The sequence below is a fragment of the Marivirga sp. genome (genome assembly GCF_051117495.1).
In the GTDB taxonomy this organism is placed as follows: Bacteria; Bacteroidota; Bacteroidia; order Cytophagales; family Cyclobacteriaceae; genus Marivirga.
The window spans coordinates 1-115,343 of sequence record NZ_JBNPEF010000026.1 but is presented as its reverse complement, the minus strand read 5'-3'; the positions used below and the strand labels follow the sequence as shown (position 1 = coordinate 115,343).

General features: G+C 35.7%; 105 protein-coding genes and 1 riboswitch (1 of these 106 running past the window's edge). Of the genes, 51 read left to right on the top strand and 54 right to left on the bottom strand.

Going from position 1 to position 115,343, the window contains the following annotated elements:
* The 8 genes from ACFE0M_RS13940 to ACFE0M_RS13905 all read right to left on the bottom strand — a co-directional run.
* Positions 1–400: the 5' portion of a sulfite exporter TauE/SafE family protein gene (locus tag ACFE0M_RS13940; protein ID WP_434546390.1), read on the bottom strand. Its footprint begins 317 nt before the window's first position; the window shows 400 of its 717 coding nt (coding positions 1–400); its start codon is at positions 398–400; its stop codon lies off the left edge, out of view.
* A gap of 3 nt (positions 401–403) precedes the next feature.
* Positions 404–823, bottom strand: coding sequence for a FixH family protein (locus ACFE0M_RS13935; RefSeq protein WP_434546389.1), 420 nt, complete (start codon positions 821–823; stop codon positions 404–406).
* Positions 824–825: 2 nt separating this feature from the next.
* Positions 826–2,235, bottom strand: a complete 1,410-nt coding sequence (ccoG, locus tag ACFE0M_RS13930; RefSeq protein WP_434546388.1) for a cytochrome c oxidase accessory protein CcoG — start codon at positions 2,233–2,235, stop codon at positions 826–828.
* A gap of 226 nt (positions 2,236–2,461) precedes the next feature.
* Entirely contained in the window at positions 2,462–3,427 is a 966-nt protein-coding gene (locus ACFE0M_RS13925; RefSeq protein ID WP_434546387.1) for a c-type cytochrome, read from the bottom strand.
* The gene (locus tag ACFE0M_RS13920; protein WP_434546386.1) at positions 3,411–3,614 is read right to left on the bottom strand and encodes a cytochrome C oxidase Cbb3; all 204 of its coding nucleotides are present in this window, start codon (positions 3,612–3,614) and stop codon (positions 3,411–3,413) included. The genes ACFE0M_RS13925 and ACFE0M_RS13920 overlap by 17 nt, the downstream gene beginning before the upstream one ends.
* A gap of 11 nt (positions 3,615–3,625) precedes the next feature.
* Entirely contained in the window at positions 3,626–5,743 is a 2,118-nt protein-coding gene (gene ccoN / locus ACFE0M_RS13915; protein WP_434546385.1) for a cytochrome-c oxidase, cbb3-type subunit I, read from the bottom strand.
* Positions 5,733–5,939 carry a cbb3-type cytochrome oxidase assembly protein CcoS gene (gene ccoS, locus ACFE0M_RS13910; RefSeq protein ID WP_434546384.1) on the bottom strand — a complete coding sequence of 69 codons (207 nt, stop codon included), beginning with the start codon at positions 5,937–5,939 and terminating at the stop codon, positions 5,733–5,735. The genes ccoN and ccoS overlap by 11 nt, the downstream gene beginning before the upstream one ends.
* Entirely contained in the window at positions 5,936–8,365 is a 2,430-nt protein-coding gene (locus ACFE0M_RS13905) for a heavy metal translocating P-type ATPase (RefSeq protein WP_434546383.1), read from the bottom strand. The genes ccoS and ACFE0M_RS13905 overlap by 4 nt, the downstream gene beginning before the upstream one ends.
* A 287-nt stretch (positions 8,366–8,652) precedes the next feature.
* Between ACFE0M_RS13905 and ACFE0M_RS13900 the strand changes: the two genes are divergently transcribed.
* From ACFE0M_RS13900 to ACFE0M_RS13880, 5 genes are all read left to right on the top strand, one after another.
* The gene (locus ACFE0M_RS13900; protein WP_434546382.1) at positions 8,653–9,132 is read left to right on the top strand and encodes a Fur family transcriptional regulator; all 480 of its coding nucleotides are present in this window, start codon (positions 8,653–8,655) and stop codon (positions 9,130–9,132) included.
* 312 nt (positions 9,133–9,444) lie between these two features.
* A complete protein-coding gene (locus tag ACFE0M_RS13895; RefSeq protein WP_434546381.1) occupies positions 9,445–9,795 on the top strand; it encodes a hypothetical protein in 351 nt (116 codons plus the stop codon).
* Positions 9,795–10,118 (top strand): ribosome hibernation-promoting factor, HPF/YfiA family, encoded by a 324-nt coding sequence (gene hpf / locus ACFE0M_RS13890; RefSeq protein WP_434546380.1) that lies wholly within the window; start codon positions 9,795–9,797, stop codon positions 10,116–10,118. Before ACFE0M_RS13895 ends, hpf begins: the two co-directional genes overlap by 1 nt.
* A 101-nt stretch (positions 10,119–10,219) precedes the next feature.
* Complete coding sequence (locus ACFE0M_RS13885) at positions 10,220–10,873, top strand: peroxiredoxin family protein (protein WP_434546379.1); 654 nt, start codon at positions 10,220–10,222, stop codon at positions 10,871–10,873.
* Positions 10,870–12,315, top strand: coding sequence for a GAF domain-containing protein (locus ACFE0M_RS13880; protein WP_434546378.1), 1,446 nt, complete (start codon positions 10,870–10,872; stop codon positions 12,313–12,315). Before ACFE0M_RS13885 ends, ACFE0M_RS13880 begins: the two co-directional genes overlap by 4 nt.
* 1 nt (position 12,316) lies before the next feature.
* Here ACFE0M_RS13880 and ACFE0M_RS13875 read toward each other — a convergent pair whose 3' ends face one another.
* Together ACFE0M_RS13875 and ACFE0M_RS13870 are read right to left on the bottom strand one after the other, a co-directional pair.
* Positions 12,317–14,134 carry an ATP-binding protein gene (locus ACFE0M_RS13875; protein WP_434546377.1) on the bottom strand — a complete coding sequence of 606 codons (1,818 nt, stop codon included), beginning with the start codon at positions 14,132–14,134 and terminating at the stop codon, positions 12,317–12,319.
* A 112-nt stretch (positions 14,135–14,246) separates the two neighbouring features.
* On the bottom strand, positions 14,247–15,053 hold the full coding sequence (locus tag ACFE0M_RS13870) for a 5'-nucleotidase, lipoprotein e(P4) family (protein ID WP_434546376.1): 807 nt from the start codon (positions 15,051–15,053) through the stop codon (positions 14,247–14,249).
* 247 nt (positions 15,054–15,300) lie between these two features.
* Here ACFE0M_RS13870 and hemB point away from each other — a divergent pair, with 247 nt between their 5' ends.
* Entirely contained in the window at positions 15,301–16,275 is a 975-nt protein-coding gene (gene hemB, locus ACFE0M_RS13865) for a porphobilinogen synthase (RefSeq protein WP_434546375.1), read from the top strand.
* A 265-nt stretch (positions 16,276–16,540) separates the two neighbouring features.
* Positions 16,541–18,250, top strand: a complete 1,710-nt coding sequence (locus tag ACFE0M_RS13860) for an amidohydrolase (RefSeq protein ID WP_434546374.1) — start codon at positions 16,541–16,543, stop codon at positions 18,248–18,250.
* Positions 18,251–18,531: 281 nt separating this feature from the next.
* On the opposite strand, the gene ACFE0M_RS13855 is transcribed toward ACFE0M_RS13860, so the two are convergent.
* On the bottom strand, positions 18,532–19,002 hold the full coding sequence (locus tag ACFE0M_RS13855; protein ID WP_434546373.1) for a hypothetical protein: 471 nt from the start codon (positions 19,000–19,002) through the stop codon (positions 18,532–18,534).
* A 175-nt stretch (positions 19,003–19,177) separates the two neighbouring features.
* Here ACFE0M_RS13855 and ACFE0M_RS13850 point away from each other — a divergent pair, with 175 nt between their 5' ends.
* A complete protein-coding gene (locus ACFE0M_RS13850) occupies positions 19,178–20,284 on the top strand; it encodes a 2Fe-2S iron-sulfur cluster-binding protein (RefSeq protein ID WP_434546372.1) in 1,107 nt (368 codons plus the stop codon).
* Positions 20,285–20,588: 304 nt separating this feature from the next.
* Entirely contained in the window at positions 20,589–22,298 is a 1,710-nt protein-coding gene (locus ACFE0M_RS13845; RefSeq protein ID WP_434546371.1) for a M3 family oligoendopeptidase, read from the top strand.
* Between the two features lie 431 nt (positions 22,299–22,729).
* On the opposite strand, the gene ACFE0M_RS13840 is transcribed toward ACFE0M_RS13845, so the two are convergent.
* Positions 22,730–23,365 carry a peroxiredoxin gene (locus ACFE0M_RS13840; protein WP_434546370.1) on the bottom strand — a complete coding sequence of 212 codons (636 nt, stop codon included), beginning with the start codon at positions 23,363–23,365 and terminating at the stop codon, positions 22,730–22,732.
* Positions 23,366–23,992: 627 nt separating this feature from the next.
* Between ACFE0M_RS13840 and ACFE0M_RS13835 the strand changes: the two genes are divergently transcribed.
* From ACFE0M_RS13835 to vapC, 5 genes are all read left to right on the top strand, one after another.
* Entirely contained in the window at positions 23,993–24,973 is a 981-nt protein-coding gene (locus ACFE0M_RS13835; RefSeq protein ID WP_434546369.1) for a polyprenyl synthetase family protein, read from the top strand.
* Positions 24,973–25,590: a rhomboid family intramembrane serine protease gene (locus ACFE0M_RS13830; RefSeq protein ID WP_434546368.1), complete on the top strand. Its 618-nt coding sequence runs from the start codon at positions 24,973–24,975 to the stop codon at positions 25,588–25,590. Before ACFE0M_RS13835 ends, ACFE0M_RS13830 begins: the two co-directional genes overlap by 1 nt.
* 220 nt (positions 25,591–25,810) lie before the next feature.
* Entirely contained in the window at positions 25,811–30,112 is a 4,302-nt protein-coding gene (dnaE, locus tag ACFE0M_RS13825; protein WP_434546367.1) for a DNA polymerase III subunit alpha, read from the top strand.
* A 99-nt stretch (positions 30,113–30,211) separates the two neighbouring features.
* Complete coding sequence (locus tag ACFE0M_RS13820; RefSeq protein ID WP_434546366.1) at positions 30,212–30,403, top strand: type II toxin-antitoxin system VapB family antitoxin; 192 nt, start codon at positions 30,212–30,214, stop codon at positions 30,401–30,403.
* Position 30,404: 1 nt separating this feature from the next.
* On the top strand, positions 30,405–30,800 hold the full coding sequence (gene vapC / locus ACFE0M_RS13815; protein WP_434546365.1) for a type II toxin-antitoxin system VapC family toxin: 396 nt from the start codon (positions 30,405–30,407) through the stop codon (positions 30,798–30,800).
* Positions 30,801–30,967: 167 nt separating this feature from the next.
* Here vapC and ACFE0M_RS13810 read toward each other — a convergent pair whose 3' ends face one another.
* Complete coding sequence (locus ACFE0M_RS13810; RefSeq protein ID WP_434546364.1) at positions 30,968–31,360, bottom strand: Hsp20/alpha crystallin family protein; 393 nt, start codon at positions 31,358–31,360, stop codon at positions 30,968–30,970.
* 193 nt (positions 31,361–31,553) lie between these two features.
* On the opposite strand from ACFE0M_RS13810, the gene ACFE0M_RS13805 reads away from it, so the two are divergent.
* Genes ACFE0M_RS13805 through ACFE0M_RS13785 form a run of 5 tightly spaced genes read left to right on the top strand, consistent with a single transcriptional unit; the run spans position 31,554 to position 36,166 of the window.
* Positions 31,554–32,243: a glycosyltransferase family 2 protein gene (locus ACFE0M_RS13805; RefSeq protein WP_434546363.1), complete on the top strand. Its 690-nt coding sequence runs from the start codon at positions 31,554–31,556 to the stop codon at positions 32,241–32,243.
* A gap of 2 nt (positions 32,244–32,245) precedes the next feature.
* Positions 32,246–33,721, top strand: a complete 1,476-nt coding sequence (locus ACFE0M_RS13800) for a cellulose synthase family protein (protein ID WP_434546362.1) — start codon at positions 32,246–32,248, stop codon at positions 33,719–33,721.
* Position 33,722: 1 nt separating this feature from the next.
* Positions 33,723–35,048, top strand: a complete 1,326-nt coding sequence (locus ACFE0M_RS13795; RefSeq protein WP_434546361.1) for a hypothetical protein — start codon at positions 33,723–33,725, stop codon at positions 35,046–35,048.
* The gene (locus tag ACFE0M_RS13790) at positions 35,041–35,550 is read left to right on the top strand and encodes a rhodanese-like domain-containing protein (RefSeq protein ID WP_434546360.1); all 510 of its coding nucleotides are present in this window, start codon (positions 35,041–35,043) and stop codon (positions 35,548–35,550) included. Before ACFE0M_RS13795 ends, ACFE0M_RS13790 begins: the two co-directional genes overlap by 8 nt.
* Positions 35,543–36,166, top strand: a complete 624-nt coding sequence (locus tag ACFE0M_RS13785) for a TIGR04282 family arsenosugar biosynthesis glycosyltransferase (RefSeq protein ID WP_434546359.1) — start codon at positions 35,543–35,545, stop codon at positions 36,164–36,166. The genes ACFE0M_RS13790 and ACFE0M_RS13785 overlap by 8 nt, the downstream gene beginning before the upstream one ends.
* 225 nt (positions 36,167–36,391) lie before the next feature.
* On the opposite strand, the gene tsf is transcribed toward ACFE0M_RS13785, so the two are convergent.
* The 9 genes from tsf to ACFE0M_RS13740 all read right to left on the bottom strand — a co-directional run bounded on the left by tsf (position 36,392) and on the right by ACFE0M_RS13740 (position 44,063).
* Positions 36,392–37,222: a translation elongation factor Ts gene (gene tsf, locus ACFE0M_RS13780; protein WP_434546358.1), complete on the bottom strand. Its 831-nt coding sequence runs from the start codon at positions 37,220–37,222 to the stop codon at positions 36,392–36,394.
* Between the two features lie 117 nt (positions 37,223–37,339).
* Positions 37,340–38,149: a 30S ribosomal protein S2 gene (gene rpsB, locus ACFE0M_RS13775; RefSeq protein WP_434546357.1), complete on the bottom strand. Its 810-nt coding sequence runs from the start codon at positions 38,147–38,149 to the stop codon at positions 37,340–37,342.
* A gap of 33 nt (positions 38,150–38,182) precedes the next feature.
* Entirely contained in the window at positions 38,183–38,569 is a 387-nt protein-coding gene (rpsI, locus tag ACFE0M_RS13770) for a 30S ribosomal protein S9 (RefSeq protein WP_434546356.1), read from the bottom strand.
* A gap of 11 nt (positions 38,570–38,580) precedes the next feature.
* Positions 38,581–39,024: a 50S ribosomal protein L13 gene (rplM, locus tag ACFE0M_RS13765; protein WP_434546355.1), complete on the bottom strand. Its 444-nt coding sequence runs from the start codon at positions 39,022–39,024 to the stop codon at positions 38,581–38,583.
* Between the two features lie 203 nt (positions 39,025–39,227).
* Positions 39,228–39,941, bottom strand: a complete 714-nt coding sequence (locus tag ACFE0M_RS13760) for an RluA family pseudouridine synthase (protein WP_434546354.1) — start codon at positions 39,939–39,941, stop codon at positions 39,228–39,230.
* A 62-nt stretch (positions 39,942–40,003) separates the two neighbouring features.
* Positions 40,004–41,089, bottom strand: a complete 1,086-nt coding sequence (locus tag ACFE0M_RS13755; protein WP_434546353.1) for a sensor histidine kinase — start codon at positions 41,087–41,089, stop codon at positions 40,004–40,006.
* A 9-nt stretch (positions 41,090–41,098) separates the two neighbouring features.
* Positions 41,099–41,788: a response regulator transcription factor gene (locus ACFE0M_RS13750; protein ID WP_434546352.1), complete on the bottom strand. Its 690-nt coding sequence runs from the start codon at positions 41,786–41,788 to the stop codon at positions 41,099–41,101.
* A gap of 113 nt (positions 41,789–41,901) precedes the next feature.
* Positions 41,902–42,936 carry an aminopeptidase gene (locus tag ACFE0M_RS13745; RefSeq protein ID WP_434546351.1) on the bottom strand — a complete coding sequence of 345 codons (1,035 nt, stop codon included), beginning with the start codon at positions 42,934–42,936 and terminating at the stop codon, positions 41,902–41,904.
* Positions 42,933–44,063 carry a hypothetical protein gene (locus tag ACFE0M_RS13740; protein ID WP_434546350.1) on the bottom strand — a complete coding sequence of 377 codons (1,131 nt, stop codon included), beginning with the start codon at positions 44,061–44,063 and terminating at the stop codon, positions 42,933–42,935. Before ACFE0M_RS13740 ends, ACFE0M_RS13745 begins: the two co-directional genes overlap by 4 nt.
* Positions 44,064–44,166: 103 nt before the next feature.
* Between ACFE0M_RS13740 and recA the strand changes: the two genes are divergently transcribed.
* The 3 genes from recA to ACFE0M_RS13725 all read left to right on the top strand — a co-directional run bounded on the left by recA (position 44,167) and on the right by ACFE0M_RS13725 (position 46,555).
* Complete coding sequence (gene recA, locus ACFE0M_RS13735; RefSeq protein WP_434546349.1) at positions 44,167–45,198, top strand: recombinase RecA; 1,032 nt, start codon at positions 44,167–44,169, stop codon at positions 45,196–45,198.
* A 154-nt stretch (positions 45,199–45,352) separates the two neighbouring features.
* A complete protein-coding gene (locus ACFE0M_RS13730) occupies positions 45,353–45,967 on the top strand; it encodes a DUF3267 domain-containing protein (protein WP_434546348.1) in 615 nt (204 codons plus the stop codon).
* Positions 45,968–46,156: 189 nt separating this feature from the next.
* On the top strand, positions 46,157–46,555 hold the full coding sequence (locus ACFE0M_RS13725) for a hypothetical protein (protein ID WP_434546347.1): 399 nt from the start codon (positions 46,157–46,159) through the stop codon (positions 46,553–46,555).
* A gap of 2 nt (positions 46,556–46,557) precedes the next feature.
* Here ACFE0M_RS13725 and ACFE0M_RS13720 read toward each other — a convergent pair whose 3' ends face one another.
* From ACFE0M_RS13720 to ACFE0M_RS13710, 3 genes are read right to left on the bottom strand one after another with little or no spacing between them, the layout of a single operon-like run.
* Complete coding sequence (locus tag ACFE0M_RS13720; RefSeq protein WP_434546346.1) at positions 46,558–47,019, bottom strand: c-type cytochrome; 462 nt, start codon at positions 47,017–47,019, stop codon at positions 46,558–46,560.
* Positions 47,009–47,671: an SCO family protein gene (locus ACFE0M_RS13715; protein ID WP_434546345.1), complete on the bottom strand. Its 663-nt coding sequence runs from the start codon at positions 47,669–47,671 to the stop codon at positions 47,009–47,011. The genes ACFE0M_RS13720 and ACFE0M_RS13715 overlap by 11 nt, the downstream gene beginning before the upstream one ends.
* 26 nt (positions 47,672–47,697) lie before the next feature.
* Positions 47,698–48,234, bottom strand: a complete 537-nt coding sequence (locus ACFE0M_RS13710; RefSeq protein ID WP_434546344.1) for a CopD family protein — start codon at positions 48,232–48,234, stop codon at positions 47,698–47,700.
* Positions 48,235–48,381: 147 nt separating this feature from the next.
* On the opposite strand from ACFE0M_RS13710, the gene ACFE0M_RS13705 reads away from it, so the two are divergent.
* A complete protein-coding gene (locus ACFE0M_RS13705; RefSeq protein ID WP_434546343.1) occupies positions 48,382–49,062 on the top strand; it encodes a Crp/Fnr family transcriptional regulator in 681 nt (226 codons plus the stop codon).
* 142 nt (positions 49,063–49,204) lie between these two features.
* On the opposite strand, the gene ACFE0M_RS13700 is transcribed toward ACFE0M_RS13705, so the two are convergent.
* Entirely contained in the window at positions 49,205–50,131 is a 927-nt protein-coding gene (locus tag ACFE0M_RS13700; protein ID WP_434546342.1) for a hypothetical protein, read from the bottom strand.
* Positions 50,132–50,141: 10 nt separating this feature from the next.
* The gene (locus ACFE0M_RS13695) at positions 50,142–51,422 is read right to left on the bottom strand and encodes a CHASE2 domain-containing protein (protein ID WP_434546341.1); all 1,281 of its coding nucleotides are present in this window, start codon (positions 51,420–51,422) and stop codon (positions 50,142–50,144) included.
* A 135-nt stretch (positions 51,423–51,557) separates the two neighbouring features.
* Here ACFE0M_RS13695 and meaB point away from each other — a divergent pair, with 135 nt between their 5' ends.
* Positions 51,558–52,547: a methylmalonyl Co-A mutase-associated GTPase MeaB gene (gene meaB / locus ACFE0M_RS13690; protein WP_434546340.1), complete on the top strand. Its 990-nt coding sequence runs from the start codon at positions 51,558–51,560 to the stop codon at positions 52,545–52,547.
* 6 nt (positions 52,548–52,553) lie between these two features.
* Positions 52,554–54,755: a choice-of-anchor B family protein gene (locus ACFE0M_RS13685; protein ID WP_434546339.1), complete on the top strand. Its 2,202-nt coding sequence runs from the start codon at positions 52,554–52,556 to the stop codon at positions 54,753–54,755.
* A gap of 42 nt (positions 54,756–54,797) precedes the next feature.
* Here the strand turns inward: ACFE0M_RS13685 and ACFE0M_RS13680 are convergent, their stop codons facing one another.
* Genes ACFE0M_RS13680 through ACFE0M_RS13655 form a run of 6 tightly spaced genes read right to left on the bottom strand, consistent with a single transcriptional unit; the run spans position 54,798 to position 60,138 of the window.
* Positions 54,798–55,505: a diphthine--ammonia ligase gene (locus tag ACFE0M_RS13680; RefSeq protein WP_434546338.1), complete on the bottom strand. Its 708-nt coding sequence runs from the start codon at positions 55,503–55,505 to the stop codon at positions 54,798–54,800.
* A gap of 1 nt (position 55,506) precedes the next feature.
* Positions 55,507–56,490 carry a DUF3667 domain-containing protein gene (locus ACFE0M_RS13675; protein ID WP_434546337.1) on the bottom strand — a complete coding sequence of 328 codons (984 nt, stop codon included), beginning with the start codon at positions 56,488–56,490 and terminating at the stop codon, positions 55,507–55,509.
* Between the two features lie 53 nt (positions 56,491–56,543).
* Entirely contained in the window at positions 56,544–56,702 is a 159-nt protein-coding gene (locus ACFE0M_RS13670; RefSeq protein WP_434546336.1) for a DUF5522 domain-containing protein, read from the bottom strand.
* Positions 56,699–57,079 carry an acyl-CoA thioesterase gene (locus ACFE0M_RS13665; protein ID WP_434546335.1) on the bottom strand — a complete coding sequence of 127 codons (381 nt, stop codon included), beginning with the start codon at positions 57,077–57,079 and terminating at the stop codon, positions 56,699–56,701. Before ACFE0M_RS13665 ends, ACFE0M_RS13670 begins: the two co-directional genes overlap by 4 nt.
* Positions 57,080–57,139: 60 nt before the next feature.
* Positions 57,140–58,252, bottom strand: coding sequence for a DUF5074 domain-containing protein (locus ACFE0M_RS13660; RefSeq protein WP_434546334.1), 1,113 nt, complete (start codon positions 58,250–58,252; stop codon positions 57,140–57,142).
* The gene (locus tag ACFE0M_RS13655) at positions 58,249–60,138 is read right to left on the bottom strand and encodes a TonB-dependent receptor (RefSeq protein ID WP_434546333.1); all 1,890 of its coding nucleotides are present in this window, start codon (positions 60,136–60,138) and stop codon (positions 58,249–58,251) included. Before ACFE0M_RS13655 ends, ACFE0M_RS13660 begins: the two co-directional genes overlap by 4 nt.
* Positions 60,139–60,231: 93 nt before the next feature.
* Positions 60,232–60,462, bottom strand: a riboswitch (cobalamin riboswitch).
* 64 nt (positions 60,463–60,526) lie between these two features.
* Between ACFE0M_RS13655 and ACFE0M_RS13650 the strand changes: the two genes are divergently transcribed.
* Positions 60,527–61,177 (top strand): plasmid pRiA4b ORF-3 family protein, encoded by a 651-nt coding sequence (locus tag ACFE0M_RS13650; protein ID WP_434546332.1) that lies wholly within the window; start codon positions 60,527–60,529, stop codon positions 61,175–61,177.
* 30 nt (positions 61,178–61,207) lie between these two features.
* Positions 61,208–62,161 (top strand): alpha/beta hydrolase family esterase, encoded by a 954-nt coding sequence (locus ACFE0M_RS13645; RefSeq protein ID WP_434546331.1) that lies wholly within the window; start codon positions 61,208–61,210, stop codon positions 62,159–62,161.
* Between the two features lie 14 nt (positions 62,162–62,175).
* On the opposite strand, the gene ACFE0M_RS13640 is transcribed toward ACFE0M_RS13645, so the two are convergent.
* Positions 62,176–63,072 (bottom strand): LysR substrate-binding domain-containing protein, encoded by an 897-nt coding sequence (locus ACFE0M_RS13640; RefSeq protein WP_434546330.1) that lies wholly within the window; start codon positions 63,070–63,072, stop codon positions 62,176–62,178.
* Between the two features lie 106 nt (positions 63,073–63,178).
* On the opposite strand from ACFE0M_RS13640, the gene ACFE0M_RS13635 reads away from it, so the two are divergent.
* From ACFE0M_RS13635 to ACFE0M_RS13610, 6 genes are all read left to right on the top strand, one after another.
* Positions 63,179–63,466 (top strand): hypothetical protein, encoded by a 288-nt coding sequence (locus tag ACFE0M_RS13635; RefSeq protein ID WP_434546329.1) that lies wholly within the window; start codon positions 63,179–63,181, stop codon positions 63,464–63,466.
* Positions 63,467–63,478: 12 nt separating this feature from the next.
* Positions 63,479–65,080, top strand: coding sequence for a proton-conducting transporter transmembrane domain-containing protein (locus ACFE0M_RS13630; RefSeq protein WP_434546328.1), 1,602 nt, complete (start codon positions 63,479–63,481; stop codon positions 65,078–65,080).
* Positions 65,081–65,290: 210 nt separating this feature from the next.
* The gene (locus tag ACFE0M_RS13625) at positions 65,291–67,822 is read left to right on the top strand and encodes a YbcC family protein (RefSeq protein ID WP_434546327.1); all 2,532 of its coding nucleotides are present in this window, start codon (positions 65,291–65,293) and stop codon (positions 67,820–67,822) included.
* Between the two features lie 181 nt (positions 67,823–68,003).
* Complete coding sequence (locus tag ACFE0M_RS13620; protein WP_434546326.1) at positions 68,004–68,477, top strand: DinB family protein; 474 nt, start codon at positions 68,004–68,006, stop codon at positions 68,475–68,477.
* Between the two features lie 143 nt (positions 68,478–68,620).
* The gene (locus tag ACFE0M_RS13615; RefSeq protein WP_434546325.1) at positions 68,621–70,018 is read left to right on the top strand and encodes a methyltransferase domain-containing protein; all 1,398 of its coding nucleotides are present in this window, start codon (positions 68,621–68,623) and stop codon (positions 70,016–70,018) included.
* Positions 70,019–70,158: 140 nt separating this feature from the next.
* Positions 70,159–70,323: a GDCCVxC domain-containing (seleno)protein gene (locus ACFE0M_RS13610; RefSeq protein ID WP_434546414.1), complete on the top strand. Its 165-nt coding sequence runs from the start codon at positions 70,159–70,161 to the stop codon at positions 70,321–70,323.
* A gap of 64 nt (positions 70,324–70,387) precedes the next feature.
* On the opposite strand, the gene ACFE0M_RS13605 is transcribed toward ACFE0M_RS13610, so the two are convergent.
* The 5 genes from ACFE0M_RS13605 to ACFE0M_RS13585 all read right to left on the bottom strand — a co-directional run bounded on the left by ACFE0M_RS13605 (position 70,388) and on the right by ACFE0M_RS13585 (position 76,627).
* Positions 70,388–71,890 (bottom strand): MFS transporter, encoded by a 1,503-nt coding sequence (locus ACFE0M_RS13605; RefSeq protein WP_434546324.1) that lies wholly within the window; start codon positions 71,888–71,890, stop codon positions 70,388–70,390.
* Positions 71,891–72,013: 123 nt separating this feature from the next.
* Complete coding sequence (locus ACFE0M_RS13600; protein ID WP_434546323.1) at positions 72,014–72,706, bottom strand: DUF2490 domain-containing protein; 693 nt, start codon at positions 72,704–72,706, stop codon at positions 72,014–72,016.
* Positions 72,707–72,991: 285 nt separating this feature from the next.
* A complete protein-coding gene (locus ACFE0M_RS13595) occupies positions 72,992–73,651 on the bottom strand; it encodes a Crp/Fnr family transcriptional regulator (protein ID WP_434546322.1) in 660 nt (219 codons plus the stop codon).
* A gap of 678 nt (positions 73,652–74,329) precedes the next feature.
* Positions 74,330–75,856 carry a SulP family inorganic anion transporter gene (locus ACFE0M_RS13590; RefSeq protein WP_434546321.1) on the bottom strand — a complete coding sequence of 509 codons (1,527 nt, stop codon included), beginning with the start codon at positions 75,854–75,856 and terminating at the stop codon, positions 74,330–74,332.
* A gap of 408 nt (positions 75,857–76,264) precedes the next feature.
* Complete coding sequence (locus ACFE0M_RS13585; RefSeq protein ID WP_434546320.1) at positions 76,265–76,627, bottom strand: DoxX family protein; 363 nt, start codon at positions 76,625–76,627, stop codon at positions 76,265–76,267.
* A gap of 212 nt (positions 76,628–76,839) precedes the next feature.
* Between ACFE0M_RS13585 and ACFE0M_RS13580 the strand changes: the two genes are divergently transcribed.
* The 7 genes from ACFE0M_RS13580 to ACFE0M_RS13550 all read left to right on the top strand — a co-directional run bounded on the left by ACFE0M_RS13580 (position 76,840) and on the right by ACFE0M_RS13550 (position 86,310).
* Positions 76,840–77,241, top strand: coding sequence for a hypothetical protein (locus ACFE0M_RS13580; protein ID WP_434546319.1), 402 nt, complete (start codon positions 76,840–76,842; stop codon positions 77,239–77,241).
* A gap of 232 nt (positions 77,242–77,473) precedes the next feature.
* A complete protein-coding gene (locus tag ACFE0M_RS13575) occupies positions 77,474–80,575 on the top strand; it encodes an efflux RND transporter permease subunit (protein ID WP_434546318.1) in 3,102 nt (1,033 codons plus the stop codon).
* A complete protein-coding gene (locus tag ACFE0M_RS13570; RefSeq protein ID WP_434546317.1) occupies positions 80,575–81,711 on the top strand; it encodes an efflux RND transporter periplasmic adaptor subunit in 1,137 nt (378 codons plus the stop codon). The genes ACFE0M_RS13575 and ACFE0M_RS13570 overlap by 1 nt, the downstream gene beginning before the upstream one ends.
* 87 nt (positions 81,712–81,798) lie before the next feature.
* On the top strand, positions 81,799–82,164 hold the full coding sequence (locus ACFE0M_RS13565) for a four helix bundle protein (protein WP_434546316.1): 366 nt from the start codon (positions 81,799–81,801) through the stop codon (positions 82,162–82,164).
* 3 nt (positions 82,165–82,167) lie between these two features.
* A complete protein-coding gene (locus ACFE0M_RS13560) occupies positions 82,168–83,535 on the top strand; it encodes a TolC family protein (protein WP_434546315.1) in 1,368 nt (455 codons plus the stop codon).
* Between the two features lie 9 nt (positions 83,536–83,544).
* Positions 83,545–85,674, top strand: a complete 2,130-nt coding sequence (locus ACFE0M_RS13555) for a thioredoxin domain-containing protein (RefSeq protein WP_434546314.1) — start codon at positions 83,545–83,547, stop codon at positions 85,672–85,674.
* 114 nt (positions 85,675–85,788) lie between these two features.
* Positions 85,789–86,310 carry a DinB family protein gene (locus ACFE0M_RS13550; RefSeq protein WP_434546313.1) on the top strand — a complete coding sequence of 174 codons (522 nt, stop codon included), beginning with the start codon at positions 85,789–85,791 and terminating at the stop codon, positions 86,308–86,310.
* 230 nt (positions 86,311–86,540) lie between these two features.
* Here the strand turns inward: ACFE0M_RS13550 and ACFE0M_RS13545 are convergent, their stop codons facing one another.
* The 12 genes from ACFE0M_RS13545 to ACFE0M_RS13490 form a co-directional block, all read right to left on the bottom strand.
* Positions 86,541–87,497 (bottom strand): arsenic resistance protein, encoded by a 957-nt coding sequence (locus ACFE0M_RS13545; RefSeq protein ID WP_434546312.1) that lies wholly within the window; start codon positions 87,495–87,497, stop codon positions 86,541–86,543.
* Positions 87,498–87,518: 21 nt separating this feature from the next.
* A complete protein-coding gene (locus ACFE0M_RS13540) occupies positions 87,519–87,959 on the bottom strand; it encodes a Fur family transcriptional regulator (protein ID WP_434546311.1) in 441 nt (146 codons plus the stop codon).
* The gene (locus ACFE0M_RS13535) at positions 87,949–88,836 is read right to left on the bottom strand and encodes a cation diffusion facilitator family transporter (protein ID WP_434546310.1); all 888 of its coding nucleotides are present in this window, start codon (positions 88,834–88,836) and stop codon (positions 87,949–87,951) included. The genes ACFE0M_RS13540 and ACFE0M_RS13535 overlap by 11 nt, the downstream gene beginning before the upstream one ends.
* A gap of 4 nt (positions 88,837–88,840) precedes the next feature.
* Positions 88,841–89,470, bottom strand: a complete 630-nt coding sequence (locus ACFE0M_RS13530; RefSeq protein WP_434546309.1) for a cation transporter — start codon at positions 89,468–89,470, stop codon at positions 88,841–88,843.
* Positions 89,460–90,659, bottom strand: coding sequence for an efflux RND transporter periplasmic adaptor subunit (locus ACFE0M_RS13525; RefSeq protein WP_434546308.1), 1,200 nt, complete (start codon positions 90,657–90,659; stop codon positions 89,460–89,462). The genes ACFE0M_RS13530 and ACFE0M_RS13525 overlap by 11 nt, the downstream gene beginning before the upstream one ends.
* A gap of 27 nt (positions 90,660–90,686) precedes the next feature.
* Positions 90,687–95,093, bottom strand: a complete 4,407-nt coding sequence (locus tag ACFE0M_RS13520) for a CusA/CzcA family heavy metal efflux RND transporter (RefSeq protein ID WP_434546307.1) — start codon at positions 95,091–95,093, stop codon at positions 90,687–90,689.
* Positions 95,094–95,390: 297 nt separating this feature from the next.
* On the bottom strand, positions 95,391–95,738 hold the full coding sequence (locus tag ACFE0M_RS13515) for a DUF6660 family protein (protein WP_434546306.1): 348 nt from the start codon (positions 95,736–95,738) through the stop codon (positions 95,391–95,393).
* A gap of 414 nt (positions 95,739–96,152) precedes the next feature.
* Complete coding sequence (locus ACFE0M_RS13510; RefSeq protein ID WP_434546305.1) at positions 96,153–99,242, bottom strand: efflux RND transporter permease subunit; 3,090 nt, start codon at positions 99,240–99,242, stop codon at positions 96,153–96,155.
* A gap of 10 nt (positions 99,243–99,252) precedes the next feature.
* Positions 99,253–100,764, bottom strand: coding sequence for an efflux RND transporter periplasmic adaptor subunit (locus ACFE0M_RS13505; RefSeq protein ID WP_434546304.1), 1,512 nt, complete (start codon positions 100,762–100,764; stop codon positions 99,253–99,255).
* Between the two features lie 21 nt (positions 100,765–100,785).
* Positions 100,786–101,070 carry a hypothetical protein gene (locus ACFE0M_RS13500; RefSeq protein ID WP_434546303.1) on the bottom strand — a complete coding sequence of 95 codons (285 nt, stop codon included), beginning with the start codon at positions 101,068–101,070 and terminating at the stop codon, positions 100,786–100,788.
* Positions 101,071–101,089: 19 nt separating this feature from the next.
* Positions 101,090–102,274, bottom strand: coding sequence for a TolC family protein (locus ACFE0M_RS13495; protein WP_434546302.1), 1,185 nt, complete (start codon positions 102,272–102,274; stop codon positions 101,090–101,092).
* Between the two features lie 81 nt (positions 102,275–102,355).
* Positions 102,356–102,826 carry a hypothetical protein gene (locus ACFE0M_RS13490; protein ID WP_434546301.1) on the bottom strand — a complete coding sequence of 157 codons (471 nt, stop codon included), beginning with the start codon at positions 102,824–102,826 and terminating at the stop codon, positions 102,356–102,358.
* 228 nt (positions 102,827–103,054) lie between these two features.
* On the opposite strand from ACFE0M_RS13490, the gene ACFE0M_RS13485 reads away from it, so the two are divergent.
* From ACFE0M_RS13485 to ACFE0M_RS13475, 3 genes are read left to right on the top strand one after another with little or no spacing between them, the layout of a single operon-like run.
* A complete protein-coding gene (locus ACFE0M_RS13485; RefSeq protein WP_434546300.1) occupies positions 103,055–103,432 on the top strand; it encodes an ArsR/SmtB family transcription factor in 378 nt (125 codons plus the stop codon).
* Positions 103,429–104,061 carry a mercuric transport protein MerTP gene (gene merTP / locus ACFE0M_RS13480; RefSeq protein WP_434546299.1) on the top strand — a complete coding sequence of 211 codons (633 nt, stop codon included), beginning with the start codon at positions 103,429–103,431 and terminating at the stop codon, positions 104,059–104,061. The genes ACFE0M_RS13485 and merTP overlap by 4 nt, the downstream gene beginning before the upstream one ends.
* Before the next feature lie 49 nt (positions 104,062–104,110).
* On the top strand, positions 104,111–104,317 hold the full coding sequence (locus tag ACFE0M_RS13475) for a GDCCVxC domain-containing (seleno)protein (RefSeq protein WP_434546298.1): 207 nt from the start codon (positions 104,111–104,113) through the stop codon (positions 104,315–104,317).
* A 203-nt stretch (positions 104,318–104,520) separates the two neighbouring features.
* On the opposite strand, the gene ACFE0M_RS13470 is transcribed toward ACFE0M_RS13475, so the two are convergent.
* Positions 104,521–105,387 carry a hypothetical protein gene (locus ACFE0M_RS13470; protein WP_434546297.1) on the bottom strand — a complete coding sequence of 289 codons (867 nt, stop codon included), beginning with the start codon at positions 105,385–105,387 and terminating at the stop codon, positions 104,521–104,523.
* 60 nt (positions 105,388–105,447) lie between these two features.
* Positions 105,448–106,455, bottom strand: a complete 1,008-nt coding sequence (locus tag ACFE0M_RS13465; RefSeq protein WP_434546296.1) for an AraC family transcriptional regulator ligand-binding domain-containing protein — start codon at positions 106,453–106,455, stop codon at positions 105,448–105,450.
* An 88-nt stretch (positions 106,456–106,543) separates the two neighbouring features.
* Here ACFE0M_RS13465 and ACFE0M_RS13460 point away from each other — a divergent pair, with 88 nt between their 5' ends.
* The 4 genes from ACFE0M_RS13460 (at position 106,544) to ACFE0M_RS13445 (ending at position 109,852) form a co-directional block, all read left to right on the top strand.
* Positions 106,544–107,269, top strand: coding sequence for a DUF6090 family protein (locus ACFE0M_RS13460; RefSeq protein ID WP_434546295.1), 726 nt, complete (start codon positions 106,544–106,546; stop codon positions 107,267–107,269).
* A gap of 97 nt (positions 107,270–107,366) precedes the next feature.
* The gene (locus ACFE0M_RS13455) at positions 107,367–107,735 is read left to right on the top strand and encodes a hypothetical protein (RefSeq protein WP_434546294.1); all 369 of its coding nucleotides are present in this window, start codon (positions 107,367–107,369) and stop codon (positions 107,733–107,735) included.
* A 118-nt stretch (positions 107,736–107,853) separates the two neighbouring features.
* Positions 107,854–109,089, top strand: coding sequence for a serine hydrolase domain-containing protein (locus ACFE0M_RS13450; RefSeq protein ID WP_434546293.1), 1,236 nt, complete (start codon positions 107,854–107,856; stop codon positions 109,087–109,089).
* Between the two features lie 223 nt (positions 109,090–109,312).
* Complete coding sequence (locus tag ACFE0M_RS13445; protein ID WP_434546292.1) at positions 109,313–109,852, top strand: hypothetical protein; 540 nt, start codon at positions 109,313–109,315, stop codon at positions 109,850–109,852.
* A gap of 77 nt (positions 109,853–109,929) precedes the next feature.
* Here ACFE0M_RS13445 and ACFE0M_RS13440 read toward each other — a convergent pair whose 3' ends face one another.
* Positions 109,930–110,484: a Crp/Fnr family transcriptional regulator gene (locus tag ACFE0M_RS13440; protein WP_434546291.1), complete on the bottom strand. Its 555-nt coding sequence runs from the start codon at positions 110,482–110,484 to the stop codon at positions 109,930–109,932.
* 176 nt (positions 110,485–110,660) lie between these two features.
* Between ACFE0M_RS13440 and ACFE0M_RS13435 the strand changes: the two genes are divergently transcribed.
* The 4 genes from ACFE0M_RS13435 to ACFE0M_RS13420 all read left to right on the top strand — a co-directional run bounded on the left by ACFE0M_RS13435 (position 110,661) and on the right by ACFE0M_RS13420 (position 115,218).
* Complete coding sequence (locus ACFE0M_RS13435; protein ID WP_434546290.1) at positions 110,661–111,677, top strand: hypothetical protein; 1,017 nt, start codon at positions 110,661–110,663, stop codon at positions 111,675–111,677.
* Positions 111,674–112,747 carry a DUF3179 domain-containing protein gene (locus ACFE0M_RS13430; protein WP_434546289.1) on the top strand — a complete coding sequence of 358 codons (1,074 nt, stop codon included), beginning with the start codon at positions 111,674–111,676 and terminating at the stop codon, positions 112,745–112,747. The genes ACFE0M_RS13435 and ACFE0M_RS13430 overlap by 4 nt, the downstream gene beginning before the upstream one ends.
* A 126-nt stretch (positions 112,748–112,873) precedes the next feature.
* Positions 112,874–114,370 (top strand): sensor histidine kinase, encoded by a 1,497-nt coding sequence (locus ACFE0M_RS13425; protein WP_434546288.1) that lies wholly within the window; start codon positions 112,874–112,876, stop codon positions 114,368–114,370.
* Positions 114,371–114,417: 47 nt separating this feature from the next.
* A complete protein-coding gene (locus tag ACFE0M_RS13420; protein ID WP_434546287.1) occupies positions 114,418–115,218 on the top strand; it encodes a DUF3179 domain-containing (seleno)protein in 801 nt (266 codons plus the stop codon).
* Positions 115,219–115,343: the final 125 nt, after the last annotated feature.

The following is a 115,343-nucleotide window of genomic DNA, read 5'->3' as shown; positions in this document are numbered from 1 at the left end:
AGGGAAGAAGGCCGTTAAGCAGACCAATTGAAAATCTGGATAGTAGGTCTTGTTTTCCAATGAATCTTTTGAATCCATCTTTTACTTTTTGATAAGGGACTGATTCTATTTTATTGATGAATTTCAAAAATCGATAACGAGCAGGCAACACATAAAAATAAACTATGAAAATGGCCATAATGATGGAAAGACTATTTTGCCAACCTAAAATGGACAAACTTTCTCCAACAAATGCTAAGGCAAGCCCTAAAATGATGTAGGTAATGATTCTTCCTGTTTGGTAAGCCACAAAGCCCCAAGCCATGGATTGGTTTCGGAAAACGCCAAGCATTAATGGGGCGCACATAAATGTACAATGTATCCCGCCCAATAAACCAATGCTAAGTGCTGCCCAGATCATTTTTTAACGCTGAATAAAAATCTGCTCTTCCTTAAAATATTTTTTGCCATTGGCTTCCCAAATAAATGAGACCTTCCAATTTCCGGCTTTAAATTTTTCAATGGGGATATTTACTTCCTCACTAATGGGGACAAAAAAGTCTAAATCAGCATCTGAAGGTCTGTAAAATTGAATTTTTCCTTTTACTTTTTCAGCCTCTTCAAAAATCAATGCTAAAGTATTGTCAACTTGTTTTACAGAAACAATGCCTTCCCAATCACGTCCATTTCGGATTTCATCCATTTTGCCCTGATAAGCTATTTCTTCTTCATAATAATTTTCTTCAACCATGTGAAATTCTTGCTTCATGCTGAATATCACCATGGATACTATTAAAATCACGAAACCTATGAATACTAATGTTATTTTATTTCCCCAGTTCATAATTATTTCTTACTAAATGTGTTAGGCCCAGGAAATCTTGAATCAATGGTTTGGATTAACTCATCATCCCTATAAATTTCAACTTGAATTTTCTCGTCTATTAATGCAAACTCTCTTCTAGTCATTTCCACAAAAACATAAACTTCATCTTTTTCTTGCCCTTCCAATATTTCAATTGGCCCAGAAGGAAAAAATAAACTGGCTGATTCCGGTTTAACCTTATAAGTCAGATTCATAGGGTCAAAGGACTTATTGATCATTTCCATTTGATACATATTGCTGATAATAGAATCGTTTTTAATCTGATAAATAGAGCCTGGTGTTCTCGTCATGGTTACTTCAATTGGCGCTCTTCCAATTAATAAAAATCCCATGGCTCCAACTAATATTGCTAAGACTACAGAATATGCTATCACTCTAGGGGTGATTAATTTTTTAGTCTTTCGTTCTACTCCTTCTTCAGAATCAAATCGAATCAAGCCTTTTGGTTTATTGATTTTGGTCATTACTTCATCACAAGCATCAATGCAGGCCGTGCAATTAACACACTCCATCTGAGTACCGTTTCTGATATCAATTCCTGTTGGGCAAACTTGAACACACAAATTACAATCAATGCAATCTCCTTTGTCTGATTGAGGTTCATTCTTTTTTAATTTCCCCCTTGGTTCGCCTCTCAACCAATCATAAATCACCACTATGGATTTTTTATCAAGGAAAACACCTTGCAATCTTCCATAAGGGCAAACAACAGTACAAGCTTGTTCCCTGAAATAAGAAAAGACAAAATAGAAAATACCTGTAAATACTAATAATCCGGTAAAAGCACTCCAGTTAGCTTGTGGTCCTGCTTGAATCACCTCTGACATTTCACCTATTCCAATCAGATAAGCCATAAATGTATGGGAAACCCAAAAGGATATGAAAAGGAAAACACCTTGTTTGGTGGTTTTCTTCCAAATTTTATTCCAAGTCCAAGGAGCCTTAGCTAGTTTTCTCTGTTGGTTTGAGTCTCCTTCAATCCAGTATTCAATTTTACGGAAGACCATTTCCATAAATACGGTTTGTGGACAAGCCCAGCCACACCATACCCTTCCAAAAACTACTGTGAATAATAAAATGAATACAACAAAAATCAGTAAAAGGAAGATTAATAGGTGGGTATCCTGTGGCCAGAAAACACTTCCCAATATCACAAACTGCCGATCAAAAATATTGAATAGCAATAAAGGATGACCTCCAATTTTAATGAAAGGACCAGCAAAAAAAAGAATTAAGAGCAACCAAGCTAATACCCTTCTGTAATTATGAAAAATCCCTTTTGGTTTTTTGGGATAGATCCAATTCCTTTTCCCTTGCTCACCAACTGTGGCGAGCTGCCCTCTAAATTGTTCTTGGTCTAAATTATCCATTTTACTTGTGAAATTTAAACCTGTCAGATTTTTAATACCTGACAGGTTTTGTTTTAATATTCATTCCTGCCCAGAAAGTTTTGGTGAAAACACCAAAACGGGGGATGGTAGTTCTTGATTTTTCATTTTAATCGCTTATCGTACCCCCGCTTGCAGGTGTTTTCACCTGCAAGTTTCTGAGCGACTGCACCATGGTCGGTGGCACACCGACCATTATCAATATTTTCTATTCTTCTACTTCCTCCACCTCAGGCAATTCATCCACATTCTCTTCTATACGTTCTTCCGCTTTTCTCTGCTTTCTGATTTCTCCTTGTGGTTCTTTCGGACTAGCAGGAGTAGTACCTACTAAGCTTAATACATAATTGGATACATCCTGAATTTGCTTCGGGCTCATATTGCCCTTCCATGGAATCATCCCTTTTGCTGGAACACCTTCTGACACTGTGGTGAATACACCCTTGATATCATTTCCATGGATCCAGTAATCATCCGTTAGGTTAGGGCCTACACCTCCGCCACCATCATCAGCATGACAAACAGCACAGTTCTTTTTATATAAAACTTGGCCAGCTTTCATTACAGCCTCATCAGTTTGCAACTCGGCAGTTTCAGCTGTGATTTGTACCATTCCTGCTTTTGCACGTGCTTCAGCCCTTAGCGCTGCTTCTTCAATAGAGGCTTGATATTCCGTCTGTTGATCAGGAATAATGTCAAAAATCAAAAAAGCCGGTACATAAAATAAAGCAAAAATGAAAGTACCGATGAAGACATACTTTAACCAGGGTGGCATTCCGTAATCCATTTCTTTGATGCCATCATAGTTATGGTCTAGCATCATATCACCTTGTTTGTCAACAGGTTTAAATTTACCGGTAATCCATCTTTGCTTGAATTGCTTGAAGAAACTTAAGCGTGCTTCACCTTTTTCTTCTGCTTTTTTTGTAAGGATTAAATCTGCAGTCTTGACCATCAAAATAGCTAATATGACCATTAAGACAATCAAAATAACAAGTAAGCCACCAATCAAAAGTAAAAGACGACCTTGTTCCGTTTGCATTAGTTGCTCCCACATCGTCACTTTTTCAATTTCCAGCTCTTCCACAGCTTCTTCAACTTGTGCAAAAAGTGGGGCAGTCCCTAATCCTAAAAGGAAAAGGCAACTCCATATCATTTTAGTGATTTTTTTCATCTTGAGAATCATTTTTGTATGTAACATTATCCTCTTCCATGGGTAAGGATTTCATTTTTTTGATATAATTCTTATCTGCTCTTATCACCCACCAAATCAGACCAAGGAAAAACAAAAAGAATATACTCAGCGAAATGATGGGAAAGATTTCCACATTTTCTATAGTTTCAAAATAGTGCTTAAACATGATTTCTTATTTTAATTTTCAGCAACTTTTATATCTGTACCTAATCTTTGTAAGTAGGCAATCAAAGCCACGATCTTAGCTTCAGGAACTGTTTCAATTCCGTCAGCCTCAAGACTTTTGACAATTTTTTCAGCTTGCGCCATGGCATTTGCTTGTACCTCTTCTTCAAAGCCTTCTTCATAAGGAACTCCTAACTTTCTCATCACCGTAATTTTATCAGGAAGTCCTTCCAAATCATAAGGCTGTTCCAACAACCATGGATATGGCGGCATGGTAGAACCCGGTGACATCGACCTTGGGTCGTACATGTGGTTGAAATGCCAGGAGTCAGGATATTTTGCTCCTACTCTATGTAAGTCAGGCCCTGTCCTTTTGGATCCCCACAAGAATGGGTGATCATAGACATATTCACCTGCCTTTGAGTATTCGCCATATCGTTCCGTTTCATATCGGAATGGTCGAATCATTTGAGAGTGACAACCTACACAGCCTTCACTGATATAAATATCACGACCTTCCAATTCCAGTGGGGTATAAGGCTTCACAGCTTCAATTTTGGTAGCTTCATTATCTTTCATCATAAAAGATGGGATTAACTCAAAAATTCCACCAATTAATATAGCTACAGTAGTTAAAATGGTGAAGAAAATAGGTTTTCTTTCCCATACTCTGTGCCAGTACTCTTTTCCTTTACTTACCGCTTTTTCCAAAGCCGGTGCCTCAGCTGCTTCATTGGCTACAAAACTTCCTGCTTTAGCAGTTTTGATTAAGTTGTACACCATCACAAAAACACCAGCCAAGTATAACAAACCACCAAATGCTCTTAACATATGCATTGGGATAATTTGTAGGGTAGTGGATAAGAAGTTAGGGTATTGCAAAATTCCTTCTGGAGTAAATTCTTTCCACATCAACCATTGTGTAAATGCTGATACATACATCGGCAAGGCATAGAATATTATACCTAATGTTCCTAACCAGAAATGAGTATTTGCTAATTTTCTGGAGAATAATTTCGTTTTCCACATTTGTGGGATCATCCAGTACAACATACCGAAGGTTAAAAAGCCATTCCAACCTAAAGCACCAATATGGACGTGTGCTACAATCCAATCAGTATAGTGTGCAATAGCGTTAACACTTTTTAAGGATAGCATTGGACCTTCGAATACAGCCATACCATAAGCAGTAATGGCCACTACCATAAATTTCAAGATTGGATCTTCTTTTACTTTATCCCATGCACCTCTCAAGGTTAATAATCCATTTACCATACCACCCCAAGATGGAGCAATTAACATAATGGAGAATGCAGTACCCAATGCTTGTGCCCACTCAGGTAATGAAGTATAAAGTAAGTGGTGAGGACCTGCCCAGATATACAAGAATATTAAGGCCCAAAAGTGAACAATTGATAATTTATAGGAATAAATTGGTCGGTTAGCAGCTTTAGGCAAGAAGTAGTACATCAAACCTAAGTATGGAGTAGTTAAGAAGAATGCCACCGCATTATGACCGTACCACCATTGCACCAATGCGTCTTGAACACCAGCAAAAGCAGAATAACTTTTCATAAAGTCAACTGGGAGTGCAAATGAATTGACTATATGCAAAACTGCAACGGTAACAAAAGAAGCAATGTAGAACCAAATGGCCACATACATATGTTTTTCTCTTCTTTTAATAATGGTTCCGATCATATTGATTCCGAATACAGCCCAGATTAGGGCGATGGCTATATCTATTGGCCATTCCAATTCGGCATATTCTTTTGAAGAGGTGAAACCCATTGGTAGGGTAATAACAGCCGATAGTATGATGAGCTGCCATCCCCACATATTAATCCATGAGAGAGTATCACTGAACATTCTGGTTTTCAGCAATCTTTGCATGGAATAGTAAACACCGGCAAAGATAGCGTTACCCACAAATGCAAAAATAACGGCATTGGTGTGCAAAGGCCTAATTCTACCAAAAGTGGTATATTCCGAACCTAAATTAGCCTCCGGTGCAAATAGCTGTGTGGCGGCCAATAAGCCCACCAACATCCCGATGGCGCCCCAAACTACTGTTGCTATAGCAAAGTATTTGACGACTTTGTTGTCATAGTGAAACTTTTCAATTTCCATTTGATTCTTGTTTATGATTTGTTGATTGATTACTTGATTTATTTTCTTTTTTGGTGATGGCATCATCCCATAGCATTCTATAAGAAGGAGTGGAGGCGTCATCAAACTGACCGGATCTAACTGCCCAAATGAAGGCAATTAAGAAACCACTTGCCACTATCAAACTCACGATGATTAAAACTACCAGTATGTTCATAAATCCCTGCTTTTTTCGATTGTAGTTAGATGTTTTTCTGCTAAATATTTGGTTCCTAGGGTTGCTAAAAGAACGACTGAAAAGGAACTAATCGGCATTAAAATAGCAGCGATTACAGGTGATAAAAGTGCTTGAACTGCAAAACTTAAGCCCACCACATTATATAAAAAAGAGAGTACAAAGCCTGCAATCACTAATTTGAATGCGGCTTTTGAAAATTTCATGATGTTAGGTAATTGCTTCAAATTCTCACCTAAAAGGATACCGTCACAAGCAGGGCTGAATTGAAGGGTAGATTCAGTGATAGCCAAACCAAAATCACTTTTGCGCAAGGCAGCAGAATCATTTAAACCATCTCCAGCCATCATAACTTTTTGCTGACCATCCTGCCATTTGGTGATAAATTCTTTTTTATCGCCTGGTAATTGTTCGAAATGCATATTTTCCTCAGGCAACCATTGGCTTAAATATTCTTTTTCTGAGGGCTGGTCACCTGATAATAAATTTAATTTATAATCGGCTCTTAAGCTGTTGAAGAGATCATTTATATTTTCCCTGAAAACATGCTTTACATTGAAGCATCCGTAAGTCAATCCATCTACATTGATGAAAACTTGAGAGCTATTGGCTTTTTTATCAAAATCAGTTGCCTGGCTATCCACAAATTGCTTCTTGCCTAATTTGATAATTTGTCCATTCACTTTGGCACTAATTCCCTGACCGCTGATTTCTTTATAATCAGCAATTTCTTGAGTAGGATAAAAAGGAAGCCAATTATAAATTATCTGACTTAAAGGATGTTTAGATTGATTAAATAAAGTTTTTACAGCCGCTAAAACTTTATGTTCCGGCATATTGCCTTCAAAAACCACCTCAGCTTTATCTGAATAAGTTAGTGTGCCTGTTTTGTCGAAAACAATTGAATCAATTTTGGATAAATCTTCTACAGACTGAGTGCTTTTCACGAAAAATCCGGCTTTGCTCAACACTCTCATAGCGTAACCTAAAGTAACAGGTGTAGCAAGAGCTAAAGCACAAGGACATGCGACTATTAACACGGTGGTAAAAGCTCTAATTCCACTTTCAAAATCTCCTATATAAAGCCAGCTTCCGAATGCTATAAAAGCAATAACTAAAACCACTGCCGTGAAATATTTACTGATTTTATCTGCCGTACTTTGCACTTGTGCTTTAGCTCCTTGTTGAATGGATTCATCATCCCAAAGTTGAGCTAAGTAGCTTTGAGAAGGACTTTTCTTCACTTGTACTAAAATGGAAGCACCTTTTAATCTTCCGCCAGCGTAAATCAATTCTTCTTTTTGCTTGCTCTCAGGCAGTGATTCACCTGTCACAAAACTATAATCTATAGAAGCCTCATCCGAAATTAAAAGACTATCAGCAGGAATGATTTCTTCATTTCTGATTTTTAAAATATCGGAAGGAATAATACTATTGAGCAAAACTTGTTCTTCATGCTGACCTTTTACCTTGGTGACCGAAAGCGGAAAAAAGGATTGAATATCTCTATCAAATCTTAAGTGGTCAAATGTTTTTTGCTGATAATATTTACCTAATAGAAGGAAAAAAACCAGTCCGGATAATGAGTCCAAATAACCCAAACCAGACTGAAAAAAAATGATGTAATAACTATAAATAAAAAGTGTGATGATACCGATACTAATCGGGACATCCATATTGATTTGTCTTTGCTTGATTACGCCCCAAGCTGATTTAAAATAATCCTGTGCAGCAAATAGCAAAATAGGAATTGCCAATAATGCATTGAGGTATGGGAATATTTTTGAAATGACATCATCATCAAACAAATTGAGGCCAAAATATTCCGGTAGGCTGAAAAGCATGCTGTTTCCAAAAACAAAGCCCGCTACACCAATCTGCAACCATATTCTTCTGTAAGGAGAAGTATTGGTTTTGGATTTTTCCAATTGAATATCAGGAGTATAAGCGATGGAATCTAAAAGGTTCACCAATTCCAGTAAAGAAATCTTTTCATGCTTAAAGGAAATGATGACGGTTTTTTTATTGAAATCAACCCTGCTATTGATGATGCCTGAATGAAGTTTATAAAGTTTTTCCAATAGCCAAATACATGCACTGCAGTGTATGGCCGGAATGTAAAAACGCACTTTACTGATTTCGTCATTCTTGAAGTCTAATAAGCTATTGGCAAAATTTTCATCTTTTAAGAACTCAAAATTATTTTTGCCTTTCTTTTTAGAACTGATGCCGGGAGAATCAGCTACACAATAGAAATTATCTAAATCATTCTCAAGCAAAATCTCATAAACCAGACGACAGCCTTCGCAACAAAAAACATGACCGTGGTTTTCTACCACTTCATGGTCACACTTTTCACCACAGTGTCTGCATTTTAAGTCTTGATTTTCTGCTATTTTTGAGTTCATTTATTTTGCTTAAATAGATAATTCAAAAGTAATAGCTGTCTTGCTCCAAAAACATGACATAAGTCATGGGGCTACTTGAGTTTAATCAGTCCATCAATCTAATAAATAATTTGAACTTATGTAAATAGAACAAAAGTTAATCTTACAAAAGGCAGTGATTGCTCCTTGTTTAGAATGGCTTTAAACTTTATTAAATTTTGCTTAGGATATTTTTAACTTCAAATTCATGACTTAAATTAGACTTTATAAATAAATGAACAGATAAGATGTCGATGTCTAAACCGGTGATGAAGGAAATTTTGCAACGTGCAAAAAATATATTGGATGAATATTTGAATGATCAGCACCTCAGGAAAACAGCTGAGCGTTATTCTGTTCTGGAAGAGATTTATTATTTGCCTCAAGATGAACATATAGATGTAGAGACCCTTTTTCTGAGAATGAGAAATAAGGAATATACCATTTCCAGAGCCACGGTTTATAACTCGATTGATTTATTGGTTGAATGTGGATTAGTGGTAAAGCATAATTTTAAAGATAAAAATGCGCTTTACGAACCTGCGTTAACTTATGAGCATCATGACCACTTGGTTTGTAATGACTGTTTGAAAATCAAAGAGTTTTTAGATCCTAGCATAGAGGAAATAAAAAAGCGAGTGGGCAAATCTGTAGGTTCAGATATCAAACATCATTCTCTAGTTTTTTATGGTGATTGTACGATTGAAAATTGTGAGAATCTGCAAAGAAAGCAAGCAGTGAAGGCTTGATTTTCTTTTTTCAGCTTATAAATTCAATCAAAATGTCTATTTTCTATAATCTGTAAGGTTGTTCCTACGGAACTTGGGAACATGTATTCATTGAAGTTACCATAAGTTCGTCCCTCTGGGACTTAAATGTAATCCAATGGTTTTTTCTATTTCGGAATTATTAATATAATTCCATACTACCTATCCATTCCTAGGCCCCATCGGAGCCACCTTATGGTAACATACATGACAAAACTGCTCCCTAAGCTCCATCGGAGCGACCTTAATTTGAGAAAACCGCAACAAATCCGCCTTTTAATCGCTTAATATACCATGATGCAATTACAAGAAACAATTCAACATTTAAATAGAATAGTAGATAACATAGCTCAGGTCAACGCACAAACAGATGGTATGACCTATGAAGATTTTCGAAAGAATGAGCCGGTTAAAGAAACGGTTTATGAATATCTTCAAGAAATTGGTCAGGCTGCAAGGGAGTTATCCAATAATCAAAAACTCCCAGCTGAAATTAATTTGGAGCCTTTAGTGGCATTCCGAAATGCACGCTATAACCAAGAAGCTGAAACAGGTCATCAGCAGGTTTTTAATATGCTAGCCGACTTAAGGCCAATAGCCGAAACAATTGAAACATCAAATTTATACCAAAATAACTTATCATAATGGATATCACTTTAGAACCCGTAGATTTTAATATAAGCCAAGAATTGAATGATCACATGCGTGAAATGTTCAATAAACTTTCAAAATACAATGACCAAATAGTGGGCATTGATTTGTATTTGAAATCAAATGCTAATGATGAAGACAGAGAGAAAACTGTTGATGCAAAGGTGTTTTTACCGGGCAACGACATATATGTCTCTGGTAAAGGAGACAGTTTTGTAACAGCTGGACAAGACTGTTATGATGTGGCCAAAAGACATGTGAGAAAAGCCAAGGAAAAAGTAAAAGATAGACATCAAGGCAGACCTGATAAAGCTTAAATATATTTCAGTAGAATAAATCCAGACCCTCATTTTATTCCGTAAATTTTAAACAATAATGGAATAAAAAGATTAAATTGATTAACAATAGGAAGGGTCTAATGAGAATAATCATAGCGATTTTATTAACCCTATTCGTCCTAACGGGAATAGGGTTTATTTTTTGGGCACAAGAATGGAGATTTTCCAAACCTACCCCTGTTCCTGACCATCATTCCTCCATAATTAAGGGTGACTCTATTTCAAAAAGCCTTTTAACTTCCTTAAATATAAAATCAGACGAGCAATTATTTATCCATTTCTATAACTTTGATTGTCCATGTTCAAGGTTTAATATTAAAGAATTCCGGAATCTGGTAATTAAATATGAATCCAAGGTAAAATTCATAGCTATTCTGGAAACTATAGGAAAGGATCAAAAAGAGATCCAAAATTTTCGAGAGAAGTATGATTTAGGAATCGATATTATGCTGGATGAAGATGGAGGTATTGCTAAAGAATTAGGAGTTTACAGCACACCGCAAGCAGTTTTAATTAAAAATCAGCAGGTTTATTTTAGTGGAAATTACAATAAAGCAAGGTTTTGTACTACTCAAAACACAAAATTTGCTAGCTTAGCCCTTTCAGCTATGATAGAAGGAAAAGCGGCCCCGGTTTTTCCAGAATTAGCCACCATAGCTTATGGTTGTGAATTACCTGCCAATGGTAATACGAATACTAGAATTGATAAATTTTTTAACTTTTTGAATTTATGACAGCAATCGTGAAGGGTAAATTTAGATCCTATTTTGATGAAATATATAAAAGAGCAGATAGGGTAACAGAAATCACTATCGGGGGTTATTTTCTATTCGGTATATTTTTGGCCTTTTTTTATGATACTTGGTTGGTAGGATTAGGTGTTGGGTCATTATGCTTAATTCTTTATTTCGGCATTAAATTTCTCTTGAAGGGTACTTATGTCCATCATTATATTGGGAGTTTGGTTGTGGCTATCTTCATGGCTCAATTCATATATCAAATGCATGGTTTGTTTGAAATGCATTTTACTGCATTTGTGGCTATTATAGTATTAATGGCTTATCAGAATTATAAGGTATTTATTCCAGCAGCTCTTTTTATAGGAATTCATCATGGTGTTTTTGCCTACATTCAATATTTAGGCTTTGTCAATAATAATGAATCCTATCAATCTATATATTTTACTCAGTTAGATTATATGGATTTGCAAACATTCTTTTTTCATGCAGGATTGGTAGCGGTTGCAGTGGTGATTGCAGCTTCTTATTCTATTTATAGTCGAAATCGATCTAAATTCCTTTTTCAGAAATTGATAGAAAGTGAAGAACAAGCTGAAAATACAAAAATCAATATTCTGTTTGCTAAAGAAATAGCCAATAATAACTATGATAAAGAGTTTGATTTAAATGAAGAGGATCCTCTTAGTGGTGCTTTGATGGAAATGCGGGAAAGTTTGAAGAAAAGTTCGATTAGAGAAGAACAAGAGCGATTTACCAATAAAGGTCTTGCGGAATTATCAAATATCATTAGAGATAATGGGAATAATTTGAAAGATTTAACTTATGAAGTGATTGAGTTTCTTGTAAAATATATGAAGCTCAATCAAGGAGGTTTTTTTATTGTGAAAGAAGAAGGAGATGATGTTTTTCTTGAGCTTGAAGGCTGCTATGCTTACGACAGAAGGAAAAAACTTAATAAAAGAATTCAGCCTGGAGAAGGATTGGTAGGGCAATCTTATCAGGAAAAAGACAGTATTTATCTAACAGAAGTGCCCGAAAATTATATCAATATTAAATCTGGCTTAGGAGATGCCAACCCAAGATCTATTGTGATTACACCCGTAAAGAGAGATGAAATTATTGAAGGAATAATGGAATTGGCCAGTTTTCGGGTTTTGAAGGAATATGAAAGGGAGTTTTTGCAAAAAGCTGGTGAAAGTATAGCTGTGGCATTAAATACTGCTAAAGTTAATCAGAAAACTACTGAACTATATGAGCAGTCTCAACAACAAACTGAGGAAATGAGAGCTCAGGAAGAGGAAATGCGCCAGAATATGGAGGAGTTATCCGCCACGCAGGAGGAAATGCAAAGAACTCAAAAGGATTATGAGAATATGCTAGCTGAATGTCAAAAGGAAAATGAAGAATTAAAGAAGCAATTGGCAGATAAAGTATAATTTATTTTTTAGGAAGCGCTACAAAGAAAGTGCTTCCTTTTCCTTCTTCAGATTCAACCCAGACTTTCCCATTCAATAAGTCCACGTATTTTTTAACAATGGACAAGCCCAATCCTGTAGAATGTTCACCAGCAGTAGGTTGAGCGCTTAATTTTTGAAATTTCTTGAAAATCATGGATTTATCCTTTTCCGTTAAGCCAGGACCTTGATCTTGAACAGAAAATATAACTTGATCTTTGTTGGATTTTGCATCCACATAAATTTTTCTTCCGGGATCTGAAAATTTTATGGCATTTACTATAATGTTTTCTAAAATTTGGGTGAGAAATAGATGATCGGAGTTTAATATAATGTTTTCCTTTGCTTTATAGGTGATACTTATATTTTTCTTCTTGGCAGTAACTTCTAATTCTTTTTCTACTGAATCCAATAATTCTTTCACCTCAATTTCTTCAAATATTACTTTCATCCTATCGCCTTCAAGGGCATCGAAATCCAATATTTTAGATATCATTTGATTCAATCTTTCTGCAGAATCCTGAGTTTGGTGAATGATTTTTATATCATCTTCCTTAAAATTTCTATTGCTCAATTTTAAAATGTCAAGTAAACCTTTTATCTGATTTATGGGAGATCTTAAGTCATGTGCAAGGATTTTAACCAGATTGTTTTTCTCCTCATTTAAATTGGTCAATTGCAAATTGCGATTAGACAATTGCTCATTTTTATTTTGAATACTTTGTTGTTGTTGTTCTATTTGTTTGTTTTTGCGACTAAGTAATTTAGCAATTTTTTGTTCTCTATAAAATAACGTAATGATGATGGCCAGTAAAATAGTGGTCACAATGGCAATGATAATATAGGTGATGCGAGTGTTCTTTTCTTTTTCTATTAATAGATTGGCATTCCGCAATTGTTCTAATTGTATTTCTTTTTCTTTGGTTAAAATGGACGCCCCCAAATTATCTTGGCCATAAAGCCCATCTATAAAGTTATAAAGCTCAGGCCCCATGTATTTGGAAGTGATGTTAGCTAATTTTACACTAGTTTTCGGATCCGTAAGAAATTCATTAAAGATTTCAATCCAATCGCTATGCTGAGGTGCTATAAATCCATATCCATTTCCTTTAATTGTAAAGAAGTTTTGTCGTGTAAGTGTACCGCCTCTTTTGATCAACATCAAATAAATGGGCAGGTCAATAAAACCAAACCTATCATCTGCTTTGCTAATTTCCTCCAATATATTTTTATCCGATTCTATATATAGAATTTCAAAATCTAGGTTTAATTGCTTTTTTAAATCCAAAAGAAATTGCTCATAAGTGGTTCCTTTGATGGTGACAGCTGTCATATTTGCCATCATTTTATTGATTTCGCCCAATGTTCTTACTATGGGCGTACCTTTGCTAGAAACCAATACCGCAACATCCGATAAATAGGGCTCTGTAAAATCGACACTCTTTCTTCGCTTTTCAGTTATTGAAAATGCGGATACTCCAAGTGAATTGGGTTTTGCATTGGAGCTAATGCGGTCGATTATATTATTAAAGCTTTCGTTTTCAATCCAATTTAATTCTAGCTTAACATTGTAATTGTTTTTAACATAGCTTTGGAATGATTCTAAGATTTCCACCTCAAGTCCTTCAGGTTCTCCTTTCTGATTTTTATAAATAAATGGATTGGAAATGTACCAATGAAGATTTAAGGTTGCATTACCCTGTTTTTGAGCTTCTTGCCAACTTTCATTTTGCCCTATTAATGGACTTTGCCTAAAAATCAATAGATTGACAAATATTAAGAAAGTACTTCGAATTTTCATACTCAGACTAAAATTTAGACAAAATATGAAAATTTTATAACTATCTGAAATTTATTCTATTACAACAGAAAATTGAAGGTTCAATTAAGAATTATGATCATCTTGGGCGTTATCATCTTGACGCATCCATCATTTTTCTTCTCATTTCAATTTTCTCGTCCGCTGTCTTTGAAAAGTCATTCTCATAAATTGCAGATTCCCACTCTCCATACATCGGATTTGGAAGCATAATGAAATTATGGAGCAATTCTTTTTGATGTTTTTTAACCAAGTCCTTCCCTAATGTTGAATCTCTTTCTGCAAAAATCTGCCTGTAATCTGTTAAATTATCGCCTACATATAATAAAATTTGATGGTCTGCTTTAACCATTTCTCTTCTTTCGGTTTTATCACTTTTAGTCGTTCTCAACAAAAGATGATCCTTTTCAGCTTGAGGCAGTTTCAGTATTTGTAAATTCTTCAAAGTAGGTTCGAAAACGCCTATTTTTCTATTGGAAACATAAAATATTTTTAATCCTAAGCTATCAGCAAAATTCAAGAAATCCACAGCTCCGGGTAAAGCATCGGCTTTTGCTTCATTGCACCAGTTCTCCCAGCTTTCAGAGCTATAATTTTCACCTTTCAAAAACAATCGTGCCTCATAAGGACTATTATCCAAAACGGTTTCATCTAAATCTAAAATTACGGCAGGTTTTAATCCGGAATCTGAAAGCGTGTCCATTTTAATTTTTAATAACATTTTTCCTTTGTCATAAGCCTGTAAAAATGAAGCTTCCATTTCGGCAGATTGTTGAAACCATAATGTGGCATTGCCCAATTGCATGGATAATTTTTCTTCAGAGCCAATGGTTTTATTTTTTATAAATTCTTGGCAAGCACTTAGTACTAAAATAGAGATGATAATGATAGCTGAACGCATATTTTTAAAATTTTAAACTTATGCAAAAGTAAAAGGAAAATTCATAAGTAGGAGCAAAAAATAATTATATGGAATCTAATAATAAATTTCACAAATAGTATTATTTGATGTTGACTATCAGGTAAATACAAGTTTATCTCATGTGATTGCCTAATAGGCTACATTCAAGCTTTTATGTTTTTTTAAATCCTATCTTAAATTCCATTTCATAAAAGCTTAACTTTGAATCATTAAAAAAGCACAATTTATGTTAATACGTCCAAGAAGAAACCGTAAATCAGCAGCCATAAGAGATATGGTGGAGGAAACTACATTAACTACCAAAGATTTTATTTTCCCTTTGTTTTTATTGGAGGGAAAAAATAAGAAGGTAGAAGTGGATAGCATGCCGGGCATCTATAGGTTCACAGTTGATTTGATGCTGAAAGAGATTGAAGAATGTTTGAAATTAGGTATAAATGCTTTTGATGTTTTTCCTGTGGTAGATGAAAAACATAAGGATAAAATGGCCACTAAAAGCGCAGATGAAAATTTCTTTTATTTGAAAGCCCTAAAAGAAATTAAAAGTAAATTCCCTGAGGCCTGCATTATGACAGATGTTGCCATGGATCCTTATAGCAGTGATGGTCATGATGGAATAGTGGATGAAAAAGGTAATATCCTAAACGATGAAACTTTGGATGTCTTAGCTGATATGGCTTTGGCACAAGCTGAAACAGGTATTGATATTATTGGGCCTTCTGATATGATGGACGGACGGGTGGAATATATCCGTGATGTTTTGGATGAAAATGGCTATGAAAACACCTCTATTATGAGCTATTGTGCCAAATATGCTTCCGCTTTTTACGGCCCATTCCGTGATGCATTGGACTCAGCACCAAAATCAGGAGATAAAAAGACTTACCAAATGAATCCTGCCAATAAATATGAGGCTTTAATTGAAGCTGAGTTGGATGCCCAAGAAGGTGCAGATTTCTTAATGGTAAAACCTGCCTTAGCTTATTTGGATGTTATTCATTTGTTGAAAGAAAATAATGAATTACCCATTGCAGCATATAATGTAAGTGGTGAATATAGCTTAATAAAGGCAGCTGCTGAAAAAGGTTGGTTAGATGGTGAAGCTACCATGATGGAAAGTTTATTGAGCATCAAAAGGGCTGGAGCGGATGTGATTTTAAGTTATTTTGCTAAAGAAGCCGCTCAAGTGTTAAGGAGATGATTGTGTGTCGATGGATTGAAATCAGTTTGAATGATCAAGCTTATGGGCTGATGTCAGACAATGAAATTGTCGGACATTGAACACCTTGAAAAACTTACAATATCGGGCGTGCAAAATATTCTGCATTTTTGTGTTGTAATTTGAATGGTATAATTGCTATACCTTTTTATATAATAAATATGGCAATGGTTTCCCGCTCAAATAATCTAAATTGTTTTTCAAACTTTTTACAATTACTTTCATAAGAAATTTAAATCGAGATATAATGAAAATAAAAATTTTACTAAGCATTTTAGCAATATCAGGATTTCTGAGTTGCCAGAATCAGCAAGAATCAGCCGACCTTATTATAAAAGGAGGAACCATCTATACAGTTAATGATAATCAACCAAATGTTGAGGCTGTAGCGGTTAAAGATAATAAAATCCTTTTTGCTGGAAGTGAGGCAGAAGTGGAGAAATATTTATCAGAGAACACTAAGGAAATTGATTTAGTAGGGAAAACCATGACACCTGGTTTTATCGAAGGTCATGGTCATTTTATGGGATTGGGCTACAATGAATTGAATGTTGATTTGTTGCAGACCAAAAGCTATGATGAAGTAATTCAAAAAGTAAAAGAAGCAGTGGATGCAGCTGAGCCTGGCCAATGGATTACAGGCCGAGGATGGCACCAAAGTAAATGGAATAAAATGCCGGAAAATACCATCAATGGTTTTCCATTGCACCATGCAATAAGTGAAATTTCACCCAATAATCCGGTTTATTTAAGACATGCCAGCGGACATGCTGGTATGGCTAATGAGAAAGCGATGCAGATTGCCGGAGTCTTGCCTTTATCTAAAGAAAGTATGGCTAACCTAGATGTTGAGGGAGGAGAGATTTTTAGAGATGAAAATGGAAACCCAACAGGTGTTTTCAATGAAAGGGCCATGACTTTAATCACCCAGCATATCCCGGAAAGCACGCCCGAAAAAGACCAAAAAGCATTTGAATTAGCGGTGAAAGCTAGCCATAGAAATGGAATTACTAGTTTTCACGATGCTGGGATTGGCAGAGAAAATATTCAGCTTTATCGTGATATGAAAGCCGATGGCAAATTGGATGTGAGAATGTATGCCATGTTAACGGGCTGGGATAAAGAGCTATTGGAAGAATGGTATGGAAAAGGAATTGAAGTGGACCAAGATCACCTTTTGACTATCCGATCAATAAAATTAAACTGTGATGGAGCCTTAGGTTCAAGAGGTGCTTGGCTTTTGGAAGAATATACCGACCAACCTGGTCATTTCGGACATGAAACTTTGCCAATGAGTTTTGTTTATACTACTTCTAATAAGGCATTGAAAACGGGATTTCAAGTTTGTTCGCATGCAATAGGAGATAGAGCAAATCAAGAAATCTTGGATCGCTATGAAAAAGCCATGAAAGAAAATGCTGATCAAACTGAAAACCACAGGTTCAGAATTGAACATGCACAGCATTTACATCCAGATGATATTCCAAGATTTGCTGAACTGGGTGTGATTCCAGCTATGCAAGCTGTGCACATGTCATCCGATAGACCTTGGGCTATTGATAGATTAGGAGAGAAGAGAATTAAAGAAGGGGCTTATATGTGGCAGGCATTATTACAATCAGGTGTGCCGATTGTGAATGGAACAGACGTGCCGGTTGAACCAATTGATCCATTGGCCTCTTTTTATGCCAGCGTAAGTCGCAAAACCTTAGAAGGAACGCCTGAAGGCGGATATGAACCAGAACAAAAAATGACCCGAGAACAAGCTTTAAGGTCTTATACGCTAGATGCAGCTTATGGTGCTTTTGAGGAAGATATCAAAGGTTCTATAGAAGTGGGCAAACTAGCCGATTTCACGATTTTTGATAAGGATATTATGACTGTCCCTGAGAATGAAATTCTTAATGCTAATGTAGCAATGACTATTTTTGATGGGAAACTGGTATATGAGAAATAAGTTTTAAAGCTTTTCTTCTGTGCGTCATTCCCACGCAGGTGGGAATCTATTGATTTTAATCTCTGATTAAAATATCAATTTAGCATTATATATTGAAACAGAGTTTCAATAAGAAAAGATACCTGCCTTCGCAGGTATGACGCATAGAACAAAATGAGTAGGTAAATTAATTATTCCATACTGCTAATATTTTAAAATGAAAAAAGGTCTGATTTTCTCAAACCTTTTTTCATTATTGGTTACTACTTTTTGTCAACTGATTAAGTTGAAGACTTAATTTATCAATTGTCAACTGTGGCAAAACGCTCTATATTTTCAGGTAACTTAATATCAGCTAGCAATTTTTCCTCAAGTAAATCAGCCCAAGCTTTCATATAATCCACTACATCCTCTTTGCTGTTGTGATATAGTTTTTCACCTCTTTCACCCATAAACCTTCTCACTTCTTGGTTTTTCAATCTTTCAAGATCGATCATATCCGCTCTTTCCAAGCCTGAATCCATCATACTGGAAATGATTTCGTCCATTGGCATAGCGCTGGTGCTACAGTAATCCTCTACTTGGTCAGTCCAGTCGCCAGATTTTCTCATGGCATATTCATGAATTTCTCTTTTGCTATAAGGGGTAAGTTCTTGTGCTAAATGACCGCAGTTGCAACCGCCCATATGGCCCCATTGGTAATGAGTGCCCTCTTGAATCTTTTTAGCAGCGGTTCTAATAGCTTTTATAAGTTTTATATTGGGTCTTGCCATAATATTATTTTCATTTTTTATTAATATCGTAACTATAAGTTAAAAGGGAAAGTTTATTAAATAGTATGATTTTGCAAGCATTTTTGTAATTAATGAGCGAAAATTGTCAAAGCTTGTTAATTTTGCTTAACTATTAAGGAAATATTGAGTTATCTCAAATAAAAATTTAAAAAGCATGGCATTTAATTTTTTCAAAAAGAAAGAAAATAAAGAAGAAAAAAAATCTAACCGATATAAAGAATTAACAGTTCGACAGGTAATCAATGCAACAGCTGATGCTATTGTAATTGAATTTGAAAAGCCGGAATGGGAAATTTCCTACACTGCAGGACAATTCTTAACACTAATTACTGATATTGATGGAGAAAGTGTAAGAAGAGCTTATTCTTTATGTACTTCTCCTTTAGTGGATGAATATCCTGCCGTTACCGTCAAAAGAGTGGAGAATGGTAAAATGTCCAATCACCTCAATGATAATTTAAAGGCAGGTGACAAGCTTCAAGTTCTGGAACCAATGGGTAATTTCACTACCACGGTGGATGCCAATAAAAAGCGTCACTTAATAATGTTTGCAGGGGGTAGTGGCATCACGCCTATGATGGGGATTTCTAAATCGATTCTACATGCTGAGCCTGACAGTATCATCTCTTTGATTTATGCCAATAGAAATTTGGAGTCTGTTATCTTCAAAAAGGAATTTGATGAATTAGAAGATACTTATGAAGGTAGAATGCATGTTATTCACGTATTGGATGATGCACCCATCAACTGGCAAGGGGAATCCGGTCTTTTGAATGAAGAAATGTTGAAGAAAATATTGGACAGAATTCCTAATTGGGGAAATGATAAAACGCAATATTTAATGTGTGGTCCTGAAGGAATGATGAAGAATGTTGAGCAATATCTTGAGAACTTTGGTGTAGATAAAGCCAATGTATTTAAAGAAAGTTTCGTTCAAGGTACTATTGATAAAGCGGAAAAGAAGAGTGGGGAAGAAACCCAAGGAGATGAATACGAAGTCACTATTCTTTTTGACGGAGATGAATATAAATTTCCTGTGCCTGCTGATAAAACCATTTTGGAAACAGCCTTGGATATGGATATTGATTTACCATTCTCCTGTCAAAGTGGTTTATGCACTGCCTGCAGAGGTAAACTATTATCGGGAACTGTTCATATGGATGAAGATGAAGGTTTATCTGATGCTGAAAAAGAAGAAGGATTCGTTTTAAATTGTGTAGGCCATCCTACATCAGCTGATGTGAAAATTGAAATTGGCTAAAACTTTAAAGTTTTATTTAAGTAAAATAGGAAGAGGGCAATTTGTCCTCTTTTTTTTTAACCTTGAGGGTTTCATTTGCTTCAAAATAAGATAAATCCTAATACAGGCATTCTAATGAATTGAAAACCCCAAAGTTTTTCTGCCAGGTTTAAAAGTTTGGCGTGCCACCAACCATTATATCTACCTCGGTCGGTGGCACACCGACCGAAAGCCTTGATGAATAAGTGGAGTAAAACTGACAAAGTAGAGTTATTAAAAAAAAGATACATAAAAGTGATCTATTAAAATCATTTAAATACTAATCATGGAATTCGAGATAAAAGAAAGACAATTTTTACCCAAGGATTTTAAAGTAAAAGATTGGGAAAAATTAAAACCTTATTTTGAAAAATTATTAAATCAAGATATCAATTCTGATGAAGAATTGATCAATTGGTTTGGCAATCTAAGTGAATTGGAAGCGGTGGTTTCGGAAGATATGGCTTGGCGCTATATCAAAATGACTTGCGATACCAGTGACGAAAAATTAGCTGCTTCATTTGAAGATTTCGTTCGCAATATTCAACCTCATATTGCTCCATACAGTGATAAACTGAATAGAAAAGCTTTGGCTTCTCCATATTTATCAGCCATAAGGGAAAAAGAAGGTTATAACATTATGATCCGTGAGATGGAGAAAGATGTGAAAATATTTAGAGAGGAAAATATACCATTGGAAACGGAAATCTCCAGTCTTTCTCAAAAATATGGAGCAATTTCCGGTGCCATGGATATTGAGCATGATGGAAAGGAATTAACCTTACAGCAAGCAGCGGTAAAATTACAGTCAACAGACAGAAAACTAAGAGAGGAGATTTATCATAAAATTTCATCTAGGAGATTAGCGGATAAAGAAAAGCTGGATGATTTATTTACAGAACTCGTAAAATTAAGGACCGAAGTGGCGAAAAATGCAGGTTTTGATAATTTTAGAGATTATATGTTCGCTTCTATGGGGCGCTTTGACTATACCCCCCAAGATTGCTTCGATTTTCATGAATCAGTGAAATCCGAGGTTGTTCCTTTACTGAACGATATTGCCAAAGAGCGCAAAGAAAAATTGGAATTGGATACTTTACGTCCGTGGGATAAGGCGGTGGATATTTCCGGAAAAGAAGCTTTAAAGCCATTTAGTGGAGCGGATGATTTAACGCAGAAGACCATTCAAGTATTCAATGAATTAGATCCATTTTTAGGTGATTGCTTGACCAAAATGGTGGAAATGAAACATATGGATTTGGATTCCCGAAAGGGAAAATCACCAGGTGGTTATAATTATCCACTTTCTGAAACCGGAGTTCCTTTCATCTTTATGAATGCCACTTCCACTTTGCGTGATATGGTAACACTTTTGCATGAAGGAGGGCATGCAGTGCATTCTTTCCTTATGAACGGTTTGGAGTTGACTGATTTTAAAAACCCGCCTTCAGAAGTAGCGGAATTGGCTTCCATGAGTATGGAATTGATCACGCTAGATTATTGGGATGTGTTTTTTAATAATGAGGAGGATTTAAAAAGAGCCAAAACAGAGCATTTACAAGGCATTATTGAGACCTTGCCCTGGGTGGCTACTATCGATAAATTTCAACATTGGATATATGAAAATCCTGAACATACAGTAGAAGAAAGAACCAAAGCTTGGAATGATATTTTAGATGATTTTTCTGATTCCATAACCGATTGGTCAAGTTTGGAGAAATTCAAGGATAATTTGTGGCAGAAGCAGTTGCATTTATATGAAGTGCCATTTTATTATATAGAATATGGAATGGCGCAATTAGGTGCAGTGGCTGTTTGGAAAAACTATAAAACAAATCCAAAAAAAGGATTAGAATCCTATATGAAAGCCTTGAAAATGGGCTATACCCGTTCAATCCCTGAGGTGTATGAAGCAGCTGATATTAAATTTGATTTCAGCAAAAACAATATTAGTGAATTGATGAGTTTTGTCAAACAGGAAATGAATAAGCTCTGATCTGGATTTAGCAGGTCATTAGGTCAGCACCGAAGTCAGACCGGCCAATAAGAAAAGGAGTTTTGTTAAACATGAAATGAACAAAATCTGAGTTACAAACCCAAAATATTCAGGGCGGTTTTACGGTTCAAAACCGTCTAATAGCTCAGTTTAATTGTAATCAGAAATTGGTAGTTCAATAGGACAGCACTAAGGGTCAGACTGGTCAATAAGAAAAGGAAAGTTCGGATGAGCTTTCTTTTTTTATTGCAGATAGAATCTTGGTTGATAGATTCTGGATTTTGTGTTGCTTTAATTTTTATTCGGTCTGACTACCGTCTGATCTAAGCAGCACTTCAAGGTAAGACGGTAGTCAGACCGGTTTTCCATAAAACAAAAAAAAATCCTGCTCAGTTTCCCGAGCAGGATTTAAACTACTAAATCAATTGAAATTATTTTTTATTTTTAGCTAAGTAAGAAGAAACGCTTTCTCTTGATTCTTCCATAGCTTCTTTTCCTTCTTCCCAGTTAGCAGGGCAAACTTCACCGAATTTCTCAACATGTTGCCATGCATCAACTACTCTTAACATCTCATCGATATTTCTACCTAATGGTAAATCATTGATGGTTTCATGACGAACGATTCCTTCTTTATCGATCAAGAAAGTTCCTCTAAAAGCTACTGGAGTTCCTTCGAAGATTAATTCACCTTCTTCATTGTAATTCCAGTCACCTGCTAAAACGCCAAAGTTATTGGCAATAGTTTTAGAAGCATCTGCAACCAATGGATAAGTAACGCCTTCGATACCACCTTCTTCTTGCGGAGTTAATAACCAAGCTAAATGAGTTTCTTCAGTATCAGTTGATGCACCGATTACCGCTACACCTCTTTTTTCGAACTCAGCTAATTTTTCTTGGAAAGCCAATATCTCAGTTGGGCAAACGAAAGTGAAATCTTTTGGGTAAAAGAAGAACATCACGTCTTTCTGACCAATGTACTGCTCCAAAGAAAATTCTTCTACGATTTCTTCTCCATTAATTACTGCTCCTGACTTAAATACTGGTGCTTTTTTTCCTACTAATGACATATTCTATTATTTTAATTATGGTTTAAAAAAACTATTTATAAACTCTTTTATCTCTATTTCTGCCAACGGTAAAATACATTTGAAGTTGTTAGTACACGAATTAATTTTCTGATAATTTTACATGAACAATATTTAAAAAAAATGTATTTAAACTGATTTTAGGCAGATTTAATTCCTCATGTGGAATTGAATGACAAAGGTAAGTTTGAAAAAATTGAATCGCAACGTCACTCCTAAAAGTTTCCATTGATATTTCTAATTGAGTTATCAATATATTCTATTAATTATTTTAGTTTCCCTTTTAAGTCTTTTCTTCTTAAAGAAATCAATAGAGGAAATAAGCAAAATTTGCAGTGGTTTGATTGAAAATATGTAAGCATGGTGAAGGAAGTTAAACCTGTCAGGTTATCAATCAAGATTTAAATGGTTGGTGTGCCACAAACCATGGATTGTACTGCGAACGGTGGCACACCGACCGGAAACTAAAAGGATAATGTAAGTAAAGCTGACATGTTTAATAGAAATTGAGAATAAATAGGTTCAGTATTAATTATTTCCCACCTATAAAATTTACTTTTTATATCCCTTTTTATTCCCATATCTTTAAGCTTTTAATTTTATTGCTCAATGAATCAATCCATCAAAGAATATATAGTTTCCATTAACTCTGCTATTGAAAAAGAAAATTTTGGAGACAAGCCTCAAGAACTTTACGAGCCAATTAGATATATTATGTCACTGGGCGGAAAGAGGATGCGTCCTCTTTTAAGTCTGTTATCTTATCAATTGTATAAGGATGATCTAACGGAAGTAATACCGGCTTCATTGGCGGTTGAGATCTTTCATAATTTCACTTTAATGCATGATGATATCATGGACAATGCACCATTAAGAAGAGGAAAGCAAACGGTGCATGAAAAATGGAATAACCCTGTGGCAATTCTTTCTGGAGATGTGATGCTGGTAAAAGCCTATCAACAAATTATCCAATATGCACCTACAGCAAAATTGACTGAAATATTACAAAAATTTAACCAGTGCGCTATTGAAGTTTGCGAAGGACAGCAGATTGACATGAATTTTGAAGAACAGGAAACGGTGCATGAGGATGATTATATTGAAATGATACGATTGAAAACTGCCGTGCTTTTAGGCTTCAGTCTTGAATATGGAGGTATTCTGGCTATGGACAATGAAGCCGATCAAGCTTTGCTTTATCAAATGGGTGTCAATGCTGGAATTGGTTTTCAATTGATGGATGATTTGCTGGATGTTTATGCTGACCAAGATAAATTCGGTAAGCAAGTAGGAGGAGATATCATTGCCAATAAAAAAACTTATTTGTTAATTAAAGCCAAAGAATTGGCTACAGGTAAAAATTCCTTGGAGCTCAATCAGTGGCTTAAAGCTCAAGATTTTAATAAAGAAGAAAAAGTAACTGCAGTCAAGAGTATTTATGATCAACTTAATATTAAAAAGCTGACTGAAATTAAAATGAATGAATATTTTGAAAAAGCTTTTAAAAATTTGGAAGATATAGATGCGCCAGCTGAAAAGAAAGCCATCATTAAAGATTTTTTCAACTATCTAATCAATAGAGAACAATAATGAGTACTACCTTAATCATCATCATAGTTACCTGTATTATTAGTATTCCAGCTTTTAGTAATCCTTCTCGGATGTATGCATGGATGTTTAATCCTTATCAGGTTGTGTACAGAAAGCAATATTACAGACTAATAACCTCGGGGTTTTTGCATGCTGATTATGTGCATTTAATTTTCAATATGCTGACCTTGTATTTCTTTGGAGATGCAGTGGAGTATTATTTTAATCAACTGACCAATTATGGTACTTTGCTGTATGTTGGGCTTTATTTATCAGCCATTGTAATTTCTGATATTCCTAGCCTGATTAAACATAAGGAAAACCCGAATTATAATGCTTTGGGAGCATCGGGCGCAGTTTCGGCAGTTGTTTTCAGCAGTATTCTATTCAACCCTATGACCGATTTGTGTTTGTATGGATTATTATGCTTACCAGGCTTTATTTTTGGGGCGATTTATATTATTTATTCCTACTACCAAGGCAAAAGACAAGGTGATAATGTGAACCATGATGCTCACTTATTTGGTGCTTTGTATGGTATCATAATAACTGTAGCCATTTGGCCAGGTGTTATTATGCACTTTATTGATCAATTGAGCACTTTTAGCTTGTTTTAGATTAATGGCAAGAGCCCAGTGCATGGAATCTAAGGAAAGATAGAAAGGAATATAATATTGAAGTATAGATTCACCATTAAGCGAAGCTGGTAACCTAAAAATAACTACAAGGCTTAGTAGCTCGTAATTTCAAAATTTTTTCCATTTTTTGTCTTTCCATTCTTAGCGTCTTTCGCTAATTTCAAACTCTGAATTACACCACCTTCTCAGTAAGAATTTTATGTACTTAATATACGATACCGAAACCACTGGTTTACCTAAAAATTACAATGCTCCTTTAAGCGATGCTGATAATTGGCCACGTTGTGTGCAGATTGCATGGCAATTGCACGGAGCCAATGGGGAGCTTTTGGATGCGCAGAACCACATTATCAAGCCAGAAGGATATGATATTCCTTATAATGCGGAAAAAGTGCATGGAATTTCTACCGAAAGAGCACAAAAAGAAGGTAAGCCACTAATTGAAGTTTTGGAAGTATTCAAAACCATTTTGGAAAAAACCGATGTGGTGGTCGGTCATAATATCAGTTTTGATATTTCCATTATGGGAGCCGAAATGCTAAGAAAAGAATTGTCAGCGGAAACATTAACTGAAAAGCCTATAATCGATACCAAGGATGAAGGTACTAATTTCTGTAAAATTCCCGGTGGAAGAGGAGGACAGTACAAATGGCCTACCTTAACTGAGCTTCATAAAAAATTATTTGGTCAAGATTTTGCAGATGCCCATGATGCGGCTTATGATGTGGATGCCACTGCTAAATGTTTCTTCGGTCTGATTTCGGAAAATGTAGTGAAACCATTGGGCGAAACCCCGATTGAAGCCATCCAATACGAACCGCCTAAACTGGATGTGGCAAATTTTGCTACCAGCTCCAAGAATGAAGAAAAAGCAGCTGCTGATGCCTTAAAGCAAGCCAAGAATGCAGACATATCAGAATTATCGGATACTTCATTTATCCATTTGCATTGTCATACCCAATTTTCCATTTTGCAATCAACCACGGAAATACCTTCCATGCTTAATAAGGCGAAAGAATTGGGAATGCCGGCTATTGCTATGACTGACCACGGCAATATGATGGGGGCTTACAATTTTGTGACTGCGGCCAACAAGACAGGAGTCAAACCCATTGTAGGTTGCGAATATTTTCTTACACAGGATAGAAATAATAAAAAGAATAAGGATGACGGTTTTCAAACAGTCTTATTAGCTAAGAATAAAGCAGGTTACCATAATTTGGCAAAGCTCTCTTCTATCGCTTTTGTTGAAGGTTTTTATTATGTCCCTCGTATTGATAGGGAGGTTTTGGTTCAGTACAAAGAAAATATCATAGCGACTACCGGTGGTTTGTGGGGAGAAGTTCCCTTTTTAATTCTAAATGCTGGTGAAAGCCAAGCTGAAGAAGCATTTGTGTGGTGGAAAGAACAATTTGGGGATGATTTTTATATAGAATTAAATCAACATGGTATTCCGGAAGAGCAAAAGGTAAATGAGGTATTATTAAAATTTGCCAAAAAGTATGATGTAAAATATTTTGCCGCCAATAATACTTATTACACTAATAAAGAAGATGCCGAAGCTCAGGATATTCTACTTTGCGTAAAAGATGGAGAGACAACGGGAGAGCAAGGAAAGCCTAAAAAATATGTAGGTAAAAGAGGACGAGAATACCGTTTTGGTTTACCTAATGACGAATTCTACATCAAGACTCCGGATGAAATGAAAAAGCTTTTTGCTGATTATCCTGAAGCAATAGCTTGTACAGCAGAAATTGCAGAAAAAATTGAAGGATTTGAATTAGCTCGTGATGTTCTTTTGCCGAAATATGATATTCCGAATGAATTTATCGACCCAAAAGATGCAGAGGACGGAGGCAATAGGGGGGAAAATGCCTATTTGCGTCATATAACTTATGAAGGTGCGAAAAAACGATATCCTGAAATCACTGATGAAATCAAAGAACGATTGGATTTCGAACTAGAAACCATTGAAAGAACAGGTTATCCTGGATATTTCTTGATTGTGCAGGATTTCACCACGGCAGCAAGGGAAATGGGTGTTTCTGTTGGTCCGGGCAGGGGTTCTGCCGCAGGTTCTGCTGTAGCCTATTGCATTGGAATTACCAATATTGACCCAATTAAGTATGATTTGCTATTTGAGCGTTTCCTAAATCCAGACAGGGTATCATTGCCCGATATTGATATTGATTTTGACGATCATGGAAGACAGAAAGTAATCGATTATGTGATTGAAAAATATGGCGCAAATCAGGTAGCACAAATTACCACTTATGGTACTATGGCAGCAAAATCTGCCATTCGTGACACAGCCAGAGTAATGGAATTACCATTAATGGATGCAGATAGAATTGCTAAATTAGTCCCGGATATCAAATTAAAGGCACTTTTTGATTTAGCATCTGATAAAAAGAAACTTTCGGCTAAACTTAAAAATAACGGAGAAGCTATAGGTAAAGCCGAAGAATTATTGAATCTAGCTAAAGCTAATGATGCTTCCGCTAAAGTAATTAATCAAGCTAGGGTCTTGGAAGGTTCGGTAAGAAATACAGGCATCCATGCCTGTGGCGTTATTATCACACCTGATGATATTACCAAATTCGTTCCGGTTGCTTTGGCCAAGGATTCGGATATGTACTGCACGCAATTTGATAATGCAGTGGTGGAAAATGCCGGACTCTTAAAGATGGATTTCTTGGGTTTGAAAACCCTTACACTTATCAAAGATGCAGTTAGGATTGTGGAGGAAAGACATGGGGTGAAATTGGATCCTGATGCTTTTCCGATAGATGACCAAAAAACTTATGAACTCTTCCAAAGGGGGGAGACAGTTGGGATTTTCCAATACGAATCCCCTGGAATGCAGAAATATTTAAGGGAATTAAAACCCACTGAATTTTCAGATTTAATTGCCATGAATGCCCTTTACCGTCCAGGGCCTTTGGAGTATATTCCTAATTTCGTTAAGCGTAAAAATGGCTTGGAGGAAATCAGCTATGACCTTCCGGAAATGGAGGAATATTTGAAAGAAACCTATGGTATTACGGTTTATCAGGAGCAGGTGATGTTGCTTTCGCAGAAGTTAGCAGGATTTACCAAAGGTGAGGCAGATGTTTTACGAAAAGCAATGGGTAAGAAAATCTTTGCCTTGCTTGAAGAATTGAAGCCAAAATTTATTAATCAAGGAGCTGAAAAAGGACATTCTAAAGATGTTTTAGAGAAGATTTGGAAGGATTGGGAAGCTTTTGCCGCTTATGCATTTAATAAATCTCACTCCACTTGTTATGCTTGGGTTGCCTATCAAACTACTTATTTAAAGGCTCATTACCCTGCTGAATATATGGCTTCTGTGTTGAGCAATAATATGGGCCAAATCACGGATGTAACTTTCTTTATGGAGGAATGTAAACGTGCGGGTATAGAAGTGTTGGGGCCAGATGTGAATGAATCAAATCCAGGTTTTACAGTAAATGAAAATGGTCAAATCCGATTTGGTTTGGCCGCCATAAAAGGCGCTGGTTCGGCCGCTGTCGAAAGTATAATTGAAGAACGGAAAGCCAATGGACAGTACAAGGACATTTTTGATTTTGCTGAAAGAATCCCTTTGAAAAGCGTCAATAAAAAAACATTTGAAGCCTTAGCGATGGCAGGTGGATTTGATTGCTTTAAGGAATATCATAGAAAGCAATTTTTAACTTCTGATAATGGAGAGGGTACACTGATTGAGAAAATCATTAAGTACGCTCAAAAGTTGCAACATGAAAAGGATAGTGCGCAGACTTCTTTGTTTGGTGGTGAAGGGGGAGTGGCCATTCCACCTCCTAGGGTAGCTGAAATGGAACCTTATTCCGAATTGGAGAAGTTGAATATTGAAAAGGAGGTAGTAGGTCTTTTCATTTCAGGTCATCCTTTGGATGAATATAAATTCGAAATGGAAAGCTTCTGTAATACGCAAGTTTCTGAGCTGAATGATCTGGAAAGTTTGGCTTCCAAAAATGAAGTGAAGGTAGGAGGGATTGTTACTTCAGTAGCCCACAGGCAAACCAAAACAGGTAAACCTTTTGGTACTTTAACCTTGGAAGATTATGGTGGTTCTTTCACTTTCTTTATGTTTGGAGATGATTATTTAGCTAATAAGCAATTTTATGAAAACGGCTGGTTTATTTTTGTTTCTGGGAGAGTGGGCAAAAAACCATGGGGAGACCAAGCGCTTGAGTTTAAAATAAGCAAAGTAGAGCTTTTATCAGAATTAAGAGATAAACGCACTAAGAGTTTAGCCATCAGTATAGATTTGAATGCCATTACCGAAGATTTAATTGTAGAATTGGATAATCTGTGTCAGACTTTTAAAGGAGAATGTGAAGTGATGCTTGAATTACAAGACAAAGTTAATGGCTATAAAGTAGAGACTAAAAGCAGAAAATATAAAGTAAATCCGAGCAATGAATTGATTGAAGGGCTCAATAGAATCCCTGATTTGAATTATCGGATTTTGACTTGATGGATTTTCCAACTCAACTTTCCTAAAGTTTAAAATTTTGGTGAAGTTTGAATTTTTTGTGTATATAATTCGTTATTTTGGTGTAAAAAATGCAATAAAATGAGAACTAATATTGAAATTGAGGCTACTTTGATTGATGAGATTATGCAAAGGGGAAAAATCAGGACTAAAAAAGCTGCAGTTCAAAAGGCATTAGAAAATTACTTAAAAAAGATCAAGAGAGATGAATTAGCTGCTTTGGCTGGTAAAGTAACTTGGGAGGGCGATTTGGATGAAATGAGAGCGGACTGAAATGGTGCTAATTGACACAAGCATTTGGATTATTTTTCTTAATGGTGCTGATTTGAAAATCAAAAGCAAAGTACTTGAGTTGCTCAAAGAAGATAAAGTTTGTATTTGCCCTCCAATATATCAAGAAATTCTACAAGCTGTAAAACACAAAAAAGATTTTAATAAATTAAGAGATTTATTGTATGGATTGGTGAAACTAAGAATTGACCCTTTTCTAATTTCACAAGAAGCAGCTGAAATATATTTTAATTTAAGAAAAGCAGGAATAACGGTCAGAAAAAGTTATGATTGTTTGATTACTGCCTATGCTATAAATTCTGGTGTTTATCTTTATCATCATGATAAAGATTTTAAAGCTATTGCTATGGGAACCAATTTAAAGCAATACATGCAATAGAAAATATAAAGTTAATCCAAGCAATGAGTTGATAGAAGGACTGAATAGAATCCCCGATTTGAATTATCGGATTTAGACATTGTAAGTAAAAAATCCTCTTCGGATTCAAGAAGAGGATTTCGATTTTTCAAGTAATTCAATGCAGATAAGTTTATCTACACGCAGGTTTATATTTGTTTGATATTTATTTCCTTTTTGCTGCTTGCGCTATTTTTTCCTATAGGTACAAATATTTCCAATCTATTATCATGGTGAACGGCATCTACTTCATCTGTATTGGCAAAAGCTGGCAATTGCACTTTTCTATAAAAAAGCGGAATCATCACACCATGATTTTCAGCAGGGTGGTTCAAAGTAGCAAATACTTGAAGTGAACTTTGATCTGATATTACCTTAAGTTGTTCAGCCTCAATACCAGGAGCATTCACTACTATCAAAAACCCATCAGGTTGATTTTCAATATTGAAATCGATTTTTGCTACACCTCCAGCCAATGTATTCAATTGGTCACCTTGAAATAATAAGCTTCTTAATACGTCTTTATTTTTAAGTAAATTCATGGTTGTTCTGAATTTTAATAATCGATGTATCAACATCAAAACCTGTTCCAATCAAAAATGTTTAAATGGCTGAGCCATATTGGCAAGATTCAAATTTATAGACTGACATTTTTTCCACTTTATTATAGAATTTTGTCTATCCTGAGACATATTAACAGTAGCGAATTCGTACTTTTGCAGTCTAATTAAACAGATGGATTCAAAAATAGTAGTAATTATTCCGGCCTTTAATGAAGAAAATGCTGTTGGGAAGGTGATAAATGCCATTCCAAAGGATTGGGTGGAGGAAATTGTGGTAGTAAACAATGCTTCAACAGATGACACCCGAATAGCTGCTGAAAGGGAAGGGGCTACTGTTTTGGATCAACCTCAAAAGGGGTACGGCAATGCATGTTTAAAAGGGATTGAATATGTAAATGAAAAAAATACAAAGCCTAATATCATTGTTTTTTTGGATGCTGATTATTCCGATTATCCTGAGCAATTACCTGAGTTGGTAAAACCTATTTTAGAAGATCAAATGGATATGGTAATTGGCTCACGAGCTTTAGGAGAAAGAGAAGGAGGTAGCATGACTTTTCCTCAAGTTTTTGGCAATTGGTTGGCTACTAGGTTGATCAGGCTATTTTACGGCTATAAATTCACTGATTTAGGCCCATTCAGAGCTATTCGTTGGGATAGTTTGATGCAGATTGAGATGCTGGACAAAACTTTTGGTTGGACGGTAGAAATGCAGGTGAAAGCGGCTAAATTAAAATTAAAATGCACTGAAGTGCCCATGGCTTATAGGAACCGAATAGGAAAATCTAAGGTTTCAGGCACAGTTTACGGAACTGTAATGGCAGGATATAAAATATTATATACGATTTTTAAATATTTATGAGCATGACTTGGGAGTGGATTATTATCGTACTTTATGGGCTTAGCTTATTGTTTATTTTCTTTTTTAGCTTAGGACAATTACACTTGACCTATCACTATTTAAAAGCTAAAAAGAAACTGAAGGGTCAGGTCGTAAAAACACCTCCAATGGATGGGGCATACCCTAAAGTTTGTGTTCAGTTGCCTATTTTTAATGAAAAATATGTAGTAAATAGATTGGTGGATGCTGTTTGCAATTTAGATTACCCCAATGATAAATTGGAAATTCAGTTATTGGACGATTCCACAGATGAGACTACTGCAATGTTACAAGACAAGGTAGATCAATGGAAGGGATTAGGAAAGAATATTGAATTGATCAGAAGGCCTGAAAGAGTCGATTTTAAAGCTGGTGCCTTAAAATATGGTATGGAAATAACAGATGCCGAATTCATTGCCATTTTTGATGCTGATTTTCTTCCCCAAGCTCACTTCTTGAAAGCTACTATTCCTCATTTCCAGAATGAAAAAGTAGGAGTAGTGCAAACCAGATGGGGACATGTCAATAAGGATTACTCGCTCTTGACTCGTTTACAGGCTTTTGGCTTGGATGCGCATTTCACAGTAGAACAAGTCGGTCGAAATACTGCAGGCTCTTTTATTAATTTTAATGGAACGGGTGGAGTTTGGCGTAAAAAGACAATAGAAGATGCAGGCGGTTGGTCGGCAGATACTTTGACAGAGGATTTGGATCTAAGCTATCGTTCGCAATTGAAAGGTTGGGAATTCTTATACAGAGAAGATGTAGAATCTCCTGCAGAATTACCCATCATCATGCCCGCTATTAAATCTCAGCAGTTCAGATGGAATAAAGGAGGTGCAGAAACAGCAAGGAAGAACTTCTTTAAAGTGTTGAGCGCGCCTATTGGCTTTTCCAATAAACTGCATGCCTTTTTTCATCTATTCAATAGCTCCATTTTTATTGCCATTTTAATAACTGCTTTGCTTAGCGTTCCTATGCTTTGGATAAAGAGTATTCATCCTGAATTGGCACTATTATTTCAAATTGGAAGTGTATTTTTATTAGGCTTTTTCTCGATCGCCATTTTCTATTGGGTAGCTAATAAACACTTAATGAAAGGAAAAAAGTACGGTAAATATTTCTTTAAAACTTTTCCGCTTTTTATTACCGTTTCAATGGGTTTATCATTGCATAATGCCCTAGCAGTGGCAGAAGGTTTACTGGGATTTAAATCTGCTTTTATACGTACTCCGAAATTTAATATTTCAGACAAAAATAAAAGCTGGAAAGATAACCAATACATCAAATTGCAATTTAGCTGGCTGAGCATATTAGAAATACTATTGGCCGTATATTTTGCTTTTGCTATATTTTTGGGTATTCAATTGGGTGATTATGGCTTAATTATTTTCCATCTGATGTTGATGCTGGGATTTTTAATGGTATTTTACCATTCGGTGAAACCACAAATCAAATAAGTTGAAATTTTTAGGTAAGTATATTGGATTACTGTTAATGGGTGTATTGCTCATTAATATCAGTTATTTTACTTTCCGATACGAAAGCTTTCATTTGATTGTACAATATATAGTGCTTTTCGTACTTTATCTGTTTTTAGCTAATCAAAAAAAGCATTTCTCAATAAAAGAACTTATTGCCTTAGGAATTCTTTTTAGGCTACTTTTGCTGCTATTAACTCCTAATTTATCAGAGGATGTATATCGTTTTCTTTGGGATGGTAAATTATGGTGGGAAGGAATTGATGCTTATGCTTTTTTACCTTCTGAATTAGCAAGGCAGAATATTTTAAGCGCTGAATTATATGCTCAACTTAACTCTCCCAATTATTATAGTATTTACCCGCCACTTAATCAACTGATTTTTGCGGTTGGGGCAGTTTTTGAAAATACCACTTTGGGCATTATTACCATTCGATTATTTATCATTTTGGCTGAAATAGGTTCATTAATTTTATTGACCAAAGTTTTAAAACAATATAGGAAAGATCCAAAACTTTTGATTCTTTATGCATTCAATCCTTTAGTGATTTTAGAATTAAGTGGAAATCTGCATTTTGAAGCCTTTGTGATTCTCTTTCTACTATGGGCAATTTATGAATTTGAAAAAAACCGATCCAGTAAAAGTGCATTGGCATTAGGCTTGGCTATTAGCTTCAAGCTCCTACCACTCTTATTGCTTGCAAGCTTTTTTAGAAAGCTGAATTTAAAGCAATACATCAAGTTTATTCTATTAGCATGTTTAGTGGCAGCTATCACTTTTTTACCATTTTTATTTTCAGATGCACTGAAAGGAATATCTACCAGTACTTCTCTCTATTTTCAGAATTTCGAATTTAATGCAAGCTTGTATTATTTAGTTCGAGAAATTGGTTTTACAGTTAAGGGCTATAATATTATTGGAACAGCTGGTCCCCTAATGGGAATTATTGCATTTTCTGGAATGGTAATATTCAATATTTTGGCATCTTCAAAGATGAAACTACCTGAAAGAATGTTATGGACTTATATGATATATTTTCTTTTTGCTACTACGGTTCATCCTTGGTATGTTTTGCCAATATTGGTCTTGGGAATATTAAGTCATTATAAATTTCCTGTTTTATGGAGTTTCTTGGTATTCTTTACTTATTGGGGTTATAATCAATTCTTTACTTATTGGGGTTATAATCAATTAGGATTCCAAGAACATTTAGGGATAGTGGTAGTGGAATACATCTCTTTGATGATTTTTATCGTATTTGAACTTATCAACAAAATTAAAACTAACAGACAACTTTATGCTTAAAATATGGCTCAATATCATGTTATTATCATTTCTACAATCCTTAGTGGCTTGTGGTCAGCAGACTTATGACCAAAAGCTTCAATCACTTTATAAAAATACAGTTCCACTTGTTCAACCTCAAGAAGTGAAAAAAAAGCTTAATGAAGAGGATGTAGTGATTTTGGATACACGGTCCGCAAAAGAATACAGCGTAAGCCATCTACCAAATGCCCAATTTATTGATTATGACCGATTTAACATTGCTCAAGTTAATAACATACCCAAGGACAAGGAAATAATCGTTTACTGTTCAGTAGGATACAGAAGCGAGAAAATAGGGGAGGAGTTAAAGGAAGCCGGTTTTAAAAATGTAAGTAATATGTATGGCGGTATCTTCCAATGGAAAAATGAAGACATGGATGTGGTAAATCAGAATGGAGAGATCACTGATAGCGTACATACCTACAATAAGCGATGGGGCAAATGGTTAGAGACAGGAAAAGGAATAAAAATTTATGATTAACAATAATTTACTGATCATTTTTGTTAAAAATCCCGAATTAGGCAAATGCAAAACCAGGTTAGCAGCCACTATTGGAGATGAAAAAGCATTGAGATTTTATAAAAATATGTTGGTGCGAACAAAAGAAGTCACCGAGCAAATAAATGTAGATAAAGCCATTTATTATTCTTCTTTCATAGATCAAAATGATATATGGTCAATTCATCCGCCTTTTTATAAGTTTCTTCAGAATCCTTCCCCTGATTTGGGAATTAAAATGAAATCTGCTTTTGAAGATGCTTTTGAGAGCGGGTACGAATCAGTTTGTATTATTGGTAGTGATTGCTACGCTTTAGATGCAGAAATTATAGAGCAAGCCTTTGAAAGCCTGAAAACTCAAGATGCAGTATTAGGGCCAAGTAATGACGGAGGGTATTATCTACTGGGCATGAACCGGTTGATCCCTGAGCTTTTTGCTGGTAAAAAATGGAGTACTGAAAGCGTTGCTACCGATACAATTCAAGATTTCAATAAACTGAATTTGCAATATTCTTTATTGGAGGAATTAACTGATATCGATACTGAGGAGGATTTGAGGTCTATTCCAGCAGACACGGTAGAAAAGCTTCTGAAATAAGTGAAGAAATCCCTTCGATTTGGGTGTTTTTGCGCAAACTTTTGCTAGAAAGCTCCTGATGTCTCACTTAAATTTGAAGGTGAAAAAATCTTCAAAAGGGAGTAGTTGATAAGGCCTATAATTACAGTATTTTCAGAATTCATCTTTAAAAAAAAGCCTTTGAATATATCATCCAAAGGCTTTATCTATTGTCTTGAATCTTAAATCTAGATTCTAAAATCTATTTTATCCAATCGCTACTCTTTTGAATTCAGTAACGGTCATTCCTTTGTTAACTGAATCTAAGTATTGAGCAATAGAAGTTTTGTTGTCCTTAACAAATGCTTGGCTCAACAAAGTATGTTCTTTGAAGAATTTGTTCAATTTACCAGTAGCAATTTTCTCCAACATTTCTTCCGGCTTACCTTCCTGGCGAGCGGTTTCCTTTCCTATTTCGATTTCTTTTTCGATTGTGGTAGCGTCAACTCCATCTTTATCAACGGCAACAGGGTTCATCGCAGCAATTTGCATTGCTACATCTCTACCAGCATCCGTAACATCAACACCACCTGTATTTTTCAATGCAACCAAAACACCTAGTTTAGCACCAGCGTGTACATAAGACACAACTTTTTCACCTGTTAAAGTCTCATAGTGGCTGATTTCGATTTTTTCACCGATTTTACCTACCATTTCAATAACTTTTTCACCTATGGTGATATCTTCATAAGGCAAAGATTTCAAAGCTTCTAGGTCAGCTGGTTTTTCAGCCGCTACTTTCTCTATGATTTCTTGACCAAATTTCTGGAAGTCTTCATTTTTAGAAACGAAGTCAGTTTCACAGGTTAAAGAAATCAAGAATGCCTGAGTTTGATCATCATTGGTTTTGATGAATACATTACCTTCTGTAGTTTCTCTATCCGCTCTTTTTTCAGATAATTTCTGACCTTTTTTTCTTAAAAACTCAATGGCTTTGTCAAAATCACCATCAGCTTCAGTCAATGCCTTTTTGCAATCCATCATGCCGGCACCTGTTATTTCTCTAAGCTTTTTTACTTCTTGTGCTGTAATAGCCATGCTTATTTGATTTTAGTTTTAATAGTATATGTTAGAATGGGTTAGAATAAAAAATTGAACACCAAAACGAGTTCGATGTTCAATTGCATATTTATTCAATATTGTTCATTTGAAAATTTATTCAGCAGATTTATCAGAAGTCTCTTCTTTTTTAGATTCCTCCTTTTTCGATTCCTCTTTGGCATCTACTGCTTTTTTCTCTTCCTCAGCTTGTTTCATTTTAGCATCGTCTTTCTCTTGTTTTCTTTCCATTAAGCCTTCTTCTATTGCTTTACCGAAAGATTTTAAGATTAAGCTGATTGATTTCCATGCGTCATCATTGGCAGGAATTGGATAATCAACTTGAGTTGGGTCAGAATTAGTATCCACCATAGCAAAGACAGGGATATTTAATTTCTGAGCTTCTTTGATTGCGATGTGCTCTCTTTTGATATCAATTACAAAAAGTGCAGAAGGAATTCTGTTTAAGTCAGCAATACCGCCTAAAACTCTTTCCATCTTTTCTTTCTCACGCTGAATCATCAACCTTTCTCTTTTTGCAAGATTAAGATATGATTCTTCTTTTTGCATCTTATCAATGTTAGCCAATTTTTTCAATGACTTTCTGATAGTAGCGAAGTTGGTCATCATACCACCTTGCCATCTATCTACCACATAAGGCATATTTAATCTTTTAGCCTCTTCCATTACGATGTCCTGTGCTTGTTTTTTTGTAGCTACAAAAAGAACTTTTTTGCCAGAACGAACATGATTTTTGATTGCATGACATGCTTCGTCTAAAGCAGCCAATGTTTTGTTCAAGTCAATGATATGGATGCCATTACGCTCCATAAAAATGTAAGGAGCCATTTTTGGATCCCACTTTCTTGTTAAGTGTCCGAAATGGACACCAGCTTCAAGTAAGTCGTTGTACTCAAGCTTAGCCATAAGTTTTTAAATTTATTTGTTATTAAGTAAAAATTAACGTTTAGAGAACTGAAATGCTCTTCTTGCTTTTCTTCGTCCGTATTTCTTACGTTCAACCATTCTTGGGTCTCTGGTAAGAAATCCTTCTGCTTTCAATGCAGGTCTGTGCTCAGGGTCAAGTTCACAAAGTGCACGAGAGATAGCCAAACGAACAGCTTCAGCTTGTCCTGCAACTCCACCACCATCAACATTTACTTTTAGGTCGAATGAACCTTCAGTTTTTGTTGTAGCAAATGGTTGATTAACGATAGCTTGAAGAATTTCAGTTGGGAAATAATCCTTAACGTCTTTTGAATTAACGGTAATAGCACCTTTGCCCGACTGCATGTACAATCTAGCAACAGATGTTTTTCTTCTACCAATGGTGTTTATAATTTCCATCTATTGATTTTTTAGATTTCTTTAACTTTAGGTTTTTGTGCTTCATGACCATGCTCAGCTCCTTCATATACGTAAAGGTTTCTGAACAAGTCTCTGCCCAATCTATTTTTCGGCAACATGCCTCTAACAGCTCTTTCTACTAGTAAAGTAGAAGATTTTGCTTTTAACTGACGAGGAGTAGTTTCACGCTGACCACCAGGATATCCTGTGTAGTGCTGGTAAACTCTATCATCCCACTTCTTTCCAGTCATTATGATTTTATCTGCATTGATAACAATTACGTTATCACCACAATCAACATTGGGCGTATAATTTGGTTTGTTTTTACCGCGAAGAATTTTGGCTACATCGCTGGCAAATCTACCTAATACTTTTCCTGCAGCATCAACTACAACCCAGTTCTTTTCAACTGTTGCTTTGTTTGCCGAGATGGTTTTGTAACTAAGCGTATCCACTATTTTTTCTTTTTGTTAGTTCTTAACTCCTTATTAATTAGCTTTTTACAGATAGTAAACGTTTATGATCGGGCGAACTATCCGCTAAAAGGGACACAAAGATAGATGCTTATTAATTGAAAAACAACATCCTACGAAAAAAATCACAATGAATTAGTCATTGTTGATTTATATATTTGTTATTTTACCGTATTGATAGACAATTACTTTGTTTTCTCTAATTGTTTCAAGGCCACTTCTATATCTTTTGGATATGGGGCTTCAGCTGAAATGAACTTTCCTTTTATATCCGTTAAGCTTAAAATTTGGGCATGTAGCGCAAATCTTTTGATTATGGGTTGTTCTTCTTCGTCTTTCCCTTTATTGAATTTCTTTTTGACGGAGGAAAGAAATAGTGGTTGACCTCCATAGGTTTCATCTCCCGTAATAGATGCGTTTAAAGAAGCTAAATGTACCCTTATTTGATGCATTCTACCTGTTTCTGGCTTACAGGATACCAATGAATGTTTTTTAAAAGTTTTTATTGTATTAAAAATCGTTTTAGCATTCTTGCCCTGTCTGTGTGAAATTTTTACATACCCTGAGGCCGTAGTATGTAAAGGTAGATTCACTGTCTCTTCCTGAAATTGATGTAAACCGTCCACAATAGCAACATAAGTTTTGTCAACTTGCCGATGTTCAAATTGGATAGAGGCGTTTCTATAGGCTTCAGCATTTTTAGCTACCAATAAAACCCCTGATGTTTCTTTGTCCAGTCGATGACAGATTTGGTAATCTTCATTATATTTTTTTACTAATGATAATATAGTCACTGTATCGTTTCTGTCTGCCAAAGTAGAAACAAATGGTGGTTTATTGATAAAAATATAATCCTCTGACTCTTTTATAATCAAAGGTTTTAATGATTTATAATACATTTTAATTTTAATAATGCCTCATCGATATTTATATGAGAATGATTTAAATTTACCCGGTTGTTTTACTCTGCCTCCGAGTCATCTTCCATTATAGACACTAAAGGTTCAGGTGCCTTTTTAACCGGAAGTTTAAAGCTGAATAACGACCCCTTGCCTACTGTGCTTGTAACTGAGACGGATGATCCATGAGCCTCAATAATATGTTTCACAATAGCCAAGCCTAAGCCAGTGCCGCCTCTTTCTTTTGATCTACTTTTATCAATCCGGTAAAATCTTTCGAATATCCTTTTAATATGTTCAGGAGAAATTCCGGCACCATGATCTTGTATGGCGATGGTCACGTCTTTTTCCGTTATTTCAAAGCCGACCACAATTTCGGTATTTTCATCGGAATATTTGATGGCATTTGATATCAAATTCACAATTACTTGATAAATGCGTTGGTAATCAGCAATTACCTTGATGGGAGGCTCGTAGGTTTTATCAAATTGCAGGTCAATATTTTTCTTGTCAACTTTACCTTCAAATTGGTCAAATACATCTTCTACTAAGGCCAATAAATCTATTTCTTCAAAATGCATCTTGATTTCCCCGGCTTCTATATGCGAAAGTGTGAGCAGATCATTTACTAACATCTCCAATCCGTCTAAGCTTTTGGCAGCTTTTTTCAGGAATTTACCCCTAACTTTCTTGTCTTTCACAGCACCATCCAGTAAAGTGTAAACAAATCCTTGCGCGGCAAAAATGGGGGTTTTTAATTCATGGGAAACATCGGCCAGAAATTCGCGCCTATAAGTAGCCATTCTTTTCAACTCATCAATTTCCTGTTGTTTATTGGCGGCATAGCTGAATATTTCCTGATTGATTTTTCTTAGGGGGTTGAATGATTTTTGGGTCTCCATATCATTTACAAAGGAGTAATCTTTTTCCCCTAGCTTGTTGAATACCTCGTATAGTTTATTGATTTCCTTAAAAAAGAGAAATTCCAACACAATGCTGATTAATAAGTAGGAGGAAGACGAGGCTAAAATAAAGGTCAATATGAGTGCTGTGTTACTTATTCCTTCAAGTAAACTAAGGAAGGCAGTCGTAACTATGCCAATTGACAGTGCCAATAAAATGGAAACCCCTCTGGAATTAAAAAGCATAAAGCAAATTTATTCCATATCAAACTTATAACCAACACCTTTTACGGTAGAAATATAACCATCTCCTACTTTCTCTCGGACTTTTCGTACGTGAACATCCACAGTCCTAGCTAAAACATATACGTCCGAACCCCAGATATTTTGCAACAAATCATCTCTATTAAAGACTTTGTTGGGGTTTTGAGCCAAAAAATATAATAGTTCAAATTCTTTTTTGGGTAAGGATACTTGTTTGCCGTCCACAGTTACTGTATAGCTGGTTCTGTCTATCATTAATTTACCAATGGTAATTTTATTACTGTCTTTCTGCTTTTTGACATCACGCCTGAAATATGCATTGATACGGCTCATCAAGGCGCGAGGCTTTATGGGCTTGGTAATATAATCATCGGCACCATTTTCAAATGCTGCGACTTCTGAATATTCTTCAGACCGTGCCGTCAGGAAAATTATAAATGCGTTGGCAGCTTCTGGTGTTTCTCTTAACTGGCGACAAGTTTCCACTCCATCCTGGTTGGGCATCATAATATCCAAAAGAATGAGATGTGGCTGGAATTTTTGAGCTTTTTCAACTGCCGTTTTTCCATCCTGAGCTGTTTTTACCTCATAGCCTTCTTTAGTGAGGTTGTACTCCAATAGCTCAAGAATGTCTGATTCATCATCAACGACAAGCACTTTATGGCTTTGCTTGTTTCCCATGGTTAATTGTATTTTTTATTTTAGGCTAAATTCGATAAAAATATTTATAAATTAAGCGATTAAAATGGTAATAACAATTTCTTAATATCCAATTAAACTTAAGGATACATGCATTACAAAGAATTGAAGTTTTTTTGGTAGAAATCCAACATTTTTAAAATGTCCCTTTCAAATTGGGTTTCCAATTCTTGTTCTAATAATTGCTGATGACCAGAATAACGTTTGTATGAAAGTAGAAAAGCATTATTGACTTCAACTTCACTATTCAAAAACTCTGTATATTTTGAGTTTTTAAAGTTTATTTGTCTTAATTTTCTTTTAAACATTTCCATAAAATAATATTTCCTATTTTCTTTTTCAGTGGTACTTAGTCCTTCAATTCTTTTATATAAACTATCGAACTTTGGTAAATAATCTCTTATAAATTGGTTTAACTGATGCCGATCCTCCAATTGGTTTAAATAGGATTCATATTCAGTTTCAAATTTCCCATTTTGTTTTTCGAAAAACATTTTTGTGAATTCTTGCCCAAAAAAAGAAGCTAGATTCTCGTTGAAATCCACGCTGTCTTTTATGAAGATTTCATCATGAGTTAATTCATGGAAAATCAATTCAGCTAATCTTCCGCTACTATAGTTTAGTACATTACTTAGCAAAGGGTCGTTTAACCAACCCAAGGTTGACCAAGCGCTTGCAGTTCGTAATCTTACATCAAAGCCTTTGGTTTTCAATTCTTGCTCTAACTTTAAGGCTTCTTTCTTTACGAAAAATCCTTTATACGCCACTTTACCTAATATTGGAAACTTCCATTCATAACTTTCCAATTGATAAGGATAGGCAGCTGTTACTACCCACATCAATTCTTTGCCATGCTGGTCAAACATTTTTTTATACTGATCTTCTGAGTCAAAGCCTAACTCGCTTTGCGCAAACTTTTTGACTTCCTTGACCAGCGTAATTCTTTGTTTTAATGAATCTGGAAAAGAGGGGCTTTCTAAATAATAATCCAATGGTTCAGCATGAAACATAATGGAAAATTGTCCTTTCGCCTGTTGCCAACCATATTGGATTAAATCCCACTTTATCACCACAAAAATCATGATAATTGTAATAATGAGTAATAATATTTTCCTGAATATGGATTTCACTTTTTGTTTTTGATTGGAATAGTCTTGAAGATATTAAAATAAATGGCGTGAGAAAATTCAAATAATTGGTTGTTGAAGTCCCAATAAGGCTCAAACCTTAATAAAAGGGTAGAGGATTCCCCAATATGAAATTCATTCATTACCCTAAGGATTAATAATTTTCTTTCGTCTTCAAAAAACCTAGAGTTAGGATCTGTGGTGTAGGATTGGTATAACCTACCCCCTTTGTAGGAATAAAAATGATCACCTTGCCAATAGCTCAGCATGAAATCCCCTATTTTAGTTTCCAGCGTGCCATTAAGGTAATAAGCGTAGCCTTCTGTATAAGGTAATCTGAACTGCCGACTATCATCAATAAAATGTAGAAAATAGCCTTCTAATTTTTGACCTGTAATAAAACCAGTTTTAAAATTTTTATGATAAGAAGCACCGATTGCATTGTTAAACCGTGTAACCAGAGGTTGTCCTCTCAGCGCATCAATTTGACCGGCACGATGATAGCCCTTAAATTGGTAGTGCAGAGTGGCGGTATTTCCATTCTTTCGAAGAAGATCGTATTGACTTACTATTCCACCTGAAACTTCTTCCTTAAAAGGGGAATTCTGATAAATCATTTTTTCCCAGTTGATCCAAGCATCAAAAAACACCCGTTTTGTATTGTACAGATATTGTAAACCATTTTCAGGCGCATCAACTAATAATCTTTCGAAATCTTCCAAGGGTTCCAGCATTCTATGATGGATGGAGCCGTTATAATTCCCAAAAATTAACTGGCTGTTATTCCAATCATATAAAATACTAAAATAAGGGATGGAATAGGTCAGATTGTTATTCCCGAAATCTTTTTGCAGAAATACACCGGCCTGAATATTTACCTGATCACTAAGTTGGTAACCTATACTTGGAATAAACCGAGTACCGAACAATGTATATCCTTTGACAATTCTATTAAAGTATTCATTATTTTTATTAAAAGACAATACTCTTAAAGAAAAGCTGAAAGGATCCTCAATGGTACTGTCTTTTTCGATTTTTTGTTCGAATCCAGAATTATCTAATTGAGCCATCAAGGGTGTAACAAAAAATGTTAAAATTATGATGAAAACAGCAATAAATTTATTTCGCATAAAATTTAGTTGTAAAGCAAGGCTAAAGCATTTGGCAATTGATTCTTTTCCTGCTAAATTCGATGCAGCAATTTACAAATAAGCCCTATACAAAAAATTAAAGATGAGCGAAAAAAGTGAAAAATTAAAAGCATTACAACTAACAATTGATAAATTGGATAAAACTTACGGGAAAGGTTCCGTAATGAAGTTAAGTGATGAAAAGGTGGTGGATGTTCCTTCCATTCATACCGGATCTTTAGGTTTAGATATTGCATTGGGTATTGGCGGTATTCCTAGAGGAAGAGTGATTGAAGTATATGGCCCAGAATCTTCAGGTAAAACTACTTTGGCCATGCACTGTATTGCCGAAGCCCAAAAGGCTGGTGGAATGGCCGCCATTATTGATGCCGAGCATGCTTTTGATAAGACTTATGCAGAAAAACTAGGGATAGATACTGAAAACTTATTGATTTCTCAGCCTGATAGTGGTGAACAGGCACTGGAGATTGCAGAGCATTTAATTCGTTCAGGTGCCCTAGATATAGTAGTGATTGATTCCGTTGCCGCTTTAGTCCCTAAAGGAGAATTAGAAGGGGAAATGGGAGACAGCAAAATGGGACTTCAAGCTCGCTTAATGTCTCAGGCTCTAAGAAAATTAACGGGAGCCATTAGTAAAACCGGTTGTTCTTGTATTTTTATTAACCAATTAAGGGAAAAAATAGGGGTTATGTTCGGTAACCCTGAGACCACAACCGGTGGTAATGCACTAAAATTCTACGCATCTGTTCGATTGGATATTAGGAGAATTGGGAGTATTAAAGAAGGACCAGACAATATTACGGGTAACCGCGTGAAAGTGAAAGTGGTAAAAAATAAAGTAGCTCCTCCATTTAAAGTAGTTGAATTTGATATTATGTATGGAGAAGGAATTTCCAAAGTAGGGGAGATCATTGATTTAGGGGTAGAGTTAGACGTAATTAAGAAAGCAGGTTCTTGGTTCTCTTATATGGATAACAAATTGGGACAAGGAAGAGATTCCGTGAAATCTTTAATTTTAGATAACCCTGAATTGATGGAAGAATTGGAAACCAAAATCAGGGCAAAAATCAACGGGGAGGATTTAGAAGAGAAGCCTGTAAAAGAAAAGAAATAAACATGATTTTTTGATTTTAATGAAGTCAAAAAGTGAGAAAAAACAGCTGTATATCAATAGCTGTTTTTTTTGTATGCAATTACATATAAAATTCATTAAAGCTTAACACACTCCTTTAATCTTCGGGCAAATTTTCACGTACATTTATGTGTAAATGAGTCCAGAATTATTAAAAAACAAGAGCCAGTATAAGAACGTGTTATCCATTATGGACAGCTCCGAATGGCTATTGTTTATCACCACTTTTATTCGAAGGAAGAACCGCATTACCAGGTTATATTGGTCTTATCTGTTTTTAGGCTTTTTGCTAGCCATTTACATTTTCTTAAGTAACGGGTTGCTAAGCGTTGATCATAGAATTTGGATAGTAGGATTAACTGGAGGACTTTTGGTTTCACTTTTGATTAGTCCTGTTTTACATGAGCTCTTGCATGCTGTATCCTTTAAATTCTATGGGGCCAAGGCAATTAAAATTAGATGGAATTGGAATCTTTTTCGTTTCAATATCCAAGCTAATGATTTCGTTTTAAGTAAAAAGAAATATTATTTGATATGTGGTTTCACATTTTTTGTTTTCTCACTACTTCCATTAGTTATTGCTTTTTTCACAAGCGGAGTTTGGCTTTTTGCACTACTTTCCCTTTCATTTTTTCATGCTCTTTACGCTATGAAGGATTTAGCAGTTTGTAGTTATTTGTATAAATTTCCCAATTGCTACATTTACAGCTCGGAGGAAAATAAAACTATTTTTTATAAAACCCTGCCTTAATTCTACTTTTTCATATTCCTCAATTATTGCCAAGAGATGTGTCTTCACAGCTCTAAATGGCTACAAGTTCGATTTGTGAAGACACAAATCGGTAGCATCAGTGCCAACTTGACAAACTAGGGTTAATTTAAATTCTCAGAACTTCCTTTATTACTTTTCGTTTTTTGAGTTAAATCATTTAACACCAACATGAAAATTTTATCGAAAGTAAGTTTAATATTATTTGCTGTAATCGCTTTAAGTTGCGAATCAAAGGAGAAAGAAGTTGAGAAATTGAAAACCGAAACCATTGCCATTCATGATGAAGTCATGCCTAAAATGGATGATATCATGAAATTGAAAAAATCGCTTAAAATTAAGCAGGATTCGGCCAATGAAAATGAGCAAGGAAACATTCAGAATTTGATAATTGCGTTGGAAGAATCGGATAAAGCCATGATGAATTGGATGCGGAATTATGACCCAAGGATGGAAGGCATGTCAGATGCAGAAAAAATTGAATATCTCAAAAATCAAAAGTCTTCCATTTCAGAAGTAAGCGATAAAATGAAGCAAAGTATTGCTGAGGCGGAAGAATATTTGAAATAATTTTATGGACAGTTGGAGAGTGATTCTTCAACTGTTTCCAACTCAATCATCCCTGTCTCATTTCCCCAGCTATTGTAGATGTAGGTTGAAATTTCAGCTATTTCTAAATTCGTTAATCGGTCTAATGCAGGCATTGCCTGATTGTAAGTTTTACCATTAACTTTAATTTCTCCTTTTAGTCCATTTTTTATAGCACATATAGTCCGTGGGATATCTTCCAGCATATAATCGGATTTAGCCAAAGGAGGAAATAGTTTGCCTAACCCATCTCCCTTCTCTTGATGACAATTACTACAGTGGGTCGTGTAAAGTTGTTTGCCTTGTATCATATACTTGGCATACTTCTGTAATTTCTCGTTGGAATAGTTTTCGGTTGCGGAATTTTTAAACTCCTCGTATCGGCCACAGGAAAAAAGTACCATACTTAGAATTACCATTGAAAAGAATGTTGATTTACTCTTCATAAGTAGCCAGTAATAATTCAATATCTGTGATTAATTTATCAACTTCTTCAGAGCGTGTCCCATCATATACCCCTCTGATTTTTCTTTCTTTATCAACCAAAACAAAAGCACCGCTATGAAGATAACCACCCGCTTCATTTTCATCCTCCATAGCTGTTACCATATAGCCTTTTTGACCGAGTTCGTAAATATCCTCTTTTTCACCGGTAACAAAATGCCATTTTGGGGCTTGTACATCCAGCTTTTCGGCAAAATCTTTCAATAAAGCCACGGTATCATATTCAGGATCGATGGTATGGGAAATAATACCCACTTCATCATTATCTTTATAGGCTTCATATACCCGTAGCATTTCCTTTTTCATGGTCGGGCAAATGGTTGGGCATGAAGTAAAAAAGAAATCAGCTACATAAACTTTTCCTTCAAAGGTTTCAGGAGTTACCCAATTGCTGTCCTGATTAACTAATTTATAATCTGGAATCGTATGGTCAACTGTGTCGGTTACTGTTTGGCCATCTACAACTTTTTCTACGTACTGCTTTCTTCCCAATACAGGAAATTCAGCTTTTTTATTTTTTTGGTTTTCTAATCCACAAGCTGTTAGCATTAAGCTTATTAAAGTAAAAAGAATACTTGATTTTAATATTTTCATTTTTGATAATTATAAATTATTCATTACTAATTATTTCTCTTTCTTAATGATTTATAAATTTTGATGGCAATCATTAAGACCACCCCAAAAGCTATAAAACCTATGGTGCCCCAAATCCAATTGAGTTCATTTTTGAGTACTATTAAGAATACTACGGCAACCAGAAAAAGGGTTGCTACTTCATTCCAAATTCTTAACTGAGTTGAGCTGTATTTTACAATTCCTTTTTGGAGTTTTTTATAAATATAATGACAAGAGAAATGATAAAGGTAAAGTAGGAATACAAATGCCAATTTGATATGCATGAAAGGCTGTTTTAACCAAGCAGGCTGTAATATCAATAAAGTTGTGGCTAAAATCAGCGTAATGATAGCCGAGGGCCATGTAATAACATTCCACAATAAGCGCGACATTTTGCTTAACTGGGCATGAAGTATCCCCTTTTCAGGTTCAGATTTCTGGAGTGCTTCAGTTTGATAAATAAAAAGCCTAACGATATAAAATAATCCTGCAAACCATGTGACTACAAAAATGATATGCAAAGACTTAATATATAAATACATATTTTGTTAATTAGGATTTCAATTTTTTGAAGTAGGAATATTTTATCCTGCTGCAAAAGTAATGATTATGAACTTATTTTTGTTTAGTTCCGTAAAGTATAAAATTAGATTTAGTAACAATTATTACAATTCCTAACTCCAAATAATATGGCAGATTCTACTCAACTATGGTATTTCGAAAATGTTGATTTATTCAATTTACTTTGCCCACATAAAATTGAAGGGATAGAAGACGATCATCCCATGACTAAGTTTAAGAAGGAAGAGTTTGTTTATTTCCCGGAAGATTCTTCTAATTATATTTATATGATAGCGGAGGGAAGGATAAAAATTGGCTCTTATTTGGAAGATGGAAAAGAATCAGTTAAAGCGATTTTAAGCAAAGGTGAGATTTTTGGTGAATTAGCTTTGACGGGAGAGGATAAAAGGCAGGATTTTGCTCAGGCCATGGATGCAGGAACTATTGTTTGCTCCATGACATTGGATGACATGAAAAATTTGATGGCCAACAACCAGCCTTTAAGTTTTAAAATGATGAAATTGATTGGACTGCGTTTGCGTAAAACGGAAAGGAGATTAGAGTCTTTAGTTTTTAAAGATGCTCGCACTCGTATTGTAGAGTTCCTTCGAGATGAGGCGAATGAAAAAGGAAAAAAAATCGGTTTTGAAATGATGATTCCCAGTCATTTAACCCATAAAGATATAGCCGCTTTGACGGGTACTTCTCGGCAAACTGTTACCACTATCTTAAATGAACTGAGAGAGAAAAACATCATCAACTTCGATAGAAGAAAAATCCTCATTAGAGATATGGAATTATTGGCATAAAAAAAAGGAAGCTTTTTAGGCTTCCTTTTTTAGTTTAGTTTTGGTTTTTATCTCTAATTTAATCGTGCTAATCAGTGCGATTTGGCACTGAATATCCACAATACTATAATAGTCCCTCTAATTATTACCAAATAGGCTCTATTTAGTTTGTAAATCCATTTCTGATTAAGAAGTCTTCATAAGCTTTTTCAAAAACTGGAACATTGGGTGCCATTTGGATGGCTTGTTCATAAGCTGTTAAAGCATCTAAAAGCAAATCATTATCTTCATAAAAAGCAGCCATTACTAATTTGTCCATAGCTGACTCACCTTCAATTTCGCTTTTCAATTGCTCTAATGTTTCTTTAATTTCAGCAGTTTCTTCTTCTGGCTTAATAGTGATAGCATAATCATCAGATTTTAGGTCTTCGCCTTTAACCTGTACTTTTACTTTGATGAAGTTCTGACCCGCAAATGGTTCTTTGCTTCTATCCAATAAATAGGAGGTTTTATCCACTGTTTCGGTTGCTATGGTTTCATCGAACAAGTTGCTGAAGGTCAATTCATAAGTTAAATCCTCAATTTCACCTTCTTGCTTAGGTTCGTTCCATCTTAAGATTACTTCATCATTGATGATTTCGCTTGAGCTTAAAGCCATGATTTTGATAGAAGCGCCACTAGCCAAAGCCCTATCAACTGCTCCAGTAGCACCTAGGCTTTTTCTGTAATCTCCACTGCCATCATCCTCGCTCATTTTGTTCATCACAAAATCAGCATATTTACTGGCCACACTGGTGTTTTTGCTTTTTAAGTTAGCGGCCAATCCTGATACAGTATGAGCCCCAGGGGTCTTTACTTCCAAAGTTTTACCTGAATTATGCATTAAACCTAGATATGCTTCCTCTGATAATTTCAGCTCATCACCAGAATTCAATGACTGGCCGGTTTTCAGCTTAGTCCAATCTGCTCCTTCTATCTTTACAGAATTATCGCCTTTGTTGGCCAGTACCTTAAATACATAACCCTGCGCATTGGCCGTATAATTTCCGAGCCATAACGCAACAACTAAAATTTTGATTAACGATTTCATAATAATTGATTTAATTGATTTCTACTTTGTCTTTTCTTCTTTTACTTACACTAAACAATTCTTTTCTACCTTCTTTAGTAAACATATTCTTCACTACTCCATTATATACTTCTAAGGAGTCACCGACTACTGCCACTACCCCCATTGCGAGGGTCAATTCCAAATTTACATTATACAAATGATAACTATAGATAATTGCTAATAGTATTAACAGCAATTCTATTAATTGAACTACTTTAGTGATACCATCATACCAGTTTTTAAGTGCATAATAAACCCACATAAATGCCACCACATTTAGGTAACATAACAAAACAGCTATTATTATTTGATAGTGTTCTTCAAGTTTGTAAACATAATCTTCGTCCATCACCATGGAAATGATATTGGCATGAATCACCGCTCCATACATGTCTGGCTTACCTCTACCGGCATATTTCTCATTTAAAGGAGTATAGTATTTATCTTCAATATTATAGGGGTCGCCAAAATATTCCCCCAACATGCCAAATATTACTATTTTTCCTTCTATTAACTCAGGAACGAAATTTTCATTAAAAACATCCGGTACATCCAACGCAAAAAAGGTAGGGGCAAAATTAGTATCACTACCCATTGCATTTCCTTTATAGTTAATATATTCCGTGTCATTATCTCTCTCCAAAAATCGATCCACCTTATCAGGTGCCAAATATTGTGCTAGTTTTAGGGCAAAAAACAAATGAGTGCTATCCTTATCATATAAATACTCTTTTGGAACAAATGAGCGACAAGTCTTGACGTCTTCTTGGCTAACTCCTTCTCCAGTCACTAAGTTGGCAAAGCCAAAATCCTCTGCATGAATTCTAAATTTTTCTGCAGATAATTTTAAAGAATCTACCACGTTTTCTTCATTATATTTTTCAAGCTTTGTGGCCATTACTAAATTATCAACCTCTCGTAATGCATTCACAAGTGCAGAGTCTTGAGCCTCACCTTTCGGAAAGGGAAAGAAGGTATCTAGTCCTATTACCTTGGGATTGTACTTATTAATGATCCTGATTTGCTCGGCTATCATTCTTCGTGGTAATCTGGCTATGTTGACCAACACAATATTATCATCAGCTGGGGGATCTTCCCTTAATGTTGAGTACACTATGTCATTGAATTCTACATCTTCCAAGGCTTCACCAACCGGATCGATGGCATCAAAAACATTGATTAAAGAGAATAACCCAAAGATGACAACGAAAATAAAAGCAGTTGCCAAGATTGAATCAATCCATATGTTTTTGAATATGCTTTTCTTCATCCTATATTAAAATAGTTAAATTTTTTATCTGAATAGTAAAATTATAATAATTAATTGAATTTAACAATTATATGTAAAAAAATTATATTTTAGGCAATTTGCATCTTAACTTTTGGTCTTTAAATACAATTCAGTTTGAAAAGAAGAAACAGATTATCTTTAGAAGAATATAAATCCGGTGTGCTTTCAGGAAACAGGGTAGGTTTAAGTAGGGCTATCACCTTGGTTGAAAGTACTCTAGACAGTGACAATGAGTTGGCAGCTCAATTAATAGATGAGGTTTATGAATTCACAGGTAAATCTTTCAGAATAGGAATTACAGGGGTTCCCGGTGTCGGGAAAAGTACTTTTATCGAGGCATTTGGTCAACTAATTCTTAAAAATGGAAAAAAGTTGGCGGTTTTGACCATAGATCCTTCTAGTCAAAAAACAGGAGGTAGTATTTTAGGTGATAAAACCCGCATGGAAAAACTCAGCCGATCTGTTGATGCATTTATTAGGCCTTCCCCATCTGGCGATGCTTTGGGTGGTGTAGCTCACAAAACAAGGGAAACGATGTTGCTTTGCGAAGCGGCAGGTTATGATTTTATTTTGGTTGAAACCGTTGGGGTAGGGCAATCAGAAACCTCTGTTAAAAATATGGTTGATTTCTTTTTGCTTTTAATGTTGGCAGGTGCAGGAGATGAATTACAGGGGATTAAGAAAGGGATAATGGAAATGGCCGATGCAATTGCCATTAACAAAGCAGATGGAGATAATATTGACAAAGCTAAAAAGGCAAAGAAGGAATATCAGAACGCATTACATTTATTCCCAGCAAACGAAAATGGCTGGGTACCAGAAGTTCAAACCTGTTCAGCCTTAAAAAGTGAAGGTTTAAAAGATATTTTACAGTTGTTGGAGAAATACCAATTAGAACAAAAGCAATCCGGTTTTTTTGACTTAAACCGGAAGGAACAAGCAATCCACTGGATGCATCAGACCATTCATCATTTTTTAAAACAAAACTTCTACAAAAGTCCTGAAATATTGAAAAATTTAAGCAAATTTGAAGAAGAAGTAAGAAAAGGAGACAAGCATTCTGTGCAAGCGGCCAGAACATTATTAAATCAATATTATAAATAAACTATCATGACCAAAAGAATTTCCATACTGTTTACATTAAGTCTGATTTTTAATTATTCATTTGCACAAACGCCATGCGAAAATGGTAAGTCTGCTGGATATGACTGTAACCAAATAGAATATTTGGCAAGTCTAGGCAATGGCCAGTTGTCCGGTACAAGCGGGGTTCAAGGAAACGATATATGGGGCTGGACGGATCCTTCCTCTGGAAAGGAATATGTTTTAATGGGCCAGACTAATGGGACAGTATTTGTAGATATTAGCAGTCCAACTTCTCCTAATATTATCGGAAGACTGCCTAGCCAAACCGGAAATGCTAGTTCTTGGAGGGATGTAAAAGTATATAATAATCATGCATTTATAGTGGCAGACAACAATACTGGTCACGGTATGCAGGTTTTTGATTTAACAAGACTCAGGGGCGTTAATAATCCGGATGAAATTTTCTCCGCTGATGCTGTATATAATGGGGTTTCCAGTGCCCATAACATAGTAATAAATCAAGAGACAGGATTTGCCTATATTGTAGGGGCTAGAGGTGCAAGCAATAATTGTGGTCAGGGTGGATTACATATAGTCAATATACAAGACCCTAAAAACCCGAAATATGCGGGTTGCTTTGATTCGGATGGCTACACACATGATGCACAATGTGTAATTTATAATGGCCCGGATCAGCAATACCAAGGAATGGAGATTTGTTTTAATGCAAATGAGAATACCGTGACCATTGCCAATGTGGAGGACAAGGAAGATACAAGACTGATTTCGAAAAAAGGATATTCTCAATCCGCCTATTCTCATCAAGGGTGGTTGACTGAAGATCATCAATATTTTATTTCAAATGATGAATTGGATGAGTTAAATAGTGGGCTAAATACGAGGACTTTGATTTGGGATGTTAGAAATTTAGATAATCCCATTTTACTAACTCAATATTTTTCTGAAAGAACGGCTATTGACCATAATTTATATACCAAAGGCTCCTTGATATATCAATCTAATTACACAAATGGTTTGATAGTGTTAGATGGGAAAAGAATTGCCAAGGGTGATTTGCGTGAAGTAGCTTATTTTGATACTTATACACAAGGAGATAATACTTCTTTCAGTGGTAGTTGGAGTAACTATCCATACTTCAAAAGTGGTGTTATTGCCATCAGTGATATTAATAATGGGTTATTCCTGGTAAAACCAGCAATAGAAGAAAAAATTGTTCAACAACCTGTTTTTAATGCTTGTGGAGAAGAAGCCGTGTTGACTGTAGAAGTTGATGGAGAATTTGAAGTCGGTCAATACCAATGGCAACGAATGGATGGAGATGTTCCTGAGAATTTAACAAATAATAATGATTTTTCAGGGGTAAATTCTTCTATGCTTACTATAAATCCTGAGCTTGAGGGCTTGGCCCAAATGCGTTTCAGATGCAAAATTAATTTAGTAAATGGAGAGACTTTAACTAGCTATCTTTCTAACTATTATGACGGTTTACCAAGTGCGAACCTAACGGCATCGATTAATGATTTGGAAGTGACTTTCGAAAATAGCACGCAAGGGGCTAACAGTTATGAATGGGATTTTGGTGACGGTAGCGATATTTCAACAGAAGAAAATCCGATTCATAATTATGAAAATGCGGAGAATTATCAAGTAACACTTACTGCAACAAATGATTGTGGTTCGTCTGAATTCGTTTATAATTTAAATTTAACTAAATGCTTACCTGTAGCTGATTTTACGGTTTCGGTAGATGAGGGAGAAATAACATTTATAAACTTGACCAGAAATTCCAATTTGTTTGAATGGGATTTTGGGGATGGCTCTGGAATAGTTACAGATAAAAATCCAGTTTATACTTATGATAATGAGGGGCCCTTTGAGGTAACCTTAACCGCCTATAATGATTGCGGCACTAGTACGGCAAGCATGACTATTGATGCAATGGTTTTGAACAATACAACATCCTTAAACCAACTTCTTAATATTTATCCTAATCCGGTTCAAAATAATTTATTTATTGATTTTGAATCTTCTGAAAGTATTCAGGAATTAAGCATAATATCAGCTAGTGGACGGAAATTGTATTTTAATAACTCTTTCCAAAATGGGGAGAGCATCAATATGTCAGCATGGAAATCTGGGATTTACTTTATGATTATAACTGATGCTAACGGAAAGAGAATAGTGGAAAAGATTGTTAAAAATTAATGATGATCTACTTGGTTTCACACAAGTGCAACCGGGTAGATATTATTCAATTTCTGCAAAGTAAAATTCACTTTTAATATCTTTTAATTTCCCTTCTTCTTCAATTTGATACTCATAAAAATGAGAGTGAACCCTACTCATTTTTATTTCAATCGGATTATTGAAAAGGGGTCCGTCATAAACAAAAGTGTGGAATTCTCCATTTTCACCACAAGGATCAACATCCAAAGGTAATTCCTTAAGAAGTTGATGATCCATAGATTGTCCTATCATTTCCTTTTTGAGTTTGGAGGCATCTCCTGCGCAAATTTTAGTCTGATAACCCAAATTTAAAAATTCTTCGATAACAGATGTAGTAGGTTTTTTCCATAATGGGAAAATACATTTCATGCCTGCTTCAGTCATTTTTTCTTCCCTGTATTTTCTCAAATCCTCTAAAAAAATATCACCAAAGGCAATGGTTTCTATACCTTCTGATTTGCAATAATCAGCATATTCACTCATCACCTGATCATAAGATTTATTGCTTTTGTCAGATGGTAAATAGCTGATTTTAAGCGGGATATTCAATGAGATTGCCTGTGCTTCAATCAGTTCTTTTTTGATACCGTGCATCCCAACTCTATCGGTTTCTTCTCCTATTACTGTATGTAAATGGGCTATTTCATAGGTATTCGAGTTCATTAGATAATGAAGCGCCAAACAAGCATCTTTTCCTCCGCTCCAACTTAAGGCAATTTTCTGTGGCATATCAAATAGTAATAAAGGAAATGTAAAGTTCAAAGAGGAAACCGAAAACTAAGAGGCTGAAGTAGAAGAATCCCAATATGAAAAACTTCATAATAGATTTTGCCCAACTATTCTGGTAAAGCCTTTTAATTGAAAAAAGAGTATATATACTTACCCAAATAAAACTCAAAAATATAATCCATTCTTCTGCAAGAGAAAATAAGCTCAAGAGGAGTATAGCCAAACCATATATAAAGTAGGCAAAAGCATGCAAATGCAACCCATGAATCAGATGTTCTATGTAATATCTTTTCTTCATAAATAGAAGGTAAAGTATAAAGGCAAAAATGGGGAGGAAGAAAAACATCATGATGGGAAGATTCCTAACAGCTTGAAAAGTAAACATGGAAGAATTCAATATAAACGATCTTTTATAGGCTGTAGGTATTTGTTTAATATTTCCTCCTACTTTCTGGAGGTTGGCTTCAAATTCTTCGTCACTTAATGATTCATCAGAAGCCCAATATTTTAAAGTAGCCCATCTGTTCAATGTATCTTCTTTTTCTAAGCCATCATTTTTCTTGACCTTGTTTATCAACTGTTGAACTCCTGCACTGTCCAATACATTTACATTTACGGAATCTAAAACTGGCTTTTTATTGATATATTCTTTCAATGTATTATCAATAAAATCTTTAGGCACAGTCAGGCTTATCATAAAAAAATAAAATAAGGAAAATATCAAATATAGCCTGATTGGGTTAATATATCTCCTTCTTTTACCCTCATTGAAAGCTTTAGTGAGCTTCCCAGGCCTAAATATAAAAGGATTGAGCGTTTTGAATAATATGGTATCAAAACTGAGGTAGTTTGAAAAGAAATCTTTTAAAAAAGCTCCTAGTGGCAGTTTTTTGTCTGAATTTTCTTGTCCGCAATTAGGACAGTAATTTTCATTTGAATCTAATTGCTCACCACAATTAAGGCAGTTCGTAGTCTTATTTTTCACACTTATGTTCAGTTAGCTAGCTACGAAAGTAAAAAATAAATTGAATGTTTTTGTTATTTTTTTGCCTTCACATTTTTAAAATCATAAGGACAATGTCGGCACCTGTTTCCACAGCAGTAGCCTCTTTTGAGATGATACTTTTCAGTAAAAACGAAAAATCCGTTTTCCATATAAAAGTCACCTTCCTCTATTTTGATATTTTTAGTGTTCATAAAATTGAAATAGGTTTTTTATTTTCATCTATGGCCACCATGGTAAAATTACCCGAAATGGATTTTTCTCGGTGATTGGAATACATTTCTTCGGTGAACACATCCACTCGTACTTCTAAGCTGGTATTGCCTACTTTTTCAATCTGACCAATTAATTCTACTATTGTTCCTGCAGGAATGGCTTTATTGAAATCTATTTTGTCACTGCTAACCGTTACCATTTTCTGTCTTGAATAGCGTGTGGCTGTAATAAAAGCTACCTCGTCCATCCATTGCAATGCAGTTCCTCCGAATAAGGTATCATAATGATTAGTCGTATTCGGAAAAATGGCTTTGGTTACCTTGGTGATTGCATTTTCTTTTTTGTCTGATTTCATATTTTAGGAATAATAAAAGATGGGTGGAATATATACCACACCATCTTTTTATTAATTATTTTAATCTTCTTCCTCCTCCTCAAAAACCTGAAGTTCAGTTTCAAAAACAAATTGAGTAGGTAGTATCCCTGAAACAAATTCATTGATCAATTCTCCTTCAGCTGAATATATCAATACTGTTCCGCCATCACTAAAATCAACACCATCTCCAATGTAGATATCTCCGTTCTCTGGATCTATGCCAAAAGCATAAGGGGTTTGAATTTCTTTAATTGTGGCTACAGAATTTATGGATTTGGAAGATAAATCATAAGCTTTCACTTCATTATTTTGAAGGAAATAAATGGCATTATCAAAAATATCGGCATCTCCATAAATTTCAGCGCCTAACTGCACGGTTTCTGCAATTGATGCGTTTTCAACATCGATTTTTACCAAGGCACCACTATTACAAACCACCCAAGCATTTCCTGAGGTATCCATTAAAATTTCCTCAGGGCCAGCTGGTAATTCAATGTCATTTATAATTTCATTATTATCAATATTAATGAATGTTAAATGCTGATAACTTCCAAAATAGTGCCTTGTGGCAAGTAATGTGTTGCCTACAATTTGAACATCTTCTAAACCTTCTTCTGTGTCAATTGAACCTGTTACGGAATTATCATTTAAATCAATAGTCAATATCCTACTATCTGATAATCCAAAATCGTCATTATAAGGTCCCCAGTTGCTTAAATATCCTTTGTCACCCGAAATGGCAATAGCTCTAGGTTTATCTATTGTTTCACCTTCAATAGTAGTGGAAAGGGAAAGCGTAGCTGAATCCAAAACTTTCACTGAATTGCTCCCATTCAATACACTATAGTAAAAACCACTGTTTGAAAGGACACTTTGTTGTACATCACCAATGAAATTACCATTTTCATTTCTGTAAACAGTAGGATCATATTCTTGGTTTTCAGGATTATAAGAACCTATGGTGGCGTTGTTTGCCTGAAATCCACCTTCATGAAAAATTAATACGTTTACTGTTTTTGAAACTAAACTATCTGAATCCTCATTATCCTGTTCATCTTCAGGAATTACTTCATCCTCTTTACATGCAGTAAAAGCCAATAACAGGGCTAATAGTAAATAAATCGATTTTTTGAAAAAATTAATCTTGATCATTTTTTAATGTTTATTTTATATTGAATTGTTAATTGATAATTTCTACCAGGCATTGCATAACCAGAATACAATTGATAAGATTTATTGAATAAATTTTTCACTTGAGCTGAGGTTGTCCAAGTTTTATGGTTCCATTTAAATCCTAAATCATTTAGTAAAAAGGCATCCAATGCATATACATCTGAATTGCTGTTGGTAGTAAAAACCTTTCCAGTCCATTGTTGGAATATATCCATTGAAAACTCCCTCCAAATAATGGATGCAGATGCATTTGCTTTATGCAGAGGTGTATAAATCAATTGCTTGCCAATTTCATTTTGATTTCCCTCACTTTCGATTACTGTTGATTTTGTAAAGCTATATTGTCCATCAACCTCAAATTTCAAATCTGAAACTATAGGAAACACTATAGAGGCACTTGTTTCAATCCCTCTTGCCAAAACCTCTTTTATGTTTCTGGGTCTCCATTGATTATTGGCATCCGGAATCCATTGGATCCAGTTATCTACTTGATTATGATAAGCCGTAATCGAGAAATTCGATTTGAGTTCATTCCATCCATATTGAGAAGTTAGGGTAACTTCTTTGTTCCAAGAAGTTTCAGAATTTAGGTCAGGTTTTCCTGCCTCGTTCCAATATCTATCATTTAGGGTAGGTAATCTGTAATTATATGAGCTGTTTAATTTAAGATCTAGTCGATGGTTTTCTGACTTCAATATTTGAGTAGAGATACCTGCATAAGGTGAAATTGGAATATTCACACCTGGGACAACTTGCTGTCTTAAATGAAAAGCATAATCTAAATTCTTCAAGACTTGCCCTTTAAACAATGCACCAAAACTATAGCGTTCTTCTGTAGCCCCACCAGCTTCATAACTTTGATTTTGAGCGTCTATATGATTATGTCGAGCCGATAATTTTACTTGGTGTTGGTTTGAAAAGTGATATTTAAAATCAGCAAAGCTTTCCAAACGGTTCACTTTATAATATGAAATGGCTTGCCCCAATCTGTAGTCCATTTCGTCCATAAAAAAACCCGTTCCAATATTGAGTTTACTTTTCTCACCATTTCTCTCATAATTTAGATGAGTTCTTAAATTATGATCTGTTTGTTCATTTATATCCCGGTGCGAACCAATTGGGGGTTGTATTTCCCTGAAATTATCATGGTACCAAATGGCTAATTTCAATTGGTCTTGACTACTGATTTTATAGCCTATGTTTTGATTGATCCCCCATCTTTCAAAGCGGGCATTATCTTGTTTTTCTCCTGTTTGTAAAATTTCAAAATCATTTTCGGCTTTGCCCCAATATAATTTCGTGCTGTAAGCCCATTGATCATTGCTTCCTTTGGCTGAAAGATTACTGTTAAATTGGCCGTAGCTTCCAATTTGTTGCCCTAAGGATAATTGATGACCGGATGTGAATTGCAATGGGTTTTCTAATAAAACTGCCCCTCCAAAAGCGCCATTTCCGCCCATACTGCTTCCGCTTCCCGGAATAATGGAAATTTCTGAAATTGCATGAACTGGAATTAAGGAAAAATCATTTTGACCTAAAGTGAAGCTGTTGATATTGAAATTATTCCATAACACGGATGTTTGACTCGCACTGGTGCCACGAAAGGCAATGGTAGTGAGCATACCATTTCCGTATTCTTTGAAATATATACTGCTATTTTGCTTTAAAACTTCGTTGATATTATTGCCTCCGTAGAAATCAATGGTTTTGGCTTTGGGAAATATAATATTATTCCCCGGCAGAAATTGTTTTTCAAAATTTCCTTGCACAGAGATTTCATGCAATACAGGAATACTGTCTTGTTGTTTTTGCGACCATAGTTCATTGGAGAACCAGAGCAATAAAAATAAAATACCTAATCGCATAAATTATAGTTTAATGCGACCACGGTCAAAATCAGATGTAAAAAAGTTAGCTTATAGCTTTCGTACATTCCTGACCTTTCACCCGAAAGTCGAAAATATTAATGAGCCATGGCAGGTCTCCTGACTTGTCCTTTGAAGATGCGGCCTTCCCAACCGCTAGCTAGCGATCAGTGGCAAGGGTATTGCATTTCCATTAAAAATTGGACTTACAGTTGCGGGGACAGTTTCGGAATTTTAGTTTTAAAAAATTAAAACCAAGCACCGAATTCCCTTTTAATTCTGAAGGATTGTTTTCCAACAGAAACCATAATTCTTTTGCAAATGTAGGCGAATCAAAGATGAATTCAAATAGATATTCTTTAACTTTATTAAATAAAATGTTTGCGCAATGAAAATAGTCCCCATGTATCCTGATCCATATAAGCTCAAAATCCATTTGGAGCACACGGATATTTATAGAATAGTTTTAGTGCCGTCAGACATTAATATGCTTCAGCTACATTTGGTTTGTCAGCAGGCGATGGGCTGGATGATGGCGCACTTGTTTCAATTTTCAGATAAGAAAATGAATGAGTCCATTCGAGCTGGACTACCAATGCCTGAGGATGATTTTGGTTTTAATAGTGTAAAGGAAGAAAAAGCAGATAGGGTGAGGTTAACGGATTTTCGAAATATTACTAATGGTAAAGCTTTCTGGTATTGGTATGATTTCGGAGATGATTGGTGGCATAAAATAAGCTTTCAAAAGCCAACTAAAAAAGACTTAGAATTATTCATTGGCGAACCGATTTGCGTGAAAGGGGAAAAGGCTTGTCCTCCTGAGGATATTGGGGGAGTGGGAGGTTATTTTCATTTTTTGGAAATTATGGAGGATAAAAACCATCCTGAGAGGGATGATTTTATGGAGTGGTTCGGAATTGAGGAAGGGGATGAATTTGACGAAGATTTTATTAATTTGGATGAAACCAATGAATTTCTTTCGGATATTTATCAATCTGAATTCTGGAATCAGACTGCAGATGAGTTTATGGGGGAATAACTAAATAACATTTTTAATGCTCTTATAAAGATGAAAAATAGCCTTTTGATTTATCTAGTTTCTATCCTAATCCTTTTTTCATGTCAGTTAAATCAAGAATCAGAAACGACTAAATGGGGGTCAGGTACTTACCGTTTATCTTTATCCCATGATGGATTGGATAGAGAATATATACTTTATATTCCCCAAAATTTTGATGAAGAAAAAAACTATTCGCTCCTTACAATATTTCACGGTGGAGGGGGACAAGCAGAAGAAGTAGTAGAAAGCAATAATTGGTTGTTATTTGCAGATGAAAAGAATTTTATAGCTGTTTTTCCTGATGGTAGCAGAGCAGATATGGAAAGTCCGGCTAGTTTTGCCAATAATCCACAAACTTGGAATGATGGTTCTGAAAGAAGCAATATAGGAGCCGTAGAAAGAAATGTGGATGATGTTGGTTTTATCAATAAAATGATCGCCAAATTAGAGGATACCATCCCAAATTTATCTGAGGATATTTTTGCAATCGGTTTTTCAAATGGTGCCAGTATGACTTTCCGAATGGCTAGGGAAAATCCTGAACTGTTTGAGGCAGTTGCTCCTGTAGCAGGTACTGATTGGATGCCGGATTTTGTTCCAGTCTCAACTCCGCCCAGATTACTCTATATCACAGGTACAGAAGATCCACTCAATCCTTTTGAAGGAGGAGATATATTTTTAGGCAACTCTTACGCTGGCACTAAGCCGGATGTAGAGGAGATGATGTTAAACTGGACTGATTTATTCAATTGCGAAGATCAATTTACAACAGAAACTGAAGATGATATAAGGACTTATCAATTTGATTGTTTCACCAATAATCAATTACGAATGTTGGCTTTGATTGAGCATGGACATCATTGGCCCGGTGCAGGATCCACTTTGCCTGCATTTTTGGTAGGGGAAAACACCACATCCCTGAATGCCAATGAAGTGATTTGGGAGTTTTTTGATATTCGTTAACCTAATTGATTTCATTATTTATATTCCTGATACCATTGAAATTTCTCCTCTAGAATCTCTTGTTTCTTAAGTCTGATAAAGTCTAGATAGGCTTTAGCTACAGGAGACATTCTTTTTCCTTTTAGCCATATTAATCTCCATTTAGTGGTTACAGGTAAATCCTCAGCAGGTAAAATATATAATTGCTTTTCCAATAATTCGTTTTTGATTCCAATTAGTGGCATAATAGAATTTCCTAATCCCGCAATCACAGCTTGTTTCACAGCCTCATTGGAAGTGAGCTCTAGTCTTTTTCTTACCTTAGAATTATGAGTACCATAATAATGCTCCATGGCACTTCTTGTGGCAGAGCCTTCTTCTCTATAGATTAATGGCATATTTTCATCTGGCTGTGGTTCACTGCTGATTAAGTATAATTTATTGTCAATGAGAAGTTCTTCTTCAACATCTAATAAATCAGGAACTACGCTTACAAGGGCAAAATCTATTTCATTGTTTTTTAAGCTTTGGACTACCTTAGTTTTATTGGTTACATCCAAAACCAAGTCAATACCAGCGTTATTCGATAAAAATTCTTCAAGAAAAAATGGTATTACATATTTGCCGGTTGATGCAGAGGAGATTTTCAGTTTTCCTGTTAGCATACCCCTATAGGCTTCGGTTTTGTAGTTGATATTATTCAATTCTTCAATAACCCTTTCCGCTATAATGGCAATTTCTTTTCCGAAATCTGTGATATGCAACTTCTTGCCAATAATCTCATAGAGAGATATATCAAACTGATCTTGAAAGTTTTTTAGCTGGATAGAAACAGCAGGTTGAGTCATAAAAAGTTCCTCTGATGCTTTGGTGATACTTTCCTTCTGGACCACTTTGAGAAATATCTGCAATTGGTGTATAGTATAGTTCATAATAATTTTTTATGATTGATATAAAACATATAAATAAAAATATATGAATAATGTTTGCCAAATTTGTATAAATAATTTCAAAAATCATTAAACAATTTTAAAAATTATGGAAAAAGTATTAGTGAACAAGCAAACAGAAGACTTAGTGAGAGGGGAATACTCTGCAGTGGAAGCAAAAGAAATTGTTTCAAATTTAATTAGCCAAAAAATCAACTTTCATAATTTAAGGGATTTCAGTTCTCTCGAAAGATATGGAAAGCGTGATGAAAACTCATTGAAACGAATAGAGGAGTTAAAAGAAAGCAGGAAATCAATGCTCGAAATTATTGATATGGCCAAAGAGGAGGGCAAAACAGTGAAAATCAATTCAAATATTACGATTGAATTAATCTAAAAACTGTCTAAAATGAATTTAGAATTTATTATCAACTCAGTTTTAATATCGCCACTGTTATTTATATTAATAGCCATTTTATCATGGTTTATACCTGGGTTAAGGCCTAAGAAATTGATATTAATCAGCAAAATTAGCATCTATCTAAGCATGTTGATTGCGCTTTTTTCTTGTGTGATTGTATATCAGTTCGGTATTTGGGAAAGTAAAAGTATAGCCTATAATGGCTTAGGTTTATCCATCCGATTAGATGCCTTAAGCGTTCTAATTTTCACCATGATTAATCTCATCAGCTTCATAGTGATGAGATTTAGTTTTAATTATATGGATGGTGATAATAGACAAGGAGTTTTTATTGGTAGGTTGGCTGCCACTATTGCCTCTGTACAATTATTGGTGCTGGCAGGAAATTTAGGATTGATTTGGGTAGCATGGATTCTGACCAGTATATCTTTACAAAGAATGTTGGTTTTTTATTCAGAAAGGCGCAGGTCAAAATTGGCGGCACGGAAAAAATTCATCTCGGCTCGCCTTGGCGATTTATTTTTATTAGTGGCCATAACGCTTATCTACAATCATTTTGGGACTGGCAATTTGCAGGAAATAATAGTGGGTTTGAAAACGCTCTCATCAAGTTTACCATCTACGGTTGAAATAGCGATGGTCTTAATAGCTTGTGCGGCTATTTTAAAATCCGCTTTATTTCCCACTCATGCATGGTTAGTTGAAGTGATGGAAACCCCCACACCAGTTTCTGCTATGTTGCATGCAGGTTTATTAAATGCAGGGCCATTTCTGATTGCCCGAATGTCATTTTTGATGACCGAGATGACTTATGCTCCAATCGTTTTAATAATTTTTGGTGGATTCACGGCTGTCTTTGGATCTATTGCTTATATGACCCAATCTTCTGTAAAAACAGCCTTGGGTTATTCAAGTATATCGCACATGGGATTCAGTCTGTTATTATGTGGATTTGGAGTTTATGCAGCTGCCATGCTTCATCTTGTGGCGCATTCCTTCTATAAAGCCCATGCATTTCTTTCTTCCGGTAGTATGATAGATGTTAAAAAAGCTTCTAAAATCATCTTGCCAGAAAGAAAACCAAATCTATTGGTGCTTCTCGCAAGTATCATTCTAGCTTTTGTTATTTTTGGTAGCTTGGCTTTCTTATGGGGAGTTAATCCGATTGAAGAATTATCATTATTGGTCATCAGTTGTATCATTGTGATGGGACTATCGATGTTAATAGGCACCGTTTTGAGTACTCAAAACGCCAAACAGTTAATCCCAAAAGTAGTCTTGACATCCGCTTTGGTCGCTGTGGCATTTTTCAGTTTGGAAACCCTTATGGCTAGTGTTTTGAAATCACAAATTCCGGCCATTAGTCAACCTTCTACTGTTGTGACAATATTGCTCTTCTTTTGGCTGGCAATTTTTGTAGGCTTAGTGCTTATCCAAATGTTTTCACCATTCTTGAAAGGAAAAGCTTTTTGGAGAAAATGGTCTATTCATTTTAGAAATGGGCTTTATGCCAATGTAATCTATGATAGATTGGTAGGTGCGCTTTATATAAAAGATGCTCAAAATAAAGAGAAGTTAATTAATGGTTGATTTAAGTTTTTTCCTTATTGTAGAAAAGAACTCATTCAAGTTTTTAGTTAATGATTGGTGTGCCACCAACCATGGGACCAGCTTTCCGTGGTCGGTGGCACACCGACCTCAAGAAAGTTACTCCGCCTTTAAAGTTTTAAATAATAGAATAAAATAAAAGTAGTAGTCTTCCACATTTAAATAAGACTTTGTGTAATTAAAAAATATCAAATGCTAAATAATATCAAGGAATCAGATTTCAATTTAGATTACGATACAATTACAAATGCACTGGGTACTGCATCCCAAAAAATTGCTCCATTATGGCCATTGGAAAGTTTTGTAGCCGTAAATCCGTATTTAGGGTTAAGTGGTCATTCTTTCGAATCAACTGCAAGAAGTTTATCAGCTTTGGCGGGTATTCAAACTACCATGACAGCAGATTATTATTTGGATGCAATCAAGGAAAACAAATTACAGCTTGAGGATCTTAAAACAGTGCTTTATAAAAGAGGTATTCAAAAAAATGTACAATCTTTTATAAAAGAATTGAGAGATAAGGATTTTAAAAACCTTCATAATCCTAAGGTAAAAACTGTGGCTGAGGTAGCTCAAAAAGTGACTACAGCCAATTGGCCTGATTTTATGGTAGATAGTATTTCTTCTTGGGCGGCATCTTATTTTGATTCAACACAAACCCAATGGAAGGAAAGCAAAAACAAGTTAGGCTTGTTTGCTGCTTGGAAAATTGAAGCGGAAACCAATAGGTCACCTTCATTAATGGGATTGCAAAGATTTCATAAGTTAATGAAAACTTTACCGAATAATCATATTGAAGCTATTAAAATAGCTTTGGATGGATTAGGGATTCAGGAGCATGCACTCCCTGTTTATTTGCACAGCCTTTTATTAAGATTAGGCGGTTGGTCCTCTTATCTTGCCCATTTTGATTGGGATGATAAAAGATATAGCAGAGAAGGGGCAAAATTAATCGAGTTTTTGAGTGTGCTAATCTGTTGGGAATATGGAATTTATAATTCCTTGAAAAACCCAATTTTGGACAGTGAGTGGAAAAAGGCAAAAACCGAAATGAAAGAATTTGGGGATTCGCAATCCTCAAATCAAGCAATGTTAGATTTAATTATCTTGCAGGAAGCCTACGACTTAACTGCTCAAAGAAGTTTAATCCAAAAATTTAAACGTAAAACTGATGCAAATCAGGATATTAAAAGGCCAAAAGTCCAAGCAGTTTTCTGTATTGATGTGAGATCTGAAGTTTACCGCAGGAATTTGGAGTCGGTGGCTCCTGAAATTGATACCTTAGGTTTTGCAGGATTTTTCGGTTTCCCCATAAACTTCAGAAAACTAGGACATGATGAAGGCTTTGACCAATGCCCAGCATTGATTCCTTCTGGCTATACCGTGATAGAAAAAGTAGAGGATAAAAAGCAAAATGATAAAGTAGTCATCAGAAGAAAGCTTAATAGAGCATTTAAGTTTGCTTGGAAATCCTTCAAATCAAGTGCTATCAGCAGTTTTGGATTTGTGAGTCCTCTGGGACTTTCATTATTGCCAAAATTATTTACTGATTCATTTGGTTGGACCAGACCCGTTCCCCATCCGCATAAAAACGGATTGAGTAAAATGGATATTGAAAACCTTTCAGTGCATCTCGATAAGGAAGAAAGTGATGATATGAAAATAGGAATTCCTTTGGCTGATAGGGTAAATATGGCAAAAGGCGCTTTACAAGCTATGTCCTTAACGGATAATTTTGCTAGGGTTGTGATGATCGTAGGCCATGGTTCAAGTTCCGTTAATAATCCTCATGCTTCAGGATTGGATTGTGGTGCATGTGCGGGTCAGTCAGGTGAAGCCAATGCAAAAGTTGCGGCAATTATTCTAAATGATAATGAAGTTAGAAGACAGTTGGCAGAAGAAAAAATTTACATTCCTGATACCACTTATTTTCTAGCTTGCTTGCATGATACCACTTTAGATGAGGTTTCGCTTTTCAATACAAAATGGGTTCCTGATTCTCATCAACAGGATTTGGAATATATTAAGCAGAGCATTCAGGAAGCAGGGAAAGCCGCTAGAGCAGAAAGGGTGCTAAGAATGAGTATGGCGGGTGAAAATAATGTGGATGCTTTTATAAAATCAAGAAGTAATGACTGGTCACAAGTGAGGCCGGAATGGGGTTTGGCAGGATGTTCTTCCTTTGTGGTGGCACCAAGACATATCACAAGAGGATTGAACTTGGAAGGCCGTGCATTTTTACATTCCTACAATTGGAAAGATGACAAGGGATTTAATGTATTGGAAGCTATTATGACTGCACCAATGATAGTGACTAGCTGGATTAACCTCCAATATTATGCTTCCACAGTGGATAATAAGCATTTTGGATCAGGCAATAAAACACTTCATAATGTGACTTCTGGAATTGGCGTATTGGAAGGATATGCTGGAGATTTGCGTAGTGGATTACCAATGCAATCCATTCACGATGGGGTGAACTATCAACATGAACCATTAAGATTAAATGTGGTAATAAATGCACCAAAAGAAGCCGTGACCAAAATTTTGGAAAAGCATGATTCTGTTAGACAGCTTGTTGATAACCAATGGATTTTCTTGATGGCCATGAATGATTTTGGTGAAATTTCTGATATCTATGATAGCGATTTAATGTGGAGGAAATTGAATGCATCAGAGACTATTCATAAGCAAAGTAAAAATATGGTTGAAGAGTTTGTATAAAATCAATTAATATTATTTACGAATTTTTAGGTTGTAATTTAGGGCTTCATTATTGATTTAATGAGGCTCTTTTTTATACCTTCATTTTTAATTATTCTTTTAATAGCAATATTGATTTGTCATGAAATATCTAATGAAAAGAATTTGCGTCCTACTAACTCTTTCCTTTTTATTCACCCTAATGGAAGGAAAAGCACAAAATTATTTTCAAGAAGAATATCCCGATGTTTGGGAACGAACTACTGCCTATTCCCGAACTATTGCGGAATCCATGCCAGCGCAGCTGTATGATTATAAGCTCTATCCAGATGGCATGAGTTTTAAAGAGCAGCAACTACATATAGTAGGAAATATCAGTTTTCTCTGCCATCAAATTACTGGTGAGTATAAAAGTTTTTATTCAAAAGATGAGATTGAGGAGCTCAGTAAAAAACAAGTTTTACAAATTTCAGGTGCTGCATTTAGCTATATGGCAAATTTAATCAAAAACATAGCACCTTCAGAACTTTCTGAAAAAGTGATGTTTAAGGGTACGGAAATGTCTAAAAAGAATATATTATTTCTGATTCGAAGCCATGCAATTCATCATTTGGGGCAATCCGTTATTTATTTACGCATGAATGATATTGAAGTACCAGAGTATGTGGGGTGGTGAAATGGAATAAATGTTTATTCTTACTTTCTAATCCTTATTCAATAAAAGAGAGGCCATCAATCTTTTTAAACAGTTGGTTTACCCTCTTTCCAAGAAAAACGATTAATTAACTTAAGACCTATTAAAATACAATTAAGAGCAATATGACATTTGATAAAATAGCTTTAGAATATGATAAATGGTTCGATCTTCATAGTAATACTTTCCAAAGCGAACTGGTAGCATTACAAAAATTTATCACTAGAAAGGAAAAAGGTGCAGAAATTGGTGTGGGAACAGGTCGTTTTGCAGCAGCACTCGGAATTTGGGATGGAATTGAGCCTTCAGAAAATATGGCTAAGTTAGCTAAAGAAAGAGGTATTCGTGTGAAATCAGGTTCAGCTGAGGAGCTTTCTTACGACAGTGGAGAGTTTGATTTTCTTCTCATGGTTACCGTTGATTGTTTTTTAGATGATGTAGAGAAAGCATATAGGGAAGCTTTAAGGGTTCTGAAACCTGGAGGAAATTTAATAATTGGTTTGCTTGACCGAGAAGGACATATAGTCAAGAAATACCTTAGTGAAAAATCAGAAGATAGTATTTACCGACAAGCCCGATTTCACACTGTGGAGGAAACTCTGAAAATGCTCACAAAATCTGGATTCAATAATTTTGAGATTTGCCAAACGCTAATGGAGGCTGAGCCTTCAGAGGTGGAGCAGCCACAATGCGGATATGGGTCAGGAGGATTTGTGGTAATAAAGGCTCAAAAGCAGGCAGTAACCCCTTCTCTGTTCGCATCTAAAGACTATCAGGCATCATCAGTATTTAAACCAGAAAACCTTTTGCGCGAATCGAGAAGACAAAATGAAATTGCTCAATGCGATATTCCTGATATTTGTGTCCTTGATCCTGATGGTGATGTGGTTAATTATCTTTTGAAACAGGGTAGGGCAGAAGTAAGCAAATGTTGGGCTTGTTACCATTCTCAATTATATAGTTTCAATTTGAAAGGAGTAAAAGTTGGAATAATCCCTTATGTTGTGGGTGCTTCCTATGCGGTTCTAGTGAGCGAGCAACTTTTTGTATCAGGATGTAAACTCCTAATTAGCATCACCTCAGCTGGCATAATTACAGAACCTGATAGTAACTTGAGGTTTGCCTTGATTACCGAAAGTCTCCGAGATGAAGGGACAAGCTATCATTATTTGCCCAAGGAAATACCTTCTAAAATTTCTGAGGAGTTGTTGAAATCCTTAACACTGAAAAAAAATAAGTTATGGTTTAAGGCTAAAAGTTGGACAACAGATGCTCCTTATCGCGAAACAGCTGCAGCAATTACAAATGTGAAATCTCAGAAGGTGACCTGTGTTGAAATGGAAGCTTCCGCTCTTTATGCCTTTGCTGAGGCGAAGCAAAAAGATGTAATTTGCTTTGCTCATTTAACCAATACTATGGCTCAAAAAGAGGGTGATTTTGAAAAAGGAGAACACTTTGGTAGCATTGAAACCCTGGAGGTTATAGAGGAAGTGATAAAAATAAGAAGGGAAAATGGTTTATAAAAGGTGGCTTAATCCTTAATGGATTTTTGTATTCCTATGGCATTCGAAATAGCAAGTGCAGTGTCTTATTCCTTGGAATTATATTTAAGAATTTGCGTAATTAATGATTTTTTAAAATGGAAGTACTTTTATAATCAACGATAAAATTCCATTATTGTGGGTACGAAAAAGCAGGAGAAATGCCAACGAACGCTTGTCAATTCTTTTATGAGTGTGAAAATTGTAAAGCTGTTTTGAAGCCGCAAGCGGGCGATTGCTGTGTATACTGTATTTACGGAACAGTGGATTGCCCTCCAGTTAAATAAAATAAAAAATGTTGTTAATCAAAAAGTGTCTGGCGGTTAAGAATCGCCAGACACTTTTTTTATCTTAATTCAGCCACTGATTCGTGCCACCACATAACCAAATAGCACTCAAACCAGCTTCTTTTAATTTTTTAGCTCCTTCAGCTGAGCGCCCACCGCCTTTTCCGCAAACAGTTACATAATAAATGCTTTTATCCAGCGCTGATATTTTTTCACTCAGCTCATCTAAAGGGATATTGATTGCTTCAGGAATATGGACAGTTTCATATTCATCCTGATTCCTCACATCTATAATTTGAATAGCTTCTTTCTTATTTAATGCTTCTTTCAATTCTTCTGGCTCGAGACAATCTTTTGTTTGCTTGATATTAGCCGGCATACGGAATTTGATAATTAGAGAAGACATAATAGTAAGCCCTGCAATTGTTAAAATCGCATATTCAACTCCAAATAAATCAGCCGTGATCCCCGAAATGATGGCACCAAATGCATACCCTAGATCTCTCCATAGCCGGAAGGTTCCCACACTTTCAGCTCTTTGCTGCGGACTGGTTGCCTGTGCAATGGTGGATAAAAAAGTAGGGTAAACTAAGGCAGTTCCCAAACCTAAAATGGCAGATAATCCCGCTAAAACGGCAAAACTGCTGCTGTAAGGAATAAATAGTATGGCAATACCTTGCAAAAACATTCCCCAGAATAACATTCCTTTTTTGGAATAATGATCGGACATTTTACCCGTAAATAACTGGCCAATTCCCCAAACGGTAGGATAAATAGCAGTGATGATCCCAATGTTTTCATTATCATAATTTAATGAAAAAAGCACTATCGGTAAAAGCCCCCAAATCATCCCATCATTCAGGTTATTGATTAAACCTGCCTGCGTGACAGAACTTAAGGTTTTGTTTTTGAAAGTGGTCTCCCAAAAGATATTTTTCAAATGGACCGTTGTGTCAGTGCCACTTTCTTTGTTTACATGACCTCTTGTATCCTTCACCCAAAGAAAAGTCAATATGAAACCAACAATCGAAAGGAAAATTCCGATGTAAAAAGGATAGGGTGTGATACCATAACTATTGGCCACATAACCTGTGATGAAAGCCACTATACCTACAGCAAAATATCCGGCAAATTCATTTAATCCCATGGCAAAACCACGGTCTTTTTCGCCCACAAGATCAATTTTCATGACTACCGTGCTACTCCAGGTCAGTCCCTGACTGAGTCCTAATAAAATATTAGCGATTATGACGAATGTCCAACTTGGGGCATAAATCAGCATGAAAGGCACAGGTATAGCAATTAACCATCCAAAGAGGAGGAGGTTTCTTCTGCCAAATTTATTGGCTAATTTACCTGTGTAATAATTAGCTATTGCCTTACTGATTCCGAAAGCAGTAATAAAAGCTAAAATGGCGGTTTTAGAAGCTACTCCAAATTCCACTTCAGCAAATTGTGGGAATATACTTCTTTCCATCCCCACCATACCGCCAACAAAACCGTTGACGATAACCAACAAGGTAAACTGCTTCCAGTTTTCTTTAAGTCCTAATTTTATATTATCCATATTTATTTCATTTATAGAGTAACAAAGGTCGCTAGCTAATTAAAAATATCATTTAACAAATGTTAAATAATGATTCAAATTTTATTTTTTAAATGTTAATGAATGAATGACCCAAAGGGTTAATCAATGATTCATAGTGTAATTTACAGTATTACTAGGTACCAGTCGTTGATGGTACCCTGTTAGTATTGTTATCTCAGGTTTTGTATAACCCAATAAAAGGTAGGAACGAATCTGGTCTAAACCATTTGAAATGGATTTGCCAGTATTGTATAGTGTTTCATTTACAAGGTCGAGATGCCAGTAGCTGGATGCTGAGGTTTCATTTATAGTAAATCTAAAATCTTGCATTATTCTATACCTATTATTATATGTGCTTTCTCCTTTAAGCAATTCTCCTGATTCTGTAAGTGAATTTCGAAATCTGGCATCATATCTTAAGCGAATTATATAGCGTAATTTAGGATTAAATTGAAAGCTCTTTATCATTTGAGCCCAATACCTGTTCTCTTTTCGTTTTAATTGATTTGTAAGTGGTGTGCTGGCAGAAACAAAAGCATAACCTGCTGTAAACTTTGTGCCTTTTGCGGTTTGATAGGTTATACCTGGACGGACAATTGAAAAACCATGATACACATAATGATAATCATTCCATATCTTCCAATTTTCATTAATCGAAATACTATTTATATAAGCCAGCCAGAATTCCCCACTGTGATTCTGAGCCTTTGAATTTTTAGAGAGAAAATTTAAGCTCAAAATGAATAAAATTAGATAGATTTTATAATACTTATTTTGTTTTATGTTAATTTCCATGATTAGATCTTTTACTTATGCAAAAGACGTAATTTTGCACTTGCAATCAATTAACAAATGTTAAATAGTGAATTCATTATAATCACCTGCTTTTTTTAACATCATAGTATCATTAGTAAACAAATTTTTTTTCAGCCTTAGCTGTATTATTATGCTCGATTTTTAATAGTATTACTATTATTCACTACAATACTTTTAAAGATTATATTAAATCCAGTATGGACGTCCATAAGGTAACTGTTGTTTAAAAGCAGAAATCCCAGCCCCTTAGGGGTGGTCTTATTTTTAAATAGTTGCCCTAATTCTACTTAAACTCACCTGAGTAATACCTAAATAAAAAGCTAAATATTTAAGTGGGATTTTTTGCACAAAATCAGTTTTATCTAACAATTCGGAATAGCGCTCAGTAGCATTTTTGAATTGCAGACTTTCCAATCTTTTAATAGTATTGACGTACTCCTTTTCAAAAATCAAACGAAATAGCCTTTCCAAATCGTGATGTTGGTCATAGAGTGAAAACAACTTTGCGGAATCAATGGCTATAATTTCTGTGGCCTCTAAAGCTTCAATACTTTTTTGGGTTGGCTTGCCTGTAAATAGACTTTCTGCCCTTACGATCACATCACTAGGAAAAGCAAAATGCTCTGTAATATCATTCCCGTCTTTATAATAAAATATGCGAGTAATGCCTTCTTTCACAAAATAAATGGTCTTACAGCTATTACCAGCTTGCTGGATGATCTCATTCTTTTTATAGCTCACTTCTTTTGTTATGTCTTTAAGCGCCAACTTAGCTTTTTCACTTAAGGGGTTTATCTGATCAAAATATTGAAGAATGTCCATTTTCTCAGTTAAGTTAAAATTACTAGTACGATAGATGTCTGTGTAAGGATAATTTGTAAATCCTTCTGTAGTGAAATTATGAAAAAATATATAAATAGGCACCGAAGGCAGTTTTAGGCTTATCTCAATGTTTGCATTAGGGATTCTAGAACTGATAATATACTTCCTTACCTATAGTTATTTCAGTAGATTAGAGCTTTTCAAAAAAAAGTTACTTTATCCAAATTAAGGGCTATAGGCTGTACTTCGGCAATAGAAATAGATGGAGGTGCACATAATACTATTATCAAAAATAGCCGTAAAAGAAGTAGGAATTTAATTAGCACAGCCAGCTTCATTTTCGAACAACAATATGCAGACAAATCAATTGAAGACGCTCTCGTTAAAATAGACAAAATTGAAGAACGCTCAGGCTTAGATTTCTTTTGGCTATTCGAGGAGGGCAAGGAAGAAGTAATTGAATCTATATTCAATCGAGAATGGGCACTTGCCAAATTTCAATAATTATTTTCTCTTCCTAATCAGATAAAAAAAATATTTTTCAGAATCAACACCCCATAAATCAAAAGAAAAGTAAATAAAAAAGGAAGCTTTAAAAGCTTCCTTTCCCTTAAACCAATAATCTAAATAGATTACATCTAACTGCACATTACAAAAACTAAAACACTAATCTGAATTTACAATCACAAACAAATAACTATTCCAATAAATCAATTTTCAAGAGCTTTAGTTAAGCTAAAAGTGATATAATTACTCAGAAGATCAAAAACCTTTGCTTTTTTACTGATCCACCACAACTTTATAAGTGGGATCTTCCAAAACATTAACATCAATAATTTTATCTGCATCAGCCAATAGCCTTCTGCAGTCAGGACTCAAATGTTTAAGATGAACCTTTTTGCCAGCTTTTTTATAACGTTCCGTAATTTTATTCAAAGCTTCTATGGCAGACATATCCACCACCCTGCTTTCATAAAAGTCAATGATGACTTCTTCAGGATCATTTAACACATCAAATTTATCATTAAAAGCACCCACAGACCCAAAAAAGAGCGGTCCATATATTTCATAATGTTTTATACCTTCGGCATCTACTGATTTTCTAGCCCTAATTCTTTTAGCATTATCCCAGGCAAAAACTAATGCAGAAATAATAACCCCAACCAGAACAGCCAGCGCAAGATTGTGTAAAATAACCGTAACCAGTGTCACCAAAACCATCACCAATATATCCGACTTTGGCATTTTATTAATCGTTTTTACACTAGCCCACTCAAATGTTCCTACAGCTACCATAATCATTAAGCCCGTTAGTGCAGCCATCGGCACCTGTTCAATTAGGCTCGAACCAAACATGATAAAAATAAGCAAACTGACAGAGGCTACGATACCCGATAAACGAGCTCTGGCTCCCGAAGACACGTTAATCAAACTTTGCCCCAACATAGCACATCCCCCCATTCCTGAAAAGAATCCAGAAGCAATATTGGCAATCCCTTGCGCTGCAGCTTCTTTGTTACCCCTTCCTCTGGTCTCTGTAATTTCATCTACAATATTTAAAGTTAATAGACTTTCAATTAACCCAACACCTGCAACAATCGCTGAGTAGGGTAAAATCAACATAAAAGTATCCCAGGTAAAAGGAATATTAGGAATATGAAAGGGAGGAAAACCACCTTTTATAGAGGCTATATCTCCCACCGTTCTGGTATCTATATTAAAGAAATAAACAATTCCGAAAACCACTAATATAGCGGCAAGTGAAGCAGGTATAGCTTTAGTAATTTTCGGCAATCCCCAAATAATAAAAATGGTTAAAAGCACTAGTCCTAGTATGATATACAAGGGCATACCAGTCAGCCAATTACCACTAGCATCTTTAAATTGTGTTAGCTGAGAAGTGAATATAATAATAGCCAATCCATTAACGAAGCCAAATATTACAGGGTGTGGTACGAGACGCATAAGCTTACCTAATTTTAATAGCCCCGCTAAAAACTGAATGGTTCCTGCCAAGATCACAGCTGCAAATACATATTCTACCCCATGCATTTTGGCCAAAACAACAATTACAACAGCAATTGCACCAGTGGCTCCTGAAATCATACCAGGTCTGCCACCCAAAATAGAAGTGACCAAACCCATCATAAAGGCTGCATATAAGCCCGTCAAAGGAGATAAACCAGCTATTAAGGCAAAAGCCACTGCTTCCGGTACTAAAGCCAAAGCTACTGTAAGACCTGAAAGGACTTCAGTTTTGTAATTAACTTCTTGTTTGAAGTCAAATAACTTAAAATATTGTTTCATAAGAATTATTAGATATAAAAAGGATTATGACCGAAAATTTCGGTTTAATTTTATTGAATACTATGATGGAAAATAAAAGTGTTTAAAGTATATAGGAATAGCTGCTAGCTAGTCTGGATGACCAACTTATTTAAGGCGGAGTAATGCCAAATCGTAAGTAAATAAAATTTCCCATATCAATTTTTGAAGATGCAAAAGTAGAGAAGCTTTTTTGTATTCCAAATGATAAAAGTTTTTTTTGATTAACAATCCAAATATTTACAATTTGAATTCAAATTCTTAGATTACTTTAATTAGAAGAGCTGTTAAACTTAAATACTGTAAGATGAATTTTTACTAATGAAGTAATACCAGCATTTAAAAATAGGAAAAACAACCGCCCAAACTAATACTTGGGCGGTTATTAAATTATTTTTTATAAATCTTTCGGTCATAAATAAAAGAGACAGCCAATAATAACAATGCAAACAAAGGCATGAAAAATTGACCATCGCCTGCATTTAGGTGAGCTCCTGTAGCCAAAACAAAATCAATTAAAAATCCAGCATAAGCCAAATCCTTTAATATTTTTGAAGGCTTGAAAACGATAGCCAATACTCCTAATATTTTAGCAATCGCCATAGGATAAATCAAATACTCAGGAAAGCCAAGCGCATCAAAATTCTGAACCATCATATCGTAATTAACGATATAAAATACAATAGAAGTAAACAACATAAAGGCACTCAATAAGCCTGTAGCACTCCAATAAATTATTTTCTCTTTTTTCATAATATTATAAAAATATGTTTAGACATTAAATGTCATAGTATTTAATATCTTTTCAAATGTTTAGCGTTGGATATATGTTGAATTGTCTTATATCTTACATATTCAAAAAATAATCATGATTTACAAATTAGCATTTGTAGTTGAAGATTGGTTTTTAGGATTTACCATACTTAAAGTTGCTTTCGGTATTTCTACTCTTTAAGTTTGTATTAATGAAAAAGCAATCCGCCATATCATTATTGCTCATTATAGGGATTTCCTTAATTCCATGGCAATTGATGTGTACGACTCATCCTTCTGGTCACGACCATGAAAAACACGATGGACTTTCCATTTGCGAATTGCACAAAATAGTCGCTCAGCAAGATGGGGAGCATCTTTTACCTCCAATGGATTGCGAACATTTGGATGCCTCAACTGATGATTTTCAAATTTCTTCTCATGAGAAAATCACATTAGAAGTAAAGGATTTAGTTTTCCTAGCGGTTTTATTTCATTTGAATCAAAATGAAATAGAATTAAATAAAGTCTTTGATCCTCCTAATCCGGATTATATTTCCGAAACACTTATTACCGATTGTCCACTGAGGGCACCTCCCATTTTCATTTCCTAAATTTCAGAATGCCACTTTTCCTCTCAAGAGGGACGGATTTTTACTTCTGTAAAAACAGATTGAGGTTTTATGACCCAATCTGAAAGGCATTCCTGTTTTCTATTCAATAATTATTTTAAAAAGTTGATTTATTGTTGGCTCCAGAAAGCTCAAATTATGTGCATGGTCACATTTTAGAGGACATCTGGTCTCAAACATTAATTAGCTAAAACCAACAAAAACAATAAGGATAATGATCAAAATATCTTTTAAGAATCCCTATCTGGTATTCGTACTGGCCATAGTGGTGTCAGTCCTGGCTGCGGTCTTAATTCCAAGGATGCCAGTGGATATTCTTCCCCAATTTAAAAAATCTGCCATGCAGATTATAACCCTTTATCCGGGTATGCCGGCTGAAGTGGTAGAAAAGGACATCACCAGTAGAATGGAAAGATGGACCGGACAATCTCCCGGAATTGAAAAGCAATTATCGAAAAGTATAATGGGCGTGAGTGTGGTTACTAATTTTTACGGAGAAGAAATTGACCCAGCCGAGGCAATGGCCAATTCTTCTTCTTATGCAGTAAGTGACATGTATTATCAACCGCCTGGCACCTTGCCTCCTATGATTCAGCCTTTTGATCCTACTGCTTCCAAGCCACTGATGTTGCTAACGGTGAGTAGTGATACAAGAAGCGGAAAGGATTTATATGATGTAGCATACCTCAATCTCCGGCAAATGCTAAGCGGGGTGGAAGGAATTGTTGCACCGGCTGCTTATGGTGGTTCGTTGAGGAGGATTTATGTGTATGTAGAGACCGATAAACTGGAAGCTTTGGGTATTTCCCAAACTGAAGTGATGGAGGCTATTCAAAAAAACACCACCATGATTCCATCAGGGGTGGCCAATATCGGCAACATAAACTATGGAGTTGATGCAAAAGGCTTGATAGTGGATGTCGAGGATTTTGATGATATAGTAATCACTCATAAAAACGGGAATCCCATTTATATTAAAGATATAGGGAAGACTAAAGATGCAAGTGCCATTCAAACTAATATAGTTAGAGTGGATGGTAAGGAACAGGTTTACTTACCTATTTTTAAAAGACCGGGAGCTAATACAATTGCTTCGGTTGAGGCGGTGAAAGAGGCATTGCCTAGTTTGAAAGTAAGAATGCCAGATGACGTAAACCTAAATGTAATTTTTGACCAATCTTCTTATGTCAGAAATTCAATAGCAGGTCTGCAAAATGCAGGTTTAGGCGGTTTGATCTTGGTGGTAATCGTACTGATTTTATTTTTAGGTAATTTTAGATCTGCACTGATTGTCGCTATTAGTTTGCCTTTATCCGTACTTTTTGCTTTCATAATGCTCTCCCTAACTGGTCAGGCGATCAATAGTATTACTTTAGGAGGAATGGCTTTGGTGTTGGGATTATTAGTGGATAATTCCATTGTAGTGCTGGAGAATATCGACCGCCATCTTAAAATGGGGAAATCCTCTTTTCAGGCGGCTAAGGAGGCTGCATTAGAAGTAGCAAATCCTGTTTTGGCTTCCACTTTGGTGATTATTGTAGTATTTTTTCCGGTTCTGTTTTTAACGGGGATTACAAAATTTTTATTCTCTCCCCTGGCTATTACGGTAACCGCTGCTATGATTGGCTCCTACATTTTTGCCTTAACGCTTATTCCGATTATGGGAGCTTTTCTGTTCAAAAACCACCTGCCTGATTCGGATAAAAAGCCTAAGAAAAATGCTCTTGGCTTTTTCCAGCGATTCATTGATAAATTGGGTGGTAAATACCAAAATAGCCTTTCCGGTTTATTAAAAATCCGTTGGACAGTTTTAATTGGAGCCATAGTACTGCTGGTTATTTCACTTTTTCTCTTGAAAAATACCGGCTATGAACTTTTTCCTCAAGCCGATGTAGGCCAAATGGAAATTTCAGTACGCATGGAATCAGGTACTAGGCTGGAAGATGCCAATGAAACCATAGCGGAAATGGAGCAGGTTATCCGTAAAGAAACAGGAAATGACCTGGAACAGCTTATAGCAAATATTGGAGTGTTCTATGATTTACCTGCTGCTTATACGCCTAATTCCGGTACTCAGGATGCTTTTATTGGCGTACAGTTAAAGGAATCTCATGAAACCAGCACATTTGAATATGCTTCTCGCCTTAGGAGAAAACTAAAGGAGAAATTCCCCGGCATTGAACTCAGTTTTAATACAGGCGGAATGATTACTGCGGCTTTAAATGAAGGAAAACCTGCGCCTATCGATGTTCAGGTAAAGGGAAATGATTTGGAAGTCTTGCGAGAAATTTCAGAAAAAATCAGGGATACGATTGCTACAATTTCAGCTTCCCGTGATGTGAGGGTGCTTCAAAGAATTGATCAGCCTGCCAAAAACATCAATATTGATCGAGTGAAAGCAGCTGAATTAGGAGTTGAACCAGTGGAAGCCATTAAAAACATGGTTTCTGCACTGAATTCCTCGGTTACTTATGAAAAATCTTTTTGGATAGATGAAAGTAATGGGAACCACTATTTTGTAGGGGTCACTTATCCAGAAAGTGAAATTGACAGTCGCTTCGTTCTGGAAAATGTTGGGGTAAATAGTTCTACTTCCGAAAATACTGTTCCTTTCAGAAATTTCTCTAATATTTCGGATGGTTCTAACCCGGTTGAAATTAACCACCATAATTTGACCCGTGCATTTAATGTGTATGCTAATGTGGAGGGTAAGGATGTAGGACGTGTTTCAGATGAAATTCAAAGCATCATTGACGGGATGGATATTCCCGAAGGTTATGAAGTAAATTTTGAAGGAGAAGTAGCCATAATTAATGAATCTTTCGGAGGCTTAGGCCTGGGCTTAGGTTTAGCCGCAATTCTGGCCTTTCTGATTATCACTCCACTTTTTCGCTCCTTTAGAAAGCCATTTATTATCATTCTGGCCTTTCCTTTTGGTTTGATAGGAGTAGCCCTTCTGATGTGGGCAACCGGTACTTATTTAAGCATTCAATCTATCATGGGAATTATCATGATGGTAGGGATTTCAGTTTCTTATGGAAATATTTTGGTAGATAGAATTAACGCTCTTGTCCATGAGGGGAAAAGCACCAATAATGCCATCAAAGAAGGAGCAGGGGATCGATTCCGGCCTGTCTTGATGACAGCATCTACTACCATTTTGGGCTTATTGCCTACTGCTTTGGCAACGAGTTCAGGCTCGGAAGCCAATGTGCCTTTAGCAATAGCTGTAATTGGCGGGACTTTTATGGCCATGATCATCACTCTTTATATCATCCCGATTCTTTATTCACTTATCGCAAAAACAAAAAAATAATGAAAACTTTAAATAAAACTCAACAAGCAATTGGCAATAAGGAAATGTTGCTTCGCAACGCAATAGGCAAATGGGCCATTGTTTATTGCCTATTGCTAATTCTAGCAACATCTTGTAAACAGGAAGACCAAAGCACGAATGAAACCTATACTGATAACGATAAAACCCAAAGAGTTGAAGTGGTTTATCCGCAGCAGCGTTCTTTTACAGCTGAAGTTTCTATTACCGGTACGGCTCTTCCCAATCAAATCGTTACACTTTTTGCAATGGAAAGTGGAATGTTAATGCAGATGCGCAAAGACATAGGCGATAGGGTGACGGAAGGAGAAGTGATCGCTAGACTGGAGAACCCGAAATTATACCAACAAAAAGTAAAATGGGAGGCAGAAGCCAAAGCAAAAAAGGCGCAATATGAGCGTTTGAATTCCATTTACGAAAAAACCCCGGCACTGACCAATATTCAAAAGGTTGAGGATGCCGAGGCAGATTACCTTTCTGCCAAAGCAAATCTTGCAGCAGCCAATAATAGGATAGGCTTTTTAACTGTAAAAGCTCCATTTTCAGGCATTGTGACTAAACGTATGGTCGATAAAGGTGCGATGATTCAAAGTGGGTTAAAAGCCGGCAATACGCAGGCAATCGTTGAGGTTCAAGAGATTAACCCCATTCGGTTGACCATACCTGCACCGGAAACTGATGCGGTTGGCATTACAGAAGGAATGGAAGCAACAATCAGCATTCCTGAATTGTCAGGTAAAACCTTCAATGCGACAGTGAGCCGGATATCAAATGCGCTGGATCAGCAGTCCAAAACCATGCAGGTTGAAATTGACCTGGGAAATCCTGACGGGAGTATTATTTCGGGTATGTACGCCAAAGCACTCTTGGAAATTAAAAGTAGTGCGGATATTTTGTCTTTACCGCAGATAGCCAAAATCAGCCATAAAAATGAGGATTATTTTCTATTAGTAGAAGATGGGAAAGTGAAAAGATTGAAGCTTGTGAAAGGCCTATCAAATCAGGATTATTTTGAAGTGCTGAATACTGAAATCTCAGCCAAATCGCAGGTTATTGTGCGAGGAAAGAGTTTGGTGAAACCTGGGCAGAAAGTCGAAGCAGTTTTAAAGAATAGGTAAACGGAAGTTAGTAATAAGCAATAGGCAATAGGCAATAGGCAAATTGGTAACTGATTAAACTTCGACAATTACTAAATAATAAAAATTATGGCAGCTAAGAATTTTAAAGAGACGACAGTTTATAAAAAAGCTTTTTCATTGGCAATGAATATTTTTGAAATAAGTAAGGCCTTCCTAAAGGAAGAGAAATATTCACTTACCGATCAGATGCGTAGATCATCGAGAAGTGTTTGTGCCAATATGGCGGAAGCCTATAGGAAAAGACTATACCCGGCACATTTTGTATCAAAAATATCAGACTGTGATGCAGAAAATTCAGAGACAGGGGTTTGGTTGGATTTTGCACTCTCCTGTCAATATATCACCGAGGAAATTTACCAAAAGTTGAATTTAAGAAATGAAGAAATCGGAAAAATGCTACATCACATGATTAATAACCCTGAAAAATATTGAAATATGAAAAAATGTAAAACAAACAATAAGCAATTGGCAAGGGGCAAATGGCAAAAAGTAATATTTTGCCTATTGCTTATAGCCTATTGCCAATTCACAAGTGCTCAAGACACCATTCCGCTTAATTTAGAGAAAGTAATGGAACTGGCAGGGGCTAATAACTTGACCATTAAAGAATATAAGGAACGTCAGGAATTGGCGAATGCTCAAAATACTGAAGCTAATGAATGGTGGCTACCCGATATTTATGCTGGCGTACAAACGCATCAGCTGGCAGGAGCGGCAATGAATGCGGATGGCGGTTTTTTTCTGGAAGTAAACCGAAATAATTTATGGAGTGGCATTGGCTTAAATGCAAACTGGGATTTTGCTGATGGCATATTCAAGTCCAAAGCAGCTTCCCTGAAATCTGATGCTTCATCCTACAAAACGGAAGCGGAAAGAAATCAGATTATTTTGGAAGCTATCAAGGCATATTATGAGTTGCAGTCTGCTCAAGCAGAGTTAAGTGCCTATCGAAATTTGGTGGAGCAGTCTGATTCTATTTCCAGGCAAATTGCACAACAAGTGGAGTCAGGCTTGCTTTATGAATCTGAGCTTCTTTTGGCTAAAAGCAACCGTAATCATCTAAAGGTGGAAATGGCGAATGCCCATAAACGATATCTGGAAAAATCTTCCAGGCTTGTGAATATTTTAAATTTCAAAAATGGAATTCAGTTGGTCAGTGCAGATAGTATGATGACGCCCCTTCAATTTGATGAAGATTTATTAGCTGAAAGCACTGAGGAACATAAAAGGGCAGAAATAAAAGCGATAGCATTAGATATGGAAGCCATCAAAACTGAAAAGAAAACCACTACAGTTAGTCTGCTAATTCCTGAACTTGCAGTAGGGGCTTACGGCTCTTATTTTGGTAATTTATCAGGTAAGGTTCGACCGATGGAACCCAACCGTTTCCCTGAAACCAGGCAATTGTATCCAACAAGGGCGCTTAATGCCTCCTTAATGTGGAATATCCCTTTGGGAAGACTGTTTTCAGGTGGAGCACTTAAAGTTTATGATAGCCGCATTAGATTAGCAGAAATAGAATATGATAAAATGAACGCTCAAATTCGGGAGGAAATAACCAATGCTCAACAAAAAATTGATCTGGGCAAGCAGCAAGTAGAAATTGCAAAGGAATCTATAGAGCTTACGGCAGAGGCAGTCAATCAAAGCATTAAAAGGCAGGAAAACGGTACTGCCAAGCCTTTTGAGGTTTTTCAGGCACAGCAGTTTTATTTACAAGCGCAAATTGACTATTTGAAATCAGTGGGCGATTATAACGCAACGCAATATGAGTTGAAGGTGGCTAAAGGAGAAGAGTTATAAAAATTTGTTATGATAGGAATTAATAAAGCAGTGGCCATTGCAATTTTTCAGTTTGTAATTATTGCAGGATGCTCTCAAAATAATAAATCCGATAAATCAAGTTCAGATAGGGCTATTGCATCAGACACTACCCTCAATAGGTTAGCCAATGCTAAAAGCCCATACCTTCGCCAGCATGCCGATAATCCAGTTGACTGGTATGAATGGGGCGAAGAGGCACTGGATAAAGCAAAAGAAGAAAACAAGCCTCTTTTAATTAGTATAGGGTATTCGGCTTGCCACTGGTGTCATGTAATGGAACATGAATCATTTATGGATAGCAGCGTGGCTAAAATCATGAATGAAAATTTTGTTTCCATCAAGATTGATCGTGAAGAACGACCGGACATTGATCAGATTTATATGAATGCTGCACAGCTCATCAGTGGCAGAGGAGGCTGGCCGCTCAATGCCTTTGCTATGCCGGATGGTCGTCCATTTTATGCTGCGACTTATTTTCCTAAGAAAGAATGGAAAGAGATTTTGACCCAACTTTCAAATACTTATCAAAATGATTTTAAAAAAGTAGATGAGCAGGCAGAGTTATTGACTCAGGGAATTAGACAGCAGGATATGATTAAGCCAGCACTCGATAGCACTTCTGGATTTGCTGAATCAGTCTACGATAATATCTATAAGAACTGGAAAACGATCATTGATTTTAAAAAAGGAGGATTTGATAGAGCTCCTAAATTTCCATTGCCTGTGGGTTGGGATTTTTTATTGCAATATCACTACCTGACAGAAAATGAAGAAGCCCTGGAAGCAGTTATAGTCACCCTTGATGAAATGGCCAAAGGCGGCATTTACGATCAGATTGGTGGAGGCTTTGCCCGATATTCCACCGATGCGGAATGGTTTGCACCACATTTTGAAAAGATGCTGTACGACAATGGACAACTCGTGAGTTTATATGCAGATGCCTACAAAGTAACCAAGAATGAAAGCTATGCTTCTATTATTCGTGAAACCTTGACTTTCATAGAAAGAGAAATGACAAGTTCTGAAGGTGGATTTTATTCCTCTCTTAATGCAGATAGCGAAGGAGAAGAAGGGAAATTTTATGTATGGACTCAACAAGAAATTCATGATGTTTTAAATGAAGAGACGGCAAAGCTCATTTCTGATTATTATCAGGTGAAAAAATCGGGAAATTGGGAACATCGATCGAACATTCTTCACAGGAAGGAAGGTAAAAGAGCATTTTCTGAAAAGCATAATCGGAAAGTAGGTGAGTGGGACAAGATGCTTTCAAAGGCAAAAGAGAAATTAATGGATAGGCGAAGTGAACGCATCCGACCTTCAACTGATGATAAAATATTGACCAGTTGGAATGCTTTGATGTTAAGCGGCTATGTGGATGCTTATTTGGCTTTAGGCGAAAAAGAGTATTTGAAGAGCGCTTTAAAAAACGCCCAATTTCTCGAAGACAATATGCTGAGGGAGGATGGCAGATTATGGAGAAATTATAAAGATGGGGAAGCAGGGATAGAAGCATTTCTGGACGATTATGCTTTGCTGGCAGATGCTTATATCCAGCTTTACCAAGCCACTTTTGATATTCACTGGCTTAATTTGGCTAAAACTATAACAGATTATGCTATCAACAATTTCAAGGATGATAAAAGTGGCATGTTCTACTATACCTCAGATCAGTCAGAGAACCTCATTGCCCGAAAAATGGAGATCAGGGATAATGTGATACCAGGTTCAAATTCTGTTATGGCTACCGTTTTATATAAGCTGGGCGAGTATTTTTATAATCAGTTTTACATCAATATGAGCAAAACAATGTTGAACCAGGTGTCCGAGGACACCTCTGCAGGCGGGCCATATTACGCCAATTGGGCAAAATTGATGGGATTAATGGCTTATGAGCCTTATGAAATTGCGATCATAGGAAGGCAATCGGTTGAGAAAAGCTTGATAATGCAAAATGAGTTTTTACCCACCGCTTTGTTCATGGGAGGTGAGAAAGAAAACCTGCCTTTGCTAGAAAACAAGTTAAGAAAAGACAATACCATTATTTATGTGTGCAGAAATAAAACCTGTAAATTACCTGTGAAAGAGGTGGAAAAGGCTTTGGGGCAGATGCGGTAATATGTTCCTTAAAATTAAGTTATTTTATGCCTACATTTATAAAAGAGGTGTTTAGTAATAAAAACTTTCGTTTCTTATGATAGAATTAATAACTAAATGGATAACCATTGTAAGATGAAAAGAATTTGCGTCTTAATTACTTCTTCCTTTTTATTCGCCTTAATGGAAGGAAAAGCACAAGACTATTTTCAAGAGGAATATCCAAAGGTTTGGGAGCGAAGCACTGCTTATAGGCGAACAATTGCGGAAGCTATGCCAGAGCAACTCTATGATTTTAAAATTTATACCGATGGCATGACTTTTAAAGAGCAGCAACTGCACATTGTAGGAAATATCAGTTTTCTATGCCGCCATATTACCGGAGAGTATAAAAGCTTTTATTCAAGAGATGAAATAGATAAGCTCAGTAAGGAACAGGTCTTGCAGATTTCGGAGGACGCATTTAGCTATGTAGCAGATTTAATCAAAAGCACAGAACCCTCAGTGCTTTCTGAAAAAGTAATGTTTAAGGGGACTGAAATGTCTAAAAAGAATATATTTTACCTGATTAGAAGCCATACAATTCACCATTTAGGACAATCCATTATCTATTTACGCATGAATGATATTAAGGCACCTGAGTATGTGGGGTGGTAATGTAACTGATAGTTTTTATTAGGGCTTAGTAAAAAGAGATTAAAATTTAAAATAGAATTAGTGAAGGTTTAGTGTAAGGCCACCCTTCTTAAATAAAGTCTATTAGGCAATTACAAGAGAACCCCGATAGCTATCGGGGGTATTTATCAGATAATCAGTGACAAATAATAAATATTTGTGAAAAATATTATTAGATACTATATAAATAGGTGGTTTTATTCTTTTTTATCTTATTTTTTGTCTTTCGTAAGCAAAAAAGCTTGGCTCACAATAGCTAAAATGGGTAATTCAATTAAAGGGCCAATAACTAGGGCGAGCGCAATAAGTGGCTGATTGGGGAAAGCAGTGATAGCAATAGCTAATGAAATAGGTGAATTTCGAGCAAGTGTGGTCATACTTAAACTCACCCTATCTTGAAACGAAAATTTCAAGAACCTGCCTACGATTTGACTAAAGAAAAAATTGACAAAGAAAAATGCCAACACTGGAATCAACATAAGGTACAATACCGCTGGATTTTCAAGCAAATATTCACCTTGAGCGGCAAACATGGCTGCAATAGCCAAGCAAAGAAATGGTAGCTGCGCCTTAGTGAAAAATGAAGATAGTCGTTGATTTATAGATATTTTTTGGTTTTTGTTGAGCAATTTACTTTTCGTTAACTGAGCCAATAAAAACGGAATTACAAGTATGATTATAATACTTTCCCAAATTCCTGATAGATTAATATTACCTGACATATCATTAAATAAGAACAGATAAAACGGCAGAAGAATCAGTTGCAAAAGCAAATTAACAGGTAAAATAGCCGTGGAAAGTACTACATTTCCCTTTGCTATTTGGGTGAATATCAGATACCAGTCAGTACAAGGCGTAACCATCAGCATAATAAAGCCTATCCACAGGTAAGGATGCTCAGAAAGCAGAAAGTATCCTAAAATCCAGGCCAATATGGGAGTCCAAATGAAATTAATAGCAATACTACTAATTGCAAAACGTCTATTTTTGAACGCTTTTGTTAAATCCCTCATTGGTATTGAAAGAAATATTCCATAAAGCATGGCGGCCAGCGCTGGCACAATGACTTCATCAGCCTTAACTTTTATTTGTTCAAATTGCCCTAAGAGCAAACCTAAACACACGGCCAAAAGTATAATTAAAGTTTGAAATTTTTCAAGCTTACCCACTATTAACAATCCATTTACAACTCAACTAGCGCATTTCCCGCAAATACACATTACTACCAAATTCGCCTCTTCTGATATGAACTTTTGTGGTAAACTAATCTCTGGGATTTTATATTTAGGTAGGCAAATGGTCTCATTACATTCCTTGCAATGAAAATGGACATGCAAGTCTCGCTCTAATTCACATTTGCAACCATCTTCACATAATGCATATTTGGGTGCACCTGTACCGTCATCAATGCTATGGACTAACCCATTTTCCTGAAATGTTTTAAGCGTGCGAAATAAGGTCACTCTATCAGATTTTTCAACCTCCTTTTCCAAATCAGTCAAACTAATGGCAATTTTTTGATCTAGCAAGGCTTCTAATACCAACAGACGCATAGCCGTTGGTCTGATATTCTTTTCTTCTAAATTTTTTTCCAATTCCTTTATCTTCATCGCTTCATCTTTAACAATCATCTAACTCACAATTTTCATCTATGCTTTCAGTTTCAATTGTAATATGATTAACAGATTCATCCTTTAATTCATTACGAGCCTTTTTCTTTATCTCTGAAAGCTCAGATAATCTATAATCTTCTTTCATTCTTAAATGAATACTCATGATGTGATAACTTCCGTCCAATGACCAAACATGGCAATCGTGCACATCTTTAATCTCATCAATCACTTCCAATTTCTTCCGTATTTTATCAATTGATACATCAGAAGGAATTCCTTGCATTACAACGAGCAAACTCTTTTTTAGATTCTTATAGACATTGTATAGCACGAATAAGGATATTAATACAGAAAGTAATGGGTCAATAAATGGAGCATCAAAATACATCATGATAATACTACCTATAAACACGGCAACCCAGCCTAATACATCCTCCAGTAGGTGTAATGAGACTACCTTTTCATTCAGAGACTCACCCTTTCTCAGTTTAAAAACAGCTGCTCCATTCACGATAATGCCCAGTATAGAAAGGTACAGCATTCCTTCCACATTGGTTTCTTCAGGATTGAAAAGACCGGGAATTGCCTTAGTTAAGATAAATATAGAGCCTGCCACTAATACTATGGAATTTATTATAGCACCTAATAGGGAAAATCGTTTATAGCCAAACGAAAAGGTCTTTGTTCTGCCTTTTTTGGACAATTTTTGAAAATACCAAGATAGTCCTAAGCTTAAGCTGTCTCCTAAATCATGCAATGCATCAGATAATATCGCCAAACTATTGGTGTACAGTCCGCCAATAATTTCAATTATCGTAAATGCAAGGTTGAGAAAGAAGGCTACTTTTACATTGCCTTCAGAATGATCGTGTGAATGTTCGTGATTTTGCGACATAATATCAACAATTATTATTACAAATTAAAGTTCCATTTTTTGCTTTATCGAATGCCTCTTTTCCTTCTTTGAATGCAAACCATGCGATTCCCAAACTACCAAGCGCATCGATATAGGGAATGCCAAAAATTTCATATATTACACTTGAGCCTAAAAGGATGAATGATAAGTAAAAGCATGTTTTGGTGCAATTGGCATCAGAGATAATTGGTGCCGATTTAAGTTTGTGGCCTACATCCAATTTTGCTTTATAAAGGAAGTACATTGTCAGAATAGATAAAACTGATAACACAATTCCAATCACAGTGGTTTCAGGCTTTGATCCATGATATAGGCTGCTGGTCGCTCCGAAAATCAATCCTGCTGTTAAAAGGTAGAATGCAGAACCGGTTACTTTCAATGCAGTTCTTTCAAATGAATCTCTTTTGGAAACCTCATTTCTGTTCATTCTCCAGATCATGTGAGCTATCCCGATACCTGAGAGCACTTCCACAAAACTGTCGAGACCAAACCCAAAAAGTGCAAGGGTTTCATCTTGTGATCCATAAAAGGTTGCCACACCACCTTCTATCATATTGTAGAAGATGGTGATTAAGCTAAGAATATAGGCTTTCTTAAGTAGTTTAGTGTGCATGACCTGCGCTTCCTTTTTGCATCTCTGAAATCAAATAATATGCATCACTCCAAGCGACTAACGCCCCTGCTGGAAGTGACTCAAGAAGTTTTATCTCAACCCAACCATCTGCTTTAATACCAGTTCGTATTTCCACAGCTTGAAAAGCCCATTCTGTTCCACCGTCTTTTTGAAGCTCTTCTACAAGGAAAATATAGGGCTTTCCTTCTTCTTCTATAATGGCCTCCTCTGGTAATGCCATTACCTTTTCTTTACTAGTTTCAATTTTTGCATTAATATACATTCCAGGAATTAAGAAATTCTTTTTCTGCTCTATTTCTGCATGAACATGTACCGCTTTAGGATTCTGCTCAAACTTCTTACCCACAGAATATATTTTAGCCGATAAATTCGAGCCCGGCACTGTAGCCACTGAGAATTTAATTTCTTGACCGACTTCTACCTTATGAACATCTTTTTCAAACACCATTAAATCTGCATGTACATGCTCTGTATTTACAATCATGAACATTTCAGTTTGAGGTTCAACATATTGCCCTATCTGAACTTTTACTTTTTCTATGTATCCATTTATTGGACTTATAACGGGTACATATTGATAAATCTCACACTCCTTTATGCTTTCTAAATTTAAACTCAATTGATTTAATTGAGCTTCATAGCCCTTCATTTCTCCTTTCATAGCTTGATAATTTGCCAAGGTCTGCTGATAATCCTTTCCTGAGCCTACTTCTTCCTCATACAATCGCTTTTGTCTTTGCATCTCTTTTTCAAGATACTGGAATTGACTATACGCTTGGATGTAATTACTTTGAAGATTGGCAAGATTAGGGTGCGACAAGAAAGCCAATACTTCACCCTTTCTTACCTTATCTCCTTCAATTACCTTTATACTAGTCACATTGGCTCCTAAAATACCAGTAACGGTAGCTTCATGCTGTGGGGGCACTTCTAGTTGACCATTAGCCTCCACAATTCCAGATAGGCTACGACTCGGCAAGGAATCTACCTTTATGCCCAGGCTTTCAAACTTAAGATGGGAGAGGTGTAAAACTCCCATTCCTTCTTCTTTCTGCTCCGATTCTTCTTCTGTTTTTTCCGTTAGCTTATTTTCGGTTGATTTATTGTCACAACCTGAAATTATTGTTCCGAAAAAGAATACTAGAATATATATAATTTGATTTTTCATTGCTTTATGTTTTATAAATCCGATGACTTATTTTGATGTTTTTAAATAATATTCTAATTGATAGCGACTCTCCAGGTATTTACCGAAAGCATTCCATGAATCCACTTCTATACTTATCGCGTCTTTTATATTTTGTAGAAAAGAAACATAGTCAATAGCTCCCTCTCTGTAGGCTGCAATAGCACCTTTCCGCTGTTCGGTAGCAAGTGGCAAGGCCTCATCACAGTAATATTTCCAGGAATCGTACCATTTCAGATACTGCGCTCGAACACGATTGTATTCATTGTTCAATTTCAATTGAGTCTCTTTATAATTTTGCTTAGCAATATCCTTTTGAATTTTAGCAGACTGCGACCTACCTAGTTCAGGTGCAAAAAATAAAGGAATTTTAATACCTACCTGATAGGTATAAAACCCAGACTGGCCTGCAATTTCCTGTCTGCCATATTGCCCTTGCAACTTCGGCAGAAACTGTGACCGCCTCTCCCTTATGATGGCATCTGCCACTTCAACTTCTTGTGCCGAAATATCCAATAATGGATGACTTCTTAGAGAATCTGCCACAAAATTTAGCGGATCATCTAATTGTTCTGATGGAATATCTGCTACGGTGAATAAGCTATCATTAGCAAACCACAAGTTCAATCGTTGCAGTGCACTTAAGTAATCTCTGTAGGCTTGCTCTCTTTCAATATGTACTTTGTTGGCTTGATTGGCGGTTGCTAGAAATTCTAACTTAGAAGTAGCTTCTGTTTCCAATCTTATTTTAGCCGCTCTTTCTATATCCCTAAAAACAGAATCAAGTTTATCGTAAACTTCAAAGTTTTTCTTTGCAGCATAGAGATTTCCCCACGCACTACTTACTTCTCGCTCCAATTCGATTATAGATAGGTCGAGTGCTTTTTCAGCTAGCGCCACTTGTTCCTTTTGAAGCTTAAGCTTAGAAGCGATACCAAAGACATCAATATTCTGTTGTTGAAACCCTATGCTTGTGTACACTCCATTAGAACCATTGCCAGCTTCTTCTCTTCCAGTGAAAATCTGAGTATTCCCAAAATCCCAAGCTGTTTTTTTTAATACTTGCTGGCTTTCAATTTCCAGTTTTGCTGATTTGATTTTAGGATAATTTTCAATAGCCTTTTTCTTAGCTTCTGCTAAAGTAAGTTCAGGAAATGAATCTTGTTGAACCTCCTGTGCATTTACTGAATTTGACAAACCAAATAATCCGCCACAAACCAAAAAAACTAGTATCAGGTTAGCATTGCTTCCTTTTAACGCCTTTCTTCTATCACTTCTTCCTTCTACAAAAGTGTATAAAACGGGCAGCACTACCAATGTTAATAAAGTAGCTGTGAGCATACCACCGATTACCACAGTAGCCAAAGGTCGTTGCACTTCAGCTCCTGCAGACGCAGAAAATGCCATCGGTAAAAATCCAAAAATGTCGGTTGTTGCAGTAAGCATAATAGGTCTGATTCTTTCTTTGGTTCCTGTTAAAATTCGTTCTCTAATACTTGTAACACCTTCTTCTTTCAACGAATTGAACCGATTAATTAAAACCAATCCATTCAAAACGGCTACCCCAAATAACACGATAAAGCCTACACCTGCTGAAATACTGAAGGGCATATCTCGCAGCCAAAGCGCAAAAATACCTCCAATCGCAGCTAGTGGAATGGCAATATAAATCATAATGGATTGCGAGAAGGATTTTAGGGCAAAGTATAACAGAACAAATATTAAGAAAAGCGCTATTGGGACAACAATCGTCAATCGACTTTTTGCCCGCTCCAGATTTTCAAATTCCCCTCCATAGCTAATATAATAACCGGGCGGTAAGTCAAGCTCAGCATCCAGTTTAGCTTGAATGTCTTTCACTACTGATTCAACATCTCTGCCTCTTGTATTGACGCCTACATAAGTTCTCCTATAAGTGTCATCGCGAGAAATCTGCATTGGCCCCGGCACATAACTAATGTCTGCTACCTCTTTAATGGGTACTTGCGTACCGTCTGGCAAATCTATATACAAGGACTGTACATCCTCTATATTTTGCCTGTGCGCTTCATCAAATCGAATGACCAAATCAAAACGCTTTTCCCCTTCAAAAATCACCCCCGCTACTCCACCAGCAAAAGCTGAGCTTACATATTCATTCAGCTTTTGAATATCCAATCCATATTGCGCAATCTTATCTCGATTATAACGCACCGTCATTTGAGGTAGGCCTGATGTCCGCTCAGGATTAACATCTCCTGCACCTGGCACAGTTTCAATAATTTCAGCCATTTCCTGTACTTTCTTAGCAAGAATATCTAAATCTTCACCATAAAGCTTAACGGCTATATCCTCTCGTACACCTTCAAGCAACTCATTGAAGCGAAGTTCCACCGGCTGTGTGAAAACAAAATTCACACCGGTAAGATAAGTTTCAAGTTTTTCCTTGATTTGCATTATCAAATCATCTTTAGTCTCAGCTGAAACCCATTTATCCTTATCTTTTTCCAATATTAAATACATATCTGCTATGTCCATTGGCATGGGGTCTGTTGGTATATCTGCCACACCAATTCGAGCAGTAACGGTTTTAATCTCAGGGAAATTTTCGAGCAAGAGTTCCTCTATTTTAATTGAAACCTTCTTCGATTCGCTAAGCGAACTCCCGGGGCGAACTAATGCCTGCATGGCAATATCTCCTTCATCCAACTGAGGTACAAATTCGCCTCCCATTTTGGAAAATGTATAACCGGCCACCCCCAGTAAAGCAATGGCTAAGATGATAACCAGCATTTTGAAGCGTAAAGCTCCATTCAATAAAGGGAGGTAAGCATTATGAATGGCGCTTATGATTTTATCGCTCACCTTTTCTAAGCCTTGCTCAAATCTGCCAAACCAATTCTTTTTATTCTGAATGGGTTTCATTAATAATGCCGACATCATAGGCACATAAGTCAAGCATAGTAGAATAGCACCTATCATGGCAAAGCCAAAGGTATAAGCCATTGGCTGGAACATCTTACCTTCTACTCCTGTGAGAAATAAAATGGGAGCAAATACAATCAATATAATGATTTGACCAAAAAATGCTGAGCCCATCATGGTGCTACCTGCATCATAAGCCAAATCATCCATCACCCCTTGATTGAATTTTAGGTTGCCAGATCTAATCCGCTTTTGTACTTCATAAACAGTTCCTTCAATAATGATGACAGCCCCATCAATGATAATTCCAAAATCAATGGCTCCCAAACTCATAAGGTTGGCCCAAACACCAAATTGCTTCATCAGAATAAAAGCAAATAGAAGCGAAAGCGGAATAGTAGTCGCGGTGATTATTCCACCTCGTAAACTACCTAACAAGAGCACCAGTGCGAAAATAACGATTAAAGCTCCTTCTATTAAGTTTGTTTTAACCGTATCAGTGGTTCTTGAAATCAAATCACTTCTGTCAATAATCGTATTGATGGTTAAACCTTCAGGAAGCGATTTCTCTACTTCTGCCATACGGTCTTTCACATCCTGAATTACCTTATTTGGGTTAGCTCCTTTCAACATCATGATAATGCCACCAACTGCTTCTTTTCCATCCTGTGTGAAAGCACCATAGCGCACTTGGTTTCCAAAATGCACTTTTTCCGCTACATCACCAATAGTGATAGGAATACCGTTTTCCGTCTTCACCGATATCTTACGAATATCATCTAATGACCGAATTAAGCCTTCTCCTCGGATGAAATTAGCCATGTGGTTTTTCTCAATATAAGCACCTCCAGTATTGACATTGTTTCTAGCCAATGCCTCATAAACTTGAGAAATACTGACGTTCATGGAATTAAGCTTTTCAGGATTAATAGCCACTTCATATTGTTTGATATACCCACCAAAAGAGTTAATTTCTACTACTCCCTTAAGTAAGGTCAATTGTCTTTTCACTATCCAATCTTGAATACTTCGAAGCTCCATTGGGGAATATACCGAGTCATAGCCCTCCTCTGGCTGAATGGTATATTCATAAATTTGACCTAAGCCCGTTGTTATGGGGCCCATGCTTGGGCTGCCAAATTTATCAGGAATGGTTTCTTGCAAGTCGTTGAGCTTTTCCTGTACTAATTGCCTGGGCAAATAAGTACCCATATCATCCTCAAAAACGATCGTTACTACCGAGAGACCAAAACGTGATACCGACCTAATTTCATTTACACCTGGCAGATTACCCATAGCTAATTCCACAGGGTAGGTCACGAACTGTTCAATATCTTCTGTGGCTAGATTGGGCGAAACGGTCATCACTTGCACCTGATTATTCGTAATATCGGGTACAGAACCCAAATTGACCGTGTACATGGAGTATGTGCCAATTCCAATGAGTGCCAATGTCAGCAGACCCACAATAAATTTATTCTTTATAGAAAAAGAAATGATTTTATTAATCATAAGACTTTTAATTAGTTTTTTAGAAAGAAAAAATGGTCGCAATCTATTTTAAAAGGTCATCTTAGAGACCAACTCAATAGAAATCACCAATACCTGTTTAAAGCTTGACTAGGTGTTTCTTTCTGTCTATTTATTATAAATTGTTTAGATTAACCTTAGCCTGAACGGCATTAAAGAATCTTTCAGGAAATAAGGATTCTTGGAATTGCTTATTCAATCAGCATAATGGTAGTTCTTAAAGATTTCTACATGAAAAATCTTTAAAAAAAGGACATACCTATCCTGTTGAATAGCGCTTTATAGTCGTGGAGGTATCAGAAAATCGAAGATTTCAATAGTTCTGAAATCTTGGTAATAAAGAGAATATGAACCTGAAATCATATCAGGATGTGAAAATGGAATTTCATTTATGGGGAAGAAATGCAAATGGCAGCAATGACATACACAAAGTGGTGAACAATTATCCTCTTCCTGATTATGCTCATGGCTTTGATTTTCATTTGCCCAATCACCATAAGAAGCAATCTCTTGCTCATTGTTTAATGCTTTAGCATCTGAGCAGGGTATCCCGCAAAGCGCTATCATGTAAAAACTCAATATGTAACATAAAACTTTCACGAAAACAAAGGTAGAGATTAAATCCATGCAATGCTATTGCATCTATGCAATTAAGTATATTTGTAAATCAGAGATCAAATCAGTCTTTGATACCTCCCTTACCACACTAGAAATTTAACTCCATACAACCAATGGAAGATGAAGTCTTGAATGGTGGTGGAAAATGTTCGCTTGACTCCACATTTCAAAAAATAATTAAAAATGGAGAACGAACTAAAACGAGAACTAAAAACACCAGGAGCCATTTTAATGGGTTTGGGTTCAATCGTAGGGATAGGGATTTTTGTAAGTATAGCCATTGCTACTTATTCATAAAATTTGTCCTTTTTTGCTCTGATTTATCAGTAGATTGTTGCTTAACTTACTATTTTGCATGAATCACAAAAAAGCCAAACAATTTCGTTTGGCCTTTAATAGAGTTAATTCTTGCTTCTTACAATATCATGTATTTCCTTTTTTAAGCTGTACAAGTTCGTATACACAAGGAATCACTATCAAATTAAGTACGGTAGCTGAGAGTAAACCTCCTAAGATCACAACCGCCATCGGACTTTGAATTTCATTGCCTGGCTCGCCACCTTTCAGGGCAAGCGGTATCAAGGCTAAACCGGTCGTAAAAGCAGTCATCAAAATGGGGTTCAAACGATCCAATGCGCCTTCTTTCAGCAATTGAAAACCTTCTAGACCTTCATTTCTTAACTCTTCATATCTGGACACTAGTAATATTCCATTCCTTGTAGCTATACCGAATAAACTAATAAAACCTATTGTTGCGGCTATGCTTATGATCCCACTGGTGAAATACACTATTAAAATTCCTCCTATGAGCGCCAACGGTAAATTAATCAAGACAATAAAAGATAATTTGAGATCTTTAAACTCAAAGTAAAGCAATAAGAAGATGATTAAAATAGCAGCTATAGCAGTAATAAGCAGCATTTGGGAAGCCTTCTCCTCACTTTCAAATTGACCCCCATACTCGACTCTATAGCCTTCAGGCAATTCAATATTTACCTCTACAATAGATTGAATTTCATTCACAACACCTCTCAAGTCTCTACCTTGAACATTCGCGGCTACTACTATTTTCCTTCTCACATCTTCTCTTGAAATAGTATTAGGGCTGCTCACCGAAGCGACTATAGCTAACTGATTCAAAGCGATTTGCCCTCCATCGGGCAAACTAATCAAGGCTGATTCAAGCGCTGCTTTATTATCTCTTGCTTCATGCTTGAAACGGACGATCAGGTCGAAATACTTTTGCCCTTCATAAATTTCTCCCGCTTTCTCTCCAGCAAAAGCAATATCCACTTGCTGCATTAAATCACCGACCGTCATGCCATAAGCTGCCAGCATTTGACGTTTGGGCATAATGCGGATCTGCGGCACTTCTATTTGCTGATCCACGGCCACATCAGCTATTCCTTCAATGCCACTAATATTATTTTCAACAGCTTTACCAAGTTCAAACAAGCGTTGTAAATCATCCCCGAAAATTTTAATAGCGATATTGGCGCGAGTTCCGGAAAGCATATGATCAATTCTATGGGCTATTGGCTGGCCAAGCGTAATATTGACTCCTGGCACCACACTGAGCTTAGTCCGTACCTCTTCAAAAAACTGTTCTTTACTCTTTTCTCCTAAGGTAAACGGCACATCTATTTCAGCAGCATTGACCCCTTGAGCATGTTCATCCAGTTCAGCTCGCCCCGTTCTTCTTGTGACTACCTCTACCTCGGGCATTTCCAGAAGCAGCTCTTCTATCATTTTTCCCGTTTTATTACTTTCTTCCAAAGACATTCCAGGCACGCCCACAGCACCTATTACCAATGAACCTTCATTAAATTCAGGCAAGAAACTTCTGCCAAGCTGACTGAATAGAACTAAACTGCCAATAAAAACACCTACCGTTAGACTTATAATTGTCTTAGGGTATTTTAAGACACCTTTTAAAAGTGCTGCATATTGGGTTCGTAACCAGCGTTCGACTTTTGTTCCTTCGGCTTGCTTTTTCAACACCTTCTCACTTTTAAGCAAATAAGAACACAACACTGGTGTGAGTGTCACCGCTACTACTAAGGAAGTCAATACCGAAGTGATAAATGCAATCCCTAGTGGCTTTAATAAACGACCTTCCATACCGCTTAAGAAAAACAAAGGCACAAAGGACACGATAATAATGAGTGTTGCTATGATGATGGAACTACGGATTTCAACCGAAGCATTTTTTACGACAGTCAGGGTAGCTTCTCTTTCCTCTTTAGGCTTTCGTATATTTTCTCTTAATCGCTTAAATACATTTTCTACATCAATAATAGCATCATCCACCAAAGCCCCAATAGCTATAGCCATACCTCCCAAACTCATGGTATTAATCGTATAGCCCATCAACTTGAGCACTATAATAGAAACTAATAAGGAAACTGGAATGGCTAATAGAGAGATGATGGTGGTTCGCCAGTTCATCAAAAAGATAAACAATACGATCACAACAAAAAAGGCTCCTTCCAGTAGGGTTTGATTCAAATTATCAATCGAAGCTTCAATAAAATTCGCTTGCCGGAAAATATGGCTTTTGATTTCTACTCCTTTTGGAAGCGTATTTTGCAAATCAAGAATGGCAGCATCCAGGCGTTCCGTTAATTCTAAAGTATTAACATCAGGTTGCTTGGCAATAGTCAATATTACTGCTGGTTTAGCATTTAAAGAAGCATCACCAATTTTATCTGCAGCGCCTACCTTTACTTCAGCAACATCTTTAATTTTGATGGATTGCCCATTTACACTTTTTACAACCGATTCTGCTAACTGCTCAATAGAATAAGCACGTCCGCTTCCTTTGATGATATATTGATTTCCATATTCATTCAGAAAGCCACCAGGAGCATTAACATTACTTTCCTCTACCTTTTCAAGCAATTCAGCAAGGCTGATATCATAATATTTCAGTTTTTCAGGATCAGCCATCACCTGATATTGCTTATAGTCACCTCCGATAACCACCACATTAGCAATACCTCCAATTGATTTAACTCGAGGTCGAATCGTCCAATCAGAAAGTGTCCTTAGCTCCATAGGCGATAAGCTGTCTGAGCGAACGCCTAAGAGCATCACCTCTCCCATAATGGATGAAATAGGTGCCATGGTTGGAGCACTTACACCCGATGGTAAATTTTCACGCACCATCGGAATTCTTTCACTTACAATCTGTCGGGCTCTGTAAATATCCGTTCCCCATTCAAACTCTACCCATACAATGGAAATACCCGCTGCCGAAGAAGATCTAATCCTTCGTACATTAGGAGAACCATTCATCGCAGTCTCTAACTGGTAAGTAACTAATTTCTCTACCTCTTCAGATTCCAGCCCATGGGCTTCCGTTAAAATGGTTACCGTAGGTGCTGTTAAATCAGGAAATACATCCACATTCATATTACGAGCAATGTATAAGCCCGATAATGTCAATAAAATAGCTGCCAAAAGAACTAAAAGACGGTTCCTAAGGGATATTTCTAATATCTTATTTAGCATATATCAAATTTTAATGTGAATGTCCGTGTGCAGGCGCTTGTCCAGACATGGAAGCCATTTTCACCTGATAAGCTCCTTTACTAACGACTACCTCTTCAGCAGATAAACCATCCAAAACCTCCACTTCATTTCCGTTTCGGTTTCCAATAACAACATTTCGTCTTTTGAAACTTTCACCGGAGAGTTGAACCATTACAGAAAATTGACCATAGTCTTCTAAAAGGGCACTAGACGGAATAACCAGACTTTCTTTACCTTCTCCTATTGCAATTTGTGCAGCTGTAAAACTTCCTTCTGGCATTTCCACTTCTTCTGTTACCGAAGCAAAAAGAGAAAGTAATGGATCATTTGGCGATACCTCCTTGCTTTTTGTAAGAATGCGCCCTGCGGTTTCCCTTAAATTTGACCATTTATTAGGGCTTGGTTGATACCAGATATTATGGATAAGATCTAGGGCCACATTATTTTTTTGGCTAATCTGAATTTCTAGTAATGACCCTTTGTGTTCAGCTATACTGATGAGTTTTTTACCTTGCTCAACAAAGTTGCCATTTTCAACCTCTAGCGATTTTACATAGCCATCTGTAGGTGCCACAATTTGCTTTCCTCCAGACCTATAGCCATTTACCAAAGTTTCATAATTGGTTTTTGCTATCTGGTAGCGTTGCTTTACGGATTCCCATTCAGATTTAGGAACAATTTCATCCTCAAAAAGAGATTTTTTTCGTTCATATTCTGATTTTGCTTTATCGTACTCCGCCTTTGCTTTTTGGATTTCAGCATTCAGGTTATTGGTGGTTAAACCAGCACTACTAACGGTCATAAGCAGCTGACCTTTCCGTACCTGAGTTCCTTCAAGCAGCGAATTTCCAAGAAAATTTACCTTTCCAGATGCAGGCGCTACCAGACTTTGATAAGCATTTGGATCTACCATCCAAATACCCGATGTTGAGATGGTTTCATAAATCGTTTTTAACTCAACTGGTGCTGTCTGAAATTCCATTTTCCAAGCTTGCTCCTTAAGAAAAGTAATCGCATTTCCATCTTCACTAGCTAATCCTTCAGCATTTTGGGCTGCCTCGATACTTTCAAACACCTGAACTTCATTAAGTACTATTCTGTCAGAATAGCTAGGTGTTTTTAAATCAAACACTACGGTATAAATACCAGCAGCCTTAGGTTGTAAAGATGGGGTGAATATACCAGGGGAAGAAGGATTTTCCACAGTATGTCTAATTCCTTTTCCTGCTTTTATCAAACTCACTGTAACACTACCTTTTTTAACAGGCTTATGTTGATTCATCTTAGTAAAATGAGCTGCAAAGCGACTGGTCTGACCTACGACCAAAACAGGAAACTCTACAAAAAGCTCAGTGTTTTTTGTCCAAACAGTATAATCTACTGATGGTCTATTTCCTTCGTCAGCTGCATGACCACCATTTTCATCGTGTGCATGACCATGATCTTCCGTTGGCTGGCAAGAAAATGCCAGCAACGAAAGGAATATTACTATATATCGCATATCTCTTCTGTTTTTTAATGATTAATGATCGTGATGCTCGGAACCGTCCTCATGCTTATGAGTACCTGATTGTTTCATTTCTGATGAGTCCTCCTCAACGATAAATTCTTCTTGTTCATGATGTTCTTCATGTTCATGTCCGTGATCACCTTCAGTCCCTTCATGGCTGTGGCCATGAGCCTCTTCAGTATGCGTTGCAGATTCCGAATCATGCGCATGGCCATGGTCTTCTGATTCTGATTTTTTGCTTGAACAAGCTATAGCGAATAAAAAAGTAAATGCGAGTATTATATTTCTGATTTTCATAATTCTTTGTTTTTAAATTTTACAATTGATGTTTTAATAATTGAGTTTGCGATATATGTAATTCATACTGCATCCGCAGCATTTCATCATATGCTTTTCTGTAGAACTGCAATTCCGCAAAATAATCCAGAAATGAAAGTTCACCTGATTTGTAAGCTTTGAACAACAGTTGATCACTATTTAAGGAATTTAGCGTGCTTTCATAAGCCTCATATTTTTCCTTCATAAGCTGATACCGATTATACTGCTTTTCAAAATCAGCGTAGTGCTGAAAAGTTTCAGCATTTTTAAAGCTCTCCTGAAATTGAAGTTCTGAAGCTGCTGCTTTCACCTTATTCCGATTACTCCACAATGGAATACTGATCCCTGCATATAAACCTGAAAACCGCTCCCCAGGAATACCTTGGCTGTTGAACCCTGCTGTGATATTGGGAAGCACTTTATTTTTTGCAAGTTTCAGAGATTGTTGCGCAATGAGCTGTTCTTGCTCTAACTTCAAAAGCGCTGGATCTAAACCTAATTTTTCCTGCCAAATACTATCTCTTTCTGATACCGTTAAAGAATTTTCATAAGTATCGGAAGCGAATGCAATGGGTTCATCACCATTTAAGCTTTTTAATTGCAAAGCCACAGTATTGAGTTCATTCTCCAGTTCCTGAATTTTAAACTGATCCTGCAGCCAGGCAACTTTTGCCTTATTCATCTCCATTATCCCTACCTGTTCCTTCGCAAAGAGTTCCTTAACCTGCTCAAAAACCTTTTCAGCCTGTTCAAGTCTGGTTTCTTCAATTGCAATTTGCTTTTGGAGATAGATCAAATGCTGACAGAATTCTTTAGCTTGAGCTAAGACTTCTTGGCGCTTTGACCTATAGGCTAATTCCAGCTTTGCTACTTTTTCATCAATCAAATTTCCTCTCGCGCCATAAACAGTGGGGAATTCAATCGTCTGACTAAATTGAAATTCGGTATAATTAGCATCTGTATGATCAGCAATCGGCAGATAAAAAGCACCAAATTGAAGATCAGCTAGATTATTACCGCTTCTCAAAACAAGCTTTTGGCTGTTCAAATAATCGGCAAAAGCCTTTAATGATTTATTATTTTGCTCTACTTGAGTTAGCACACTTTCTATTGTAGGCGTCTGAGCATATGCCAGTCCTGAAAGCGTACAACACCAAAGTATGAACACAATGGTTTTATACATTTTATATAATTTTAATAGAGTCTGATATGTAATTTTACATCATGATTGATGTAGGCCATGCTTAGTTCACAGCCATCTAAATTAAACTTTAGAAGGAGGACCTCTGAGTGGATTTATGGATAAATTAACCGAATCATAAGGATAGATTAAACCAATAAAGCCCGGTTTTAAATCTGCTTCCCTATGAGGGACTACAATTTCAACCTGCCCAAAATTATGAATTAACTTTTGATCAAACTGTTTTTTTGACTTTAAGGGTTCTAATAATAAAGGAGTGTACTGATGTGTATGATTGGTCGATGAATGCCCATCAAGTAAGGCTTGAAGAAAATTTAAATCTTTCCAATCTTCAGAATTATCCTCATGTTGGTGGTTTCCATGTTGATGACTTTCATGCTGTTGGCTGTGATCATGAGAATGATGATGAACTTGATTCTCCTTATCATTACTATGTTGGTGCTGATGATGCACATGCGGAAATGCATTATGTCCCAATGCAAACAGCAATACGCTTAAAAGTAGAAAGGCCTTTATTTGTTTAAATAAATTCATCAGATTCAAAGATAGGAATTTGCAATCTGTATTCATAATATCCTCAAACACTGTAAAGCAAAAACACACTATTTCTTCACCTAAATAACCATTTGTACATCTTCCCATCAGGCGTCTAGTGAGCGTAAATATTTAATCAAAAAGTAGGTTTCAATTTGTATTTAAGTATTTGCTTAAATAATGAACTAAAATAAGTTGCATCCGTTATGAAAGAAAAATAAAGTGATCATGGATAAAAATCAATCATGTATAAGGGTATTGGCTGATGAGGTACAGATTCAGCAGTGCAAAGAAAACCTCAAAGAAAACAAAGAATCATTCAGTAAGCTGAGTAGCATCCTGAATTTAACCGGTAATGAAGTTAGACTGAAAATACTTTACCTTTTAGAACAAGAGGGCCAATTATGCCCATGTGATCTGTCTGATATTTTGGGAATGAGTATTCCTGCAATATCTCAGCACATTCGAAAAATGAAGGACCGAAATATCATTACAGGAAAACGAAGCGGCCAAACTATCTTTTATGCAATTAATGAAGAGCATTTGGGGCTTTTAAAACCCTTGTTTCAAGAAATTACAACTAGTGACAAAAAAGAAAAGATATGACTACTCAGGAAAACTCAAATATTGAATCCAATCATAACAATAAACTATTGGGCGCAGGATTAGTATCGGCAATTGCAGCATCACTATGCTGTATCACCCCAGTCTTAGCCCTAGTTTCAGGTGCGTCCGGCATTGCTTCTACTTTTTCGTGGTTAGATCCTTTGAGACCTTATCTAATAGCAGTGACCATACTGGTTTTAGCTTTTGCCTGGTATCAGAAATTGAAACTTCGAACGGAAGAGGAAATAGCTTGCGCGTGTGAAGACGATGAGAAACCCAATTTTTGGCAAAGCAAGAAGTTTCTCGGAATTGTAACTTTTTTTGCCGTGGTGATGATGGCTTTTCCTTTATATGCAGATATGTTTTATCCTTCTCAAAATCAAAAACAGACCATAGTGGTGGAAAGTGATAATTTAGAAACTGCCACTTTCGAAATCAAGGGGATGACCTGTAATGGCTGTGCTTCGCATATAGAAAATGATGTTAATAAGCTGAGCGGTATAGTGGAGGTAGATGCGAGTTATGAAGATGCTGATGCCACTGTAAAATACGATAAGTCAAAAGTAACTAGTGAGGAAATTAAAGCTGTGATAAACGGCACGGGTTATAAAGTTATAAGTCAAAAGTAATTATTTTGGCTTTTATATTTAAAAATTTGCTTAAATAAATAATTATATAATGGAAGTAAAATTAGATTCAACTATAAAATGTCCCAACTGCGGGCACGAAAAAACAGAAGAAATGCCAACAGATGCTTGTCAATTCTTCTATGAGTGTGAAAATTGTAAAACAGTTTTAAAACCGCAAGCTGGTGATTGCTGTGTCTATTGTAGTTATGGAACAGTAGATTGCCCTCCAGTTCAACAAAATAAAAATTGTTGTTAATGAAAAATCATCTGACAATGTCAATATGCTAAACCGTCAGACGATTTTTAATATGAGTTAAGCCCCTTATTCTTATCACCACATAACTTAATAGCATTCTAGCTCAATTAAATTATTATTGTTGATTAGAGCTATATTTTTCAAGTCATTTCATCTTAGGGCATTAAACCAAAATTTTAACATTAATGAAAAATTAATCTTAATTAGTCAACTTTAGCATCTCCAATAACAGTCAAGTCATTAAACGGATATAAAATATTCTTATCAAAATTTCCCAGTTCTACTTGTTCGATAGTAAATCTGTGTACTATTTTACCGTCCGTATCATCAAAAGGAAAAACTTCCATTTTATGAGGTAGCTCTATTCCCTCAATTTCCTTAAAATCGCTATATACTGCAGTACCATAGAAATTCTTTGGTGTCCACATAAAATTATCCCTGATGGTATAAGTAGTTCTTTCTACTCTATTGGTTTCCGGATTTATATATAAAATATATTGATCGTTATGATTAGGTTCTGGACTGTCCCAACTAACAAAAACCCTTTGGTAATCATTGCCATTCCAGTTTTCTTCTCCCATGTAGGATATAATTGGTGCATTCATCAAGCGATAGGGTAACTCGATAAAATATTGCATTGTGGGAATGATGAATTCTATTTTTTTATCTGTTATTTTTTTAATATCCTCATTGTTAGGGATATGATATGCTTGCCAAGATTGAATCCCGTAAATATCAGATTTCATAGGTCCCTCTAACCACTTGACACGACTATCAAATGTGTTAAAAGCTGATTGAATTTCGAGCAATACTCCATTTTCTCCCGGCCATGGGTTCATGTTCATTCCATATTGTTTATACCACTCATCTTTGGCAATTAGTGTGTAAACACCATAATCCTCTAATTTTTTAAGATTTTGTTGGGTGACCACATTTTTCAAGATAGTCTTTCCTTTTTCAACATTTTGTTCACTTAAACCATCAGCTATAAGTTTTTTAGATCTAAGGTCTTTTAAACCACAAGCTGATAACAATAATATTAGGACAGCATATGCGACAATTTTTTTCATCTTTTTTATTATTTTAATTTTTGTAAAATTGAAGCAAGTCAAATGATTGTAGTTGATATTTTATGCCAATTCTGAATATTCTACATTTTTCGTCAGTTCAATTGGCTGATTCCATCTGTTTCGAGCATGTAAATAAGCACTACTTTCACTATACCCTAGTAGATAGGAAATATCATTGATTTTTAAATCAGAACTCATTTCCAAGAAACTTGACATCTCCTGTCGGATAGCATCAATTATTTCTCTAAAAGTATTTCCTTCATTTGCTAGTTTTCTTTGAAAAGAGCGTTTGGTCATGAAAAATTGAGAAGCTACATAGTCTAAGTTGGGTGGCTCAGGACAGCACATAGATAAAGCCATTTTCTTAACTCGACCTGAAAATTCTCCTAAATGACTGTGGTTTTTTTCAAGCAATGCTAAATAACCAGTCAAAGCAGAAGTTATGTCCACAGAATGTTTTTTATTTAGGTTTATATCCAATACCGAAGCAGATAAAACTATAGTCGGATTAATCTCTTCAAATGAGTAAGGTATATTTAGTTGTTCAAGTGTTGAAGGAATAAAAGATGGGGGTATGTACACCTTTTCAAAAAAAGAGATGTCAGGTAGTATTCCTTTCAGTTCTCGGATTATAAAATTAAAAATCGCCTCTAAAACTATATTTTGACAAGCTCCTAAATCCTCACTAGCTCCAAGCTTTATTATGAGGTGATTTGATTCTTGATAAACATCTAAATCTACTATTGCATAAGAATGCTCGAGGTAATTCTGAAGAATGTCTATGGCTTGAGAAAAATCCTTGGCGTGTTTTTGTACATGAGCTATAAACCCTAGTGTTCTAACATTTAAAGAAGTCCCCAAAAAATATCCGAAATTAGGAATATTACTGATTGTATTTAGCTTTGAAAGTAAGAGTAAATACTGTTCAGCATCAATTAATCCTTTTTCTAATGAGAAATTATAATCATTGTCTTCATTAGAAACTTTTAGTAATTGTTCTTTATTGATTCCAATTACCTCAGTATATTCTAACAGATATTGTTGGTGGACAGCTGCTACTTTAGCCATAATGAATAATGTTGTCGTTAAATATCAATTTCAATATCCCTGTATTTTACTTATTTTAATAGCAAATTCACGACAAAATACTTTAATCATGTTCAAGCTAACTAAATTAAAAATGGCCACTTCTGGTCAAAAGTCATTGAGAAAATATCTCTTATATGCTTTTGGCGAGATCATCTTGATCGTATTTAGTTTGTTAATGGCATTGCAAATAAATTCTTTAAATGAAGAAAGAAAAAAGAATAATAGGCTTGATGTATATAAAAATTTATTGGCCCAAGATTTAACTGAGGATTTAATAGCAATTGAAAAAACCAAGAATCAATTTGAAAAAGAACTTAAAAGTTTAAACACTCTAAAACATCGATTAAATAATCCTGATGCAACCCTAGACACCGTCTATTATATTGCAAAGAATGAGTTCAGTCCCAGTATTCCTCCTTTTGTAAACTACAACAGAGGTACATTCGATGCATTAAAAGCTTCTGGTGATATTGGCTTATTGGATCAGCTATTAGTGAGTAAGTTGTCTAACTTAATTGAATTACAAGAGGAGCAAAAATTCTATTCAGAATTAACAATACAATCACATGGAAATATTCTGGAAGATTATGTAAAGTCATTTGCGCTTTATAAAGGTGTGATTGAGGCTGGCCCAGTTTATGAGAAAATATGGGGAAACACAAATAAAGTTGAATTGGCTGTAAAACTCAATGCATTGTTAACCTTAAAATTATCTGCTTTAAGCAATGCAATAAATTATTATGAAAAAATAGAAGTGAAAACAGAGCCTATTATATCAGATTTACAAAATTGAACCATCACATTCTAACTTTATTCATTATTTAAGAATTGGCGCAAAATATCAACCCGATTAATAAGATGTGATATAATTTTGAACAAAAATTCACATCATGACCACATTACAAAAAGCTTTATTATCAAACGGAATATTTTCAGGTGCTTCCGGTATATTTTCCGCAATTTTACCATCAATGATTTCAGAATTTTTGGGAATAGAGGAAACCATGCCATTTATAATTATCGGAAGTGCATTAATGGGTTTTTCTATTTTTCTATTTTTGGAAATAAGAAAACAGCGAAAACTAGTTGTCAAAGCCATAATTATTTTAGATTTAATATGGGTTTTAGGTACCATATTTATTTTATTATTCAACCCATTCGGTTTTTCAATTCAGAGCCTTTGGATTTTAGCTTTCGTAGGCTTGATTGTCTTGTTTTTTGCTGTAATGCAGTTTATTGGGGATCGCAAATTAGCGTAATTGTATTCTTAAACTTCATTTAATATTAGTATTAATTACGTATGATTATATTCGGAAGTTCTATATCTTGATTATTGCGTAAAAATTGATTAGGACTGTTACCCTCATAAAGGTCATTATGAAAAAAATAAAATACTCGGGAATATTCATACTACTGGTGATTCTAGTTTATCTAGTATATTATTATGTAAGTTGGAGTCATTTACCTGATAGGGATAATTATGACAAGACAACAGGTGTATTTGACTCAACTTTTAATGAACAAATACAAATTAGTTCAAAAAAATTAGAGATTCTACTGGACAGCTTGAATGTTCCCTCCGCATCTATTGCTATTGGTGTTGATAATAAAATAGTATGGTCTGAAGCCATTGGCTATGCTAATATTGAAAAGAGACTGAAAGCCACGCCACAAACCTCTTATAGAATAGGTAGCACCTCTAAAGCAGTTACCAGCGTAGCGGTAATGAAATTAGTAGAGCAAAATAAATTGAATTTAGACCAATCAGTAGCTACCATTTTACCTGATTATCCAACCAAAAACTGGGATTTTACTACCAGACAATTATTGTCGCATACAGCCGGGTTTCCTGATTATGAGGATTTAGGTATTAGAGGTGGATTTTATACCCTTTTAAATTTTAAACAATTCAACACTGTAGAAGAAGGGCTTAAAGTATTTCAAGATACTCCTCTTTTATTCAAGCCAGGAGAACTATTCAAATATAATTCCTTTGATGTAGTTTTAGCCAGTAGAGTGGTTGAAGAAATTAGTGGAAAAGATTTTTTAACATATCTTGAAAATGATGTTTTCCAGCTGATGAATATGGATAATTCCTATGCAGATCATGCTAAAAAAAGGCCTGAGTATGAAGCTGAATTTTACGAAATTTCATCGGATAAAAAGTATCGGAAATGGCATACTTTTGGTATCCCACATCAAGACCAAAACCTAAGTTATAAATGGGCTGGAGGTGGTTTGCTTTCAACACCCAGCGATTTGGTTAAAATGGGTAATGTTCTGCTCCATGACACTTTATTCATTTCTACAAAGGTTAGAAATATGTTCTTTGAACCACAAAAATTATCCAATGGAGAAATTAATGAACAAAAATATGCTTTGGGTTGGCGTTCTTACTATGAGTACGCTTCTGAACATCTTTTAGGTGAAGGTAGGCCTGTTTGGATGGTTCACCATGGCGGAGTAAGCAAGGGAAGTATGAATTTGTTATGCTTATTTCCCAATGAAGGAGTTGTAGTTGATGTTGCCATTAATGGGAGACAAAAAGATTTTGATTTTAGTCCTTTTTGGTATTTGGTAATGGATATAGTTCAGCCTTTTTTAGGAGAGTAATATGAAAATGTAAGTGGCAGAAATTAGCCTTGTAGGTTTTTATTTTATTATATAAAGCAAATAAATATATGTATTTATTGCACTCTAAATACCAACAATCTTCCATTATCGCTAATTGATGATTTCAATTAGGGGGCAGCTATTGTTTATGATGCTGAGTCCTTGGAAATAAAATTGTAGTAGCATTGATCAAACAATTTTTTTTTGATAAAAATAAAAAACTATGAGTACTAAATTAGACACAAAAACAAAACTGATATTGACCGCTATTATCACTTTTTTAATTTTAGGAATACTTTTGTTAGAACATTTTCGGGGTGGAGTAGTATCGCATCATTTACTTGATAATAAAAATTTGCCCAAGGTATCAAATTGGTGGGGTATTTTAACCATACCGATAGTTAGTTGGATAACGTTGTTCTTCCTTCAAAAGAATAATACAAATAGCAATAATGAGCAAAAACCAATATCAAAAACCCAAGTTTATGGTTTTATAAGTGCTTTTTTGTTTGGTGTTATTTTGACTGTGTTATTTAAAAGTTCTTTAGAAATTCATAATTATCTTTTATTACTCACTTTTGCCATTGCTTTATTTGTACCCATCTATAGACCTGAGTACTATTTGGGTTTTATTTTGAGCATGTCATTCGGTTTTGGTGGGATATTACCGGTAATATTCGGATTATTTTTGATAGCCATTTATACAGTCGAGTATAAATTGATTCGTAGAGGTTTTCTTTTTGTTTTCAACAGATTCAAATGATGAATTCATAAGTTTAAAACAAACACAATTTTAGAGCTAAAGCTTTATTTTTTATAATTGAAATCCATCTTTTAGTATTATATAGCCCTAATTCTACTTAAACTCACCTGAGTAATACCTAAATAAGATGCTATATATTTAAGCGGGATTTTTTGCACAAAATCAGTTTTGTCCAATAATTCTGAATAGCGCTCAGTAGCATTTTTGAATTGCAAACTTTCCAATCTTTTGATGGTATTGACATATTCCCTTTCAAAAATCAAACGAAACAGCCTTTCCAAGTCGTGATGCTGGTCATAGAGTGCAAACAACTTTGCCGAATCTATGGCTATAATCTCCGTGGTCTCTAATGTTTCAATACTTTTTTGGGTAGGCTTGCCTGTAAAAAGGCTTTCTGCTCTTACGATCACATCACTAGGAAAAGCAAAATGCTCTGTTATATCATTTCCATCTTTATAATCAAATATGCGGGTGATGCCTTCTTTTACAAAATAAATGGTCTTGCAGCTATTACCGGCTTGCTGGATGATCTCATTCTTTTTATAACTCATACTTTTGGTGATTTCTCTTAGTGCCAATTTGGCTTTTTCGCTTAAGGGGTTGACCCGATCGAAATATTGAAGAATATCCATTTTTAAATTTAATTCAAATTCTCTAATCTACATAGTTTTAATCTAAGTTTTAAAGTCACACCACTTAGCCAATAAAATAGATTAAAATAGCCATCAAAAACACCTTGTTTTGTCCAATTTGTGACAATAAAATGAATTGACATTCAATACTTTAGATAAGTGTTAAGAAGGGAAAAATGAAGTCTGTTTTATTTATAAATACTCCTATTAAAACTGTAGTGCTGACTGCAATTAGCTTTTTGTTTATGTACGGTCAAGCCAATGCACAAGCTTGCTGCTCTGGAGGCGTGCCTTTAGGAGGAAGTTTGGGCTTAGGAACAGCCGATGCTCAAAGTATTCAGTTTTTAATGACCTATGACCGAAATGTACTTCGGGATTTGATGGATCAAAGAGAGCTTTTGGTTGATGATACTCGAGAAAGAATGACACATTCCCTACTGAATGAAATCAACTATGGAATAGGTGAAAAATGGTCTATAGCTACGGTTATTCCAATCATTAGGCAGGAAAGGAAAATAAAAAATGAGTTTTCAGATCAAACAGAATTTACGGTTGGACAAGGCTTAGGGGATATTATGTTTTTGATTAAATATAGTGTCCTCTCAAGTTCTCTAGAACAGAAATGGCAATGGATAACGGGAGTTGGCCCCAAAATGCCAACGGGAAGATCAGATTTAAGGAATAATAATGGATTTACAATGGCTGCTGACATGCAACCAGGCTCTGGTTCATGGGATTTAATGCTGTGGAACTTCATTCAAAAAGATGGTTTTTTAAGTCCGAATTTAAGTTGGCTTTTGATAAGCACTTACCAATTAAATGGAGCAAATGATAGTTATAATAATTCTCAGACCTATCAATTTGGAAACACTTTACAAATTACGTCTGGCTTCAATTTTAATTTTTTTGCCAGCTGGCCAATAGATGCTTTCTTGTTTGGAAGGTTCAGACATCAACCTCCTGATCTTATTGATGATAGACCTTTTCCGGGTTCAGGGGGTGTCTGGGCTTCTGTTGTTCCGGGTATAAACATTAATATATCTCCCAATCTATCCTTTAGAAGCAGTGTGCAATTACCAGTTTACAGGTCTTTGGAAGGGGCTCAACTGACCACTACTTATCGGACCAGTTTTTCCTTGTTCTATAATTTAAAATTGAATAAAAGTAAAACCTTAAAATTTGACGAGTTATGAAGCCTATAAATTTAACATTTGTTTTGACTTTAATAGTCATGAGTTTGTTTTCCCAGTCATGTGATGATGATGGGTTATTGCCTAATAATAATGGAGGAGATGATGACTGGCTTATCAATAGAGATGATGTATTTGACGGAGGCCCAGGAAAAGACGGAATCCCTGCAATTGATAATCCCAATTTCATTAATGCAAGTGAAGCAACATTTCTTAGCGATGATGATTTAATAGTGGGTTATCTTGAAAATGGGGAAGTAAAGGCTTATCCGCATCAAATTTTGGATTGGCATGAAATCATTAATGATGAATCTTCCAATAGCAAATTTTCAGTGATTTATTGCCCGCTGACCGGAACGGCCACCGCTTGGAGCCGAAATACTTCTCAAGGCTTAACAACCTTTGGCGTATCTGGCTTATTATATAATACCAATGTAATCCCCTATGATCGAAATACCGACAGTAATTGGTCTCAAATTTATTTGAAGGCCGTTAGTGGGGATTTGGCTGGAGAAAAACCGAATACTGTTCCTATTATAGAGACTACATGGGCTACGTGGAAAAATATGTATCCTGATTCAAAAGTAGTTTCAAGAAATACAGGTTTCAATAGAAATTATGACCGTTATCCTTATGGAAATTATAAAACAAATCACGATAATATTTTATTTCCGGTGAGCGAGAGTGATAACCGATTGCCAGCTAAAGAAAGGGTGCTCACCGTTATTTTTGATAAAGAAGCCAAAGCTTATCCAATAAAGGAATTTGAAAATAATGTGACCATCATAGAAGATGATAGTTTTCATGAGATAGTGGTGGTAGGCAGTCAGGAGCATAATTTTGCAGTAGCTTTTGAAAATATCACAACTGATGGTCAACAACTCAGCTTTACTGCAATTTCAAATCAATTTCCATTGGTAATGGAAGATGATGAAGGAAATAAATGGAATGTTTTCGGTGAAGCAAAAGAAGGCTCCAGGACTGGTGAAAAATTACCTTATGCAGATCAAATGATAGGGTATTGGTTTTCTTTCCCTTCTTTTTACGAAGACTTGAAACTTTATGAAAACTGAGGAATCAGATTAATTAGCGAACATCTATAATTTTTTGTTTAAAAGCTACCTTTACTTGGTTGGTTGTCCGCCTAACGACAAGAATACAACTCTTATATTTTAAGCTTTATATAAATTGATTACATAATGGATATCAAGGGTAGCTTTAGACTTTTTTCAATCTTTTCTTTAGGCTTGTTATGTCTGATATTTTACTTTTTAATCTATAATTATTTTTCAGGCTTAGAGGATAGTAAGGAAAGTACCTTAAAAAAATTGAAGGCCATTGTATGCACAGCGGCCATAGGAATAGATGGTAACTTGCATAATGAGATAAGTATGCGCTATGGAAATCGTAATGCCATTCAATCAACAATGGAAGATTCTTCCTACTATCAAATTCATCAGCAAATTAAGGAAGTACAGGAAGTCAATGATTTGGAAAGCCCCATTTACACAATGATTTATGATAGTATCAATTCAGAATTTCAATTTATAGTATCATCCTCAGAAACTCCTTATTTCAGACATCAATACAAACGTTATCCCCAGAAATTATTAGAAGATTTTAGAACAGGCGGAATCTTGGATGTTTATGAAAGTGAAAATGGTGTTTGGCTTTCTGCATTTGCACCTATTACAGATGAACAAGACCAGGTAGTGGGACTGGTTCAAGTGGATGAAGATTTCTCTTCTTTTTTAGCAACTCAGCAAAAAGAACTCATTATTAATTCTATAATTTCTATATTGTTAATAGCTCCGTTTATTGTTTTCTTTTTCCTATATCTTAAAAAAAGGGTTCATCAGGAAGAGCAATTTAAAGAAAAAATATACTTACAAAATAATGAGATTACCCGAGTAAATGATGAATTGGTGCTCAAAAACCAGGAATTGGATAAAACTAAAAATGAAATTGAAATTAAAAATATTGAACTGGATTCAAGGGTAAGACAAAGGACTCGAGAATTGTTAAAGCTCAACATCGAATTAAGAAATTTATTATACCGTACTTCCCATGATATTATGGGGCCATTAGCTACTTTACAGGGCTTATGCAATCTGGGTAAAATAGAGTTTGATAATAAAGAATTTTCAGATTTTCTTAGTAGAATATCCAACACAACTGGAGACCTCATCATTAGAATTAAAGGGATATCCAAAATATATGATGCGAAAAATTCAGAGGTGGTTTGCAAGAGTGTAGCACCAGCTTCTTTGTTAAGTCAAATAGCTGATTCAATCAATTCAGATTTACCAGAACAAAATATAAATTGGATAATTGAGGTTCCGGAAGACCTATTAATTAATACAGATGCGGAATTATTTTCCTTAAGCTTTCATGAGCTTCTTTATCTTATTTTGAAAAATAATCTCGATGCTGACTATCTCAAAATAAAATATTCAAGTAATGATAAAGGACTTCATTGCTTTCAGATTGAAGCTAATGGTCATTGGCTAGATAAAGAGAGGAAGGAAGAATTCAAAAAATTATTTAAATCTAGTGTAAACCACTTGGAAGGGCAGGGTTTAAGACTTTACCTAGCTAAATCTGCAATAAAAAAATTGAATGGCACTATTTCGCTTAGTAAAGACCTGAAAAATGGTGTATTATTAAATATAAAAATAAATACTGGTAAAGAGTAAGTAACTTATTCAATACGGAAATTCAAAAACCTAAAATTGTAAGAAAAATGAAGTATCCTTTTTTAATCCTTATTGTGGGCATATTCTTTTCATGCTCAAATATAAATTCCCAAGAACAGAGTAAAGATCAAGAACCACCTAAAAAACAAAGACCTATTGCTTATGAAAATGGAAAATTCATAAAGCAAGATGGAAAAGAATTACTTTACGGGGGCGAGGATAGTAGCCAGCATTTTAATATTGGCAATTTAGATTTGAAAAAAGAGCAATTCCATTATGGAATTGGGCGAGAAGCATTTCCAGCTTTGTTAGAGCCGGAATTTATCTCTGTGGCCGAAGCAGATGAACTTTGGGAAGATGACGCAAGGTTTTTAGTGGCTTATGCAGGAGATGAAGTGAAAGCCTATTCAGTAAAAGATTTAACAAGACATGAAGTTGTCAATGATGAACTGAATGGCGATCCTATTATGGCAGTCTATTGCGTATTGGCTGATTTAGGAGCGATATACGAAAGAACTTATGGGGATGAAGTGCTTACTTTTGCCTTGAGTGGCTACACTTATTACGATGATGAGGTATGGGACGGCTTAGATGGATTTGTGCTATGGGATAGGGAAACTGAGAGCTTATGGTGGCCATTGGTCGATAAAGCAGTTTCTGGACCATTAAAGAATGTAGGGCTGCTGGAAATGGATAGAGCTCATTGGGAGGACACTAATTGGGAAACAATAAAGAAATCATATCCTAATGCGAAGGTACTTAAATCAGGTCAGGATTTTGAAAGGCCGGATAGTTGGGATAGAAAAGTTGAGGTAGAAAAAATTACAGCAAAATTTAAAGTCAAATAGGGAGTATCTCATAAACTGTGTAAGTTCTAAAATAGAGCTTACGAAACAGTTTTATGACCTCGGAAATTTAGGGAGTGATTTTGTAAAAATCGCTACTTAAATTTCGAGGAGCCCGCGGCAGGCGC

Coding starts and splice junctions, on each gene's coding strand:
- ACFE0M_RS13935 (WP_434546389.1), bottom strand. CDS start 823: ATGAACTGGGGAAATAAAATAACATTAGTATTCATAGGTTTCGTGATT.
- ccoG (WP_434546388.1), bottom strand. CDS start 2,235: ATGGATAATTTAGACCAAGAACAATTTAGAGGGCAGCTCGCCACAGTT.
- ACFE0M_RS13925 (WP_434546387.1), bottom strand. CDS start 3,427: ATGAAAAAAATCACTAAAATGATATGGAGTTGCCTTTTCCTTTTAGGA.
- ACFE0M_RS13920 (WP_434546386.1), bottom strand. CDS start 3,614: ATGTTTAAGCACTATTTTGAAACTATAGAAAATGTGGAAATCTTTCCC.
- ccoN (WP_434546385.1), bottom strand. CDS start 5,743: ATGGAAATTGAAAAGTTTCACTATGACAACAAAGTCGTCAAATACTTT.
- ccoS (WP_434546384.1), bottom strand. CDS start 5,939: ATGAACATACTGGTAGTTTTAATCATCGTGAGTTTGATAGTGGCAAGT.
- ACFE0M_RS13905 (WP_434546383.1), bottom strand. CDS start 8,365: ATGAACTCAAAAATAGCAGAAAATCAAGACTTAAAATGCAGACACTGT.
- ACFE0M_RS13900 (WP_434546382.1), top strand. CDS start 8,653: ATGAAGGAAATTTTGCAACGTGCAAAAAATATATTGGATGAATATTTG.
- ACFE0M_RS13895 (WP_434546381.1), top strand. CDS start 9,445: ATGATGCAATTACAAGAAACAATTCAACATTTAAATAGAATAGTAGAT.
- hpf (WP_434546380.1), top strand. CDS start 9,795: ATGGATATCACTTTAGAACCCGTAGATTTTAATATAAGCCAAGAATTG.
- ACFE0M_RS13885 (WP_434546379.1), top strand. CDS start 10,220: ATGAGAATAATCATAGCGATTTTATTAACCCTATTCGTCCTAACGGGA.
- ACFE0M_RS13880 (WP_434546378.1), top strand. CDS start 10,870: ATGACAGCAATCGTGAAGGGTAAATTTAGATCCTATTTTGATGAAATA.
- ACFE0M_RS13875 (WP_434546377.1), bottom strand. CDS start 14,134: ATGAAAATTCGAAGTACTTTCTTAATATTTGTCAATCTATTGATTTTT.
- ACFE0M_RS13870 (WP_434546376.1), bottom strand. CDS start 15,053: ATGCGTTCAGCTATCATTATCATCTCTATTTTAGTACTAAGTGCTTGC.
- hemB (WP_434546375.1), top strand. CDS start 15,301: ATGTTAATACGTCCAAGAAGAAACCGTAAATCAGCAGCCATAAGAGAT.
- ACFE0M_RS13860 (WP_434546374.1), top strand. CDS start 16,541: ATGAAAATAAAAATTTTACTAAGCATTTTAGCAATATCAGGATTTCTG.
- ACFE0M_RS13855 (WP_434546373.1), bottom strand. CDS start 19,002: ATGGCAAGACCCAATATAAAACTTATAAAAGCTATTAGAACCGCTGCT.
- ACFE0M_RS13850 (WP_434546372.1), top strand. CDS start 19,178: ATGGCATTTAATTTTTTCAAAAAGAAAGAAAATAAAGAAGAAAAAAAA.
- ACFE0M_RS13845 (WP_434546371.1), top strand. CDS start 20,589: ATGGAATTCGAGATAAAAGAAAGACAATTTTTACCCAAGGATTTTAAA.
- ACFE0M_RS13840 (WP_434546370.1), bottom strand. CDS start 23,365: ATGTCATTAGTAGGAAAAAAAGCACCAGTATTTAAGTCAGGAGCAGTA.
- ACFE0M_RS13835 (WP_434546369.1), top strand. CDS start 23,993: ATGAATCAATCCATCAAAGAATATATAGTTTCCATTAACTCTGCTATT.
- ACFE0M_RS13830 (WP_434546368.1), top strand. CDS start 24,973: ATGAGTACTACCTTAATCATCATCATAGTTACCTGTATTATTAGTATT.
- dnaE (WP_434546367.1), top strand. CDS start 25,811: ATGTACTTAATATACGATACCGAAACCACTGGTTTACCTAAAAATTAC.
- ACFE0M_RS13820 (WP_434546366.1), top strand. CDS start 30,212: ATGAGAACTAATATTGAAATTGAGGCTACTTTGATTGATGAGATTATG.
- vapC (WP_434546365.1), top strand. CDS start 30,405: ATGGTGCTAATTGACACAAGCATTTGGATTATTTTTCTTAATGGTGCT.
- ACFE0M_RS13810 (WP_434546364.1), bottom strand. CDS start 31,360: ATGAATTTACTTAAAAATAAAGACGTATTAAGAAGCTTATTATTTCAA.
- ACFE0M_RS13805 (WP_434546363.1), top strand. CDS start 31,554: ATGGATTCAAAAATAGTAGTAATTATTCCGGCCTTTAATGAAGAAAAT.
- ACFE0M_RS13800 (WP_434546362.1), top strand. CDS start 32,246: ATGACTTGGGAGTGGATTATTATCGTACTTTATGGGCTTAGCTTATTG.
- ACFE0M_RS13790 (WP_434546360.1), top strand. CDS start 35,041: ATGCTTAAAATATGGCTCAATATCATGTTATTATCATTTCTACAATCC.
- ACFE0M_RS13785 (WP_434546359.1), top strand. CDS start 35,543: ATGATTAACAATAATTTACTGATCATTTTTGTTAAAAATCCCGAATTA.
- tsf (WP_434546358.1), bottom strand. CDS start 37,222: ATGGCTATTACAGCACAAGAAGTAAAAAAGCTTAGAGAAATAACAGGT.
- rpsB (WP_434546357.1), bottom strand. CDS start 38,149: ATGGCTAAGCTTGAGTACAACGACTTACTTGAAGCTGGTGTCCATTTC.
- rpsI (WP_434546356.1), bottom strand. CDS start 38,569: ATGGAAATTATAAACACCATTGGTAGAAGAAAAACATCTGTTGCTAGA.
- ACFE0M_RS13760 (WP_434546354.1), bottom strand. CDS start 39,941: ATGTATTATAAATCATTAAAACCTTTGATTATAAAAGAGTCAGAGGAT.
- ACFE0M_RS13755 (WP_434546353.1), bottom strand. CDS start 41,089: ATGCTTTTTAATTCCAGAGGGGTTTCCATTTTATTGGCACTGTCAATT.
- ACFE0M_RS13750 (WP_434546352.1), bottom strand. CDS start 41,788: ATGGGAAACAAGCAAAGCCATAAAGTGCTTGTCGTTGATGATGAATCA.
- ACFE0M_RS13740 (WP_434546350.1), bottom strand. CDS start 44,063: ATGCGAAATAAATTTATTGCTGTTTTCATCATAATTTTAACATTTTTT.
- recA (WP_434546349.1), top strand. CDS start 44,167: ATGAGCGAAAAAAGTGAAAAATTAAAAGCATTACAACTAACAATTGAT.
- ACFE0M_RS13730 (WP_434546348.1), top strand. CDS start 45,353: ATGAGTCCAGAATTATTAAAAAACAAGAGCCAGTATAAGAACGTGTTA.
- ACFE0M_RS13725 (WP_434546347.1), top strand. CDS start 46,157: ATGAAAATTTTATCGAAAGTAAGTTTAATATTATTTGCTGTAATCGCT.
- ACFE0M_RS13720 (WP_434546346.1), bottom strand. CDS start 47,019: ATGAAGAGTAAATCAACATTCTTTTCAATGGTAATTCTAAGTATGGTA.
- ACFE0M_RS13715 (WP_434546345.1), bottom strand. CDS start 47,671: ATGAAAATATTAAAATCAAGTATTCTTTTTACTTTAATAAGCTTAATG.
- ACFE0M_RS13710 (WP_434546344.1), bottom strand. CDS start 48,234: ATGTATTTATATATTAAGTCTTTGCATATCATTTTTGTAGTCACATGG.
- ACFE0M_RS13705 (WP_434546343.1), top strand. CDS start 48,382: ATGGCAGATTCTACTCAACTATGGTATTTCGAAAATGTTGATTTATTC.
- ACFE0M_RS13700 (WP_434546342.1), bottom strand. CDS start 50,131: ATGAAATCGTTAATCAAAATTTTAGTTGTTGCGTTATGGCTCGGAAAT.
- ACFE0M_RS13695 (WP_434546341.1), bottom strand. CDS start 51,422: ATGAAGAAAAGCATATTCAAAAACATATGGATTGATTCAATCTTGGCA.
- ACFE0M_RS13685 (WP_434546339.1), top strand. CDS start 52,554: ATGACCAAAAGAATTTCCATACTGTTTACATTAAGTCTGATTTTTAAT.
- ACFE0M_RS13680 (WP_434546338.1), bottom strand. CDS start 55,505: ATGCCACAGAAAATTGCCTTAAGTTGGAGCGGAGGAAAAGATGCTTGT.
- ACFE0M_RS13670 (WP_434546336.1), bottom strand. CDS start 56,702: ATGAACACTAAAAATATCAAAATAGAGGAAGGTGACTTTTATATGGAA.
- ACFE0M_RS13665 (WP_434546335.1), bottom strand. CDS start 57,079: ATGAAATCAGACAAAAAAGAAAATGCAATCACCAAGGTAACCAAAGCC.
- ACFE0M_RS13660 (WP_434546334.1), bottom strand. CDS start 58,252: ATGATCAAGATTAATTTTTTCAAAAAATCGATTTATTTACTATTAGCC.
- ACFE0M_RS13655 (WP_434546333.1), bottom strand. CDS start 60,138: ATGCGATTAGGTATTTTATTTTTATTGCTCTGGTTCTCCAATGAACTA.
- ACFE0M_RS13650 (WP_434546332.1), top strand. CDS start 60,527: ATGAAAATAGTCCCCATGTATCCTGATCCATATAAGCTCAAAATCCAT.
- ACFE0M_RS13645 (WP_434546331.1), top strand. CDS start 61,208: ATGAAAAATAGCCTTTTGATTTATCTAGTTTCTATCCTAATCCTTTTT.
- ACFE0M_RS13640 (WP_434546330.1), bottom strand. CDS start 63,072: ATGAACTATACTATACACCAATTGCAGATATTTCTCAAAGTGGTCCAG.
- ACFE0M_RS13635 (WP_434546329.1), top strand. CDS start 63,179: ATGGAAAAAGTATTAGTGAACAAGCAAACAGAAGACTTAGTGAGAGGG.
- ACFE0M_RS13630 (WP_434546328.1), top strand. CDS start 63,479: ATGAATTTAGAATTTATTATCAACTCAGTTTTAATATCGCCACTGTTA.
- ACFE0M_RS13625 (WP_434546327.1), top strand. CDS start 65,291: ATGCTAAATAATATCAAGGAATCAGATTTCAATTTAGATTACGATACA.
- ACFE0M_RS13620 (WP_434546326.1), top strand. CDS start 68,004: ATGGAAGGAAAAGCACAAAATTATTTTCAAGAAGAATATCCCGATGTT.
- ACFE0M_RS13615 (WP_434546325.1), top strand. CDS start 68,621: ATGACATTTGATAAAATAGCTTTAGAATATGATAAATGGTTCGATCTT.
- ACFE0M_RS13605 (WP_434546324.1), bottom strand. CDS start 71,890: ATGGATAATATAAAATTAGGACTTAAAGAAAACTGGAAGCAGTTTACC.
- ACFE0M_RS13600 (WP_434546323.1), bottom strand. CDS start 72,706: ATGGAAATTAACATAAAACAAAATAAGTATTATAAAATCTATCTAATT.
- ACFE0M_RS13590 (WP_434546321.1), bottom strand. CDS start 75,856: ATGAAACAATATTTTAAGTTATTTGACTTCAAACAAGAAGTTAATTAC.
- ACFE0M_RS13585 (WP_434546320.1), bottom strand. CDS start 76,627: ATGAAAAAAGAGAAAATAATTTATTGGAGTGCTACAGGCTTATTGAGT.
- ACFE0M_RS13580 (WP_434546319.1), top strand. CDS start 76,840: ATGAAAAAGCAATCCGCCATATCATTATTGCTCATTATAGGGATTTCC.
- ACFE0M_RS13575 (WP_434546318.1), top strand. CDS start 77,474: ATGATCAAAATATCTTTTAAGAATCCCTATCTGGTATTCGTACTGGCC.
- ACFE0M_RS13570 (WP_434546317.1), top strand. CDS start 80,575: ATGAAAACTTTAAATAAAACTCAACAAGCAATTGGCAATAAGGAAATG.
- ACFE0M_RS13565 (WP_434546316.1), top strand. CDS start 81,799: ATGGCAGCTAAGAATTTTAAAGAGACGACAGTTTATAAAAAAGCTTTT.
- ACFE0M_RS13560 (WP_434546315.1), top strand. CDS start 82,168: ATGAAAAAATGTAAAACAAACAATAAGCAATTGGCAAGGGGCAAATGG.
- ACFE0M_RS13555 (WP_434546314.1), top strand. CDS start 83,545: ATGATAGGAATTAATAAAGCAGTGGCCATTGCAATTTTTCAGTTTGTA.
- ACFE0M_RS13550 (WP_434546313.1), top strand. CDS start 85,789: ATGAAAAGAATTTGCGTCTTAATTACTTCTTCCTTTTTATTCGCCTTA.
- ACFE0M_RS13540 (WP_434546311.1), bottom strand. CDS start 87,959: ATGATTGTTAAAGATGAAGCGATGAAGATAAAGGAATTGGAAAAAAAT.
- ACFE0M_RS13535 (WP_434546310.1), bottom strand. CDS start 88,836: ATGTCGCAAAATCACGAACATTCACACGATCATTCTGAAGGCAATGTA.
- ACFE0M_RS13530 (WP_434546309.1), bottom strand. CDS start 89,470: ATGCACACTAAACTACTTAAGAAAGCCTATATTCTTAGCTTAATCACC.
- ACFE0M_RS13525 (WP_434546308.1), bottom strand. CDS start 90,659: ATGAAAAATCAAATTATATATATTCTAGTATTCTTTTTCGGAACAATA.
- ACFE0M_RS13520 (WP_434546307.1), bottom strand. CDS start 95,093: ATGATTAATAAAATCATTTCTTTTTCTATAAAGAATAAATTTATTGTG.
- ACFE0M_RS13515 (WP_434546306.1), bottom strand. CDS start 95,738: ATGGATTTAATCTCTACCTTTGTTTTCGTGAAAGTTTTATGTTACATA.
- ACFE0M_RS13510 (WP_434546305.1), bottom strand. CDS start 99,242: ATGCTAAATAAGATATTAGAAATATCCCTTAGGAACCGTCTTTTAGTT.
- ACFE0M_RS13505 (WP_434546304.1), bottom strand. CDS start 100,764: ATGCGATATATAGTAATATTCCTTTCGTTGCTGGCATTTTCTTGCCAG.
- ACFE0M_RS13500 (WP_434546303.1), bottom strand. CDS start 101,070: ATGAAAATCAGAAATATAATACTCGCATTTACTTTTTTATTCGCTATA.
- ACFE0M_RS13495 (WP_434546302.1), bottom strand. CDS start 102,274: ATGTATAAAACCATTGTGTTCATACTTTGGTGTTGTACGCTTTCAGGA.
- ACFE0M_RS13490 (WP_434546301.1), bottom strand. CDS start 102,826: ATGAATTTATTTAAACAAATAAAGGCCTTTCTACTTTTAAGCGTATTG.
- ACFE0M_RS13485 (WP_434546300.1), top strand. CDS start 103,055: ATGGATAAAAATCAATCATGTATAAGGGTATTGGCTGATGAGGTACAG.
- merTP (WP_434546299.1), top strand. CDS start 103,429: ATGACTACTCAGGAAAACTCAAATATTGAATCCAATCATAACAATAAA.
- ACFE0M_RS13475 (WP_434546298.1), top strand. CDS start 104,111: ATGGAAGTAAAATTAGATTCAACTATAAAATGTCCCAACTGCGGGCAC.
- ACFE0M_RS13470 (WP_434546297.1), bottom strand. CDS start 105,387: ATGAAAAAAATTGTCGCATATGCTGTCCTAATATTATTGTTATCAGCT.
- ACFE0M_RS13465 (WP_434546296.1), bottom strand. CDS start 106,455: ATGGCTAAAGTAGCAGCTGTCCACCAACAATATCTGTTAGAATATACT.
- ACFE0M_RS13460 (WP_434546295.1), top strand. CDS start 106,544: ATGTTCAAGCTAACTAAATTAAAAATGGCCACTTCTGGTCAAAAGTCA.
- ACFE0M_RS13455 (WP_434546294.1), top strand. CDS start 107,367: ATGACCACATTACAAAAAGCTTTATTATCAAACGGAATATTTTCAGGT.
- ACFE0M_RS13450 (WP_434546293.1), top strand. CDS start 107,854: ATGAAAAAAATAAAATACTCGGGAATATTCATACTACTGGTGATTCTA.
- ACFE0M_RS13445 (WP_434546292.1), top strand. CDS start 109,313: ATGAGTACTAAATTAGACACAAAAACAAAACTGATATTGACCGCTATT.
- ACFE0M_RS13440 (WP_434546291.1), bottom strand. CDS start 110,484: ATGGATATTCTTCAATATTTCGATCGGGTCAACCCCTTAAGCGAAAAA.
- ACFE0M_RS13435 (WP_434546290.1), top strand. CDS start 110,661: ATGAAGTCTGTTTTATTTATAAATACTCCTATTAAAACTGTAGTGCTG.
- ACFE0M_RS13430 (WP_434546289.1), top strand. CDS start 111,674: ATGAAGCCTATAAATTTAACATTTGTTTTGACTTTAATAGTCATGAGT.
- ACFE0M_RS13425 (WP_434546288.1), top strand. CDS start 112,874: ATGGATATCAAGGGTAGCTTTAGACTTTTTTCAATCTTTTCTTTAGGC.
- ACFE0M_RS13420 (WP_434546287.1), top strand. CDS start 114,418: ATGAAGTATCCTTTTTTAATCCTTATTGTGGGCATATTCTTTTCATGC.